Source organism: Streptococcus sp. 4886, from assembly GCF_013276485.1.
Classification (GTDB): Bacteria; Bacillota; Bacilli; order Lactobacillales; family Streptococcaceae; genus Streptococcus.
This window is the reverse complement of record NZ_VMLD01000018.1, coordinates 579-115,921: the sequence shown is the minus strand read 5'-3', so window position 1 is coordinate 115,921 and position 115,343 is coordinate 579. Positions and strand designations below refer to the sequence as shown.

Sequence of the window (115,343 nt, the reverse complement as noted above, 5' to 3'; positions counted from 1 at the left end):
ATAGGACAAGAATGAAGTTACTTGACGGATTAAGAGGGCTTCGATTTCACTCAATTCACTTTCCATGGCAAAGGAGCTAAGGACACTCTCACTCCCCCATGCAATGGCACAAACCAAAGCACAAAGAATCCCAATGTAGAAGGAATTGACCTGTTCAACCTTATAGGTCTGAGCAATAATCCCTCCAATAATCAAGACAATCCCAAACACAGTATTTTTCGAAATCTTGTGCTTCAAAAAGAAGAAAGCCAATAAAACTGAAATCGCAGGGTAAATAGCCGATACTGATGAAGCCAAGGAACTTCCGATATACTTAACCGCATAAAGATTGGCCTGCATACCGATAGGGCCTGCTAGCAAGGCTCCGATGATAACACTAACATTGCGAATATTTAAGAAAATTGAGAGGCGAACTTTCCCTTCTTTCACTAAAAGAAAAGCTAGTAAGATAAAGATGCTCAAAAAATCATGAGCAGCAGCCACTACAAAGGGTGACAAATCTGTAAAAATCGAAAAGATGTAAGCACTAATTGTTAGACCTAAACCCCAGAAAATACCTGAGAGTAGACCAAAAGAAACTCCATTTTTATTTTTCATCTGAACCTCCATAAGAAGCCAAACCTTTAACAGCTCTTTGGTAACGACTCACACCATAGTCACCAAAATCTGCACCTTGCTCTTCCTTATAGACAGTCCATAGACTCCAAATAGTGTCTTGTAAAATTTTATAAATGGCAATCTTTTCACGAGAGACAGGTGTTTGCTCACTCTCATAGTGAGACAAGAAGTCTTCTTCCTCTTGACGAGTAAATTCGGACTCTAAAAAGAGGGCTGCCAAATCCCACATTGGATCATTCATTGATGAATATTCCCAGTCAATCAGATATAGACGTCCTTGAGGTGATTCTATAAAGTTTTCAGGCACCAAATCGATATGACAAGATTTTCTGTCAACACCTAAGTCAGCCAGTCTTTTCTCTAAGGAGAAGACTTCTTCTCGAACAGCTTCATAGTTGGCATAAGGGATTTTCTCTTCAATCAAGGATTCGTATTTTTTGATTTCTTCAAAAGGAGCAAATTCTCCTCTTAATTCCTTGCCAGAAGCATGAATAGTTTGTAATATTGGAGCAATTTTATCAAATTTGGTCTTGATTGTAGTTGAATCAAGCGTAATCGCAGATTCGATATACTCATTTACTTTGATACCAGCTTCAATATCAAAAAGATAATTTTTTACATCTAAGTCTAAATCCTTTAGTAGTTCAAGATTGTACTTTTCATCTTGACGATTGATAAGCTTTTCTGTCCCTTTACCAAAGAATTTAACAATGTATTGCTTATTTGTTGTTTTGACCAAATAGTTTTGATTGGTCATTCCCCCCAGTTGTTCAACACTGAGGACTTCCTCTTCTTGACTAAGTAAGGAAGAAATTTTCTCTTTAATGATTTTCTCCACAATTAACCTCCAGCACTTATACTTCCCACTTAAACACGGTTTTAAAGGCTGTGTTTAAATCGGTCGCAAAGACACGGTGAATATCTTTAATTTCTCTTACAGGTTCTTCTAGATAAAGGATATTTTTAAGACGATTGGCAAATTTCTTGACTTCCATCATTTGGATGGCATTTTCAAAATCAATGCGACCAGAACGAGAGGAACCAACCAAGAGCAAGCCTTTTTCTAAGGCATCGCGAGTATTGAGATTGACTTTATATTCGCTAACTCCCATCATGAGAATCGTTCCCTGAGGACGAATGTAGCGAATCAGGTCATTTATAGCCGGTCCAGTACCATCACCACCACAACACTCAAAAGCATGGTCAAAGGCCAAATCTTCAGGAATATTATCAGTAATATAGCATTCTTTGGCAAAAGAGAAAAGTTCCAATTTTTCCCAATGACGACCAATAACCACAATCTCTGCTTCTGGCAAAGTATAATTGATAATATTGGCAACCACAAATGCTAGACTTCCATCTCCGATAACGGCGATTCGGTCCCGCTTGCTATGAGCAAGGGTCAATAAGCGATTCATGGCATGCATGCCAACACTGACAAACTCTGTAATGGCTGCAACCGTATCTTCAATAGCATCATAAGCCACCACACGATCTTTAGGAAGAGAAACAAACTCTCTCATAAAGCCATCAAATCCACTAGACAAGAAATGAGTCCCTGTCATGTAGTTCTCATAGAATTCTTCATCACTCTGCATAGGAGGATGATTGGGAATCATGACAACTTTTTGCCCAACCTCGTAGGTTCCTGTCGGGTCAGAAATAACGGTTCCACATGACTCGTGAATCATTGCCATTGGAAGTTTTTTATTCAAAATCTTTGGATCACGTTTTCCTTGGTAGTAACGCTGATCCGCATGACAGACCGCCATATAATTAGGGCGGATGAGGATATGATTCTCTTGGTCAATAGCCTCTTCCTGATATTTGACATTGATAAACTTAGGCTTAGTTAGTTGATAAATTTGATTAATCATTTTACTAGTCTTTCTCAATCATACTTTTTGCAATCTTCAAATCTGTTACGGTTGTAATCTTCAGATTTGAGTATTCACCCTTGGCCAAGGCTACATCTTTTCCTTTAATGACAAAGATTTTACATGCATCTGTCAAGATTTCTTTCTCTTCAGCAGAAAGAGAGCCATAAAGGTCCATGAAGTCCTTGCAACGGAATGTTTGAGGTGTTTGTCCTTGATAAAGGTGAGCACGATTTGGAATATCTGTAATGAATTGACCATTGGTACTTTCAACGATAGTATCAACCGCTTCTACCACTGTGTCCACTGCGTCATGATTGTGGGCAAGTTGGATATTGTCCTGAATCATGCGAAGCGTAATGAATGGACGAACAGAATCGTGGGTAACAACGATGTCCTCTGGAGTAAGCGGACGATAAGCATCGATAGCTTCAATGATTTTTTCAATACTTGTATTGCGGTCAGCACCACCCTTTGTAATGATGATACGTTCCTTATGAAGAGGCAGATATTTATCTACAAGATCTTCTGCATGAGAAACCCAGTCTCCATGAACCCCAACCACAATTTTTTCAATACTTGGTTCCAAGACAAATTTTTCAATTGTATGAATCAAAATAGGTCGATCACCTAGCTCTAAAAATTGTTTTGGCAAGTTACTGATTCCCATGCGTGTGCCAGTTCCACCAGCAAGAATTCCTGCATAAATCATCTATTTTCTCCTTTGTCTTACTAAAAAAACTTATTCTCTCTATTATACCACAATCTAGTTCTATCATAAAAGAAATACCGGCCCTCCCGTTCTAGAATAGAAGGATTAAGGAGTTCTATTATTCAAAGAAACTAGTCCACTTCTAGTAATGACTTGGAATTCTGTAGTCATTACCAATAAATGGCTGTGAAATTTTAGAGTTCTTCAGAATAATATACTTTCCTTAAAGAAAACTTAAAATTAAGATTTGAAACTTCAAAGTGATTACTTGACTTATACTCAATGAAAATCAAAAAGCAAACTAGGAAGCTAGCCGTAAGCTGTACTTGAGTACGGTAAGGCGACGCTGACGTGGTTTGAAGAGATTTTCGAAGAGTATTACTGCCCTTCATTTCTTATTAGCTGACTTTATGATATAATGAAAAACGAGGTAAATTGAATGAAAAGTATAAAATTAAATGCTCTATCTTACATGGGAATTCGTGTCTTAAATATTATTTTTCCCATCCTAACTGGAACCTATGTCGCGCGTGTCTTGGACCGAACTGGCTATGGTTACTTCAACTCTGTCGACACTATTTTGTCATTTTTCTTGCCCTTTGCGACTTATGGGGTCTATAACTACGGTTTACGGGCCATCAGTAATGTCAAGGATAACAAAAAAGATCTGAATAGAACCTTCTCCAGTCTTTTTTATTTGTGCATTGCTTGTACGATTTTGACTACCGCTGTCTATATCCTTGCCTATCCTCTCTTCTTTACAGATAATCCAATCGTCAAAAAAGTCTACCTTGTTATGGGGATTCAACTCATTGCCCAGATTTTTTCAATCGAGTGGGTCAATGAAGCTCTGGAAAATTACAGTTTTCTCTTTTACAAGACTGCCTTCATCCGTATCCTGATGCTGGTCTCTATTTTCCTGTTTGTCAAGAATGAACACGATATTGTTGTCTATACACTTGTGATGAGTTTATCGACACTAATTAACTACCTGATTAGTTATTTTTGGATCAAAAGAGAGATCAAACTTGTTAAAATCCACATAAGTGATTTTAAACCGCTCTTTCTCCCTCTAACAGCCATGTTGGTCTTTGCTAATGCCAATATGCTCTTCACTTTTTTAGATCGTCTCTTCCTCGTTAAAACAGGGATTGATGTTAACGTTAGTTACTACACCATAGCTCAACGAATTGTGACCGTTATTGCTGGTGTTGTAACAGGAGCTATCGGAGTGAGTGTGCCTCGTCTCAGTTACTATCTGGGGAAAGGAGACAAAGAAGCCTATGTTTCTCTGGTTAATAGAGGTAGTCGAATCTTTAACTTCTTTATCATTCCACTCAGTTTCGGACTCATGGTTTTAGGACCAAATGCTATCCTACTTTACGGTAGTGAAAAATATATCGGAGGTGGTATCTTAACCTCTCTCTTCGCTTTTCGGACGATTATCCTGGCACTAGATACCATTCTTGGTTCCCAAATTCTCTTTACAAATGGCTATGAAAAACGTATCACAGTTTACACAGTCTTTGCTGGGCTACTCAATTTGGGCTTAAATAGTCTCCTCTTTTTCAACCATATCGTGGCTCCTGAATACTACTTACTGACAACTATGCTATCAGAGGCCTCTCTACTTGTTTTCTATATCATTTTCATCCATAGAAAACAACTTATTCACTTAGGACATATCTTTAGCTATACTGTTCGATACTCGCTCTTTTCACTTTCCTTTGTAGGAATTTATTTCCTGATTAATTTATTGTATCCTGTGGATATGGTCATTAATTTACCATTTTTGATGAATACTGGTTTGATTGTCTTGCTATCAGCTATCTCTTATATTGGTCTACTTGTCTTCACCAAAGATAGCATTTTTTATGAATTTTTAAACCATGTCCTAGCCTTAAAAAATAAATTCAAAAAATCTTAGGAGTTTAGAATGAAACAACTAACCATTGAAGATGCCAAACAGATTGAATTAGAAATTTTGGAGTATATTGATACTCTCTGTAAAAAGCACAATATCAACTATATTATTAACTACGGCACTCTGATTGGGGCGGTTCGACATCAAGGCTTTATCCCTTGGGACGACGATATTGATTTGTCCATGCCTCGAGAAGACTACCAACGATTTATTAACATCTTTCAAAAGGAAAAAAGCAAATATAAGCTCCTTTCCTTAGAAACTGATAAGAACTACTTTAACAACTTTATCAAAATAACCGACAGTACAACTAAAATTATTGATACTCGAAATACAAAAACCTATGAGTCTGGTGTTTTTATCGATATTTTCCCTATGGATCGCTTTGATGATCCTAAGGTCATTGATACTTGTTATAAACTGGAAAGCTTCAAACTTCTGTCTTTCAGTAAACATAAAAATATTGTCTATAAGGATAGCCTTTTAAAAGATTGGATACGAACAGCCTTCTGGTTACTCCTTCGACCTGTTTCTCCTCGTTATTTCGCACATAAAATCGAGAAAGAAATTCAAAAATATAGTCGTGAGAATGGTCAGTATATGGCCTTTATCCCTTCTAAATTTAAGGAAAAAGAAGTATTTCCAAGTGGTACCTTTGATAAAACAATTGATTTACCCTTTGAAAATTTAAGCCTTCCAGCACCTGAAAAATTTGATACTATTTTGACGCAATTTTATGGAGATTATATGACCCTACCACCAGAAGAAAAACGCTTCTACAGTCATGAATTTCACGCTTACAAATTGGAGGATTAGGATGCAGTATTTAGAAAAAGAAGAAATTAAAGATATTCAACTAGCCCTGCTAGACTATATTGATGAGACTTGTAAGAAACATGATATTCCTTATTTTCTAAGTTACGGAACCATGCTTGGAGCTATCCGCCACAAAGGTATGATTCCTTGGGATGATGATATTGATATTTCTCTCTATCGTGAAGATTATGAGCGCTTATTGAAGATTATTGAGGAAGAAGACCACCCTCGCTACAAGGTTCTTTCCTACGATACATCTTCTTGGTACTTCCATAATTTCGCATCGATTTTGGACACTTCTACTGTTATCGAAGACCATGTTAAGTACAAGCGTCATGACACCAGTCTCTTTATCGATGTCTTCCCAATTGATCGATTTACAGACTTGAGCATTGTCGATAAGAGTTATAAGTATGTAGCCCTTCGTCAACTAGCCTATATCAAAAAATCACGCGCAGTTCACGGTGATAGCAAATTAAAAGATTTTCTAAGATTATGTAGCTGGTACGCCCTCCGATTGGTCAATCCTCGCTACTTTTACAAGAAAATTGATCAGCTAGTCAAAAATGCTTCAACCAGCACTCCTCAATATGAAGGAGGAATTGGGATTGGTAAGGAAGGTATGAAAGAAGTCTTCCCAGTTGATACCTTTAAAGAACTCATCTTAACTGAGTTTGAAGACCGTATGTTGCCCGTCCCTAAAAAATATGATCAATTTTTAACCCAGATGTATGGGGATTATATGACACCACCATCAAAAGAAATGCAAGAGTGGTATAGCCACAGTATTAAAGCTTATCGCAAAAGCTGATTAAGCAGTAGTTTACAAGAAAAAATATAACAAAAAAGAGAAGATCGTTACACCTTCTCTTTTTTCTATTTAAATTGCTTCTGTGACAAAACTACGGCTTTCAAGTACCTTAAGCATAGCATTAGCTGTATCTAGGGCTGTAAAGAGTGGCACACCGTGTTCAATGGCTGAACGGCGGATTTGCTCACCATCTTCGTCAGCAGTTCGTTTGGTTCCTACTGTGTTAATGATAGCCTGGATTCTTCCTTTGCGAACAAAGCTTGGAATATCCTGATCATCATCACCAATCTTTCCAACAGGCTGAGCATGTAATCCATGACTGGCAAAGAAGGCTGCTGTCCCTTCTGTCGCGAGGATTCCATAGCCAATATTTTGGAAACGACGAGCCAAGTTCAAGGCTTCTTCTTTGGCATCATCAGCGATGGTAAATACAACGTTACCAAAAGTTGGCAAGTGGAGGTAAGAAGCTTCAAAGACTTTATAGAGAGCTTTTTCCAAAGTCGTATCAGAACCCATAACTTCCCCTGTTGACTTCATTTCAGGACCAAGTAAGCTGTCTACCTTAGCTAGTTTGGTAAAGGAGAAGACAGGTGCCTTGATATGAACGCGAGTGCTTTCAGGGTAAAGTCCATCTTGGTAGCCAAGTTCTGATAAACTTTGACCAAGAATGAGCTTAGTCGCTACTTGAGCCATAGGAATATTGGTCACCTTAGAAAGGAATGGAACGGTACGGCTGGCACGTGGATTGACCTCAATAACATAGACTTTTTCATCCTTGATGACAAACTGGATGTTCATCATTCCAAGGCAGTTAAGACCGATTGCTAGGCGTTTAGTATAGTCTGCGATTGTTTCTTGCACCTTTTGCGACAAGGTTTGTGGTGGGTAAACGGCCATTGAGTCACCTGAGTGGACACCGGCACGTTCGATATGCTCCATGATACCAGGAATAAGGACATTTTCTCCGTCTGAAATGGCATCAACTTCACACTCTTGTCCAACGATATAAGAGTCTACAAGGACTGGATGGTCAGGACTAGCCTTAACCGCTGTACGCATGTAAGAACGAAGGTCTTCTTCGTTTTCAACGATTTCCATAGCACGACCACCCAAGACATAAGATGGGCGAACGAGGACTGGGAAACCAATCTTGCGAGCTGCAAGTACTGCTTCTTCTTCATTGGTAGCCGTTTGTCCTGGTGGCTGTGGAATATCCAAATCTTTAAGAGCTTGCTCGAAGAGGTCACGGTCTTCGGCGCGGTCTAGGTCAGCAACTTGCGTTCCCAAAATAGTCACACCTGCTTTTGCCAATGGCTCCGCAAGGTTGATAGCTGTTTGACCACCGAACTGAACGATAACTCCCTTTGGTTGCTCCAAGTCGATGACATTCATAACATCTTCGAATGTCAATGGCTCAAAGTAAAGCTTGTCTGATACAGAGAAGTCTGTAGAAACGGTCTCTGGGTTTGAGTTCATGATGATGGCTTCATAGCCAGCCGCCTGGATAGCCTTAACAGAGTGAACGGTTGCGTAGTCAAACTCAACCCCTTGCCCGATACGGATTGGACCAGAACCTAGGACAAGTACAGATTCTTTATCAGACTTGATAGACTCGTTTTCCCAACCATAGGTTGAATAGAAATATGGTGTTTCAGAGTCAAATTCTGCCGCACAAGTATCTACCATCTTGTAGACTGGGACAATCTTGTTTTCCAAGCGAAGCTGGCGAACTTGGTCTGCAGTCGTTTCCCAAAGTTCAGCAATCTTACGGTCTGAGAAGCCATTGAGTTTGGCTGTTTTCAAAACTTCCAGATCTTGTGGATGGGCACCTAATTCTTGCTCAATTTCAAAGATATGCAAGAGTTTATCCAGATAGAAGATATCAATCTTAGTTAATTCAGCAATTTCTTCTGGTGTGTAGCCACGACGAATGGCTTCTGATACATAGAAGAGACGATCATCTTGGGCTTTGACTACTTTTTCAATCAAGGCATCATCAGAAACTGATGCAAGTTCAGGCATTTCATTGTGATGCACCCCAATTTCAAGGGAACGACAAGCTTTAAGGAGAGATTCTTCAATGTTACGACCGATTGCCATGACTTCTCCAGTGGCCTTCATCTGAGTACCAAGACGGCGCTCACCCTTTTCAAACTTGTCAAATGGGAAACGTGGAATCTTGGCAACAACGTAGTCAAGGGCTGGCTCAAACATGGCATAGGTTGAACCTGTAACTGGGTTGATCACCTCATCCAAGGTCAAACCTACTGCAATCTTAGCAGCTAACTTAGCAATCGGGTAACCTGTCGCCTTAGAAGCAAGGGCTGACGAACGCGATACACGAGGATTTACTTCAATAACATAATACTTAAAGCTGTGGGGATCCAGGGCCAGCTGAACGTTACATCCACCTTCAATCTTGAGGGCACGAATGATGCTCAAACTCGCGTCACGTAGCATTTGGTTTTCATAATCTGACATGGTTTGGGCAGGGGCAAATACAATGGAATCCCCTGTGTGAATCCCAACTGGATCAAAGTTTTCCATGTTACAAACAACTAAAGCATTGTCAGCTGAGTCACGCATGACTTCGTATTCGATTTCCTTAAAGCCAGCAATCGAACGCTCAATCAAACATTGGGTAACAGGTGACAATTTCAAACCATTTTCAGCGATTTCACGCAATTCTTCCTCGTTGGCACACATACCACCACCAGTACCACCAAGAGTAAAGGCTGGACGGACGATGACTGGGTAGCCAATTGTTGCTGCAAAGGCAACTGCTTCGTCTACTGTGTTGACAATTTCAGATTCTGGAATTGGTTGGTTCAATTCTTCCATCAATTGTTTAAAGAGATCGCGGTCCTCTGCTTGGTCAATAGCAGACAATTTAGTACCCAGAAGTTCCACTCCTAGCTCATCTAAAATACCATTCTTAGACAACTCCATGGCCATATTAAGACCTGTCTGACCACCGAGTGTTGGGAGCAAGGCATCTGGACGCTCCTTACGAAGAATACGAGTCACAAACTCAAGTGTAATCGGTTCGATATAGACCTTGTCCGCAATCTCCTTGTCCGTCATGATAGTTGCAGGGTTTGAATTAACCAAAACAACCTCATAACCTTCCTCTTTCAAAGACAAGCAAGCCTGTGTCCCAGCGTAGTCAAACTCAGCAGCCTGACCAATAATAATCGGACCAGAACCAATCACCATAATTTTTTGAATATCAGTACGTTTAGGCATAGTTTATGATACAAAGCCCGTAAAGAACACAGTGAAAATAGGAAACTCGGTGCAGACGCCTTCAGCGTCAAGACGATGTTTATCTTTTTCACACGGTTCTTAGGGCGTGTTCACTTCCGCGAACAATGTATCTTCTCCTTTCTATTCGTCGCCTCTCAGGGCGACATTAAATAAGATACAAAGGACGAATAGAAAGCGATTGAATTTTAGGAAACCCAGGAAGGATTGACAATCCAAGTTGGTTTCTCTAAATTCCGAGCTTTCCGTCCGTGTTCAGTTACATAAATTCTCCGACGAGCTTTTACTCGTTCTTAGTTTGATTGTTTAAAAGCTTCCATCATCTCGATAAACTCGTCAAATAGGTAGCTTGCGTCGTGTGGACCAGGGGCTGCATCTGGGTGGTATTGAACAGAGAAAGCAGGTTGGTATCTGTGACGCACACCTTCAACTGACTTATCATTGATTTCTTCGTGGGTGATAATCAAATGCTCTGGCAAATCCTCACGGCTAACTGCATAACCATGGTTTTGACTTGTAAAATCCACACGTCCTGTAGCAATTTCACGTACCGCATGGTTGAATCCACGGTGTCCAAATTTCATCTTATAGGTCTTAGCACCATTTGCCATTGCAAAGAGTTGATGCCCCATACAAATACCAAAGATTGGAATTTTTCCTTGCACACCGCGAATCATATCGAGTGCCTGTGGAACATCTTCTGGGTTACCTGGACCATTTGACAACATAACTCCGTCAGGATTGAGATGGAGAATTTCTTCAGCCGTTGTCGAATAAGGAACAACGGTCACATTACAGTTGCGTTTAGAAAGTTCACGTAGGATTGAGTGCTTGAGACCAAAGTCCACTAACACCACGCTCAAACCAACTCCTGGAGCTGGATAGGAAGTTTTAGTAGAAACCTGCTTGATATTATCTGTCGGCAAGACTGTCGCTTGGAGCTGGTCCGTCACATGGTCCATGCTGTCCCCAACATGGGTCAAGGTTGCACGCATAGTACCATGCTTACGGATAATCTTGGTAAGGGCACGCGTATCAATTCCTGAAATACCTGGAATTTTCTTGGCTTTCAAAAATTCATCCAAGGTCATTTGGTTGCGCCAATTACTTGCTCTACGTGCTTCTTCAAAAACAACGACTCCCTTACAAGTTGGAATAATGGATTCGTAATCATCACGGTTGATTCCATAATTTCCTACCAAAGGATAAGTAAAGGTCAAGATTTGTCCATTATAAGACTGGTCTGTAATGGATTCTTGGTAGCCGGTCATCCCTGTATTAAAGACGATTTCGCCTGTAACATCAATATCTGCTCCGAAGGCCTTGCCTTCAAAAACTGTGCCATCTTCTAATACTAGAAGTCTTTTTATCATATTTTCACCTCTCGTGGACGCTCACTGGCGTCTTTTAACGTCTTGTGTTTTAGTTGGCGTTCCTACTCGCCAGTACGGATTCTAAGATTGCCATTCGAACAAAGACACCATTGGTCATTTGTTGGACAATCCGTGATTTTGGTGCTTCAACCAAGTGATCTGCGATTTCCACATCGCGATTGACTGGAGCTGGATGCATAAGGATTGCTGTTTCTTTCAAACGGTCATAACGTTCTTGAGTCAAGCCATGTTGGGCATGGTAATCTTCTTTTGAAAAGACAGCTCCACTATCATGACGTTCATGTTGCACACGGAGAAACATCATGACATCCACCTGATCAATGATTTCATCAATGGTTACAAACTGTCCATAGTCTGCAAACTCTTGACTTCTCCATTCCTCAGGTCCAGCAAAATAAAGTTCTGCACCTAAGCGTTTCAAAATCTGCATATTAGATTTGGCAACGCGTGAGTGGTCCAAGTCACCTGCAATCGCAACCTTGAGACCCTCAAAATGACCAAATTCCTCATAAATAGTCATCAAATCCAGCAAGCTTTGGCTAGGATGTTGTCCCGAACCGTCTCCACCATTGATAATGGAAGTCGTAATCGTTGGACTTGCAATTAACTCTCTGTAGTAGTCAACCTCAGGGTGACGAATCACACAGACATCCACTCCTAAAGCAGACAGAGTCAAAATAGTATCATAAAGTGTCTCACCCTTATTGACTGAACTAGTTTTCACATCAAAGTCAAGTCGTTCCAGCCCCAGTTTAATCTCTGCCACTTCAAAGGACTTATGCGTCCGTGTAGAATCCTCAAAGAAAAGATTGGAAACAATCGGGTGGTTTTCATAGGGAAGCTGAGCTCCGTTTTTAAACTCAATTCCTCGCTTGATCAATTTCATCACTTGATCGACAGTGAGGTCTTCCATGGACACCACATGGTTCAATGCTTGTTGATTTTCTGACATGGCTACTCCTTTAGCTTTCTAAGCTTCTTCAGTAATCAGAACTCTGTCTTGGCCATCAAGTTCTGCCATCTCCACGATGATTTCTTCAGAACGACTGGTTGGGATATTTTTTCCAACGTAATCTGGACGGATTGGCAATTCTCTATGCCCACGATCGACGAGAACTGCTAAACTCACGCGCGCAGGACGACCATGACCTACAATATTATCAATAGCAGCACGGATGGTACGGCCTGTATAAAGCACATCGTCCACCAAGATAACTTCACGGTCTGTCACATCAACAGAAACCAAAGAAGTATCTTCTCCACTTTTAACATCATCACGGAAGGGTTTAGTATCCAATACCACAACAGGAACTGAAAGATTTTCTAGTTGCTCCAAACGTTCTTGGATTCGGTGGGCGATAAAGACACCACGAGTTTTAATACCAGCCAAGACGATTTTATTCAAATCTTTGTTGCGTTCGATAATCTCATATGTAATACGCGTAATCGCTCGTTTGACGGTCAATTCGTCTACAACTTCTTTTGTCTTCATGACAAACCTCCAAAAAGAAAAGTCTCCTTAAACAAGGAGACTTGAAATGTATAGCTAAGCAAGCCCAACTGCTAACAGTATAGACTCCACCCTTCTACTTTATCGCGCTCCTTGCCTGCCTCACGGGACAGGTTTAAAGGAATATTTAGTTATCAAATACTATAGCACAAAGCATGCTTAAAATCAAGCAAAAACTTTTGAAACCCCATCTTATAAATTGCTAAAATCATATAATTGTGGGTACTGGTCACACTCTGGATTTTTAGGATGACAAATGGCTCTTCCAAAATAAATCATGGCCTGATGAGCAGCTAACCACTGCTCCGGTGGCAAGATATCCATGACCCGCTTTTCCACCTCAAGAGGTGTCGCTGATTTTTTGACGATATCGTGGTGCTTACAAATACGCTCCACATGAGTATCCACTGCAAAAGCTGGAATCCCAAATCCTACACTCATGACAACATTGGCTGTTTTGCGACCAACTCCTGCCAAACTCTCCAATTCCTCACGTGTTTGAGGAACTTGACCATCAAAATCGTCTAGTAACTGTTGGGCACATTTTTTAAGGAATTTAGCCTTATTCCGATACAATCCCAAGCGAGAAATGTGTGAAGCAATCTCACTCTCAGTCGCCACAGACATGGCTTGTGGCGTTGGAAAGGCAGCAAAGAGACCCGGTGTGGCCTTATTTACCGCTGCATCCGTTGTCTGAGCTGACAACATGACCGCAACCAAGAGTTCAAAATGATTGGTAAAATCAAGACTAGGCTTGGCATCTGGAAACAGAGCAATGATTTCTTCTAGCACCTTTCGTGCTCGTTTTTTTGACAAGACCATTATTCGTCTCCATCAAATAGTCCTTGTAAGCCAGCAAAAGGACTGTTTTCTTCTTTCTTAACTGCTTGTTGAGCTTGGTATTCTTCCTCAGTCATGATTTGCCAGTCATTTCCTGACACAAATCCTTGACCAGCTTCTTCTTCAGCCGTCAAGACCTTGATAGGAATGTTCAGCAGGATATTGTCTGACACGCTCTCAGCAAGATCAAGTTCTCCATTTTCGATAGGCAATACCAAGTCATCATCTAGAACTTCTTGATCTAGCTGGTTGGTTGCGCCTTCCATGAAAACTTCCGTTACTGGATAAGATTCAACTAACTCAACTGGCTCCATACTGCGACTTGAAGCAAGAACAATGGTATAAGATAGTTGATAATCTAAGAAATACATACGGTCTTCGTACTGTACTTTCCCAACAGCAAGGATATCTTTTACATCTAAAATTTCTTGATTACGTGCACGCAGGTCTGCGGCTAAGTCTAATGTTTGTTCAAAATGCAAGCCTTCAGACTGCTTGCGAATCTCTTGAATATTTAATTTCATACTTCCTCCATAAAGATTTACTCTCTTGATTATACCATGAAAAGGCTACAAATCAGCCCACCAAACTTTGTAATTAACATTCGATTTTTTAATATATTTATCACTATATTTTTTGGTCCTATACTATAGGCAAGAATACATGATAGCAAGGAGGATGCCCACATGAAAGACAAAGAACTCATTACTAATGCAACCCAACTCCTATCCGAGTTAAATAAAAGTTTCCAAAGCTGCAAACAGGGTAGGGCAGATGATATTCGACTACAAGAGCTACTAAACATTACTCTGCAAGAGCTCAAAAAAGCGGAAAAGTTAAACAACAGTATCTTAATCGACCTTGAGAAATTTTACCAACGCACCAGTCTTCTGATAGGCCTCAGTAGCCTAAAACTGAACGACCAAGCACGCATTGCTTGGCGAAACTACGACAAGTTCCATTACGAGCATGTCAAACACCTACTAACTCTCTATGGACCTGTTTTCGTATTTTAGAGCATAGAATTTCCAGTTTTCTATTGACAAAATTTCCTTAAAGGTATAGGATAAAGGTACTAATACTCGGAGGTAATGGAGACATGAACAACTAAGTCTATCAAATAAAGAAACTTTATTTAGTAGATCTTGTTTTTGTCTCTTTTTGTGTGCTCTTTTATGCTCTTTTTCTGGCATTTTAATAGAGTTTTTTTGACAGTGACTTTGGGCTCTACTAGGTAAAGTAGAGCTTTTTGTTATGCACTATAGACATTATAGAAAGGGCAATCATATGATAAAAATCAATCATCTGACCATCACACAAAACAAAGATTTACGAGACCTTGTCTCTGATCTAACCATGACCATCCAAGACGGGGAAAAGGTTGCTATTATTGGCGAAGAAGGAAATGGTAAATCAACCTTGCTTAAAACTTTAATGAGAGAAACTTTACCTGATTTCACTATCAGGGGAGACATCCAGTCTGACTATCAGTCACTGGCCTATATTCCTCAAAAACTTCCCGAGGAGCTGAAAAAGAAAACTTTACACGACTACTTCTTTTTAGATACTATTGATTTAGATTACAGTGTCCTCTATCGTTTAGCTGAGGAATTGCATTTTGATAGTGATCGCTTCGCAAACGACCAAGAGATTGGCAGTCTATCAGGGGGCGAAGCTTTGAAAATTCAGCTCATCCACGAGTTAGCAAAACCCTTTGAAATTCTATTTTTAGATGAACCTTCAAATGACCTAGACCTTGAGACGGTTGATTGGCTAAAAGGTCAGATTCAAAAGACCAGGCAAACTGTTATTTTCATCTCCCATGATGAAGACTTTCTTTCTGAAACGGCAGATACTATTGTCCACTTGCGACTAGTCAAGCACCGAAAAGAAGCTAAAACTCTAGTAGAGCATTTAGACTATGAGAGCTATAGTGAACAGAGACAGGCTAATTTTGTCAGACAAAGTCAGCAAGCTGCTAACGACCAAAGAGCCTACGATAAAACCATGGAAAAACATCGGCGAGTCAAGCAAAATGTAGAAACTGCCCTTCGAGCTACCAAAGACAGTACTGCCGGTCGCTTATTAGCTAAAAAGATGAAAAATGTTCTCTCTCAAGAAAAACGTATTGAAAAGGCAGCTCAGTCCATGACCCAAAAACCACTTGAAGAGGAAGAAATCAGACTTTTCTTCTCAGATATACAGCCATTACCGGTTTCTAAAGTCTTAATCCAACTGGAAAAAGAAAATTTGTACATTGACGACCGAGTTTTGGCTCAAGAACTACAATTAACTGTCCGTGGTCAAGAAAAAATTGGTATCATCGGCCCAAATGGTATTGGAAAATCAACTCTGTTAGTCAAATTACAACAACTTCTGAATGATAAAAGAGAGATTTCGCTTGGTTATATGCCACAAGATTACCACAAAAAACTGCAATTGGATTTATCACCAATAGCCTACCTCAGCAAAACTGGTGAAAAAGAGGAACTGCAGAAAATCCAATCTCACCTAGCCAGTCTCAATTTCAGTTATCCAGAAATGCAGCATCAAATTCGCTCCTTATCTGGCGGGCAACAGGGCAAACTCCTGCTTTTGGATTTAGTGCTGCGCAAACCAAACTTTCTCCTGCTGGATGAACCCACACGAAACTTTTCTCCCACTTCTCAACCCCAGATCAGAAAACTCTTTGCCACCTATCCAGGCGGTATCATCACTGTTTCGCATGACCGTCGTTTCTTAAAAGAGGTCTGTTCGACTATCTATCGCTTGACAGAACACGGTTTGGAGGTAGTTAATTTAGACGATTTATAAATTTGCAACATAGTAAAAATCCAGAGATGACCTCTGGATTCTTTTTACATATGTTTTAAACGTTCAATCCGTTCTGAAATAGGTGGGTGGGTGTAAAAGAGTTTTTGGAACCCTCCCCCTTTCTTGGGATCATTGATATAAAGTGCACTGCTGGCATCATCTATAGGACGACTCATTGGTTTACTATTATCCAACTTACGTAGAGCATTAATCATCCCTTGAGGATTGCGGGTCAACTCGACACTGGAAGCATCAGCTAGGAATTCCCTCTGACGAGAAATAGCTAGTTGCACCAAGGTTGCAGCGAGAGGTGCCAGCACAATAGCTAGTAGGGAAACCACTAGCATAATGATTTCAAGACCATTTCCATCTCTATCATCGTCACTTCGTCTGCGACCTGCGCCACCCCACCACATCATACGACCTGCCATACTAGAAAGCATGGTGATAGCACTAGCAAGGGCAACAGCAATAGTCGAAATGCGGATATCGTAATTACGAATATGACTGACTTCATGTCCCATAACAGCTTCTAGTTCTTCACGATTCATGATAGCTAGGAGACCTGACGTCGCAGCAACCGCCGCATTTTGAGGGTTAGAACCTGTCGCAAAAGCATTTAAGGCTGGATCATCAATGATGAAAACACGAGGCATAGGAATCTGAGCCACCATAGCCATATCTTCCACTACATGGTAGAGGTCTGGTGCCATTTGCTCATCAACCTCACGCGCTCCATTCATGGACATGACAATCTCTGTCGATTGAAAAATCATGGACAAGGCATAGATAAAGCCGATAATCAGTGCGATAACCAAACCACCAAGCCCAGACCGCATAAAGAGATAACCAACCGCATAGCCAACCAGAGCTAAGAGTAGGAAAAATACCAGCAACAAAATCCACGTTTTTCGTTTATTGCTTGCAATTTGATCAAACAACATCTTAGTCACCTAAACCGCTAAAATCAACTTTAGGAACTGCCTTTTCCTCTTCTGGTGTTTGAAGGAAATCTGCTGCTTTAAATCCAAACATTCCAGCGATAATATTGCTTGGGAAAGTTTCTAATTTTACATTGTAGTTGCTAACAACACTGTTGTAGAGTTGACGAGAGTAAGAAATTTTATTTTCTGTGTTTGTCAACTCCTCTTGCAATTTAACAAAGTTGGCACTAGCTTTCAAATCTGGATAGCTTTCTGCAACTGCGAAGATACCTGAAACCTGACGAGTGAGTGCATCACTAGCTTTCATAGCTTCTGCTGGTGAAGTCGCTGCTGCCACTTGGTTACGTAGTTCTGCCACCTTTTCAAGGGTAGAACCTTCATACTTAGCATAACCTTTTACAGTCTCAATCAAGTTTGGCAAGAGATCATTTCGACGTTTCAACTGAACATCAATCTGGCTCCAAGCCTCCTTGGTTTGCATACGATTTTTAACCAAACCGTTATAGCTAACAATCACAAAAATAACAATAAGAGCGATAACTCCAAGAATAATCCAAGTCATTATATAAGTCCTTTCTACTTTTAGATTAGTACCAGTATATCAAATTTTTAATGATTGTGGTAAAATAAGATGATACTAAAGAAGGAAATAACTATGAAACCAGAAACATTTTACAACTTGCTTTCCGAGCAAAATATTCCACTTTCGGACCAGCAAAAAGAACAATTTGAACGTTATTTTGAACTCTTGGTCGAGTGGAATGAAAAGATTAATTTAACAGCTATTACGGACAAGGATGAAGTTTATCTCAAACATTTTTACGATTCGATTGCACCCATCCTTCAAGGCTTGATTTCAAATGAAAATATCAAACTTCTTGATATTGGAGCTGGGGCAGGATTTCCTAGTCTGCCGATGAAAATTCTCTATCCTCAGCTAGATGTGACCATCATTGATTCACTCAATAAGCGCATCAACTTCCTGCAACTTTTGGCCCAAGAACTGGATTTGGACGATGTTCATTTCTACCATGGACGTGCAGAAGATTTTGCCCAAGACAAAAACTTCCGTGCTCAATATGATTATGTAACAGCTCGTGCGGTTGCCCGTATGCAGGTCTTGTCTGAATTGACTATTCCTTACCTTAAAGTTGGCGGAAAACTATTGGCACTCAAGGCCAGCAATGCGCCTGAGGAGTTGTTAGAAGCTAAGAATGCCCTCAACCTCCTCTTCAGTAAAGTCGAAGATAATCTCAGCTATGCTCTACCTAATGGAGATCCGCGCTACATCACAGTGGTGGAAAAGAAAAAAGAAACGCCAAATAAATATCCAAGAAAGGCTGGCATGCCCAACAAACGCCCGCTTTAAATTTTTAAGTAAAAAAATATTTACAAAGTCAGCCTCGCTCTTTTATTTTTAGGCTCGGGAAAAAATGATTTACAAAATCATTTTTTTCTGCTATACTATCCTAAGCAAAGGTTTTTAATGTCATCCCGTGAGGTGACGAAGACGCAGAAATACTTGAAACTCTTTAAAGTCTAGATTTTAGAGAAGTCTTACTCTGAGGGCCTATTGCTGTAAAATAATGGGCTCTTTTTTGATGCCCAAAAGTGAGGTTTATATGAAACAAGAATCAACTGTTGATTTGTTACTAGACGTTGACCAACGTCCTTCGGCTGGAAAAGGAATTCTCCTTAGCTTCCAACACGTTTTCGCCATGTTTGGTGCGACCATCTTGGTACCCTTAATTTTGGGAATGCCGGTATCTGTTGCCCTTTTTGCTTCAGGTGTTGGAACACTCATCTACATGATTGCCACTGGATTTAAAGTTCCAGTTTATCTAGGTTCTTCATTTGCCTTTATCACAGCTATGTCACTGGCTATGAAAGAAATGGGTGGTGATGTATCTGCTGCTCAAACAGGGGTTATCTTGACTGGTTTGGTCTATGTCCTTGTTGCTACCAGCATCCGATTTGTAGGAACAAAATGGATTGATAAACTCTTACCACCAATCATTATCGGTCCTATGATCATCGTTATCGGTCTTGGACTTGCAGGTTCAGCTGTTACCAATGCAGGTCTTGTAGCAGACGGAAATTGGAAAAATGCTCTGGTAGCCGTTGTTACGTTCTTGATTGCTGCCTTTATCAATACAAAAGGAAAAGGCTTCCTACGAATCATTCCATTCCTCTTTGCCATTATCGGTGGTTACCTCTTCGCACTAACCCTTGGCTTGGTTGATTTTACACCAGTTCTTAAAGCTAACTGGTTCGAGATTCCTGGTTTCTACTTGCCATTTAGCACAGGTGGTGCCTTTAAAGAATACAATCTTTACTTTGGTCCAGAAACCATCGCCATCTTGCCAATCGCTATCGTAACAATTTCTGAACATATCGGAGACCATACTGTTTTGGGTCAAATCTGTGGCCGTCAATTCTTGAAAGAACCAGGTCTTCACCGTACTCTTCTTGGTGACGGTATCGCAACTTCAGTTTCTGCCTTCCTTGGTGGACCAGCCAATACAACTTACGGAGAAAATACAGGGGTTATCGGTATGACTCGTATCGCTTCTGTCTCAGTTATCCGTAACGCTGCCTTCATCGCGATTGCCCTTAGCTTCCTTGGTAAATTCACTGCCTTGATTTCAACCATTCCAAATGCTGTACTTGGTGGTATGTCAATCCTTCTCTACGGAGTTATCGCAAGTAATGGTTTGAAAGTCTTGATCAAAGAACGTGTTGACTTCGCTCAAATGCGTAACCTAATCATCGCAAGTGCTATGTTGGTACTTGGACTTGGAGGAGCTATCCTTAAACTTGGTCCAGTCACCCTTTCAGGTACTGCCCTATCAGCCATGACAGGAATCATCTTGAACTTAATCTTGCCATACGAAAATAAAGACTAAGAATCTAAACACCAAATCCGCTCAGACAACTGAGTGGATTTTTTCGTACACTATAATACAAATATCTGTAAATTGTTAAAATCAAAAAACGTATAATATCAGGTATTCTAAAAACTTGATACTATACGTTTTATCATAGAAATTTTTACTTCATTTTCTCATCAAATGAGATTTGCATCAATCCCTTGTCTTACTTACGTTTCTTCTTTGCTTTTTTCATTTTATTCGCCATGCGTTTCATGGACTGTTTCATGGCAAATTCACCGATTTTACCTTTGAGTCCGCCACCAAACATCTGGCTCATATCTGGCATTCCTGCTCCTCCGAGAGCTGACAAGTCAGGCAGACCACCTTGTCTCATCATTCCTTCAAGGGCAGACATATCCATTCCTCCCATATTTGGCATATTTTTAGGAAGGTTGTTTGGATTGATCCCCATTTGCTTCATCATTTTGTTCATATCCCCAGACATAACTCCTTGCATGAGTTGTTTAGCCTGGTTAAAGTCTTTGATGAATTTATTAACTTCGACAAATGTATTCCCAGAACCTGCGGCAATACGACGACGACGGCTTGGATTTAACAAATCTGGATTTTCACGTTCTTCAGGCGTCATTGAAGACACAATGGCACGTTTGCGCGCAATCTGACGCTCATCCACCTTCATGTTTTGAAGGGCTGGATTGTTAGCCATACCTGGAATCATCTTGAGCAAGTCTTCCATTGGCCCCATGTTTTGCACCTGATCCAACTGATCAATGAAATCATTGAAATCAAAGGTGTTTTCACGCATCTTCTCAGCCATTTCAAGGGCTTTTTGCTCATCGTATTCCTGAGAAGCTTTCTCAATCAAAGTGAGCATATCCCCCATACCAAGGATACGGCTAGACATGCGATCTGGGTGGAAGGTTTCAATGTCCGTAATCTTTTCACCAGTACCAGTGAACTTGATTGGTTTTCCAGTAATGTGACGAACAGATAGAGCAGCACCACCACGAGTGTCCCCATCAATCTTGGTAAGGATAACCCCAGTCACTTCCAACTGAGCATTAAACTCACGCGCAACATTAGCCGCTTCCTGACCAATCATGGCATCAACGACAAGGAGAATTTCATTTGGTTGAGCCAGTGCTTTTACGTCACGAAGCTCATTCATCAATAGCTCATCAATCTGCAAACGACCTGCCGTATCAATCAAGACATAGTCGTTATGATTGGCTTGGGATTGTTCCAAACCTTGACGAACAATCTCAACAGCTGGTACTTCTGTTCCAAGTGCGAAGACAGGCACATCAATCTGTTGCCCCAAGGTCTTAAGCTGGTCAATGGCTGCTGGACGATAGATATCCGCCGCAATCATCAAAGGACGAGCATTTTCTTCTTTCTTGAGTTTGTTGGCCAATTTACCAGCAAAGGTTGTTTTACCAGCCCCCTGCAAACCGACCATCATGATGATTGTAGGAATCTTAGGTGACTTGATAATTTCTGCCGTATCAGAACCCAAAACAGCCGTCAGTTCCTCATCAACGATTTTAATAATTTGTTGCGCAGGATTAAGGGTATCAATGACCTCATGCCCGACTGCACGCTCACGAACTTTCTTGATAAAGTCCTTTACAACAGGCAAGGCAACGTCGGCCTCAAGCAAGGCCAAGCGAATTTCTTTGGTTGCCTCTTGGACATCAGATTCAGAGATTTTTCCTTTTTTACGTAGATTTTTAAAGACGTTCTGCAAACGTTCTGTTAAACTTTCAAATGCCATTTTTCTTCCTCTTATTCTCTATTATCAATGCTTGTTAAAATTTCTATCTGCTCCTGCAGAAAGTCATCCTTGGGATAGCGCTCTAAAATCTGGTCAAAAATCTGACTTCGGACAATGTAGTCCGAGTACATGTGCAATTTCATCTCATAATCTTCCAGAATTTTTTCTGTCCGCTTGATATTATCATAGACAGCCTGACGACTAACACCAAATTCCTCGGCAATCTCAGCAAGGCTGTAATCATCAGCGTAGTAGAGCTCGATATAATTCATTTGCTTGTCTGTCAAAAGCGCTGCATAAAATTCAAAGAGCGCATTCATACGATTGGTTTTTTCAATTTCCATAACTTTTATTATACCAAAAATTAGCCTAATCTACCACATTAGGAAGCCAATCCGAGAAGATAGCCAGGTAAATTTGAAAAAGACATAAGCCTAGCCCCAAGTAATTTCCAATTGATAGCTGGCAAAGGGATGTCCCTCTTGATTTTGTAGTTGATAATCTAGTTCAATCTTTTGCCCATCAACTTCATAGCGACTGGTTTGGATAACAAATTCCTGCATGCCCATTGGTGTAGGAATGTAGGCTAAACTATCGCTATTTTTTAGAAAGCGCATAATGGTCTTGGGATTTGAAAAACGGCTCATCACCAGTTCTTGACCATGGAATTTAATCACTACTTTTTCCTTTTCCTCATTATAGAAAAGCAGGTAGCTATAATCTCCCTTTTCATGCACTTCAACATCATAAAGCTGGTCAATCACTTCCAACTGTTCATCAAACTGAATCCTATTTCGCATCCGAATCTTCACATCAAGTCCTCTTTCTTGTCTCTTGTCCTACTATTTTACCAAAAAGAGCAGGATTTTGCTATAATGGTCATATGAACGAAAAAGTATTCCGTGACCCAGTTCACAACTACATCCATGTCAACAATCAAATCATCTATGACTTGATTAATACAAAAGAATTTCAGCGTTTGCGTCGTATCAAACAACTGGGAACTTCCAGTTATACCTTCCACGGTGGAGAACATAGTCGCTTCTCTCACTGTCTAGGAGTCTATGAAATTGCACGACGTATCACGGAGATTTTTGAAGAAAAATATCCTGAAGAATGGAATCCTGCCGAGTCTCTCTTGACCATGACCGCTGCTCTCCTACATGACCTTGGACATGGTGCCTACTCCCATACTTTTGAACATCTCTTTGATACAGATCATGAGGCCATTACTCAGGAAATCATCCAAAGTCCTGAAACGGAGATTCATCAAGTCCTGCTACAAGTGGCGCCAGATTTTCCAGAAAAGGTAGCCAGTGTCATAGACCATACCTATCCTAACAAGCAGGTCGTGCAACTCATTTCTAGTCAGATTGATGCGGACCGCATGGACTATCTCTTGCGCGACTCCTATTTTACAGGAGCATCCTATGGGGAATTTGACCTGACTCGCATCCTCCGAGTCATTCGTCCTGTCGAAAATGGTATCGCCTTTCAGCGCAATGGCATGCACGCTATCGAAGACTACGTCCTCAGTCGCTACCAGATGTATATGCAGGTTTATTTTCACCCAGCAACACGCGCCATGGAGGTCCTCCTTCAAAACCTTCTCAAACGGGCTAAGGAACTTTATCCAGAAGATAAGGACTTCTTTGCACGAACTTCCCCACATCTCCTGCCTTTCTTTGAAAAAAATGTGACCTTGTCTGATTATCTGGCTCTGGATGATGGTGTGATGAATACCTACTTCCAGCTCTGGATGACCAGTCCTGACAAGATACTCGCAGACCTGTCGCAACGCTTTGTCAACCGCAAGGTCTTTAAATCCATTACCTTTTCACAAGAAGATCAAGACCAACTCGCTAGCATGAGAAAATTGGTTGAGGACATCGGCTTTGACCCCGACTACTACACTGCCATTCATAAGAACTTTGACCTCCCTTATGATATCTATCGTCCCGAATCTGAAAATCCACGGACACAGATTGAGATTTTACAAAAAAATGGAGAACTAGCCGAACTCTCTAGCCTGTCTCCTATCGTCCAATCCCTTGCTGGCAGTCGACACGGAGATAATCGTTTCTATTTTCCAAAGGAAATGTTGGACCAAAACAGTATCTTCGCAAGTATCACCCAGCAATTTTTACACTTGATTGAGAACGATCATTTTACTCCAAATAAAAACTAGAAGAGGAAATTTATGAGTATTAAACTAATTGCCGTTGATATCGACGGAACCCTAGTCAACAGCCAAAAGGAGATCACTCCTGAAGTCTTTTCTGCCATTCAAGATGCCAAAGAAGCAGGTGTCAAAGTCGTCATTGCAACTGGCCGCCCTATCGCAGGTGTTGCCAAACTTCTGGACGACTTGCAGTTGAGAGACGAGGGTGACTATGTGGTGACCTTCAATGGTGCCCTTGTCCAAGAAACTGCTACAGGACATGAGATTATCAGCGAATCCTTGACCTATGAGGATTATCTAGATATGGAATTCCTCAGTCGTAAGCTCGGTGTCCATATGCATGCTATTACCAAGGACGGTATCTATACTGCCAATCGCAATATCGGAAAATACACAGTTCACGAATCAACCCTCGTCAGCATGCCCATTTTCTACCGTACACCTGAAGAAATGGCCGATAAAGAAATCGTCAAGTGTATGTTCATCGATGAACCAGAAATACTCGATACTGCTATTGAAAAAATCCCAGCAGAATTTTACGAACGCTACTCCATCAACAAATCCGCTCCTTTCTACCTCGAGCTCCTTAAAAAGAATGTGGACAAAGGTTCAGCCATCACCCACCTAGCTGAAAAACTCGGATTGACCAAAGATGAAACCATGGCGATCGGCGACGAAGAAAATGACCGTGCCATGCTGGAAGTCGTTGGCAACCCCGTTGTCATGGAAAATGGAAATCCAGAAATCAAAAAAATCGCCAAATACATCACCAAAACAAATGATGAATCCGGCGTTGCCCATGCCATCCGGACATGGGTACTGTAAAAGTATCATTTTTCAATAAGAATTGATTAGCAATAAAATCCAATGAATTTTTTTAGCAAACTATTTAATTTAAAACAAAATAATCATAATAGAGACACAAATTCTGATTGTAACAATTTTTACCTAAACAAATTAGAGTGCGGCCTTACTCCTGGACAACTCATACTCATAGATTGGACTCAAAAAACAGGGAGAAATTATAATTTCCCAAGATATTTTAAATACTCTCTTCAAATTGACCCTGAATCTACACACAATCAATTATACAAATTAGGATACTTCACTAAAAATAAGACTTTATCATATCTTAAAGTAGTAGAATTAAAAACTATATTATCTAAACATAATTTACCTACTTCTGGAAAAAAAGCAGAATTAATTACAAGAATAATTAATAATATCAACGTTGACAAATTAGATATTCCGTTCGAATTTAAACTAACAAAAGAAGCACAAAATCTTATTATCGAACATAGTGACTATATCAAAGCATACTATGATAAAGACATAACTATGGAAGATTATTGTAAAGAAAAAAATAATATCTCTTTTAAAGCAACTTTTGGTGATATAAAATGGAGTCTTTTAAATAAACAAGCTCATAGGAATACTGTATCAGGAGATTTTGGATGTTTATCTAACACACGAAAGGCTCAAGGAAGACATTTGGAACAAGAAGGTAATATTAAACATTATTTAATATATTACATAGAATCTTTGATAATTACTAGTTCAGGATTAGAAAACAATTTTTCAGCCACTGATTATCCAGTATATTATCCCGATTCGATACCTGACTACTCACTAAAACATATTCAAACATTAATGGAATCATTATCTGATGACGATTACGATTTTGCTTTTGATGAAGCATTATTTCGCTTCTCAATTTTGAATGCAAATCATTTTTTATCTAAAGAAGATATTGACTATTTAAGAGTTAATTTACCTTGTTCTACTGCTGAAGAAATAAACAATTACTTAAAGAAATATGAATGTTATAGTCCTTTAAATAATTTAGAACTTGACGATTTTGAATAAATTGATTATACAAACATTTATATACTCGATATAGTCTCAATTTTATCTGATGATTGCCCAAATTTTTCAATAATAAAACGCATAATATTATGGAGATAATGAACTGCACCCCAAAAGTTAGACAGAAAAAATCTAACTTTTGGGGGTCAGTACATAAATCCCCTATATTATGCGTTCTTTTAATATCAAAGACTTTTTGACAAACTTCTTTGATATCTAATTACATGCCCCCTGCAGGAATCGAACCTGCAACTACTCCTTAGGAGGGAGTTGTTATATCCATTGAACTAAGGGGGCTAGATAAAAACTCTGCTGAAAAAGCAGAGTTTTTTAGTCGAATTAACGACGGATTTCTTTGATACGAGCTGCTTTACCTTGAAGAGCACGCAAGTAGTACAATTTCGCACGACGTACTTTACCGTAACGAACAACTTCGATTTTTTCAACACGTGGAGTGTGGATTGGGAAGATACGCTCAACACCTACACCGTTAGAGATTTTACGAACTGTGTAGTTTTCTGAGATTCCAGCACCTTTACGTGCGATAACAACACCTTCAAAAATCTGGATACGTTCACGGTTACCTTCGACAACTTTCGCGTGTACACGAACAGTGTCACCAGGACGGAATGATGGGATATCTGTACGAAGTTGACCTTCAGTCAAGCTTTGGATTAATGGATTCATTTTATTCTCCTATCTTTGTCAATCTTGAGGAATCTTCCTCAGCGGATAAACTGTATTTTTGTGCGTCCATTACACACAAGATACAGTTTACCAAATTTCCACAAAAAAGTAAAGAAATTTATAGCAGAATTCCTAAAAAAATCGCAACTAAACCACCTATGTAGGTTAAGGCTAGGTAGCTATAAAATACCTTCTTATCACTTAACAGTCTTTGGAGTTCGTCATTCAAGGTAGAGAAAGTCGTTAAACCGCCACAAAATCCTGTTGCTAGAATAGCATAGACTTCCTTAGACTCTACATGATTATAGAATAATCCAATCAAAAAACAACCTAAAAGATTGGCTATGAGAGTTCCGAGGGGCAATTTAGATGCTTGATTATAGCGGGAAAAGAAATAACGTACGAGCGCTCCTAAGCCACAAGCAATTGCAAGATAGACGATTACCATTTCTTCCTCCCTAGAAAATAAGCCAAGAGTAGACCTCCACCAATACTCAAAAGCAAATACATAACTAAACTAAGATAACGCCCTGTATCAAGCAGTTTCACAGCATCAAGCATGAGACTGGAAAAAGTTGTCAGCCCCCCACAAAAACCTGTCCCCAGAGCTAAAATAACGCCTTTACTGGTTCCCTTATAGACCAAATAACCCTTGACAAGATAAACCAAGCAGAAAATGCCCAGATAGTTGACAAAGAGAGTGCCCCAAGGAAAGTCTGGACTGGCTGGTAACCAAGTGGAAACTAGGTAGCGGACAAGTCCACCCAACATAGCAGCTAGAAAAATCCCTAGCGGATAAAATTGTTCTTTTTTCATTTGATGTTTTGATCCTGATAATCACGCGAACGTTTGAGTATGTCCGAAAAAGTCGCGACAATAGTCTCCTGATAGCGCTTGTCCTCTACACGACTTCTAACCTTTTCAAAAATAACTTCTTCTCTCTTAGTATCTAAAATCGGTTTACCTGAAGCTTTCTTATAGGCAACTACCCCCTCAACCAAATGCATTCGTTCTTCTAAGAGCTTGACGATTTGGTCGTCGATTTGATCAATTTCTTGACGAATAATATCTAAATCCATACAGTCTCCTCCTTTATTTGAATTATTGTATCAAAAAGCAACCAAATAGGCTAGTAAAATCCCAACTAACGATAAGAAAAATGCACTGATTGATTACATCAGCGCACTCTTATGCTTATCCTACTTTAGCAGCCAATTCTTCTGCGAATTGTTCCAAGCGTTCAATGTCTTCTTCCTCAGCAGAGAGATCAACTTTGACACACTCTGAACCTTTTTCTGCTCCTGTCGCTACAAAAACACGGTCAAAGTCATCAACAGCCTTACAGAATTCATCGTAGAAGGTATCTCCTGAGCCGACCACTCCGTAGATTTTACCATTCAAGTTGAGATCTGCTAGGTCTTCGTAGAAGTCCATCATCTCATCTGGCAATTCTCCATCACCGTAAGTATAGGTCGCAACGATAGCGATGTCTGCTTCCAAGAAGTCTGAAGCGTCAACAGTTGTACATTCATCAACATCGACATCCAAGCCCAAGTCACGTAATTTGTCTGCTACAATATCTGCAATTTCTTCGGTATTACCGGTCATACTGGCAAATACAATTTTTGCTAATGCCATATCGTCCTCCTCAATTTATCTTTCTCCATTATATCACATCTTTTTCATTTTAAAAATAAAAATTCTTGTGCTACAATGAAATGAGAAAGAATTGAGGTTATTTATGGAAATTTGCCATCAAATTTTAGAAAAAATTAAAGAATACGACACGATTATCATTCACCGTCATATGAAACCAGACCCTGATGCCTTGGGAAGTCAGGTGGGATTGAAAACTCTTCTCAAACATCATTTCCCAGAAAAAACCATCAAAGCCGTTGGTTTTGATGAACCAACTCTTACTTGGATGGCTGAAATGGATCTTGTTGAAGATAGTGCCTACCAGGGAGCACTTGTCATCATCTGTGATACAGCTAATACTGCTCGTATAGATGATAAGCGCTATAGTCAAGGTGATTTTCTCATTAAGATTGACCACCATCCAAATGATGATGTATATGGTGACCTATCTTGGGTGGATACTAGTTCAAGTAGCGCTAGTGAGATGATTACCCTATTTGCCCAAACAACCCAACTGGCCTTGTCAGATCGCTCTGCTGAGTTGCTCTTTGCAGGAATTATCGGTGATACAGGTCGCTTCCTTTATCCTTCTACGACTGCACGGACTCTTCACCTTGCTGCTTATTTGAGAGAACATAACTTTGACTTTGCAACTCTCACTCGCAAAATGGACACTATGAGTTACAAAATTGCTAAACTTCAAGGCTACATCTACGACCATCTGGAAGTGGATGAAAATGGTGCAGCGCGCGTTATCCTGAGTCAGGAAATCTTAAAACGATTCAATGTCACCGATGCTGAAACTGCAGCTGTTGTCGGTGCACCTGGACGTATTGATAGTGTGAGTCTCTGGGGAATTTTTGTAGAGCAGGCTGATGGCCACTACCGCGTTCGCTTACGCAGTAAAATTCATCCTATCAATGAAATTGCCAAAGAACATGATGGAGGAGGCCACCCTCTAGCAAGCGGTGCTAATTCCTATAGTCTAGAGGAAAACGAAATCATCTACCAAAAGTTAAAAAACTTGCTTAAAAACTGATAAAATACTTGCCAAACTTTTCAGAATCTGATAGACTAGTATGGTAACAATCTATGGCTCGCAAAGAGACCATGGCAGAAAGGAACTATTGCAAAATGAAAAAAGATATCCATCCAGAATATCGCCCAGTTGTCTTCATGGACACAACTACTGGTTACCAATTCCTTAGCGGTTCAACAAAACGCTCTAACGAAACAGTTGAGTTCGAAGGCGAAACTTACCCATTGATCCGTGTGGAAATTTCATCAGACTCACACCCATTCTACACTGGACGTCAAAAGTTCACTCAAGCAGATGGACGCGTGGATCGTTTCAACAAAAAATACGGTCTCAAATAATGATAGAAAGACAGCTTCGGCTGTTCTTTTTTATTTCTTGAAATCAACTGCTGTTTTCATGTTCCAAACTAAAAAACTTTGCACTCTCGGTAGTTTCTAGAGTACAAAGTTTTCTCTTGCCTAAAAAATATAAAAGATATATACTAGCTATATATAGTATAGATTGGAGATATACCATGACGACATCACTTACTAAACAGTACAATTTTAAAATCAATGAGTCATCAATGGAACAAGCTAGAGCTATCATCAAGGAAAAAGGAATGACTATGACGGATGCTATTAGTCTTTTTATCGAGCAGATTGTTCTCGAACAAGATTTGCCAATAAAAACTGCAGAAGATTTACACCGTGAACGATTGATTCAGGAGCTACAAGCCCAATCTGAACGCGCCTTAAGAGAATATGAATCCGGACAAGGAACTCCCCTAGATGACATGAGGCTACGATATGATTTATAAAGTGATTCTATCTACTGAAGTGAGTCAGGCAATTGACAGTATCCATAACTACATCAGCACTGTTCTTTTATCACCCCAGTCGGCTAAGAATACTGTAGCCAAAATTTTAGACGGCTTAAAAAGTTTAGAAACTTTTCCTGAAGCTGGCTTTGATGCAGATGAAAAAATAGGACTAAAAATCAACAGTAAGTACCCTACGCGAGGAAAAATTATCGGTCAGTATATCTTGCTTTACTTTATCGACCAAACTCAAAGAACTTGTTTTTCTTTCCCACTTATTCCACACAAAGAGCGACTACGTCACTTTGCTACAAAAATGCAATAAAAAAAGCTCAACTGATTGAGACAACTTTCATTATTTTATAAGCTCTGAAACCTTAATTTTTGGTACCTTTTTGGTACCGTCTTGGTTTAACAATACGGTATATATATAATATTTTACAGCTATATCCCCTTTAGAAACGTTGATTTAATAAGGATTTAAACACTATAGAGTATATCTTTGTAAAATACGGTCTCAAATAATGATAAAAAGAACAGTTTCGGCTGTTCTTTTTTCTTTCTTGAAATCAACTGCTGTTTTCATGTTCCAAACTCAAAAAAACTTTGCACTCTCGATAGCCACACAATGGTTTCTAGAGAACAAAGTTTTTTTATTAGAGCAGATTTACTCTTTCTTATCTTGATTTTCAGTTCCTTTAGTTGTATTGTCTTCCCAAAGGATACGCTCGATACGGTGGAAACCAGACCATCCTTCTTCAGTCTTGTTTTCGTCCATGTAGTCTGCCAAACGGAAGTCAATCTTGACATCTGACTCACCAAAACTTTCAGCAATCGGTTCTGAACGCTCATAAGACATACGAATCAGTGGATAAACCTTTTTGGCTTCTTCTAACTTACCTTCTTTCAACAGTTTGACAAAGCCTTCCGTATCTGTCAAGAGTTTATCGATTTGCTCTTGCACAAAAGTCTTATAGTCAGCAGTGGCCTTATCAAGCATTTTCTGCTTGTCTTCAGACAAGGCTGTCACCTTAGATGAATCATTTGTCTCGGTTGATTTTTCAAACCTAACAGCACAAGCTGTCAATAGCAAGACTGAAGATAAAAGGACAAAACCTAGTTTTTTCATTGTATACTCCTATCGGTTCAGGAAACCTGAATTAATTTTACCTTTCATTATACCATGTTTTCACTCATTTTTCAATAAATTTTCAGACAATTTAATGTTATGAATAGCATTACAAATGTAAAAAACTAAGCCTAGGACAATCTCCAAAGCTTAGTTTGATCTAGTTTCTTAATTTCCAGCGTAATATTTTTGAATTCCTTTAATAATACCTTCAACCAACTTATCTTGGTATTGTTCACTACGGATTCGTTGGTTTTCTTCTGGATTATCCATATAACCCAACTCTAATAACACAGCAGGTTTCGCAGTCTCACGAAGAACAGCGAAGGTGGCTTGCAAAAGCCCAGCATCTCTAGCTCCTGTCTCGGTCAAGAGAGATGAATGAAGATCAGCTGCCAAACGATTACTTTCACTTATACGGTCTGGATTATTATGCCAGTACTGGTTAATCTTGCTCGGGTAACCTGCATCTTCCTTATAAGAATAAGTCTGTATTCCCAGATTCAGTGTTGTGTCATTCCCAGTAGCATTAAAATGAATACTAATAAAGAAGTCTGCATTCGTCTTATTTACCATACGAGAACGCTCTGTCACAAAGTCAACATCCACATCACTATCACGAGATGTTAGAACTGTATAGCCCAATTCTTCTAAACGTTTCCGTAATTTACGAGAGACCTGTAGATTCAAATCTTTTTCAGCTATTCCATAATAGTAAGCGCCCGAATCACGTCCACCATGCCCTGGATCTAGGAAGATAGTTTTACTATAGCGCCCCTTTTCAAATCCTTTTGGAAGTTCTTGCACCCATTTACCATTATCTTTGAAAAAATGACTACTTCCATCAATAGTATAAGTTCCAGTGACATAAACGCCATCTTCTTTAAGATAATACCAAGCTTTATAATCTTGATCATAAAGCCACTCTTTGTGAGCCATGTAGCCACCAGATTTTAGATAGTAAGAGCCAACCCATTGCTGCTCAGCATAATGCCCACCTGACTTGAGATAAAACCAGCTAGAATAGTTGGGATCGTACACCCATTCTTTATCTGCCATAGCCCCACTGGATTTCAGGTAATAGTTTCCCTTCCAAGTATTAGCCATCATGGCACCATTTTGATCAAATGCATACCATTTACCATTGATTTGACTCCATTGGTTAGACAGATATTTTCCTGAGCCATTGGCGTAGTACCACTTGTTAGCCATCTGATACCAGCTATTTTCAAGTAAGTAACCATCCTTATCAAATAGGTAGCCCTCATAAAGAGTATCTGTAAATTTGACACCTGTTTGACTATAATAAGTCCACTTCCCGTCTTCTTTTACCCAACCAGTTTGTAGCTTAGACTCAGTAGGAAGAGTTGGCTTTGTCTCCTGCTTACTCGAACTAGGAGTCGTTGGCTGATTTTCTGTAGCTACTTGAAAAGGACTTGCAGAGCTAGTAGTTGAACCACCGATAGAGTTATTCGTAGGATGACTAGCATCATTAGCTAAAACTGTTTGGCTAGTGAATCCAAGAAGAGCCAGAGCAAGAATCGTAAATTTCTTATATGATTTCATTTATTTAACCTTTCTAGGGGAATGGAATCCCTGTATTATTGAGTTATTTTACTTCCTTGATGAAAGAAGAGTTGTTCTACATCCTCTAAACTATAATTTATATGATATTATGGAGTGTTTAGCTTATTTAAAGATGTGAAACCTAAAAAGTATGGCTAAGTTGGAACCTTAAAAATTCAATTTCTGAACACCTAATCTCGCTTCAGATAGTTATCGAACAAGTCGAGTAGATTCATTAAAATCATCTATTTATATTATACACCAAATTTAAGAAAAATTTTTGCAAACATCTAAATTTAAAATAAATCTAGTCCCTAGCTATACCGAATTTTAGTTTACTCTGCCCAGTAGAGATGTTATAATAAAAATAGGAGGACACAAAATGAACAATAAAACTAAAAAGTTCACACTTGCTACAGTTTTAGTACTTTCCTTGTTAGGAGCTGGAACTCTTACATCACAATCAGTAGCTGCTAATGATAGGCTGGTTTCCACTCAAGCAATCAATGGTCAATCCTACAATATCTTAAACTCTGAGGTCACTAGTGCTTCTTCTGGTACTACTCTAGTTGGGATTGAAGGGACTTTCTTAACGCCAGATAAACAAGCTATCTTAGACCGTATCAATGCCATTCGAAAAGAGGCGGCAGATGAAGGTCTAGTTACTAGCTATGTTCCCATCAAATGGTCAACTGCACTAGAAAAAACTGCCTTCGTTCGTGCAGCAGAAGCTTCGATCACCATTGATCACACACGCTTGTCTAGTAAGGATATTTGGAGCGCTTGGCCTACAGGAAATTTCTCCCTTTCAGAAAATTTGGCTTGGAACTACAATGGATTTATGAAGGCCATCCAGCAATGGTATGATGAAAAAGCCGATTATGTTAAATCTCGTAGTGGTGTCAGTGTTACAGGTCAAACTGGACACTATAAATCCTTAATTGATCCAAAACTGACCTATATGGGGCTTGCAGCCTTTGAAAACCCTGCCACTCAAAATGGATGGATTACTGTTGCACAAAGTCTCGGAACAGCATCTGGTGGCTCTGAAGAATTAGCTGGTGGTTATGGAAAGGCCATTCAATATACAGAAGCAAATGCTTCTCAGATTCAAACATTTGCGACTAAGGCAAATCTTTTTGACAAAGACTTAAAGGCTATCGGAACTCATAAAACCAAAAATGAAAATACAAATTCAAGTCAGAAACTAGACGATGAGACCAATGACCCTGCCGAATTTCTTAATCGACTAAGAAGTTGGTTCAATCATTCCCAATACTTCGGAAGTTGGATTCAATCAAACGGACGTTGGTGGTTTAAACACAATGACGGCTCATACACGAGTAATGGATGGGAAAAAATAAATAGAACTTGGTATCGCTTTGACAACTCTGGCTGGATGCAAACTGGCTGGGTAAAAGACGGTAGCTGGTACTATCTCGACGGTTCAGGCGCTATGAAGACTGGTTGGCTCAAAGATAATGGTAGCTGGTACTACCTTCAAGATTCAGGGGCTATGAAAACAGGCTGGATGAAGGTATCTGGTAAATGGTACTATGCCTATAGTTCTGGAGCCCTAGCAATCAATACGACTACACCTGACGACTACCGTGTCAATGACAATGGTGAGTGGGTAGGATAATTTAACTACAACAAAAAGGCTCTATACTATCTCACAGTGAGTAATCTTCACTTTCAGATAGTATAGAGATTTTTATTTACCTAGTATAGCTCTTATCTTAGGCGTTTATAACAAACTGAAACAAGAACAATACAAAAGAGCCTCGTAAAAGGTCTTGCAACTTGGTAATACCTTTTTGATATGAGTCCATATTTTCTCAATAGGATTGTACTCAGGTGAGTAGGGAGTAAGAGGTAAAAGTTTATGCCCAAACTCTTCACACAAGAGTTCTATCCTAGCTATTCTATTGGAATCTTGCATTATCCATAATAATAACCGATGGTGTGGTTAATGTTGGTAAGAGAAACTTCTGAAACCATGCTTCAAAAAAGTCGCTCGTCATCGTCTCTTCGTAAGTCATTGGAGCGATTAACTCACCATTTGTTAGCCCTGCAACCAAAGAAATCCTCTGATATCTTCTTCCAGATACTTTACCTCTTATTATCTGACCTTTTAATGAGCGACCATACTCTCGATAAAAATAAGTATCGAATCCTGTTTTATCAATATAAACAGGTACTAGATGCTTTAAACTATTAAAATTCTTAAGAAATAAAGCTACTTTTTCTGGGTCTTGTTCATAGATAGTATAGTACTTTATGGTTACCGAACAAGTCTAATGAAAAAATTCTGATGATAGTTCTAAATCTCAATAACCGCTTGGGTTCCATGATCCAACTCCAGCAAGACATCTATACTTGTATAGAAAATCCTGCCCTGAATAAGGAGATGTAAATATTTCTTTCCTCCAAAATGGTCATAGTTTTGCTGGCAAATCTAACATATCATGGATAAATTAACAAGTGATTTCTGAATTGCTAAACATTTTCTTTTCTTATAGCATATTTTCAGATTTTCTCTTTGAGAAAGATATTTACAAGAAAAAGGTTCGTTTTTTGTCTATTTTCAAAAAGTCTTAAAACTAAATTGAAAGAATTTTTAGAAAATTTTTGTTTTTCTCTTTACAGTTTAAAAAAATTCTGCTATAATAGCTCATGTAATAAAATATGACAACAAAAGGAGAACGATATGACATCTGCTAAAGAATATATCCAAAGCGTGTTTGAAACTGTAAAAGCTCGTAATGGGCACGAGGCTGAATTCCTCCAAGCTGTTGAAGAATTTTTCAACACTTTGGAACCTGTATTTGAAAAACACCCTGAGTATATCGAAGAAAATATCTTGGCACGTATTACTGAGCCTGAGCGCGTAATTTCTTTCCGTGTTCCTTGGGTTGACCGTGATGGAAAAATTCAAGTAAACCGTGGTTACCGTGTTCAATTCAACTCAGCTGTTGGACCATACAAAGGAGGACTTCGTTTCCACCCAACTGTAAACCAAGGGATTTTGAAATTCCTCGGATTTGAACAAATCTTCAAAAACGTCTTGACTGGACTTCCAATCGGTGGAGGTAAAGGTGGATCAGACTTCGATCCTAAAGGTAAAACAGATGCTGAAGTGATGCGCTTCTGCCAAAGCTTCATGACTGAGTTGCAAAAACACATCGGACCATCACTTGACGTACCTGCTGGTGATATCGGCGTAGGTGGACGTGAAATTGGTTACCTTTATGGTCAATACAAGCGTCTTAACCAATTTGATGCTGGTGTCTTGACTGGTAAGCCTCTTGAATTTGGTGGTAGCTTGATTCGTCCAGAAGCAACTGGTTACGGTTTGGTTTACTATACTGAAGAAATGCTGAAAGCTAACGGTAATAGCTTTGCTGGTAAGAAAGTGGTTATTTCAGGTTCTGGGAACGTTGCTCAATACGCTCTTCAAAAAGCGACTGAACTTGGCGCTACTGTCATCTCTGTATCTGACTCAAACGGTTATGTCATCGATGAAAATGGTATCGACTTCGATCTTTTGGTTGATGTTAAAGAGAAACGTCGTGCTCGTTTGACTGAGTATGCAGCTGAGAAAGCAACTGCAACATATCACGAAGGTTCTGTATGGACTTACGCTGGAAACTATGATATTGCGCTTCCATGTGCTACTCAAAACGAAATCAACGGTGAAGCAGCTAAACGTTTGGTTGCTCAAGGCGTTATCTGTGTATCTGAAGGTGCCAACATGCCGAGCGACCTTGATGCCATCAAAATCTACAAAGAAAATGGTATCTTCTACGGACCTGCCAAAGCTGCCAACGCTGGTGGTGTAGCCGTTTCAGCCCTTGAAATGAGCCAAAACAGTCTTCGCCTCTCATGGACTCGTGAGGAAGTTGATGGACGTCTCAAAGACATCATGACAAACATCTTCAACACAGCTAAAACAACTTCAGAAACATATGGTCTTGATAAAGACTATCTTGCAGGAGCAAACATTGCTGCATTTGAAAATGTAGCAAACGCTATGATTGCCCAAGGTATTGTTTAAGATTCATTTGCTTAATCCTCAATCGCTTCGATTGGGGATTTTTATCTTGAGTTAAACGGTTGGGAAATTCTAATTTAATTAAATTAAATGAAATAAAAACCGAACAAATTGATTGCGGAATTCAAACCAATTTCTAACAATGTTTTATAAAACTCAGTGGACTATTCTAAATTCAATCTATTTTATACTTTTCGAAAATCTCTTCAAACCACGTCAGCGTCGCCTTACCGTATGTATATGATACTGACTTCGTCAGCTCTATCTGCAACCTCAAAACAGTGTTTTGAGCTGACTTCGTCAGTTCTATCTGCAACCTCAAAACAGTGTTTTGAGCAGCCTGCGGCTAGTTTCCTAGTTTGCTCTTTGATTTTCATTGAGTATTACTTACTCGCCAACTTCTTAAACAAAAAGAAAAACCACTACTCCTAAGAATAGCGATTTAATCATGTTTTTAAGCTACTAATGTAGTCGCTCTATTATTTAAGAGTAACTGAAGCTCCAGCTTCTTCCAATTTAGCTTTGATTTCTTCAGCTTCTGCAGTTGCAACGCCTTCTTTAACAAGTGCTGGTGCACCGTCAACAAGTTCTTTAGCTTCTTTAAGACCAAGACCTGTGATTTCACGTACAACTTTGATAACGCCAACTTTTTTGTCGCCTGCAGATGTCAATTCAACGTCGAATGAATCTTTAGCAGCACCAGCGTCAGCAGCACCAGCTGCAGCAACAGCTACAGGAGCAGCTGCAGTTACACCAAATTCTTCTTCGATAGCTTTTACAAGGTCGTTCAATTCAAGGATTGAAGCTTCTTTAATTTCAGCAATAATGTTTTCAATGTTCAATGCCATTGTTATTTCCTCCAAATATGTTTTAAATTTATAATAGATTTTCGTAGCTAGGCTACGCTACGTAGCTTAAGATTAAGCTGCGTCTTCTTTGCTTTCTGCAACCGCTTTGACTGCAAGAGCAACGTTGCGCACTGGCGCTTGAAGTACAGAAAGGAGCATAGAAAGAAGTCCTTCGCGGTTTGGAAGAGTTGCAAGTGCAAGAATCTCTTCTTTAGATGCGACAGCGCCTTCGATTGCACCACCTTTGATTTCAAGTGCTTCAGCGTTTTTAGAAAAGTCGTTCAAGATTTTCGCTGGTGCAATAACATCTTCGTTAGAAAATGCTACTGCAGATGGTCCAACGAATACTGATGCAAGATCTTCAAGACCAGCTTTTTCAGCTGCACGATGCAAGATTGAGTTTTTAATGACTTTATACTCAACTTCGCTTCCACGAAGCTCACGACGAAGAACTGTATCTTGCTCAACTGTCAAACCACGAGCGTCTACAACGACGATAGATGCAGCAGCTTTCATTTTTTCAGCTACTACGTCAACTAGTTCCGCTTTTTTAGCAATAATTGCTTCACTCATTAGTGTGTTCACCTCCGTAATTATTTTGCTTGGGGAATTTTTCCAAAAGAAAAACGCGCCCAAACCTAGACACGAAAGTACAATACGCTTCTTTTTACATGATACGTTTTGTCCTCGGTAGGATATTTATGAGTCGAGCTCCCCTACTGTCTTAGGCAGTTTTTTCAAACCGTATATAAGTATAGCATAGTCAAAAAAAGAATGCAAGATTTTTACAAACTTTTTTTAAAATTTTTCGTGATTTTTCTTCTAAAGTTCTACTGTCAGAACTTGACCTTGCTTAACAACCTGTTCTCCAGCAATATAGACATCATCAACATCACTGGATTTGACAGCATAAACTAGGTGAGAGAGCATATTTTCTTGAGGTTGGAGATGGATTTTGCCTTGTGGTTGAATAACGAGAAAATCTGCCTGCTTGCCGACTTCTAGACTTCCTATCTGATTTTCCATTCCTAGAACCTTAGCCCCTTCGATTGTCAGTGCCTTGAGAGCTGTTTCGATAGGAAATTGGCTGGCATCTCCACTTTTCATCTTCTGAAGAAGGGCTGCAGTCCGTCCCTCCTCAAACATATCAAGATTGTTATTGGAAGCGACCGAGTCAGTCGCAATTCCGACTGCTACTCCTGCTTTTTGGAGCTGGATAATTGGAGCAATTCCTGATGCCAGTTTGAGATTACTGATAGGATTGTGAGCAATAGCCACTTGAGAAGTTGCCAAGCGTTCAATTTCTCGCTCGTTTAATTCGACCCCATGAGCAAAGACAGACGGATGATCTAAGTAACCCAGTTCTTCTAGAAAGGCGAGGGGGCGTTTGCCGTATCGTTTCAGGATAATGCCTGATTCTTCCTTGGTCTCCGCCACATGGATATGGATTGGAATAGCAAGCTCTTTTGCCATTTCCAAACTCGCTTCCAGCAAGTCTCTACTGCAGCTATAGGGAGAATGAGGTGCTACCATAACCTTGAAATTTGGATTTTTATATTTTAAGATTTCGTCTATGATGGATCGAGTTCTGCTTATAGTCTCAGCAGTTGTTTCTGTCTCTGAAGAAAAAAGAGTCGGAGAAAAATAACAACGCATCTTGGAATCTTTCACTGCCTGATAAATCTGCTCAATATTCACACCATTGGGATTATACATATCATTAAAGGTTGTTGTTCCTGACTGGAGCATCTCTGTCAGAGCTTCTTTGACCGCCTTAGTAGTCATGTCGGGAGTAAACTCAGCTTCTGCTGGCCAGATATAGTCATTGAGCCATTCATGGAGATTGCTATCATCCCGAATTCCTCTCAAACCTGTCATAGCAGAATGGGTGTGGCAATTGACCAACCCAGGCATAATCCAAGCTCCCTGATAGTCTATAATCTGCTCAGCTTGCTCTAAAAACGCTGGCTTATCTTGACCGACATAGACGATTTGAGAATCCTTGACTGCTAAGATTCCATCAAGATAAACATGGAAATCTTGATCACAAGTCACGATATTTACATTCTGAAAGACTTTCATTATAGGCTCCTTTTCTAAAAGACAAGTTATACTCTCTTCAAACTACTTCAGATTCACTTTGCCGTAGGTGTGGTTACTGACTTCGTCAGTTCTATCTGCAACCTCAAAACAGTGTTTTGAGCTGACTTCGTCAGTCTTATCTACAACCTTAAAGCAGTGCTTTTAGTAACCTGCGGCTAGCTTCCTAGTTTGCTCTTTGATTTTCATTAAGTATTACAGTGAACAATTTTTCTAGCTATTGTAACAAAAAAGTCACCCGAAGGCAACTTTTTTCGTCCATAAACTTTCAAAAGAGAATGGCTTATTCAGAGCTAAAAGCTGCTGCTTGCTGCATTTGGTAATACTTACCCTTTCTAGCCATGAGATCCTGATGATTGCCATGCTCCACGATGTCGCCATCTACCAAGACAAGAATCAAATCCGCATCCTGAATGGTTGACAAACGGTGGGCGATGATAAAGCTTGTGCGCCCCTTCATGAGTTTTGCAAAGGCATCCTGTACTAGCACTTCTGTCCGTGTATCGATGGAGGAAGTTGCCTCGTCTAAGATAAGAATCTTTGGAATAGCCAAAAAGACTCGCGCTATAGTCAAGAGCTGGGTCTGACCGACAGAGAGAGATTCTCCTGCATTTTCTAACTTGGTATCGTATCCCTGTGGCAACTGTTGGATGAAAAAATCTGCATTGGCTGCTTTGGCAGCAGCAATCACCTGCTCCCGACTGGCTTCAGGATTTCCAAAAGCAATATTGTCATGAATGGTTCCTTGCTTGAGCCAGGTTTCTTGGAGCACCATGCCAAACTGCTGTCTCAATGATACTAGGGTATAATCATAAATGGATTGCCCATCCAGCAAGATATCTCCTGAGTTAATAGGATAGAAACGCATAAGAAGATTGATAAGGGTTGATTTTCCTGCACCTGTCGGACCAACGATGGCTACCTTGCTACCAGCTGGAATATCAATAGATAAATCCTTAATCAAAATCTTTTCAGGATGGTAACCAAAAGAGACATGTTTAAAGGAAATAGCTCCCTTAACTTGGTCACTGGTCAAGACTTCCTTGCCTGTTTCAGCAACCTCAGGACTTTCTAAGACAGCATAGACGCGCTCTGCGCAAGCCAGAGCACTTTGCAACTCAGCTAGCACTGAAGAAATATCGTTAAAGGGCTTGGTATACTGTTGGACATAGTTCAAAAAAGTCACTAAACGCCCAATGGTCAAGGTTGACCCCATCATGATACGATAAGCTCCTACTCCAGCTAGAATCGCATAAATGAGCGCATTGACAAAGCGAGTCGAAGGATTGACCGTTGAAGAATAAAAGATGGCCGACTGCGAATAGCCTGCGTAGTTGTCATTAGCCTCACACAGTCTTTTGATAAACTCTACCTGAGCATTAAAAGATTGAATAATAGTCTGCTGGCTAAGCGATTCTTCAATCAACTGAGTCTGAATTCCCCTTGTCTCTGTTTGCTTCTGGAAGAGATGATAGGAGCGTTTGGCAATAAAGCGTGAAACCACCATGGAAAGTGGCGTCAACAGCAAGACTAAGAGAGTCATGAGGAGGTGAATTTGCAGCATGGCTAGAATGCTAACCAAAATCATCAAGACACCAATGAAAAATTGGTTAAAAATCATGGTCAAGCCAGCTGCTAACTGTTCGATGTCCGTGGTTACCCGACTGACCATCTCTCCACTTCCTTGCCGCTCCACAAAAGCAATCGGTAAACGATGGAGCTTATAGATGATTCGCTCTCGCAAGTCTCTGGTATAAGAGAAGATTAGGCGATTATAAAGAAGAGGATTGGCCCATTGTACCAGAGTATTTCCTATAACTACCAAGATCATCTGGAGAAAAATCTGCCAAAAAACTGGTGAAGAACCAGCCACTAGGACTTGGTCGATGACCTGCCCAATCAAGATAGGTAGGTAGATTGATAAGCCAACCTGGGTAATAGTTCCTAGAAAGGCTAGGAAAAGGAGGAAGGGATTGCTTGCTAAATCTTTTGCCAAGCGTGTGAGCGTCTGGTTTGCAGTTTGTCGTCTCATGCTAGTCCTCCTTTCCATGTTGGGATGCATTGATTTCGCGATAAACTTGACTAGATTTCATCAAGTCCTCGTGCTTGCCGATAGCTAGGAGCTCTCCTTTTTCTAAGAGGAGAATCTGGTCAGCCATCTGTAAAGTCGAGGTTCGTTGAGAGATCAAGATTAAGCTCGTATTTAGCAAATTTTCTCGGATAGCTTTCAAGAGCTTAGACTCGGTAATGGTGTCGAGGGCCGAGGTCGCATCATCTAGGATGAGAAATGGAGCTTGGCGCAAGACTGCGCGAGCAATAGACAGCCTTTGTTTTTGTCCACCTGAGAAATTTCGACCTCCTGCCTCAACAGTGGCATCCAAGAGCCCTTCCTTTTCACTAACAAAATCCTTAGCTTGCGCAATCTCCAAGGCCTGCCAGAGTTCCTGGTCAGATACTTCTTGATGTAAACCTAGAGTCAAGTTAGAACGAATGGTTCCCTTAAAGAGTTCGACTTTTTGGGGCACATAGGCAATCCAAGACCGCCACTGCTCCAAATTAAGAGGACTACGTCCATTTCGATAAAGGTCTATACTCCCCTTGTCTGCTGGATAAAGTCCAAGTAAGACTTGCACCAAGCTTGATTTACCAGAACCAGTTCCTCCGATGATACCAAGGATTTGCCCTTGCTTCATATTAAAGGAAATGTCTCTCAGAGAAGGCTGGGCCGCATCAGGATAGGTAAAGGTCAGTTCTTGAACTTGTAAAACCTGATCACTGCTAGCTTGCTTTTGTTCTAATTCTGAATGAATATCTTCTGGAGCCTCAGCAAAAACTTCCTCGATTCGCTTAGCTGAGATGTAGGACTGGTTGAGGGAATTGATCAGCATGGCTAGCTTGACCAATTCCACCAAAATCTGTAAGAGGTAATTGATAAGAGCAATGAGAGCACCTTGACTGAGCACTCCTCCTTGAATTGAAATATAGCCTTGCCAGATAATAACGAGAAGAGTTCCATTGACAATCAGATAGGTCAGAGGTGTTAATAAACTAGACCAGAAACCTGTCTTTTCTTGTAATCTAGCATAAACTTGGTTAAGGGTTTGAAAAATCTGTAACTCTCGTTTTTCTTGACCAAAAGCACGAATAACCCGCATCCCTTGCAATTGCTGGCGCGTTTCCTGAACCAGTTGGTCCGTTTTCTTTCTGAGACTACTGTAGAGAGGATTGACCAATCGAGATAACCCTACAATGACAATGGTCAAAATGGCAACCATGACTAAGAACCAGAAAGTCAACTCAGCTGAGATTCGATAAGCCATAAAAATGGCACCAAAAACGATAATGGGCGCTCGCAAAAAGAGACGCAGGAATTGATTGATACCAGTCTGAATCTGGTAGGTATCCGAAGTCAAGCGAGTGACCAAACTAGAAGTTGTCAGACGGTCTCTGCTGTCCTTGGACAAGGAAAGAATATGACGATAAAGATCGTTTGTCAATTCCTTAGCAAAGCCTACTGCTGCCTTTGCTGAGTAAAATTGAGCTATCAAGGCCACTAAAACGCCAATTACTGCAAAGATAAGGAGCAGGCCAATCTGCATCCAGAGATGACCTTGATCTCCCTGAGGTAAAGATTGGTCAACAATCCCAGCAATCACCATGGGAACCAAGAGCTCAAAAACAGCTTCTAACAGCTTGAACAAGGGGGCTAAAATTGATTCCTTGATGTAGGGTTTGAAGTAAGATAATAGGTGTTTCATAAATCCCTTCTATTCATATTCTAGAAATGAAGAAAGTGGGAAGCCCCACTCTCTGTTTTATTTGTTTAAGTAAGGCAATAGATAGCCATATCCTGCTTTTTCCATCTCATCCTTGGCCACAAAGCGTAAAGAAGCAGAATTGATACAGTAACGGAGGCCGCCTAACTCCCGCGGTCCATCTGTGAAAACATGACCCAAGTGAGCGCTGCCTGAACGAGAACGAACTTCAATTCGCTCCATTCCATGGCTCAGATCCTTGTAATAATGAATCAACTCTTTGGAAATCGGACGGCTAAAACTTGGCCAACCACAACCTGAAGCAAACTTATCCTTGGCAAAAAAGAGTGGCTCACCCGTCGTAATATCTACATAAATCCCCTCTTCAAAGGTTTGGTCATAGGCATTGGTAAATGGAGCCTCTGTAGCAGCTTCTTGTGTGACACGATAAGACTCTTCAGATAGACTGGCCTTTAACACTTCTTGGCTAGGCTTTTCATAGTTTGCTGCATCAATCAATGGCTTATCAGCATCGGTCACATCGATATGACAGTAACCTGAAGGATTCTTCCTGAGATAATCTTGGTGGTAGTCTTCAGCCAGAATGTAGTGGCGTAATTGCTCCACTTCTACTGCAATCTTTCGATCCAGCATGCGTTCCTGCTCCTGTACCACTGTGTAGATAGCTGGCAAATCTGCTTCATCCTGATAATAAATCCCAGTTCGATATTGGCGACCACGGTCATTCCCTTGTTGATTGATAGATAGAGGATCGATAACTCGGAAATAATAAAGTAAAATCTCTCTGAGTGACACTTCCTTCTCATCGTAAATCACTTGGACCGTTTCTGCATGGTCTGTTTCCTTGATCAACTGGTAATTGGTCGTTTCGACTTGACCATTAGCGTAGCCAACACTGGTTTCTAGCACTCCAGAAATGCGTGAAAAATATTCCTCTAGGCCCCAAAAACAACCACCTGCTAGATAAATTTCTGCCATCTTTATTTCTCCTTTATCACGTTTTTAACTAATACTCTTCGAAAATCTCTTCAAACCACGTCAGCTCACATCTGCAACCTCAAAACAGTATTTTGAGCTAACTTCGTCAGTTCTATCCACAACCTCAAAACAGTGTCTTGAGCTGACTTCTTCAGTTCTATCCACAACCTCAAAACACTGTTTTGAGCAGCCTGCGGCTAGCTTCCTAGTTTGCTCTTTGATTTTCATTGAGTATAAACTTCTTTTCACAAAAAGGATATGAAACCCTCTGGTCAAGAGTTTCCCCATCCTATCTTCTATTCTTTATTTTGCTTCTACACGGACACCTTGGGTATCAACTCTCAAGTCATGCAGTTTTCCTTTGAAAGGTTGCTTTTCCAATTCTGCCTTAATCCTTGGCATCTTGTCATGAGAAGCCAGAACCATAACTGTCGGCCCAGCACCAGAAAGGTAGGTTGCATAGGCCCCATTTTCTTTGGTCACTTGCTTAATCATCGCAAATTCTCTTACCAAGTCCTGACGATAGCGCTCATGGAAGAGGTCTCCCTCGATTGCTTGCCCAGCGGTCACCATGTCTCCTGCCAACAAGGCAGCAACCGCTACATTGGCGATAGAACTTGCAGCAACAGCTTCCTTATAAGACAATTTTTTAGGCAAGACACTACGGCTGTCGCGAGTACGTAATTCATAGTTTGGAATGTAAGCTAGAAAATCACACTCTGGAAAGTCTGCTACGATAGCAGAGACTTGCCCTTCAACAGAACTTGCAATAACGAGATTACCATAAATGGCTGGAGCCACATTATCAGGGTGTCCTTCAATCTTGGTCGCTAACTGCAATTTTTCATGATCAGACAAGTCGAGTTTCCCCAATTGGTTGGCTAGTTCAATCCCAGCCACAATAACTGAGCTGGAAGAACCCAAACCACGCGCCAAGGGAACATCACTGGTCATTTTCAAGCGTCTAGGTGGTAAATCTGGCACAATTTGCAAAGCAATTTTGAGCAAGAGATTACGCTCGTCATGTGGAATCCATTTGCCAATCTGGTGTTCAATCAGCCACTCATCTCGTTCTTCACAGACCTCAATTTGAAGATACTTGGTTACAGCTACACCGACCGAGTCAAATCCTGGCCCGATATTGGCACTGGTTGCAGGTACAATAATCTTCATTTTATTCTCCTAGCACCTTGAAGGTATTCAAGAGGTCGAATTCTGAAACCTTCTTCAATTCAGCTGAGACATTTTCAAGCTGGGCTTTATTAATCTTGTGTGTAATGATGACAACACGCGCCTTGTCACCATCTTTTCCATCTTGGAGGATTTGCTTGAAGGAAATATCTTGAGCGTTGAAGATTTCAGCCAATTTCAAGACCTGACCTTTTGAGTCTGGAGCCAAGATTGAGAAGTAGTAGTTTGCCTTAACATCCTCAGGATTTGCCAAGACCAAGTCACGGCTGTATTCGTTGAAATCTTTGCCAATGGTACCGTCATTTAAGCGACGAACGATACGGACAATATCCGCCACAACACTTGTTGCAGTTGGTTTTTGACCAGCACCTGGTCCGTAGTACATAGACTCACCAATACCGATAGATTCTACAAAGACAGCATTCATTACTCCATTCACACTGGCAAGTGGATGCGCTTTAGGTAGGAAGGTTGGAGTTACTTCTGCAGCAATACCTGAAGGAGTTTCCTCGATAGAACCAACCAATTTCACTACATAACCAAGGTCTTGGGCTACAGCTACATCTTCTGGTGTGATGTTACGAATTCCCTTGTGAGCCACATCGTCAAAGGCAACCTTCATGCCAAAGGCAAATTGGCTCAAAATCACCATCTTGTAGGCTGCATCAATCCCATCTACGTCATTTGTAGGGTCACTTTCTGCAAATCCAAGTCTTTGTGCTTCTGCAAGAGCATCGTCGTAAGACCATCCTTCTTCCACCATCTTGGTCATCATAAAGTTAGAAGTTCCGTTGACTACTCCAAGCACGCGCGTGATTTTATCAGAAGCCAAGGAATTTGCCAAGGTACGAAGAATTGGAATACCACCAGCTACTGCTGCTTCGTAGTAAAGTGCTACATTATGCTCTTTAGCGATTTCTAACAATTCTGCACCATGGACAGCCAAAAGGTCCTTGTTAGCAGTAACAACATGCTTTCCAGCTTCCAAGGCACGAGTGATAAAGGTTTTAGCAGGTTCGATACGCCCCATCAATTCTACTACGATAGTAATATCTTGGTCTGATAAAATATCATCCACATTGGTTACAAAGTTAAAGTCATTCCCTGCTGCAAGCAAGCGATTCTTTTCATCTTCATCCTTGACCAATACCTTAGCAACTTCGATCTCTGAATGTGCTAATTGATTGATTTTTTCTCCATTTTCCTTTAGGAGGAAAGGCACACCACTTGCAACGGTACCAAATCCTAGTAAAGCAATTTTAACTGTCATGTTTGTCTCCTCGAAATTTTCTAATATAGCCATTATAACAGAATTTTGTGAAAATTCCTATTATAGTAAATCACTATTTCAGTATAAAAAGAAAAAACGAATCCCATGATTCGTCTTTCTTGATAGATGAAAATTGATTTTAAAAATTATGAACCAATCTTTTGCAAATTAAGCACTGCATCGTGATTCATCAAGACTTGACCATACTCTTGTAAGACTGAGCGACTGATGTCACTATCGTCTGCAAACTCGCGCATACGAGCCAACAGCCAAGCTGGATATGGACTTGGATGATTTTCAATATCCACTAAAATGGTCAAATAATAGCGCTCATTCATCTTGTAGAGTTCAGAAGTTTCCATCTCAAAAGTCACTGTCTTGGCAAAAGCCACCAAGTCAGCTAATTTTGCAAAAGAAAGGATGTAGTAGATGTAAGGCTCTTTCTTACTTTCAACTTCTTGTTCAGCCTGTTCCTGCTCTTCTTCCTTGGCTTCGACTTGCTCAAGAGATTGAATCGCTTCGATATCATCCTTAGTTTTATCCGCGATGCTTTTTTCCAAGGTTTTGATAAATTCATCTGGCGACATTTGGGCTAATTCTTCCATATCTGGTAAATCCGATAAGTCTTCAAAATCTAGATTTTGATCAATCTTTGATTTGGTTACAAAGACATCGACCTTATCAGGTTTTGGAGTCACACGGAAACTCAACATGCCTGTATCCAGAAAGCTATCAGGCATCTCTAACTCATCCAAGATAGCATAAAAGAACTCTTCTGTTTTTTCTTGAGGAACGAGAAAGTCAGCAATCTCCATGCCACGATCCATCAAATCCTCTAAAGACATCGTGATTTTCAAAGTTGTATCACTAATTTGTTTCATTTTCATTGCTAGTAACCTCATACTTTCAGTTCTATCTATTATACTAGATTTTTACGATTTTATCAAAAGAAGGCTTCTCTGTCGGGATAGATTTTCCATAGGATAACTTCTGTAGAAGGCTCTAATACTCTTCGAAAATCAAATTAAAACCACGTCAGCTTTATCTACAACCTCAAAGCGGTGCTTTGAGCAACCTACGACTAGCTTCCTAGTTTGCTTTTTGATTTTCATTGAGTATAAAAGAAAATTTCTGCAGACAAATAGAAAAAGCCTTCAAAATCGGCTCTTAGCCAACTTTGAAGACATGATACATCAGAATACTTATAATTTAAAGGTTGCTACACCGAGGATAGAACGATTTAAGTTTCGAAGAATTTGAAGACTTTGCTCAAATTTCTTATAACGAGTTACTCCGTATTCTTCAACAAGAAGGACTGTATCTCTTTCTAAAAGCGATGGCACATCTTGTAAATCGACAAAATGCATTCCTTTTAAAGCCTCTTGACTCTGTTTCAATTTATCTAGGATAGCTTTATTTGAGCTAACGATGGTCAATTCCTGTCCAGCATTTTTGTATGACAAGACATCTGCTAGGTTAGCAATTGTTGTAATCTCTGTTACAAAATCAATTTGATACTGAGAAAAATCACCTGCTCTATTGATTGTTGGGTTAAAGAGATAAACCAATACATTTCCCATCACAACCAAAATCACACAGACTACTCCAATAACAGCTAAACGGAGAATCAGATTTTTCACATTTAATCCAAGCGCTGTCTCACCATTTGCATTCAATTCTTTAGAGTTGATGGTTTCCAATTTTTCAATTTTTACATTTGCAAAAGTGTGTTTAAATTTCTCAATCAATCCATCAATTTTTCGCTCCAACAAGTCATTAGTATCTTTACTTGGTGTCAAAATTTTCACACCAACCCCTGCATCGTCAATCATATAGTAGACAGTCAGTTTTTTCCACCAATAATCATTCGTAGAATTTTTCAAGGTTGTTTCTGTCGTATCTAATTCACTGGCAATTTTTTTCAACTCACTGGGCTCTACATCATTGAAAAGATAAGCTCCATTCAAATTACCATCAATCAATTTCCCATAAAAATCACTATAACCACCAATTTGATGATTCAAAATCGTTTTAGCTGAATCTTCTGGAGGAGTGATTTTATAGCTAAGATAAGTTGAATAACTTGTTGTGTCTTTGACAGTGTTTTTATTCCTAACTGCTTTAATTGTAAATGGTACAGCAATGAGAGCAAATAAAGCGATAAGAGCTAAAATATTTGCTTTTCGTTTTTTGTAAAGATTTGCAAATAAATCAGCTACTGAATAATGTTCAAACATGATTTTTTTCTCCTTTGTTTAGTAGATACTGGTTTTCTTTTGTAAGCATTTTTGCTACAAATATAATCACAAGAACAATTCCCCAGAATTGCATTGTAAATAGATTGAAGAAACTTTCTGAAAAGCTACTTCTTGGCATAAAGAATAGATTATTCAAGATGAGTAGGGACAAAGCAAATAGGATTGTTCTTGAACGATAGGCTACTTGCAGCATGGCTATGAATAGCATACCGAGCAAGAGACTAAGTAGAAAGACTCCTATCATACCATAGTCGGTATACAACTCCATAATATAGCTACTTCCGATACCATGTCCTTTTAAATATTCCTTGTTCAAAACAAGATAGGACAAATTGTGGGCATAACTATTACTATCAATAGCTAGCTCCACACTATTGGTTGTATGTTCAAAGGCTTTTCCTCCGAAAATGGCCCCCAAACTTCCCCTTGCAAAATAATCAAGGACAGGACCAAAAGTAAAATTACGGAAATCTCTGTAAGGTAGGCTACTGTTAAATAGAAAACCTCGAGCCAGAACTCCAAAACTAGTCCCTTGTTTATAGATAAAGTCAAGCAGGATATCCCAGAAACCTGTATGGGAAACTTGAACATTATCCCGTACATAATTGAGCACTCCCATCGCTAACATGAGAATAGGAGAACCTACAAAAATCGCTAACTTTTCTTTAAACCCAATCCATTTTCCCTTTTCTGTTTGCTCCCGCATAAAGTAATAAACAAAAGCAAATAGAATACTTAAAATAAAGGGATTTCGTGTCCCGATTGCCAAATGAATGATATTAGCTGCAATAAAGGAGACAAGCACTGCTGTTGCCTGCAATTTCTTTGGCTTGGTTGCCAGATACATACACATTGCATAGACTGTAAAGGTAGACAAAATGTAGGTAAAATAAGGCAGTTTACTTTCAAAATTTGCATAGTAGGCATAGTAGGAAGTCTGCAAGCGATACAGGAGTCGTTCAAATAACCGAATGAAATAGAAAGGATAGGTTAGAAGAAAAACTCCTAGCGATACAAAGCGCAACCGCTTGATATAGACCTCTTTTAGAGAATTTCCTATCTTGGGTACTTTTATTTTCTTCCTAGCTATAAAATAACGAGCCAGGACGCCTCCTGTTGTCAAGCCCAGAATCGAAACCATGACGACTATAAAGGCAAAACGATAGGCTATTGGATGATAGGTATCTAAAGCACCATCCCTAAAATAATCAATGGTCGGTCTTGATACTAGAAAGATAAAAATAGTTAAAAAGAAAATAAAATGGATTAAGTAATACTTGATATCATTCCAACAAGCAATTAAGCTACTAACCAGTAAGAACAATAAAGTAGAAAGCAAGCTAACATTGTTATTATTAAACAGATACACAATTCCACTTACTAGCGTCAAGGCATAGCTGACTATGGTCAAACTAAATAATAATCGTTTTCCATCAATCACTTGTTCACCCCCGTTCTAATGTAATTTTTTAGATTTTTCAATATTTTTCAGTAATAAGAATCGGTATAAGGAAATATTTATGAATAGGGCTAAAGCACTAATTCTTCTCCCCTTACGGAAAATTGAATTCCTAGAAATATCAAAGGCACTGCCTTTTAAAAAACGATGAATCTGGGAATAGGCTTCAAACTGTTTATACTGATCATCTAGCAACATCTTATCCAGAATAAAGAAGTGGGCATAGGCCAATCTGAAAAAAGCGACCTCTTTCAAGTCAGGATAGTTTTTCACAACTTCATTATAAAACTTTTGGTAGATATCAATATAGGCTAAATCCTTCTCTGCATAGGGTTTGGTTGTAATACTATCCCCTCTATGGAAATAGTAATAATAGGGTTTAGTATTAACCACATACTTCTTGGCCAACTTGATTAAATCAAAATGGTAATAGGCATCTTCGTAAATCAATCCCTTTGGAAAGGATAGGGCAGTTGCAATCTGTCTCTTGATTAGCTTATTGCAAATAGTCCCAGGTATTTTTTCACCTATGAGGTATTCCCTCAGAAATGTTTGGGAATCACAGACAAAATAGTCATCCTGATTGGCTGACTGTGGGCTTTCATCATTAGCATAGACATTCATGACACCACAGCTCGAAACATCGGCATCTTCTTGCATTATTTGCTCATATAAGCTCTGAATCATTTCTGGATGGATATAATCATCTGAATCAATAAAAATCAGATAATCCCCATGAGCCTGCTTCATTCCATCATTTCGTGCTTGTGACAATCCTTCATTCTTTTTATGAAGCACTGACACCCTATCATCTTGTTCAGCGATTGAATCACACAAGCGACCACTTTCATCTGTTGCACCATCATCAACAAGAATGATTTCCAGATTTTGATAGGTCTGCTTCTGAATGGAAGCTATCGATTTTTCTAGGTACTGCGCCACATTATAGACTGGCACAATGACACTAATTAATGCAGTTTCCATGCTACTCCTCTAATAGTTTTTCTACTTGTTCGATTTGTTTGGCAATTGTAAATTGTTGAATGAATTGACTAGCCTCATCGACATCAAAGTTTGAGGCAGAAGTCATATAGTTCGTAATTGCCTGAGCTGCCTCTTGATTGCTCTCAATGATTTGTCCAAATCTTCCTTCTTGGGATAGTTCCTCAGCACCTCCAACATCCGTAGAGACAAAAGGGATTCCAAGGCTCAAGGCCTCCACATACACCCCAGGAAAACCTTCTTGTTTAGACATAGACAAGAGGATCTTCATCTGAGACAAATACTGGTATGGATTTTTTTGATAACCAAGGAAATGCACATAGTCTTCAAGCTCATACTCTTTAACTCGTTTTTTCAGTTCCTCTTCCATATCACCAGCCCCGATAAAATAGAGATGATAGTTTTTCCCCTCTTGGTGCAATAACCGTATCACTTCCACCACACGGTCAGAACCCTTATTTTCCTCAATCCGTCCGATGGTACAGATACTTTGAGGAGCAATCTCGATATCGATCTTCTCTTGAGATTTTTCTAAAATAGTCTTAAAATCATATCCATTGTAGACTGTCTGTAATTTAGAAGCATAATCTGGATAGACTTCCTTGATAGAATTGCTGGTCTTTTTTGAAATTCCTACAATGGTATTCGCAGCATCCAACTGGCGTCTATGTGATTCTCTTTTGGAGCTATCCTTAAGAAATTCTTCGATACTTCCATGAATCCAAGAGATTTTCTTGACTTCTTTTCTTTTAGAGAACAACAGTGGTGGATTCATAATGGTAAAGGAAACTTCAACATCATAATCATCTTCTACAAGCAAACGACGAGTCAGTCTTGGAAAATAAATTCTCATTCTCCACAAAAAAGCTCGTAACCATCTAGCTTGGCGATAATCTTGAAGAGATTTTAAAATGCCTACATGCTTGGGAACAGATTCGTATCCCTTGTCAAAGTGCTCCATTTCAAGAATATCAATATCATACTTTTCTGGATCCAGATTTGAAACAATGGTAGACAGAATCTTTTCTGCACCGCCTCCGAGAGAAAAAGACCACATAAAAAATAAGATTTTTTTCTTAGCCACCATATTCTCCCTTGTATTCTGTATAAGACTTATCCATATCAGCGATGACAGCATCATGATGCGGCATCTGCTTGTCTGCTGGCGGAGGCGTCATATAATCCCCAAAAGCAGTGCTGAGATAGGCATCATAGCCGATTGGAATAGGCATCTCTGTTCCTCCAAATGGCAAGAAAAGATTGTCTTCAAAAGATGCGATTGGGTACTTGTTTCTCATATAGCCAGGACCTGAGCATAATTCTGTAACGCCATCACTCTCAGACAAATCATACTTGGTCATTTCTTTCTCAGCTTTTTTCCAAATGCGATAACGGAGAGATTTTGGAGTCACACCCAGTAAAATACGGCTTCCCCATTTCATAAGTGTACCATGCTTTTCTGGGACAGTTTGCGCACAAAAAAGAGAATAAATCAAGGCCCAGCGAACCTGTTTCTTCCGCTCAGCTGGATTTTTCGGATAATAATCCAAAGGCAAAACGTCCAAGGCCAAACCATGTGGCAATTCTAAATCCTGCTGATAAGGCTTGATACAGGTGGTTTCCTTGTCACGAATGGTAATAAAAAGATTGCGGTCAACAAAATCCTTGTGACTCTTTGACAAGAAATAACGTTCATCTGCATAACGAGGCCATAATTCTGCTAATTTCTCATAATCTTTACGAGGCATAAAAAAGTCTAGGTCGTCATCCCAAGGAATGAAACCCTTGTTTCGAAGGGCACCAATAGCACCCCCTCCACAGAGATAACAAAGTAAATCATGCTCCTTGCAAAAGGCCACAAAGTATTCAGCCATCTCCAGACTACGAGCCTGAATTGCTTTTAAATCAGTCATATTATTCATTATTCTTTCTATCGTATCGTTTCATTATACCACAAATAGGGGGTGAAAATCTATTGCAGACTGTAAAAAATCAAAGCCTGATTGCTATCCAAATAGCTATCAAACTTTGATTTTCATTGAGTATTATCTTATCTCAAGCCCATCTGAGCTAATTTATTCTGATACTTGTTTTGATCGACCAGCAAGCCTAAGCCTCCATAAACATCGTAGGCATCTACCCAGTCACCCAGTTCTGGAATCGTCAATTTTTCAATACCATTTTTTGCTCCATCCAAAACAGATAAACCGTTTGTTAGGAGGAAAGTATAGGGTGCATTGGTTGAGGTCATAGCAAAAACCTTTCCAAGAGCTTCAGAACCAGTGAAAAGTTTAGTAGGATCTTTAATTTGCTCTAAAATTGCTGTTAAAACTTGCTGCTGTCTTTTTGTACGGCCGTAATCCGCCTCATCATCATCACGAAAGCGTGCATAATTGAGCAGGGTCGAGCCGTTCATCTGCTGTTTTCCGACTTTGATGGTTTGGGTTGGAGACTCAGTCTCAGTAGCGTGTAAATCATCTCCGACTGTAGCTTCTGTTAGTGGACGCCCATTTAATGTTGAAAATTGGGCATCAATTGTCACCCCATCAGGGAAAAGGGTGTCAATCGCTGTGGCAAAGGCCTGAAAATCGACCAAGGCATAGTACTTAATGTCCAAGTCAAAATTATCTTTCAAGACTTGACGAACCATTTCTGCCCCTTTTTGTCCTTCTTGTTCCCCTAGTTCATAGGCTACGTTTAACTTGTTATCCGTCTGTTTTCTACCGTTAATGACTTGGCTGTAACCGTCTATATAAACCAAATTGTCACGCATGAAACTGACTAGCTTAATTTTCTTATCTGAACCTCCGACATTTAATACCATAATAGAATCAGTCCGCGTCTCAGCACTATTTTGGCCGATTCGACCATCCGTCCCCATAATCAAAATATTAACACCATCTCTGGTATCTTGACCATTAAAGACTTGAACCTGTGCTGCCTTGGCATCAGCAGTTTTCTTTGCACTAGCATCTTGGTAACCACGTAAAAACATGAATACCATGGCCAAAGCCACACAGACCAAAAGTGAAAAAATCACCATAAAAATGCGTTTAAGACGGAGCTTCCGTCTTTTCTTTTTGGGAGGAGCAGAGAGTGCTTGTGATTTGTATTGTGAGCGACTCCGGTTCGCATAGCTTGGTAAGTCAACCTGCTCTTCTCTTTCTTGTTCCAAGCTGGAACTACTATTTACCCTAGCAATAGTTAGCTTTTCTTGCAAATAGGCAAACTCATTTTTTTCTCTCTCATTGAGATAGTGAATATTTTTTAGCAAATAATCATAACGTAATTTTTCATGATGACTGAGAGGATTTTCTTTACTCATCTTCTCTCCTTTCCATGGTCTGATATTGGATAAATAGGATAGGCACCCAGAACTTTATACTGGATTCCGATGGCTTCTAGTTCTTTTTGGGCAAAGTGAACCAAGTCCTTATCAGTATAGTCCACATCGATAATGAAAAAGTATTCGCCTAGCGCTGTCTTGAGTGGACGACTTTCAATTTTTGTCAGGTCAATTCCTCGCCAAGCAAAGGTCGAAAGAGCCTTGTAGAGTGCACCTGGAAGGTTGTCAGGTAAGGTCAGGGCCAAACTCATTTTCTCAGTTTGTGCTTGCAAGGGAATACTAGGCTTTTCAGCTCCCAGAACCCAGAAGCGTGTGAAATTGGCTTCCATTTCCTGAATATCCTCGGCAATCAGTTCTAAGCCATATTCTTCAGCAGAACTTCTAGGTGCAATTGCTGCAAAGGGCTGATCTGGATGTTCGGAAATAAAGCGGGCCGCATAAGCTGTACTAGCAGTCACCTCTATTTGAGCCTCTGGATACTGTTCATCGATGAATTTCTTTCCTTGAGCCAAGGCCTGTGGATGTGAAAAAATCTTTTCAATCTTAGTATGGCCTGGAACCACCATCAACTGCTGATGAATAGGCTGAACGATTTCTGCAACTGCTTGAATGCGAGCCTGATGAAAAAGGTAGTCCAAGGTTTCATGAACACTACCCTCAATAGAATTTTCAACTGGCACCACAGAATAGTCCACTAATCCTTGCTCATAAGCCTTGATGACATCTGTAATATTGGCAAAGGCCTGCAATTCCTCATGAGGAAAAGCTGTCTGCACAACGTGGTGTGAAAATGATCCCTTGGGACCTAGATAAGCAATTTTCATCTCAGTTCCTCTATAATTTCCTCTGGGCTTAACTTGGTCACATCCAAAACCCGACTAGCCACTTCCTCATACCAAGCCTGTCTTTCTTGGAAAATTGTTGCTAGTTCTTCCTTACTATTATTTAGAAAAAGCGGGCGCTGATTGTCCTTATCAGCTGCGATACGATGGTAGAGGGTTTCAAAATCGGCTTTCAGGTAGATGTTATCTGTATTAGTCTTGAGTAAGTCACGATTTCGCTGAGAAATAACCACTCCCCCACCAGTTGACACAACTTGATCTGTTTGTAGTAACTCAGCTAGAACTTCTGATTCTATCCGACGAAAGGCTGATTCTCCCTTTTCAGCAAAAAAATTCGCAATGGACATACCTAGGCGCTTCTCAATCAGGGCATCCATATCAAGGTAATTAGGATCCAAGCCTCTTGCAATAGTCGATTTGCCAGCCCCCATAAATCCTAGTAATACCTTAGCCATGAATCAAGCTCTCCAAATCATCAAAGAAGCTAGGATAACTGGTATTGATGGCTTCTGCACGGTCAAGCTCCACCTCTCCATCTGCAACCAAAAGGGCTGCAATGGCTGTCATCATTCCGATACGATGGTCTCCAAACGTATTGACTCTAGCACCGTGAAGGGCTGATTTTCCTTTGATAATCATTCCATCTGCTGTAGGAGTAATATCTGCTCCCATGCTATTTAAGGCGTCTGCCACAACCTGAATGCGGTCTGTTTCCTTGACCTTGAGCTCCTCAGCATCCTTGATAACTGTAACACCTTGGGCTTGGGTCGCAAGTAGGGAAATAATAGGCAATTCATCAATCAAACGTGGAATCAAAGCGCCACCAATCTCTGTTCCTTTTAAATCAGAAGACTCAACAGTCAAAGTAGCAGATTTAGCGACTGGATTGATTTCAGTTATTTCCAATTTTCCACCCATGGCGCGAATGACATCAATAATACCGGTGCGCGTTTCGTTGATCCCCACATTCTGCAGCACTAGACGAGAGTTTGGAACAATCAAACCTGCGACCAACCAAAAGGCTGCACTGGAAATATCTCCTGGAACAACCACCTTTTGTCCTGTCAATTTTTGTGGCCCTTGGACTGTGATTTTCTTGCCGTCCACACTTAAATGACCACCAAATTGTTGCAACATATCTTCAGTATGATTACGGGTGCATTCTTTTTCGATAATAACTGACTCCCCCTTAGCTTGTAAAGCTGCAAACATCAAGGCTGACTTAACTTGGGCAGAGGCAATTGGCAACTCATACTGAATAGGTCTTAGGTTTTTCGTCCCTTTTAAGTGAAGGGGAGGCAGGTCTCGCTCAGCTTGCCCAGAAATGTTAACACCCATTTTTTTCAGTGGAATCGTCACACGGTCCATAGGACGTTTGGATAGACTGTCGTCTCCGAACATTTCTACTTCAAAGTCTGCACAAGCAAGAACACCTGAAATCAGACGAATCGAGGTTCCAGAATTTCCCATATCAAGAGCATTTTGCGGAGCTTTTAGGCCGTCCATACCGACACCTTGAATGGTAATAACCCCATCTTTATCCTCAATATCAACACCAAGGTCACGAAAAACCTGCACGGTCGAAAGAACGTCTTCACCTCGCAGAATATCATAAACCTTGGTCTCACCCTCAGCCAAACTTCCAAAGATAATGGAACGGTGGCTGATAGACTTATCACCTGGAACGCGGATACTGCCATGTAAGTGGCGAATGTTTGTTTTTAGTTTCATACTGGACCTCATACTTGCAATACTTTTACTTATTTTATCATAAAAAGTCAGAAATTCCTTAAAAATTCCTGACTTTATGATAGTTATTTTCTTATTTTAGCAATTCTGAAACTGGTTCAAAAACAATTTTTTCAATGTCAGAAAGGTAAATTGCCAATTGTTGTTGCTTAGTAAAGAATTCTGACAAGAGGCTATTTCCTTGAATCTGTTTACCAAAGCCTTCCATTTTCGCTTGGAAGGATGCATCTGGCATTTGACCTGTCTGCGCTAATCTTTGAATTTCCTCTTGGAAAGCAACATATTCTGTAAAGATTTTGCTTGCCTCAGCATCTGCTGAAATCGCATCTTTAGCCGCTTTGACAGCCTTGTATTCTGGTAATTCGCGTAGGCCGCGACTGAGTTCGTTTGCACTATCGTAAATATTTGACATGATGTTCTCCTTATTCATTTCTTTTAAAATTACTAGTCACTCTGTGGTCTTTATTATTGTGCAATCACTTTTATATGACCTCTTGAATGTCCATTCCTTAATTCCTTATCTGGTATATACTCGATCTTCAAAGTTCCTAAATTAGAACCTGTTTTTATTTCATTTGACATAAGATTATCAAAATAGTTCTCTATCTCATCATCAGATAAGGATGATTCAATCGATTTAACAATATCATGAAATACTTCTTTCATTCCTGCAACACCAGATTCACTATTTTCATTTGTCTGATTTATTGTTACGTTGATTTTAGCAGTATCATTTGCATGTAAAAGTTCCAAGTAGTATCCGTAGCTTGATGCGAAATATTTTATTTTTATATTTCCTTTTTTGATATTTTCCAATGGGCTATTAGAATTTTGATTATAGCTATTGATAAACTCATTAATAATTCTATCGTCTACATACTTTGAATTGGTTTTCTCTTAACTTATTTCCTTGTTGGATGGTTCATTTTTTGTCTCAACACTAGCTTCTGAAGTAGTTTTCACATCTTTTTTAACAGCGTAAGCTCTAAGTAAGATAAAAGAAATAAAGATAATACCAAATATGAATCTAGGCTCTATTTTAGGCATATTTTTCTCCTTATTTGACAACGACTGTGTAGTCGGTATTTTCTGTTATTAGATGCTCAGCTCTTTCCAAGTCTTGAGCATTTTTAAATGAAATTTGTAGAATCCCGTGAATATCCTCACGGTTTTCCTCGTTGATATGAATATTGACCAAGGAAGTTCCACGTAGTAGTTCCAAAATCCTCAAGATGACATCTTCTTCATCGGGAACGTCGACATAGAGGTCGTAAGAACTATCCACACCACCACGCTTATGAATTTCCATGGCCTGACGTTGCTCACGCGCTTGGTTGAAAAAGTTCCAGATTTGGTTTTCATCACCCTTACTGATAGCTTGTCCAATCTCGTCCAAACGCTCCTTGAAATCCCCAATTCTATCTAAAATTGTTTCACGATTGGACAAGAGAATGGAGGTCCACATACCTGGCTCGCTTTCCGCAATTCGGGTCATATCTCGAAAACCACCGGCAGCAAAACGCCTTGCCATCTCATGTTCTTGAGCATAGACCACGGTCTGTTCCATGAGACTAGAAGCCAGAATATGAGGAAAATGGCTAATCTGAGAAGTGACTCGATCGTGCTCCTTGGCATCAATCTCGATAAAACGAGCATGAAGACCTGAAAGTAAGTCCTTCATTTCCTCAAGTGTGTCAGGACTTGTCAGCCTCGAAGGTGTAAAGATATAATAGGCATTTTCAAAAAGATTGACATCCGCAGAAGCAGCCCCTGTCTTGTGACTACCAGCCATGGGATGGGCCCCGACAAAGCGAACAGGCTTACCAGCTAAATAGTTCTCCGCCGCATCTACAATGGCTGACTTGGTCGAACCAGCATCTGAGATAATCACGCCTTCTTTTAAGTCCAAGTTGGCCAACTCCTTAATGAAAGCAATGGTTTGCTTGATTGGCAAGCTGAGAATGATGATATCTGCCAAAGGAGCAAAACTAGCAAAATCATCCGTTGCACGGTCAATCATGCCTTCTTTCAAGGCAATATCTCTCGAAGCTTGACTGCGATTATAACCTAAAATTTCATAATCTGGATGATCGCGTTTGATACCAAGGGCCATCGAGGCACCAATCAATCCAAGGCCCGCGATATAGACTGTTTTTGCCATAGAAACTCCTTAATAGTTCTTTGTATAGTCTCGGTGCTTGACCACTGCTTCTTTTAATTCCTCTAGATTGTCTGATGAGAATTTTTCGAGGATTTCTTGTGCTAAAACCGTTGCCACAACAGCTTCCATAACTACACCTGCTGCTGGAAGAGCAGTCGGGTCACTTCTCTCAACGGTTGCCTTGTAAGGTTCGTGGGTTTCGATATCCACACTCATAAGTGGTTTGTAGAGAGTAGGAATGGGCTTCATAACTCCACGAACAACAATCGGTTGCCCATTGGTCATACCACCTTCAAAGCCACCTAAATTATTGGTGCGACGGGTATAGCCGTCTTCTTTAGACCAGAGAATTTCATCCATGACTTGGCTGCCTTTACGGTAACCAGCTTCAAAGCCAAGACCAAATTCTACTCCTTTAAAGGCATTGATAGAGACAACTGCCTGGGCCAATCGCGCATCCAATTTTCTGTCCCATTGGACATAGGAACCAAGACCAACTGGAACACCTCCAACGACTGTCTCCACAACCCCACCGATGGTATCACCGTCACGTTTGATTTGGTCAATATAATCCTTGATTTCCTGTTCTCTTTCTTGGTTGACAATAGAAGCTTCAGACTGGGCAGCTCTTTCCTTAATCTCAGCCACTGTCAGATTCTCAGGAACATCGATTTCCTTGCCACCAAAGACTACGACATGGTTGGCAATCTCCATATCCAGCTCAGCCAAGAGGCGTTTGGCTACTGCCCCAACTGCCACCCGCATGGTAGTTTCACGAGCTGATGAACGCTCCAAGGAATTTCGCAAATCATCAAAACGGTACTTGATACCCCCAACCAAGTCGGCATGACCTGGACGTGGATGAGTGATTTTTCGTTTGCTTTTAAGACGGTCTTCAATGTCCTCCGCAGACATGATGTCCAGCCATTTCTGGTGGTCCTTATTGATGACATCCATAGTAATAGGCGCCCCTGTCGTCTTCCCGTGGCGAACGCCCGAAGTAAAGATAACTTGGTCGCTCTCAATCTTCATACGACCACCGCGGCCGTAGCCACCCTGACGACGTTTAAGGTCTCCATTAATATCCTCAGCTGTCAAAGGTAGTCCAGCTGGAATTCCTTCAATGATAGCTGTCAGACGGGGACCGTGTGATTCTCCTGCAGTTAAATATCTCATACACTCTCCTTATTTTACCAAGTAGTCTTTCATCTCTTCCAGAGAAACTGGGTGAATGATCGCTGAACCAAGCTCTGGCACCAAGACCAATTTCAAGGTGTTGCCACGCGCCTTCTTATCATGAGTTAAAGCCTGATAAAGCTTGTCAACATCCCAGCTCTTATAGTCAACAGGCAAGCCAAATTTCTGACACATTTCTGTGATGGACTGGGTAATACCAGCTGGCATAAGGCCTTTTTCCTCAGCCACCTTGGAAATCTGAACCATACCCATAGCCACAGCCTCTCCATGCATGACTTTACCATAACCGGCAGTCGCTTCAATGGCATGGCCAATAGTATGGCCAAAATTGAGGTAAAGGCGGACACCATTGTCCAACTCATCCTCAACTACCATCTTGCGCTTAACCTGACAAGAATGTTCAATCAAAGTCTCTGCATGTTCCAGAATGCCCTCTACAGAACCATCTAGCTCCGTCAAAATTTTCCACAGTTCTGGATCCTCAATCAAGCCATACTTGATAACTTCACCCATCCCTTCAATCAACTCTCTCTTTCCAAGCGTTTCAAGAACAAGTGGATCAATCAGAACCCCATCTGGTTGGGCAAAGGTACCCACCATATTCTTAGCAAATGGAGTGTTAACGCCTGTCTTTCCACCGATAGACGAATCCACCTGGGCAGTTAAACTGGTCGGAATCTGAACAAAGTGAATACCCCGCATATAGGTAGAGGCTACAAAACCAGCCAGGTCACCAACAACACCGCCACCAAGAGCCACGATTCCATCGCTACGAGTCAGTCCTTGCTTGACTAAAAATTCATAGACTTTCTGAACAGTGATTAAATTCTTTCTTTCTTCCCCTTCTAAAAAGTCAAAAACTGCTACCTGAAAACCAGCATCTTCTAGGCTGAGCTTGACCTTCTCTGCATAAAGAGAAGCTACATGGTTATCTGTCACAATGACTATCTTTTGTGGTTGCCAGAGTTCTCGCAACCATTGACCAGCCTGAGCCAGACAACCTTTTTCAATCTGAATATCATAAGGATGATGAGGAATATCAATTCTGATTTTCATAGGAGAATCTCCCTTTCTTTATTGGTATTTTTCTGTTAAGGACTGCCAAATCTCTTCTGTCGGCATTTCCTTGCCTGTCCACAGTTGAAAAGCTTCTGCAGCTTGATAGAGCAACATCCCCAGACCATTGACGGCTGAATTACCCTGACTTCTGGCCCATTTTAAAAATGGCGTTTCAAAGGGTTGGTAAATAATATCTGCCACCAAGATAGTTTCTGGCAAATTGATGCTTTCAGGAACTGGGGATGATTGACCATCCATGCCCACACTGGTGGCATTAACCAGTAGATCCGACTCAGCAATCCTTTCCTGCAAGACAGAAACATCTTCTAAAGCATACAAGTCCACCTTAAAGCCTGTCTGCTCCTGTAACTTGTCTAGGTAAGGTCTTGTTTTTTCCATAGAAACTGAACGAACAAAGACCGAAATCTGACTGACGCCGTCCAAAATAGCTTGTGCCAAAATGGACTTGGCCGCACCACCTGCACCCAGCAGGGTCATCTTCTTACCTGTAATTGTAAAAGAAGGCAAGCTCTTAAAAAATCCCTTGCCATCTGTATTATATCCAATTAAATTGCCATTCTCATTGACGACCGTATTAACCGCACCGATCAAGCGCGCTTCGTCACTCAGCTCATCCAAATAAGGAATCACCTGCTCCTTATAGGGCATGGACAGGTTGATACCAAACATCTGGTAGCGACGAATATTGGCCACTGTTTCTGCCAAGTCACTCGCTTCAATCTCCCAAGCCACATAAGCACCATTGGTAGCTGTCGCCTCAAAGGCGTTGTTGTGAATAAAGGGAGAAATAGAGTGCTTAATAGGATTGGCAACAACTGCAGCTAAACGTGTATAGCCATCAAGCTTCATTCAAAATCTCCCTGATTTTTTTCATGTTAGCTAGGGAAATCTGACCAGGGGCACTGGCTTCATCCAGACTGGCAAAAGACCAACTCGAACCAGTCACACCCGCAGTGATACGAGAAACCTTGCCCACCTTGCCCATAGAAATGGTCACATATTCCTGTTCAGGATTGAGGGTTTTAAAGCCTCGTGTATAGTTCATCAAGTCTAATACATCCTGCTCCGTGTGAGCCATCACCGCAACCTTGACAAGTTTTGGATTTAGGCTCGTCAACTCTGACAAGATTTCCATCATATTTTCAGGTGTTTCTTGGAAATTGTGATAACTCAAAATGAGATTTGGAAAGTCCAACATTTCCTCAAAAACATCCTTGTAGCTATAGTACTCAAAATCAATATAGTCTGGTTGATAGAGTTGCGCCACTTCCTTGATTAGATGGATATATTCTTCTGGAGAAAGTTCGATTTCTCCCCCTTCAGAGCGAGTTCGCAGCGTGAAAACCAACTCACGACCTGCGAATTTTTCAAAAATAGCTGGAGCTACCTGCAAAATTGCTTCCTTAGGCAGATAGTCGGCACGCCATTCAATGATGTCGGCATCCAGGTACCTCGTGGCGTCCAGAGCCTGGGCCTCCTCTAAACTTCTTGGCATTACTGAAACGATCAATTTCATTTACTAACCTTCATACTAATCACCTTGAGGTAATTACTACTTTCATCTTTTTTATTATAGGCGAAGTCTGCTGGAAGACCGTATTTATTTAAAATCTGGTAACTTCTTCCTGCAAAGCCTTTATCAATTTGTTCTGTAAATTTCTGGCGGGAAACATTGGCAGCATTAGTACTGGCAATGATAATCCCTTCCGGATTTAAAATCTCAAGACTCTGGGAAATCAACTTGTGATAATCCTTGGCCACAGAGAACGTTTGTTTTTTGTTCCGAGCAAAGCTAGGCGGATCTAGGACAATCACATCGTAGGTCAAGCCTTTTCGCTTGGCATACTTGAAATATTCAAAGACATCCATGACTATAAAACGATGGTTGTCTGTGCTAAGTCCATTTGCCTGAAAATGCGCTTGAGACAATTCTCGTGAACGTTTGGCTAGGTCCACAGAAGTTGTCTGACTTGCTCCTCCCATGGCCGCAGCTACTGAAAAGGCTGCTGTATAAGAAAACATATTGAGCAAGGATTTGCCCATAGCCAAACCGTCAACTAAGCTACCTCGAACTTCATGCTGGTCTAGGAAAATTCCTGTCATCAAGCCATCATTCATAAAGACTTGATACAGGACTCCATTTTCCAGAACAGTGAAAAAGTCAGGTGCTTCTTGACCATAAACATGGGCTGATTCATAGTCCAAACCCTTAAAGCGTATCTTCTCATAGACCCCTAACACCTCAGGAAAAACCTGTCTAAAAGCTTCTGAGATAACCTTGCGAATCTGATAAACATAAGAGTTATACCAAGAAAAGACAGCATAGTCGCCATAAAGGTCCACTGTCAGACCGCCAAAGCCATCTCCCTCTTGGTTGAAGAGACGAAAGGCAGTTGTCAAATCATCTTGATAGTAGGCTTTTCTCTTTTCTTTGGCTTGTCTAAACAGTGTTTCAAAGAAAGCTTGATTGAAGGTCACCTTGTCCTTGCTAACAAACCAGCCCAAGCCCTTGTTTTGCTGCGAAAGGTAGGCAGTTCCAAGAAAGGTTCCTTCCTGACTCTGCACTTCTACTTCCTGATCCTTAAGATTGACATTCTCAAGATCACTGGCTTCTAGTAAAACTAGCCCCTTAGCGAGCTTCTTTTCAACCCTTTTGCTGACTCTTATTCTATTCATAACTACCATTATATCAAACTTTTAGACAATTCTCAAAAAAGAAACTACCCTTGCTTTTTTACTCTTCTTTTAAAAAATGGTATACTAATACTAATAAAAAATTAGGAAGTAAATGTGTGAAAAGCAATTTTAACAAAATCCAAAAAGCCATCGGTACCAGACTGGGTTTTGTCCTAACCCTTTTAATCCTATATTGGCTCAAAACCTTATTAGCCTATGCCGTTGACTTTAATTTAGATATTCAAGTGGGCAAGTTGCAGGGAAATTACCTTGCCTTTATCGCCTTTTTCAATCCCCTTCCTTTGGGGCTCCTCCTGCTAGCTTCAGCCCTCTATGCTCGCTCAACCAAGATCTTTTATGGTCTTAGTATAGCTATTTATAGCCTTTTATTCATTTGGCTCTATTCTAATGTCTTTTACTATCGAGAATTTAGCGACTTTATCACGGCTAATACCATGAAGGTGGTCAGCAAGGTGTCTGTCGGCACTGCAGAACTAGAGTTACTGCGTCCTTGGGATTTCATCTATTTTATGGATTTCCCACTGCTGACTTTCCTTTTCTATAAAAAATTCATCCATTTGGATAGGAGACCTTTCAAATTTCGCTCCAGTATTGCCATCACTGCTCTCTCAGCCCTGCTCTTTTCAGCTAATCTTTTTTTGGCTGAAATCGAGCGTCCCGATCTCCTATCGCGAGGATTTTCGAATTATTATGTTGTCCGCGCCCTTAGTCTACCCGCCTTTTTAGGCTATAGTGCCAACCAATCCTACAGTGCAAACAAGGAACGTGCCAAGGCTTCTGAGACTGACCTTCAACCTATTACAGATTATATTCAAGAGCATTCGGCTAAGCCCAATCCAGACTATTTTGGCTTGGCCAAAGGAAAAAATGTGATTTATCTCCACTTGGAGAGTTTCCAACAGTTCCTGATTGACTATAAACTCAACCTAGATGGAACTGAGCATGAAGTCACTCCCTTCCTAAATTCACTCTACCATTCGCAATCAACCCTAGCCTTTTCGAATATCTTTAACCAAGTCAAGGCTGGTAAAACCTCAGATGCGGAAACCATGCTGGAGACTGGTTTGTTTGGACTTGACCAAGGTTCCTTTATGGTTAACTATGGAGGTACCAATACCCAGCAGGCAGCTCCTTTTATCCTATCAAAAAACGGCTATCAATCGAGTGCCGTCTTTCACGGTAATATCGGGACCTTCTGGAATCGAAATACGACCTACAAACAATGGGGCTACCAATACTTCTTTGATGCTTCCTATTTTACCAAGCAAGACAGTAGCAATTCTTTCCAATATGGTTTAAATGATAAAATCATGATGAAAGATTCTATCCAATATCTGGAGCATTTGCAGCAGCCTTTTTATGCTAAGTATATCACGGTGTCCAATCACTATCCTTATGCTAGCAATCTGACAGGCGATGAGCTTGGTTTCCCACTGGCTAAAACCAAAGATGAAACAATCAACGGCTACTTCCAAACAGCTAACTATCTGGATAGTGCTATCAAGGCCTTCTTTGACTATCTCAAAGAAAGTGGCCTCTATGAAAAATCCATCATCGTCATCTACGGAGACCATTATGGTATTTCCAACTCCCGAAATCCTGAGCTGGCTCCCTTGATTGGCAAGACTTCTGAGAACTGGTCTAATTACGACAATGCCATGTTGCAACGAGTGCCTTTTATGGTGGTCATTCCTGGCTATGAAAAAGGACAAATCATCAATACCTACGGTGGACAAATCGATATCTTACCGACTCTCGAACACCTCCTTGGCATTGAGTCCAGTTCCTTCCTTCAAGTCGGCCAAGACCTCCTATCACCAGACCACCAAGAAATCGTTGCCTTTCGAACTGCCAATTCCTTCGTCACACCAAAATATACCAACTACGACGGACGAACCTACTATACTGAAAGCGGTCTTGAAATCAGCAATCTTGATGAACAAGCTCAGACCGAACTGGAAAGCGTTCGACAGGCAGCCAGTCAACAGCTGAAAATCAGCGACCAGATTCAAACTGGCGATTTGATACGTTTTTACCAAAAAGATCATCTTGGAAAAGTTGATACTGAAAGTATTTCTTACCTCAATTCTTTACCAATTCTTCAAAAGATTGAGCAGGAAAAAGGTAGTCAATCAAACAGTCTCTTTAGCCAACGACAAGGTAAGACCAGTACTGACCTTTTCAAGGCACCAAGTTACCAAGAACTCCATCCCGAGTCGGCCGAAACCGAATCAAAATCACAATAAAAGATGCTCTTCCATCGTGGAGGAGCATTTCTTTTTATAAAATAAAATTCAATGAAAATCAAATAACAAACTAAGAAACTAACCTGTAAGATTGTAGGTAGAGAGGTTGTACCTGCAATATATGTCTGTCAAGTTTAGTGACGAAGATAGTAGAAGAAATATTAGGATATAAATCAGCTTCAGCAGGTATCTGGAAAATTTGATTTTATAGAAAAGCCTTTTGTTACAAACTAAATATACTATCAATAAATAATATTATAGAAGCAACAATAATTAAAATTTCACCTATTTGCATCATTCTATTTCGAACTTTAAATATATGTTCTATCAAAAATACTTGGATCACACACATTATAGGAATGAACGTTTTTGAAATTGAAAAATATCCCAATAAATAAACTATAAACAACAATAATAGAACTAGATTATATTTCTTATTCAAAACATTCCTCCCTATATATTTTTGATTACCAATCTTAATCATTTACAACTACATTCTAACAAACTATAAAAGCGTTTGTCGAATTAAATTTATCAAGATAGTAACCAACTAGCTCATCTTTTTTCTATTTCTGTCAATATGCGTGACAGGTAGTAATGATAGCCAAAAATAGCAAGAGCAAGCAAGACGATAAGAGTTCCTACTCCCAAGCTGATGGCAAGGACAGGGGAGAGAGACCGAACCAAGAATAAGCTCCCTATTACAAGGGCCATTAAGATTGCACTATAAATAAAAATCAAAACAATTGCTACTATACGATTTGAACGGTTCACCAAGTCCGTAATGCTACTCCAATTGGTTGACAGATTTTTCACGTCCTTAAGGTAATGGTGGCAAGAAAGGATGACACTGGCAAGGATCCATGCCACAAGAAGGTAAATCATCGAAAGGATGGGCAAGCCTAGATATAGAGAAAGGCCAAGTAAAGTCAGAACTGGTAAAAAGGACTGGACAGCAAATATAATCCAAAATTTCACTTTCACATAACGAGCAAAGTCAAAGGGTAAACTCTTAAGAAAATCAACATTTTCTCTCTCCAAGGACAAGGCAATTGAATGCAGGCTGGTGATATTGTTATTGACAACTGCTATAAACACTCCTACAAAAAACAAGGGTAACCAGTATGGAGGATGAATGTCTGGAACTATCTGAGAATCTCGGATTTTGGAAATCAGACCGATCATCATGAGATAAGGAAGGAAAGCACTTGTAAAAAGCACTGTAATCACGCCAGTCCCCTGTCCCAAGAGGGTGAGGTGGTAGCGTAAAACCATACGGAAAAATCCCTTTTTAGTAGTTGAAATTCTCTCCTTACTGCGACGTTCTTTCTTGACCTTCTCCTCACTGTTAAGCAGAATCACGTCATAAAAACGAGGAAAAACCTTCTTTTTGCTCAAGTAAAGCAAGAAGAGAGTTAGTCCTATCCAAGCGAGCAGACCCAGGATGGCTTCTGTCGAAAAAGGCTCCACTGCTATTTTGTAAAAGAGATGAATAGGATAAAGGAGAAATGGAATGTCTCTAACTTTGTCAACAATACGTCCAGAAGTCGACTGTAGAAAGAAGACATATATTAAAGGTATGAGAACTCCTATCCCAATCATCACATTCGAAAAAATAGACTGATACTTTCTGAAGACCCTAGTCTGAGCCAAGAAATGTACTGCCACTACCATCACTAAAGTAACAGAGACAAATAATAAGGCCAAGGACAGTAGCATCAAAGGCAAGCCCAGCCAAAGAGAAGGTGCTAGCCTAATATAGAGGACTAGAAAATAAGCTAGGATTGGTACAATTCCAGTTAGAGCTGGCAAGAGAACAGACAGTCCTTTAGCAATTATAATCTCTGATTCTTTAAAGGCATAGGGTCTATACGATACCAAGTCCTTACTCTCATAAAAGACATTGTAAAATGCAGTGAAAGAAGTTGAAAAGGCAAGCACTAGTAAAATAGCAACCATGCTACTAAAAAAACTTGGTATTTCCTCAAAAGGAAAACGAAAGGCTATATTTATAAACATGAAAAGCATCAAGAGACTAGAAAAAATGTAAGAACTTAGGACTCTAGCGGAAACATTTACTTTTTTCTCAGGATTCTTAGCTTGCTTCTTTCGTAGGTTAGCCAGATTAGCTTCTTGAGATGAATAGAGGATATTGATATCAACTAATTTTTTAATGACCTTGAGACGCATCTGAAACCTCCTCTTTTCTACCAGCAAGGCTAAGATAGATACTTTCTAAAGACTGGTTTGGGTGGTCTTTTCTCAAGTCCTCTACGCTACCACAATAAATCAAATGCCCCTTTTTCAAAATGGCAATCCGATCACAGACTTGCTCTGCCACCTCTAGGACATGGGTTGAAAACAAGACTGTCTTGCCTTTTTGCGCATGCTCCTTCATCATTTGCTTCAAATCAAAGGCAGCCTGGGGATCCAAACCTGTCAAGGGTTCGTCCAAGACCCAAATATCGGGATCGGACAAGAGTGCTCCGATGACAAAGACTTTCTGACGCATTCCGTGAGAAAGGGTTTCAATAACCTGATAGCAGTTTTCAGCAAAATCAAAAACGTTCAATAGCCTAGCTAGACTAGCCTCCAAGTCAGAGCTGCTCAAATCATAGGATGAGGCAATCAATTCCCAAAATTCATTGGCCGTTAAGCGTAAAAATAAGTCAGGCGAGTCTGCAACGTAGCCAATCTTTCGTTTAATAGCCAAGCGATTTTCCGATAAATCCTGACCATCTACCAAAATACGACCACTGCTGGGCGAAATGATACTGACTAGGGATTTTATGGTAGTCGATTTTCCAGCACCGTTATGGCCAATCAAGCCCATAATCTCCCCATTTTCAATCTGCAAATTGAGATTGCTCAAAGCCTCTTTATCACCATACAACTTACTAACATTTTGAAATTCAATCATGGGATGACTCCTATCTTTATCTATATTACATACTATTATACTAGCACTTTGATACAAAAAAATCAACACTTTATTTTAAGTAGATACAATAGTTTCCTTCTATTCTTACGCAAACGTTTGCGCCAAGAGATACTTTATGATAGAATAAAGAACAAGATTGACAAGTAAGAGGAAACATCATGCAAAATCAAACACTCATGCAATACTTTGAATGGTATCTGCCCCACGACGGTCAGCACTGGACGCGTCTGGCTGAAGATGCTCCACACCTAGCTAATCTCGGTATCAGCCATGTCTGGATGCCACCAGCTTTCAAGGCTACCAATGAAAAAGATGTAGGCTATGGGGTCTATGACTTATTCGACCTAGGAGAGTTCAACCAAAAAGGGACAGTCCGTACCAAGTATGGTTTCAAAGAAGACTATCTTCAAGCCATTCAAGCCCTAAAAGCACAGGGAATTCAACCTATGGCCGATGTGGTGCTCAATCACAAGGCGGCGGCTGATCACATGGAAGCCTTTCAGGTCATCGAAGTGGATCCTGTAGACCGTACAGTCGAACTTGGAGAACCTTTCACCATCAATGGCTGGACTAGCTTTACCTTCGATGGTCGCCACGATACCTACAATGACTTCCACTGGCACTGGTACCACTTCACAGGTACTGACTATGATGCAAAACGCCGTAAGTCTGGGATTTATCTCATCCAAGGGGACAACAAGGGCTGGGCAAATGAGGAATTGGTCGATAACGAAAATGGTAACTACGACTACCTCATGTATGCCGACCTAGACTTTAAGCATCCTGAAGTTATCAAAAATATCTATGACTGGACTGACTGGTTCATGGAGACGACTGGTATTGCTGGTTTCCGTTTGGATGCCGTTAAGCACATTGACTCTTTCTTCATGAGCAATTTTATCCGCGATATGAAGGAAAAATACGGTGAGGATTTCTATGTTTTTGGTGAATTTTGGAATCCAGACAAGGAAGCCAATCTGGACTATCTTGAAAAAACGGAAGAACGCTTTGACCTTGTCGATGTTCGTCTCCACCAGAATCTCTTTGATGCTAGCCGAGCAGGTTCCAACTATGACCTTCGTGGTATTTTCACAGATAGCCTGGTTGAACTCAAGCCTGACAAGGCTGTGACTTTTGTCGACAACCACGATACACAACGAGGTCAGGCTCTTGAGTCTACCGTTGAAGAATGGTTTAAACCAGCAGCCTATGCCCTCATTCTGTTACGCCAAAATGGCCTTCCATGTGTCTTTTACGGAGACTACTATGGGATTTCAGGACAATATGCTCAACAAGATTTCAAAGAGGTCCTTGACCGCCTCCTAGCCATCCGAAAAGATTTGGCCTATGGAGAACAAAATGACTACTTTGATGATCCTAACTGTATCGGTTGGGTACGTTCAGGTGCTGAACATCAATCCCCAATCGCAGTCCTTATCTCAAATGACCAAGAAAACAGCAAATCAATGTTTGTCGGCCAAGAATGGGCTAACCAAACTTTCATAGATTTACTTGGAAACCACCAAGATCAAGTTACAATCGATGAGGAAGGTTATGGACAATTCCCAGTCTCAGCTAGATCCGTAAGTGTCTGGGCAGCCAATACAATCTAATAACTCATAATAATCCAGCCAGGTCCAATCGGATTTGGCTTTTTTGTATTCACAAAAAGACCTACCCAAATGGATAGATCTTTAAACAACCTATATTTTTGTTAAAAATTATATCACTAATTGACACGTTCTGTTCTCAAACATTATAATTTTCATCTAAATCTATAAAATTTTATCTGATTTTGTTCTATTACATTTCCAGCATAATGTTTGTAAATTACTTTCCGTAGACATTCCACCCTTTGAAACTGGAATAATATGATCCACTTCTAGCAATAATAAATCTTGTTGAGCAGTAGATGCTCCGCAATATTGGCAAGTATAACAGTCCCTTTCTTTGACATACTCACGTAATTTTTTAGTCATTAATGCACGTTGAGCTTTAGCACTTTTCTTATACTTAACTTGCTCATCCATATAAGTAATTAATAATTCAATTATTTCCTCATTTAGTGTAATTGAAGTAACTTGACTAGAATTACCACCTGCACTAACATATTGAAAAGTATAGGTAGGAAAATTAAAATTAATTTGGGGAACTTCAATGTTGGTATAATATAAAAATTCTTCTTTATAATACTTTAAAATAAACTGTGGAGGATTTAAACTATTTAAAATTCTTGCTAATCTATTATCAAGATTCTCTTTAGCATTAAGAAATCGTGATACTTGTTCACCAATTTCTTGAATACGCTGTAGATTTTCTTCGTTAGGCTTAAAATCAAAATACTTACATAAATACTTAAAAGGTTCTAACTCTGCATTTCTCACAACTTGTAGTGAAGCATTATAAATATATTTAGATTGATAATCAATAACGTTCCTATCACGTTGAATATTATACAAACTTGTATTTTGTCCTTTAGCTACATGAGCATACTTATATTTATCAAAACTTGTAGATTGTAAGCTTACCTCATCAAACTTCTCAACATATTTAGCTATTTCATTATATTCTGTAACAAAAGAATCGATTTGTATTTTATTCCGAATAAATTCATCACTTAAAAAGTAATGTTTTTTCATATTATAACGAACAAGCCTATAAATTAAATAAATCCAACCAATCCAAGGAATAAAGAACGCAACAATAAACTTGAGAATTTCATTATTTTTTCTTTTGAATTTATTTAATTTAATTTTATTTCGCTCTTCTTCTATTACACTTATTGGTATTTCAATCGATGAGGTCGATGAGTATATTTCATCTATCGGTTTATTTATTGTATCTCTGTTACTATTAACAGCTATAGCTTTTTTACTATCTTTAATATACAACCAATAGAAAAGGAAAGTAAATACGGAACTAAAAATAATTTGAGATATAAATTGTTGGAAGCCTAGTTGGTCAATAATTTTTTTGGAATCAAATATAAATCCAATTGTTCCCATACCAAAAAATATACTTAAAGCAACATAAATTTTTCTTTTCATAAGAATACTCTCTTAACAATATCTTTTCAACTCTTAATTTTTAAAATTATCAAAGAATTAATAATCGAGTTTACAATTTACCTGCTACTGCATCCAACAATTCTTGGATTTTAGCTTGGTTGCTTCCTCCTGCCATGGCCATGTCTGGTTTACCACCACCACGTCCATCGACGATTGGTGCTAATTCTTTGACAAGGTTTCCTGCATGAAGGTCTTTTGTCTTGCTTGCTACAAGGACATTGACTTTGTCACCGATAGCAGCAACTAGGACAAGAAGATCAGAGTAGTCTTTTTGTTTCCAGTTATCCGCAAAAGTACGAAGGGCACCAGCATCAGATACAGACACTTGGCTAGCAATGTAACGGTGACCGTTGACTTCCTTAACATCCTTGAAGATGTCGCCTGCAGCTGCAGCTGCGGCTTTTTCTTTCAACTCAGCATTTTCTTTTTGCAATTGACGAAGTTGTTCTTGAAGTCCTTCTACCTTGTGAGGTACTTCTTTAAGTTGAGGTGCTTTCAAGGTTGCTGCGACAGCTTTAAGAGCGTCTTCTTGTTCACGGTAGGCTTCAAAGGCTTCCTTACCAGTCACTGCCAAGATACGGCGAGTTCCTGATCCAATCCCTTCTTCTTTGACAATCTTGAAGAGGCCAATTTCAGAAGTGTTGCCAACGTGGGTACCACCACAAAGCTCGATAGAGTAGTCACCGATAGTAACAACACGAACTTCCTTGCCGTATTTCTCACCAAAGAGAGCCATAGCTCCCATTTCTTTGGCAGTGTCAATATCCGTTTCAACTGTCTTCACTTCAAGAGCTTCCCAGATCTTCTCGTTGACTTGCTGTTCAATGGCACGCAATTCTTCAGCAGTCACCGCTTGGAAGTGGGTAAAGTCAAAGCGAAGGAATTCAACTTCGTTAAGAGATCCTGCTTGTGTCGCGTGGCTTCCAAGGATGTTGTGAAGGGCAGCGTGAAGCAAGTGAGTCGCAGTGTGGTTTTTCATAACACGGTGACGACGATTGGTATCGATTGCCAAGGTATATTCTTGGTTTAAGGCAAGCGGTGCAAGGACTTCAACAGTGTGAAGAGCTTGTCCGTTTGGTGCTTTTTGAACATTGGTCACAGTACCCACGACCTTACCTGACGCATCCAAGATTTGTCCGTGGTCAGCGACCTGTCCACCCATTTCAGCATAGAATGGCGTTTCCGCAAAGATAAGTGAGGCAGTTCCTTCTGATACAGCTTCTACTTCTGCATTGTCAGCCACGATAGCCACCAATTTAGAAGACAATTGGCTAGCATTGTAGTTGAAGACACTTTCTACAGTGATGTTTTGAAGGGTTTCATTTTGCATCCCCATTGAGCCACCCTTAACAGCTGACGCACGCGCACGTTCTTGCTGTTCTTTCATGGCTGCTTCAAATCCTTCACGGTCTACAGTCATACCAGCTTCTTCAGCGATTTCTTCAGTCAATTCAACTGGGAATCCATAAGTGTCGTAGAGTTTGAATACATCTGAACCAGCAATGACAGATTGACCTTTTTCTTTCAAGTCTGCTACGATGCCTTGAGCAAAGTGTTGACCTGAGTGAAGAGTACGCGCAAATGACTCTTCCTCGCTCTTAACGATTTTTTCGATAAAGTCACGTTTTTCAAGCACTTCTGGATAGTAGCTTTCCATGATTTTTCCAACGGTTGGAACGAGTTTGTAAAGGAAAGGCTCGTTGATTCCCAATTTTTGACCATGCATCGAAGCACGACGGAGAAGACGACGAAGGACATAACCACGACCTTCATTTCCTGGAAGGGCACCATCACCGATGGCAAATGAAAGTGAACGGATGTGGTCAGCGATGACCTTAAAGCTCATGTTGTCGCCATCTTGGTCATAGACCTTACCAGACAATTTCTCCACTTCACGAATGATCGGCATGAAGAGGTCCGTTTCAAAGTTGGTCTTAGCCCCTTGGATAACGGCCACCAAACGCTCCAAACCAGCGCCCGTATCAATGTTCTTGTGTGGCAATTCCTTGTACTCGCTACGAGGAACAGCAGGGTCTGCGTTAAATTGTGACAAAACGATGTTCCAGATTTCGATATAGCGGTCGTTTTCAATATCTTCTGCAAGCAGGCGAATACCGATATTTTCTGGGTCAAAAGCTTCTCCACGGTCAAAGAAGATTTCTGTATCTGGTCCAGAAGGTCCTGCACCGATTTCCCAGAAGTTGTCCTCGATCGGAATCAAGTGACTTGGATCCACTCCCACTTCAATCCAGCGGTTGTAAGAATCTTTATCATCCGGATAGTAGGTCATGTAAAGTTTTTCAGCTGGGAAGTCAAACCACTCAGGGCTTGTCAAAAGCTCATAAGCCCAAGTGATCGCTTCGTCACGGAAGTAATCTCCGATAGAGAAGTTCCCCAACATTTCAAACATGGTATGGTGACGTGCAGTCTTCCCTACGTTTTCGATGTCGTTGGTACGGATAGCCTTTTGGGCATTGGTAATACGTGGATTTTCAGGGATAATAGTCCCATCAAAGTATTTCTTAAGCGTTGCTACTCCAGAGTTGATCCACAAAAGCGTTGGGTCATTTACAGGAACCAAGCTCACTGATGGTTCTACTGAGTGACCTTTGGTCGCCCAGAAATCAAGCCACATTTGGCGTACTTGTGCACTAGATAGTTGTTTCATATTGTCTCCTTATTTGCTTGTTTAATGTGATTGGCTTTCCAGCATTTCCACATAGTCAATCGCGACACAGAGGGAAATGACTAGGTCTGCATAAGCATCCTCAAGAACCGTTACGGTATAGGTAGAGGTCAGATGGAAGAGTTCCTTCTTAATTTCCGCAATCAGCTGATCGCGATCATCCAGCAATTTGAAATTCAAATCCCAGATATTGCCCTCGATACGAAGACCTAGATTATCAAACTCATACTTATCTCGCCAGAAGGTCAACTTCTTGCGAATGACAAAACTCGAGCCATCCCGAAGCTGAATCTCAAAACGAGGAAGCAAGGTCAAGATTTCTTTACTAATCTGACTGACCTGTTCACCAGCCGCATCATAGATGGTAAAAGTTTTGGGAATCTTAAAAAATGATCCCTCCACCTGATAGGCGATTTCTCCCCTGTCATCCTTGATAGCGAAGCGTTCGCCTCCAAGACGAAACTTTTGTTTGACAAGAAATGTTTTCATCAACACCTCCAAAAATCAAAAGACAAGCTCATATCACGAAGGGCGAAAAACCGCGGTACCACCTTCATTCAATGAACTTGTCATTCTCTTGTTCTTATGCAATTGTTAAATTGAGTAGCATGACTTTCTAGCTTAGATGGCTCGCAGCACCGCCATTTCTCTGGACTAAGACAAGAGAAAATCAATTCTCAACTTTCTTATTATAACGTTTTTTTAAGTTTGCGTCAACTGGAAATGATTCCTATTTAAATAACCCATTCCCTACATCTCAGATTACTTTTTCAGAATATACTTTTTCTTACTGCCATTTTTCTTTTTATCCCAACTTTTATCCCAAGTTTTTGAATATTTCATAATAAAAGACACCAAATTATTTAATTTTGGTGTCTTTATCTGCTCTCTAAATATTTTAAATTGTTTATTTCTTAAGATTTTTTACTATTAAAAAAATGATGATTAGAAAGAGAGTTATAGTAAGAGCGACTGTCATCAAACCAAACATTCCCATTTTACTTCACCAGTGTAACTAGATAGTCTGCGTCGAGCTCTGCTCGAAGAGCTCCGTCCCAACTTGGGCCGTTAATCCAAGGAACACTGAGTTGAAATGTGAAATATGCTGTTGCTCTCCTATTACTTTCATGCACTAAATTTGCGGAGTTTGTGCCTACTAGATGGAAATACCATAAATCATATGCGCTGGTAATGTTACGAGTATCTATTGTGATATAGAAGCCACAGTTAAATATCCCGCGTCTGTAACTTATATGATAAGTTCCGTTACTAGCTTTTTCACTACCAACTTGTGCCCATCTAAAACTGGTTCTAGGTCTGTCAGCAACCTTTGTAACGGTAATTACATTTTCTTCCCCAGAATTATCTGTAAATACTTGTGTAGCAGAATCCCCGACTTTCATTACTAAAGATGTTCTTGTTTCATAACTACCGTTATTGTCAATATTTTCATCTGCCTTTGTAGTTGAAAATGTTGTTAAAAACAATAAACTAGCAACTGCTGTTAAGAAAATCATAAACTTCTTTTTCATGATTTATTCCTCCTATCTTTTTTAAAAGCATAGAATATTTAGAGAGTTTCTTGTGTTTGTGTTTACGCTTACATTATACCATAAAATATTGTTATTGCAAAGAAAAAGAGTTAAAAAAACGAACCAGCTCTAACTGATTCGTTTCGTGACTGCTAACTCCTACTTCCGATACATTTTAAACTGCAGGAAGAGGTCGCTATATTTTCCTGTCCATTTATGGTCAAATTTCTCATAAACTTCTAGGTGTTTCATAGTTTCAGCGTCTGGATAGAAGGCTTTGTCTTCTTTTTTCTCCTCTGGTAGCAGTTCCTTGGCTGGTAGGTTTGGAGTTGAATAGCCGACATACTCCGCATTTTGGAGAGCATTTTCAGGTTTCAACATAAAGTTGATAAAGGCATAGGCTGCATCTTGGTTTTTGACTGTTTTGGGAATGACCATATTGTCAAACCAAAGGTTGCTGGCTTCTGTCGGTACCACATAGCGTAGATTTTCATTTTTTTCTAGCATTTGGCTGGCTTCACCAGAGAAGGTCACGCCGATAGCAGCGTTATTCTGAATCATGTATCCCTTCATCTCGTCCGCCACAATAGCCTTGATATTTGGAGTGAGCTTGTAAAGCTTGTCCACTGTCTCTTCCAACTGCTGGGTATCCTTGGAGTTGAGGCTGTAGCCTAGCGAATTGAGTCCTAGTCCCAGCACCTCACGCGCCCCATCAAAGAGCATGATAGAGTTCTTATACTCTGGCTTCCAGAGGTCATCCCAATGCTCAGGCACTTCATCGACCATAGTTTCATTGTAGACAATTCCCAGTGTTCCCCAGAAGTAAGGAATAGAGAATTTATTACCTGGATCAAAGGATTGGTTGAGAAACTCTGGTCCGATATTTTCGATTCCTTCAAGTTTTGAATAATCAAGTGGCACCAAAAGGTCTTCGTCCTTCATCTTGTTAATCATGTACTCACTTGGGATGGCAATATCATAAGTCGTTCCACCCTGCTTAATCTTGGTATACATGGCTTCGTTGGAATCAAAGGTCTCATACTGGACTTGGATTCCTGTTTCTTCTGTGAATTGCTCCAAGAGTTCTGGATCGATATAGTCTCCCCAGTTGTAGATAACCAGTTTTTGACTATCTCGGCTATTGATTTTACTATCGAGATGAGTCGCAATTCCCCACAAGACAAGGATAATGGCTACAATTCCTGCTAAAAATGAATAGAGTTTTTTCATGCTTGCTCCTCCTTCTCACGTGAGATAAAGTAATATCCAACAACTAGGATAATACTAAAGAGAAAGACAAGGGCAGACAGGGCATTGATTTCTAGCGAAATCCCCTTGCGAGCTCGAGAGTAAATCTCGACTGAGAGGGTTGAAAAGCCATTTCCCGTTACAAAGAAGGTCACGGCAAAGTCATCTAGCGAATAGGTGAAGGCCATGAAATAACCTGCAATGATAGACGGTGTCAGGTAAGGAAGCATGATTTCCTTGAACATCTGAAATTGACTGGCTCCCAAGTCGTAAGCCGCATGAATCATGTCGCCATTCATTTCCTTGAGTCGAGGCAAGACCATCAAGACCACGATAGGAATGGAGAAGGCCACGTGACTGGAAAGAACTGTCAAGAATCCAAGTGAAAACTTGAGTTGGGTAAAGAGAATCAAGAAGCTAGCACCAATCATAACATCAGGAGCAACCATGAGGATATTATTGAGGGAAAGAAAGGCTTCTTGGTATTTCTTACGAGACTGATAAATGTAAATAGCACCGAAAGTCCCGATAATGGTCGCTATCAAGGCTGACAGAAAGGCCAAGAAAAAGGTCTGAGTCACAATCAACATGAGACGACCATCGCCAAACATGGTTTTAAAATGGCTCAAACTAAAGCCTGTAAAGCTGTTCATGTCGTTGCCTGCATTAAAGGCGTAGCCAATCAAGTAAAAGATTGGCAGGTAGAGGACAAGAAAGACCAGTCCCAGATATAGATTGGCAAATTTTTTCATCGTTCTCTCCTTTCCTTGGTCACCCACATGGTGATGAACATGGTCAGAATGAGAATCACACCGATGGTTGAACCCATACCGTAGTTGTCATTGGTCAGGAAGTTCTGCTCAATGGCTGTCCCCAAGGTGATAACGCGGTTCCCACCAATCAAACGGGTCAGCATGAAGAGACTCAAGCTTGGAATAAAGACCGACTGAACTCCACTTCGCACGCCGTTCATCGATAAAGGGAAGATGACATGACGGAAGGTCTCCCACTTGGTCGCACCGAGGTCATAGCTGGCATTGATGAGATTGTTATCCATATCGTCCAAGACATTGAAAATCGGCAAAATCATAAAGGGAAGCTCGATGTAGCTTGCGACAAAGATGAAGGAGAAATCGGTAAAGAGCAATTGCTGTGAACCGATTCCGATAAATTCCAAGAATTGGTTAATAGAGCCATTCTGACCAAAAATCCCGATAAAAGCATAGGCTTTAAGGAGCAAATTGATCCAAGTAGGCAGGATAATCAGCATAAGCCAGAGTTGACGGTGCTTGAGACGGGTCAAAAAGAGGGCTGTTGGATAGCTGATAAGCAAGGTCACAAAGGTCACAATTCCTGCATAGAGTACAGAGTTGAAACTCATTTTTAGGTAGGTCAAGTTTTGTGACGCAAAATAGGACTTATAATTTTCTAAACTGAATTGTCCTTCAATGTTGAAAAAGGATTGGCCGAAAATCAATACCAAGGGTGCCAGGACAAAGAGTGCAATCCAAAGCATGTAGGGCACTACAAAGAGTTTAGAGCTTGTTTTCTTCATCTCTTTCCTCCTCGATTGCATTGATCAAACCTGCTTCTTGCTCTTCGATTTCCACGTATTCTTCGATACGGGCATCGAACTCTTCTTCGGTTTCATTGAGACGCATGATGTGGATGTCTTCTGGTTCAAAGTCCAGACCGATTTCCTCACCCACAATGGCCTTGCGAGTCGAGTGGATCATCCATTCATTTCCAAGTTCGTCATAGGCAATAATCTCATAGTGAACCCCACGGAAGAGCTGGGTATCGACCTTAACTTGGAGCTTGCCTTCTTCAGGAAGGGTAATCCGCAAATCCTCTGGACGAATAACAACCTCAACAGGTTCATTTGGCTTCATCCCACCATCAACCGCTTCGAAGCGTTTGCCGTTGAACTCAACCAAGTAGTCCTCAATCATGATTCCTGGCAAGATATTTGACTCACCGATAAAGGTGGCAACAAAGTGATTGATCGGCTCATCGTAGATATCCACAGGTGTTCCAGACTGGACAATCTCGCCATCATTCATAACGAAAATCCAGTCACTCATAGCCAAGGCTTCTTCCTGATCGTGAGTGACAAAGACAAAGGTAATGCCCAATCGTTGTTGCAGTTCACGCAGTTCGTACTGCATATCTGTTCTTAATTTCAAGTCCAGCGCTGACAGAGGCTCGTCCAGCAAAACCACACGGGGTTGGTTGATGATGGCACGGGCAATAGCCACACGCTGACGTTGTCCTCCAGAGAGTTTACGGATGGAACGTTTTTCGTAACCTTCCAACTGAACCATCTTGAGAACTTCCGCTACGCGTTTCTCGATTTCTTTCTTGTCAATTTTACGCAAGCGGAGCGGAAAGGCAACATTTTCAAACACATTCATATGTGGAAACAAGGCATAGGATTGGAAGACTGTATGGACGTCTCGCTTGTTGGTTGGAATGTCATTGATACGGACACCATCCAGCAAAATATCTCCTGTCGTCGCATCCAGTAAACCTGCAATGATGTTAAGGATAGTTGATTTCCCTGAACCAGATGCGCCTAGAAGGGTGTAGAATTTCCCTTCTTCCAACTCAAAGTTGATGTCTTTGAGAACCTTAGTGTTGCTGTCTTCAAAAACTTTTGAGACGTTTTTGAATTCAATAATTGGTTTTTTCAATTGTCATTTATTCCTTCTTTTTCATAGATTAACAGATCAGGGCTCTGTCAGGCCGCTACTACCTCGTGTAGGAGATTGAACTGCCTACATTCTTCTGCACTAACGATAGGCTTTCACCCCCTTTCCATGACATAGCAGCAGCTTTTCAACTACAGCTTCCTACTTGCTTTCACCTAGAATACGGACTTCTCTCTCAAGAGTAACGCCAGAGTGTTCCTTGACTTTTTCGATAACAGACTCAATCAAGTCTTCGTAGTCTTTGGCCGTTCCGTCAGCAACATTGATCATAAATCCCGCGTGCTTTTCAGACACTTCTACGCCACCGATACGATAGCCTTTCAAGCCAGCTTCTGAAATTAATTGACCTGCAAAATGACCTACTGGACGCTTAAAGACCGAACCACAAGATGGATATTCTAAAGGTTGCTTGAGTTCGCGTAGGTGCGTCAAACGGTCCATTTCCTGCTTGATAACCTGATGGGTTCCTGGAGCAAGGGCAAATTTAGCTGACAAGACAACTGCACCAGACTCTTGAATGGCTGAGTGGCGGTAACCAAAAGCCAAGTCCTTGGCAGACAGGGTTTCGATTTCTCCATCCTTGGTCAAGACCTTACAAGACTGCAAGATGTGGGCAATCTCGCCACCATAGGCACCGGCATTCATAAAGACAGCACCACCAACGCTTCCAGGAATGCCACAAGCAAACTCAAAGCCAGTCAAACTATGACGAAGGGCAATGCGAGTTGTCTCAATCAAGTTGGCTCCTGTTTCTGCTTCGATGGTATATCCATCAACTGAAACGTTATTGAGCTTGTCACACAAGATGACAAATCCACGAATCCCACCATCACGAACGATAATGTTGCTGGCATTTCCAAGAACCATCCAAGGAATATTTTCTTGATTGGCAAATTTGACAAGGCGAGCCAACTCAAAACGATTTCGTGGAAAGACCAGATAATCAGCCTCTCCACCTACTTTTGTATAACTATAACTATGCAAGGGTTCCTTAAAACGGATATCAATTCCTTCTAAGATTTCAAGCATTTTTTCTCTTACAGACATGTCACTCTTCCTTTTACAAAATTCATTCCATTATACCATTTTTAAGACCATTTGACGACCCTAAAAAAATCTTGGGCTTATTTTAAACAAAAAAGAGGTTTCCCCTCTTTTTATGATTTTTTACAAAAGATTGCCTTGGTTCCATAGGCAACCAGAACGAGCTCCAGTGCTAGGACCACTTCAACCAAGACTGGATTTGTCAGCCAGCCAACTTGGACTAGAGATGGTGCCAGATCAAAGAAGGCATGTAGGCCATAGGCTGCTAGGAGATAAATCCATTTCTTCTGGCGAATAGCTTGGTAAACCCAAACTGTCAAAAGTAATTGGAAACCTAGCGCCAAGATTCGCTCAAAACCAAGCAAATAAATCTGCCAGATTGATAGCGACTGGATGGTTTTCAACATATTTTCAGACAGTAATTGCATAATCTGTGGATTTTGCGTTTGAACTGCCGAAAGAACGATGTAGAGATTGATCAAACTAGTAAGGCCTAGGAAAATCAACTCCAAGCCACCATGCCCCAAGCCATAGGCCAAGGCATCTGCCTTTTCCAAACTTCTCTTTTTCTCCAACCATTTGAAAAAAATAAGGCGAGCTGTTTCCTCAAAAAATGCTGCCATGGCTAGACCATAAATGATATAGACAAGCGGATGATCCTGCAAGAGGGCAATACTACCGTCTTTTTGAGGATGCAAAACCAAGATATGCACCAGTTTTTCCAAAATCTGTGAAGAGACAAAGAAGGCAACAGCCCCCAAGCCCAAGACAGCTAAATTGATCTGGTATTTCTTTTTGGCATACCAAATGCTCCCAAACAGAAAAGCTAGCAACAGCACCATGGTAATGATAATATGAATGGTCATTTTCTTCTCCTATTCTGCCTTTTCAATATCTTTTTTCATCTCGTCAACATTGAACTTAGCAAACAAGTATTGACGGTCTTGGACTGGGAAACGTTGGTCCAACTGGTCAACTGCTCCCACCTCGATAATGCCTTCCTTGATGACAAAGTCCATGACATGCCCACCGAAGGTCAAATCATCTGAGATGAAGTGGAGATGATAGCCTGCCACACTGACTCCATGGAAAATCTCTGGCGTCCAGAAACCAACGATGGTTCCCGCCACATTGTCACGACTATATTCAGGTTGATGGGTTGCTACCTCAGCAAACTTGGTATCTGGTGTTGACTTGGGAATCATACGCACATGCATATGCGAAAATTCCCCACGAATCTTGATCGATCGGAAAAGATTTTCCCCATCATAATAAGACTCGATTCGCTCTTCCAATTCCTTGTCCGTCATCTCAAAGCGCTGGCGGAAAATGACCTCTGCCTGATGTGGTACTACTGCTGCATAAGGAATAAGGGCATCTGGTGATACTTCTACAATTTCTGGTTGTTCTCCTGAGCCTTTGGCCTGATAGGCCTTGCCATCCAAGACAATCAATTCTCCATCAATAGAATCCAAGGTTCCCAAACCAAGGTCACCATGTTCTAGCAATTCTCCTACTGTCATAGTACCACCATAAAGGCCAGCCATCAAGGCTCCAAGGGTATTGTATTGAAATAATTTCACTGGTTCCTGCACGTTCTTATCCATTCACTTTCTTGTCTGTTATTCTATAAATCTTACTCCTAAGTATACCACATTTGCTCCTAGATGTGAACGAGAGAAACACTCTAGACATTGCCAAGAAGGAAAAAAAAGGGTACAATGTAACAAAATCAAGGGAGGTCTGGAATGAAGAAACAAAGCAAGTACCAAGAGGTTGTTTCCTATCTGAAAAATAGTATCGAGTCTGGACGATTTCCGACGGGAAGCCGCCTGCCTTCTATTCGTCAACTGAGCCTTGACTTTCACTGCAGCAAGGACACCATTCAACGAGCCCTGCTGGAATTACGGCACGAACAATACCTCTATGCCAAGCCCCAGAGTGGTTACTATGTCCTAGAACAAGGGCAACACCAGGACCTAGAAATTGAGGTTACGGACGAACACGCCAGCGCCTATGACGATTTCCGACTCTGTGTCAATGAAACCTTAATTGGCCGGGAAAACTACCTCTTCAACTACTATGACAACCAAGAAGGATTAGAAGACTTAAGACAATCCATTCACCAACTCCTCTTTGACCAAGCCCTCTACTGCAAGGCTGACCAACTGGTACTGACCTCTGGAACCCAACAAGCCCTTTTTATCCTTTCTCAAATTTCCTTTCCTAGCCAAGCCAAGGAAATCTTGGTGGAACAACCGACCTACCATCGAATGAATCGCCTCTTGATTGCTCAAGGTCTGGACCATCAAACGATTGAACGAGGCATTGATGGGATTGACTTGAAGGAGCTGGAGCGACACTTCAAGACAGGAAAAATTAAGTTTTTCTATACCATTCCTCGATTTCACTATCCTCTAGGCCATTCCTATTCAGAGCAGGACAAACGGGCTATTCTTGACTTAGCTGCCAAGTATAGTGTCTATATCGTAGAGGACGATTATCTGGGTGATTTGGACTCCAAGAAGGGCCAAACCTTCCACTATCTGGATACAGAAGAGCGCGTCATTTATATCAAGTCCTTCTCAACCAGCCTCTTTCCAGCCTTGCGGATAACAGCACTCATCCTTCCAAATGCTATCAAGGAAGCCTTTGTGGCCTACAAAAATATCCTAGACTACGATAGCAACCTCATCATGCAAAAGGCCTTATCACTCTATATCGACAGTCAATTATTTGAGAAAAATCGTCTGGTTCGCTTGTCCAATCAGGAAGCTCACCAGAAGCAAATCGAGGAAAGACTAGCTAACACTCCTTGTCCCCTTCCTCATTATCCCCTTCACGATGGTTTATTACTAGACCTGAGACAATATCCTAAAATTGCTAGTCTCAAACACAGCCAACTGGGCTTGGATTTCTTTGAAGAGGCCTATTTAAGCACCTGTCCTTATCAATTTGCCAAGGTGTCCTTAGACAATCTGGAAAATGTTTTAGACTATTTAAAAGCAGAATTGGACTGACTTCCAACTCTGCTTTTTCTTATACTCTTCGAAAATCTCTTCAAACCACGTCAGCGTCGCCTTACCGTAGATATATGTAACTGACTTCGTCAGTCTTATCTACAACCTCAAAGCAGTGCTTTGAGCAACCTGCGGCTAGCTTCCTAGTTTGCTCTTTGATTTTCATTGAGTATTATTCTTCAATTTCTGTTAGGCTTGCTGCCTTTTCAAGATATTTTTGGTAGGTACCGTCATCCTTGAGTTTTTGGATGACCTTGTCCACCACTTCTTTCAAATCAGCACTATTTTTTCTAAGGGCAACTGCATTGGCTTCGCCGTCCTTCATCTTCAAGCTAACAGTTGCGACAGCTAGGTCTGTATTTTTAGCAGCATAGCTAAGAGCAACAGGCTCATCCATATGAACGGCATCTACTTTTCCAGCCTGTAACTCATTGACAGCTTCACCCATATTAGTTAGGGAAGTCAATTGAGCTTTTGGCAATTGTTCCTTGACCATAGCTTCTGGAACAGTCCCTTTTTGGGCTGCAATATTAGCACTTTCAAGGCTAGTTAAATCCTTGTATTTTTCTACATCAGCCTTACGAACCAAGAAACTAATCTTGTTTTCATAGTAAGGGATTGAAAAATCAAAGACTTCTTTTCTCTCGTCAGTAGCGCTAATTCCCGCAACCGCTAGATCAGCCTTACCTGTTTGAAGACTAGTCAAGACATTGTCAAAACTCATGCTTGAGATTTCCAACTTAACCCCAAGTTCATCAGCGATAGCTTGGGCCATATCAATGTCCGCACCGACTACCTGGTTTTTTCCGTCAACCAATGATTGGAACTCAAAAGGTGCATAGTCAGGACTAGTCGCCACAACTAATTTCCCCTTTTGCTTAATGGCCTCAACAGCTGACTGAGAACCATTAGAACCCGACTGGCAAGCTACTAAGAAGAAACTTGCAAGAAAACTACATAAAACAAATATCCATTTTTTTGATTTCATAAATAAACAACCTCTCTGTTAATTTTGTATAATTATAACGCTATCCAAGTTACTTGTCAAGTGTTTTTTGAATTTTTATCTTAAAAATATTTTTTTCATTCAAGAAAAGGAGCTATCAGTTGATTTCAAGCTCCTTTTTATACAGAATGAATCTGTTTTATAGTTCGACAATCTTGCCTGTTTCAAAGTAAACAACCCATTCACAGATATTCTTGGCATAGTCTCCAATACGTTCCAAGAAGGCAATCACTTGGAAGTAATCACGACCTGTAACAATGGCATCAGGATTTTTCTTGATTTCTTCTGTAGCCAAGTCACGAATGCTATCAAAGTAATGGTTGATTTTTTCATCCATGGCTGCTACTTCATAGGCCTGGTCTACTGAACCATTGAGATAGAGTTCAAGGGCTGCTTCAACGAAGTTCTTGACATCGCGACCCATTCTCTTGATTTCTTCTTCAACAGCTGGGATGCGTTGCTCCCCCTTCATACGAATTGCCGCCTTGGCAATGGAAACGGCATGGTCCCCCATACGTTCCAAGTCAGATACAGCCTTCAAGACTGTCAAAACAGTACGCAAATCTTGAGAAACGGGTTGTTGAAGGGCAATCATTTCAAATGATTTCTTCTCCAACTTCACTTCGTATTCGTTTACTTCTGCATCGTCTTCGATGACTTCCTTGGCCAAATCACGGTCGTGCGTAACAAAGGCACGCACTGTACGATTGATTTGGGATAGCACTTCTTGTCCCATAGCGTAGAACTGGTTGTGCAATTTCTCTAAATCTTCTTCAAATTGAGAACGTAACATCATTTATCTCCTTATCCAAATTTTCCTGAAATATAATCTTCTGTTTCCTTGTGTTGTGGGTTTAGGAACATCTTCTTGGTATCGTTAAACTCAATCAAATCTCCATCAAGGAAAAATCCTATCTTGTCAGAGATACGAGAGGCTTGTTGCATGGAACGCGTAACCAAGAGCATGGTGTATTTATCTTTTAGACCATACAAGGTTTCCTCAATCTTACCAGCCGAGATAGGGTCCAAGGCTGAAGTCGGTTCATCCAAGAGAATGATTTTAGGACTGGTTGCCAAGACACGGGCAACACAGACACGTTGCTGTTGTCCACCTGAAAGACCGATAGCTGAATCATGCAGGCGATCCTTGACCTCATCCCAGATAGAAGCTCGTTGTAGGGCTTTTTCTACCGCTTCATCCAGAACCTGCTTATCCTTAACTCCATTGATACGAAGCCCGTAAACAACATTTTCGTAGATAGACATAGGGAAAGGGTTCGGTTGTTGAAAGACCATACCGATTTCCTTACGCAATTCAACCGTATCGGTACGTGGACTGTAAATGTTGTGGCCGTTGTAAACCACCGAACCAGTTGTAGTCACCTCTGGATTGAGATCCCCCATGCGGTTGATAGCCTTGAGGAGGGTTGATTTCCCTGATCCAGATGGACCAATCAAGGCTGTAATCTCCTTGGGTTGGAAAGAGAGGGAAACACTATTCAAGGCCTTCTTTTGATTGTAGTAAACGGACAGGTCTGACACCTGTAAAATCGCTTCTGTCATACTGTTTCCTTTCTATCCAAAGTGTCCTGTTACGTAGTCATTGGTTGACTGTAGTTTGGCATTTTGGAAAATATTAGACGTCTTATCATACTCAATCAAGTCACCCAAGTAGAAAAATCCTGTGTAATCACTAGCACGCGCAGCCTGTTGCATACTGTGGGTCACGATAATGATGGTAAAGTCCTTCTTTAATTCCAACATGGTTTCTTCCAGCTGGGCTGTCGCAATCGGATCCAAGGCAGACGCTGGCTCATCCATCAAGAGAATATCTGGTTTAACAGAAATAGCACGAGCGATACAAAGACGTTGCTGCTGACCACCTGATAAGGTCAAGGCTGACTTGTGCAAATCGTCTTTGACCTGATCCCAAAGGGCAGCTTGACGGAGAGAAGTTTCCACAATTTCATCCAAGACTTGCTTGTCCTTAACCCCTGCACGTTCATGAGCAAAAGTGATATTGCGGTAGATAGACTTGGCAAAGGGATTTGGGCGTTGGAAGACCATTCCAATGTGCTTGCGCATCTCATAAACGTTGATTTCTGGGCGGTTGACATCAATCCCTTGATAGAGGATTTGACCTGTGACCTTGGCAATATCAATGGTATCATTCATACGGTTGAGACTGCGGAGGTAGGTTGATTTCCCTGAACCAGAAGGGCCAATTAAGGCCGTGATTTTATTTTTTTCAAATTGCATATCGATGCCCTTAATAGATTCATTTTTACCGTAGTAAACATGTAAATCCTTAGTAGAGAGGGCCACTTTCTCTTCAGGAAAGGTGATGATATGCTTTTCATCCCAATTATATTTTGACATGGCTTCTCCTTTAGGCAGCGGTTAATTTCTTGTGTAAGTAGCTTCCGAGTTTACGGGCTCCAAAGTTAAAAATGAGGATAAAGATGAGGAGCACGGCCGCAGAACCTGCTGATACGATAGTTCCATCTGGAATGGTTCCTTCACTATTGACCTTCCAGATGTGGACAGCCAAGGTTTCTGCTTGACGGAAGATAGAGATTGGGCTAGTCACACTGAGAATATTCCAGTTAGACCAGTCAAGGGCTGGAGCGGATTGTCCTGCTGTATAGATAAGAGCCGCAGCCTCACCAAATATACGACCAGAGGCCAAGACGACTCCAGTCACAATACCTGGTAGGGCTTCTGGAATGACCACATGGACCACAGTCTCCCAACGAGAAATCCCAAGGGCCAGACCAGCTTCACGCTGCGTATGGTGAACGTGTTTCAAACTGTCCTCAACATTACGCGTCATCTGAGGCAGGTTAAAGACCGTCAAGGCCAAGGCACCTGAGATTATTGAAAATCCATACTCAAACTGAACTACAAAGATCAAATAACCAAAGAGACCCACAACCACTGATGGCAGTGAAGATAAGATTTCAATACAGGTTCTGACAAAATTGGTCACAGGACCTTTCTTGGCATATTCAGCTAGGAAAATCCCAGCTCCCATAGACAAAGGCACAGAGATAATCAAGGTAATGACCAAAAGGAAGAAGGAATTATAAAGCTGAATTCCAATCCCTCCACCTGCTTGGTAAGAAGATGATTTGCCAGTCAAGAAAGACCAAGAGATGTGAGGCAAACCACGAACCAAGATATAGAGAATCAAGGATGCCAAGATGGCAACGATAATCCCTGCAATCGAGTAGAGGACAGCTGTTGCAATTTTATCTAATTTCTTAGCGTGCATAGTTTTTCTTTCCTCTTTCTTTCGTAATCAATTTAATCACACTGTTGAAGGCCAAACTCATCAAGAGTAAGACTAAGGCCAGTGACCAGAGAACGTTATTGTCAACTGTTCCCATAACGGTATTTCCGATACCCATGGTCAACACAGAGGTCAAGGTCGCAGCAGGTGTTGTCAATGAAGTTGGGACAACTGCTGAGTTTCCGACTACCATCTGAATGGCCAAGGCCTCACCAAAGGCACGCGCCATCCCAAAGACCACTGCTGTGAAAATCCCTGAACGCGCTGCCTTCAAGGTCACGCGCCAGATGGTTTGCCAACGAGTGGCCCCCATAGCCAAACTAGCTTCACGGTAGTGACGAGGCACCGCACGCAAACTATCCGTTGTCATAAAGGTTACCGTCGGTAAAATCATGACAAAGAGAACGAAAATCCCTGACAAAATCCCAAAACCAGTTCCACCAAAGACACTGCGAACAAAAGGAACTACGACCTGCAAACCGATAAATCCATACACAACGGAAGGGATACCGACCAGCAATTCAATGGCTGGTTGCAAGATTCTAGCACCTTTTGGTGAGACTTCGGTCATAAAGACAGCTGCTCCAATGGCAAAAGGAGTTGCGATAAGTGCTGACAGGATTGTGACAATAAAGGAACCCAAAATCATAGGAAGGGCACCAAATTGTTTACCTGAAGGATTCCAAGTTTGACCAAATAGGAAATCAAAGATATTAACTCCATTGACAAAGAAGGTCGACAAGCCTTTTTGGGCTACGAAAATCAAAATCATTGCCACAATGATGACAATCAAAGACAGACAGGCAAAGGTCAAACCTTTTCCTAGTTTCTCTAAACGAGAGTTCTTTGAGGGAGAAAGTAATTTTTTAGCTAATTCTTCTTGATTCATTATTGACTCCCTTCTAGCGCTGTCACCGTTCCGACAGCATCTTTTTCAACCTTCATTTCCTTAACAGAAATGTAACCCATCCCCTTAACGATTCCACTTTGCGCTTCATCTGAGAGGACAAAGTTGAGAAATTCTGCCACCAATTCATTTGGTTGACCTAGGGTATACATGTGTTCGTAAGACCACAAAGGCCAGTTATTGCTTGTAACATTTTCTGCAATTGGCTCATAGCCATTCAACTTCATGCGTTTCACCGAGTCATCCACATAGGCAAAGGCTAGGTAAGAAATGGCTCCTGGTGTCTGGGAAACAATGTTTTTGACCATCCCATTTGAATCCTGTTCTTGACTCTGCATGGCAGATTGGCCATCCATGACAACACTATCAAAGGTTGCACGCGAACCAGAACTTGCTGCACGGTTGATAATAGAAATGGCTAGATCTTTTCCACCGACCTCTTTCCAGTTGGTCACTTGGCCTGTGAAGATACTACGGAGTTGTTCAGTTGTCAGATTTTCAACGTCAACTTCTTTGTTTACAATCACTGCCAAGCCCGCTACAGCAACCTTGTGGTCTACTAGAGCGGATGCGTTTATACCGTCTTTTTCCTCGGCAAATACGTCTGAATTTCCTACATCAACGGCTCCAGACTGAACCTGAGACAGACCTGTACCAGATCCTCCACCTTGGACGTTGACTGTTTTTCCAATGTGCATAGAGCCAAATTCATCTGCTGCTGCTTCGACCAAGGGCTGAAGAGCCGTTGAACCAACAGCTGTCATGGATTCTCCACGATCAATCCAGCTAGCACATCCCGCCAAAGAACCTGCCAGCAAAAGAGCCGCAAGGGATAGAGCGAGTTTTTTCCTTTTTTTCACTGTTTTTCTCCTTGAAAATAATGGTGAATGCTGTGAATTTTTTCAACTATTTATTTATGTTTTTCTTTTGATAATTGGGAGCCAACTAAAGTTCTTATACTCAATGAAAATCAAAGAGCAAACTAGGAAACTAGCCGCAGGCTGTACTTGAGTACGGCAAGGCGACGTTGACGCGGTTTGAATTTGATTTTCGAAGAGTATTAGCTTGGTTTAACTAGAAATTTGCTTAGTTACCTTCCCACCAATTTTGACTTAAAATGAAAGACAATTTGAAAAAAATCCATACTTCCACTATAACATAGACAAGCTACTTTGACTAGCATTTTCACTTGAATCTGAGACCTTTAGGAAAATAATTTTTCAAAACATTTCCAGTCACCTTAGCAAAGCCCAAACCATTGCCTTGAACCAAAACTTGGTACCAACCATTTGGCAGACTTTCTGCCAGCTGAACAGTTTCTCCAGCCACATACTTTACAAACTCTTCTTGGTCAATTTCAACCGACTGCTTGACCTGACTCGGTTTCAAGGCTAGACCAAGAGCAAAACTAGGCTCAAAGCGTTTCTTCTTAAAGGTCCCTAGATGCAGTCCATTGCGAGCAATCTTGAGTTTCCCTAAATCTGGCAAAAGTTCTGGCAAGAGATAAAGCTGATCTCCAAACGTCTGCAAGATACCTGATAGATTGATTTTTAGGTGTTTTTGGGCAAATTCCTGCCACAAGACAACTTGTTCTCGGCTGAGATTGCTCTTACTTGCCTTAAATTTAGGAGCTGGATTATCACCCTTAAACTGTAGATGAGCTACAAACTGACCCTCTCCCTTAAAATGATGAGGGTACATCCGAGCCGTTTCTGGCAGGTCAATACCAGCTACCATTCCATTGATATGCTCTACTGGCAACAAGTCAAAATCATACTCCTCCAGTAGCCAATTGACAATCTCTTCGTTTTCCTCAGGTGCCCAGGTACAGGTTGAATAAACCAGACGGCCACCTTCTGCAAGCATGGTTACTGCATCTTCCAGAATTTCTCTTTGCAAGCTAGCACATTGGCTCGGATAATCAAGGCTCCAATAGTCCATAGCATCTGGTTGCTTACGGAACATCCCTTCCCCTGAGCAAGGGGCATCTAGGACAATGAGGTCAAAATAGCCTTTAAAGACCTTGGACAAACGGTCAGCAGATTCATTGGTCACCACGACATTTGTCGCTCCAAAGCGCTCCATGTTTTCTACTAAAATCTTAGCCCGTTTGCTTGAAATTTCATTGGAAACAAGAAGCCCTTCCCCTGCTAGATAGGCTGCTAATTGAGTTGATTTACCACCCGGTGCAGCGGCCAAATCCAAAACCTTCATTCCAGGACTAGGCTGGGCTACCTGAGCCACCATTTGAGCAGCGGGTTCTTGCGAATATACTAAACCTGTAGCATGCTCAGGCGATTTACCTGAAACCTTCCCATAGTGTCCCCAAGGGGTTTGAGGAATGGCATCAGAAAAGGAAAGTTGCTCTTCTTTTAAGGGATTGACCCGAAAGGCCGAAACCGCTTCCTCCTCAAAAGAGGCAAGAAAATCTCTTGCCTCATCTCCTAGTATCTCTTCATATTTTTCAACAAATCCTTCTGGAAATTGCATTTAAGTTCTTTTCCTTTCGTAAATATAGGACTGAATTTCCTCCTGCATCTCAAGAGGTAGCATCATGACCGGTTGTCTGGTTTGAAAATCAGGAGCTTCACCAGAAAGAGTCACAACCTCATAGCCCAGACTTTCCCCTAAAATACTAGCCGCAGCATAATCCCATGGTTGCAGATAGGTGACATAGGTCAACAAACGCCCTGACAAAATCTTGGCAAAACTAATGGCCGCACTACCATAGACACGTACACCTAGTACGGCTCGACTCAAATCAGCCAGTCCCCATTCATTGGTTTCCAGCATGCCACTATTCCCTGCAATAAGAAAATCTCCAAGTGGTTTAGTTTTAAAAGGAGCTAGGGGCTGATCGTTTCGGCAAACCGGAAATTCCCCACCACCGTGATAACAATCCCCTTTGACCACATCATAAATCAGCCCAAACTGCCCCTGACCATTTTCAAAATAAGCCATCATGACAGCAAAATCTTCCTGCTGGGCCACAAAATTATTGGTCCCATCAATGGGATCAATGACCCAAACCTTGCCCTCTTGAACTGAAGCTCGCAGACAACCTTCTTCAGCACAAATCTTATCCTCAGGATAACGGGACAAAATCTCACCAACCAATAGCTCCTGAACTTCCTTGTCCAGTCTGGTCACCAAATCTGTTGGAGAGGACTTAGTCGTAACCTGCAAATCTTCCTGCATATGGTCAAGTATGTACTGGCCCGCTTTCTTAATTAGCTCTTTAGCAAATTCAAATTTACTTTCCAAGAGAAATCTTTCCTTCCCCTTTTTCCTTGGCAGCCTGAACTGCTCGGTAAAGCGAATAGCCACTAACTGTTTCAAATTCTCGTCCCAAACGTTTCTCCTCACTCTTGCTTGGCACGACCGCCTTGAATCCCTTATAGGAGTCCAGTAACTTTTTAGCCTCTACCTTGCCCTCATAGGCAGCTTCAACATCATTAAAAAAAGAAAGCACTGAAGCAAGTTCTTCAGTGCTCCACGACAAATCTAGTGGGTAACTATACTGTTTGTTCATTAACTAATACCAGCTCTCATTCTTGCTTCTTTTAGTTCTTGCTTACGGTAACTACGAGGAAGAAAAGCACGAATCTCATCTTCATTAAAACCGATCTGCATGCGCTTGGCATCGATAATAATGGGACGACGCAAAAGACTAGGGTACTGCTCAATCAAATGAAGCAATTCCGATACCGAAATACTCTCTACATCAATATTCAATTTTTGAAAAATTTTTGAACGAGTTGAAATGATGTCATCAGTACCATTTTCGGTCAAGGAAAGGATGTGTTGCAATTCTTTTCTTGTTAAAGGACTGGTCATAATATTGTGTTCCACAAAGGGAACCTTATGTTTTTCTAACCAGGCCTTAGCCTTACGACATGATGTACAGCTCGGTGATAGAAATAGTGTAATCATGCTTTTCTCTTCTTATCTATACTTTGCTAATTCTATTATACAAAAAAATAAAGCGCTTGACTAGAGATTTTTAGAAAAAAAGCCTATTTTTTCAAGAAAAATAGACTGTTTGCGAACGATTGACACAATTGGATTTGCTTAATTCACTCTTAAGGATAGCTTTAAATCATATGCATTTTTATATATACAAATTAAAAACAGCTTTCAATTCACTTCTTACGACTTTTCAGATAAAGATAGCCAAAGAAGCTTTCATAGAGGGCAAAAAAGAGGAGGAAAGCATGAAGGAAGAAAGTCTCTGGTAAAATCAGAATAACTGGATCCTTGGATGGGTCAAAAAGCCAGGTATCATCTCCCACAAAGAGAATTTGATGGAAAAGAGTAAAGAATTGGTCAAAACCAATCAAAACTCCCCCAAGTCCAATCAGCAAAGGAAAAACCACTAGGGTCAGGAGCCCTTTACTAAATAAAGATAAAAAGCCCTTTTTTACAATCTTATTGACAAAGAAATAGAAACTTGGAAGTGTCACTAGAGCTACTAGCTGAACCAAGTGAAAGAGGTTCTTGGCCACCTCAAAGTGGTGCAGACCAGCTGCTGACGAACGAAAATCTGGCATCTCTAGGACCTGACTAAAAGGATTGGTCAGGTAATTCATCAAGATATGAAAGTTGTACTGAATGGTTTCTGGTTTTAGATAAACTCGATTCGTTAAGTTCAACCACTTGATTTCCAGCGGATAAAAAATCCAAGCCAGATAAATGGTCAGAAGGATAAAAAGAGAGAGGAGAAAGAGCATAGAGCTCCAAAAGGTTAATTTAGTTTTCATCAAAGTTCCACTCCGCAAGGCTAGAAACCACATGAGTCGGTGCGATTGGCAGGTCTGCTACTTCTTCTGCCTTGGTAAAACCTGTCGTCACCAAGAGCGTTGGAATGCCATTGTCAATCCCAGCCCGAATATCAGTCAGATAATTGTCCCCAACCATGATCAACTCTTCACGTTCCAAACCTAGGTGCTCAACCGCCTTGTCCATAATGATAGCATTTGGTTTTCCGATATAAACAGGCTTCACTCGTGTTGCTACTTCAAGTAGGGTAATCAGTGAACCAGCCCCTGGCAAAAGACCGCGTTCTGTAGGGATGTTGAGATCAGGATTGGTTCCGATAAAGTGAGCACCCTTTTGGATAGCTAGAGTTGCTGTCGCAAATTTTTCATAGTCAACTTGCCAGTCCAGACCTACTACCACATAGGCAGGATTTTTCTTGTCTTCCACATAACCAGCCGCCTTGATGGCTTCCTTGAGACCTGCTTCTCCGATGACATAGACAGTCTTTTCCAGTCCCAAGTCGTTCATATAGTCGATAGTTGCCAAAGTCGCTGTGTAGACAGTCGATAGAGGAGTATCGATATTAAAATTCTGAGCCAGCATCTCCTGAACACTCTCAGGAGTGCGGGTTGTATTGTTAGTCACAAAGAGATAGGAGATGTCCCGCTTTTGCAATTCATGAACAAAAGCCTCTCCTGCTGGAATTCTATCTTTCCCCTTATAAATGGTTCCGTCTAAATCAATTAAATAGCCTTTATATTTCATCTATTTCTCCCTAAGCCTTTTCTATTTCTTGCCAAGTAATAATAGCCTGTGCATTGGTAACACCGTCGCTTGTAATCTCATGCTTGCTTTCCAGTTCAGTCCGTTCAACAGCCGATGTAATCACCCCACCTGGTCGAACTTCCTTGACATACTTGAGGTTGATTTTCTTGGGAATATATTGGGTCAAAAAGTCCGCTCCCATGACCTCAAAAATCCAGTCCAAGTATTTACTGTTATTGACATGACCATTCATATCCAAATCGTAAAAACGGACATGGTAATCCTTGCTGATTGGCTCTTCCAAAGTCTCATACTTTGGTCCGCGGATAAGTTTTTTATCAAAATCAGACTGATACGGAGCCACAATCTCAGGTTCAACAGCATGGACTTTTCGACTGTCTCGATCCATGAGAACAAAGGTCGCCATCATGTGGATAAGGTCCTGTCCCGCTTCATCATAAATGGTAAAGCGACGGTAGCAAAAGAGTCGATTATAGCTCAGGGCTTCCGTCTCGATAGTGATTTCTTCCGCAAAACGAGGCAAACGAACCACCTCAATATCATAATCTGTGATAATCCAGACCAGATTATAGTTTTCCAAAATGGCCTTATCACTAACTCCCAGTTCAATCGACTGCATCCCTGAAACTTGCAGGGACAGCAAAATCACATCTGGAAGCTTGATATGACCGTTCATATCAGCCATATCAAAAGGAATTTTCATTTTCATTTGATAAGTTAAGCCCATCATCCTACTCCAAAATAAATCGTTCTGCTACGATGTCTCCTAAAAAGAGACCTCTTTTTGTCATGCGCACGCGATCACCGTCTATTTGCATGAGACCTTGTTGCACCAAGTCTCTGACAATTTCTCCATAAAGTCCATCGAAAGACCGTCCAAATTTTTCTTCAAATCGCGCCATAGAGACCCCTGATTTCTTGCGGAGCCCCAAGAACATTTCTTCTTCCATTTGCTCTTTTTGACTCAGGTGCTCTTCTGTGATGCGAGCATTACCTTCCTCAACTGCACTGAGATAATGACGAATGGGACCATGATTTTTATAGCGCACTCCATTGACATAACCAGATGCTCCAGCACCGATGCCATAGTATTCAGCATTGTCCCAGTACATGAGATTGTGACGACTTTCAAAACCGGGTTTGGAGAAATTGGAAATCTCATAATGCTCAAAACCAGCTCGCTCCAGCTCTGCGATGATGTACTCAAACATCTCCGCTTCCAGTTCCTCCTTAGGCAGAGGCAATTTCCCTCGTCGCATACGGTTCATAAAGACCGTATGATTTTCTAAAATCAAGCTATACAAACTCATATGGGGAATATCAAGTCCAATGGCCTTAGCCACATTTTCCTTGACCTGCTCCATGGTCTGACCAGGCAGTGCATAAATCAAATCGATGGAGATATTGTCAAAACCAGCCAGTTTCAGGCGATCGATATTTTCATAAATATCTTTCTCCAAATGACTGCGCCCAATTTTTTTCAGCATCTTGTCGTCAAAGGTCTGCACACCTAGCGACACACGATTGACAGCCGAGTTCTTCAAAACAGCTATCTTATCTGCATCCAAGTCGCCTGGATTGGCTTCAATGGTCAACTCCTCCAAGACAGACAAGTCCAAGTTTTTAGTCAAGCCCTTCAATAACACCTCCAGTTGCGGAGCTGACAAGGCTGTTGGTGTCCCACCACCAATGTAGAGGGTCCGCAACTTTTGAATATCATAATAACGAAACTCTTCTAACAGATGCTCTAAATAGCTGTCGACTGGCTGATTCTTGATAAAAACTTTTGAAAAATCACAATAATAACAAATCTGGGTACAAAACGGGATGTGCACATAGGCTGACGTTGGTTTTTTCTGCATAATAATTATTATACCACAAAAGCGAACAATACTTAGAATTCCCTTTAACAAAATCCTAGCATTGTTCGCTTTCTTTCTCTAAACATTCTTTGTACTTTATGGATAAAACAACTATCAGAATCAATCTAGTTCGTTGTTAAAACACAAAAGAATGAATGTTCATTTGACTAAATTTTTATTTTAGTCTTCTTTTTTCTTTCTAAGAGCAAGTCCGAGACCGCCTAGCATACCAAGAAGTCCTAGAGATGCAAGAGTCGCATTTGATTCTGTTCCTGTATTTGGCAATACATTTTGAGAATCATTTGACTTAGCTCCTTTATCAACAGTAGTCTTAGTATCTACCTGATCTGCATTTGGAGTAACTGCATTTGGAGTTGGACTAGTTGGTGTAGGTGTATCTTGACCAGAATCTCCATCAGTAGAAGGTTTGACTGGCGTATCAGGTGTCACTGGTGCAACTGGATTTGTATCTGTTGGTGTTGCTGGTGTTACCTTAGCTGGAGTTTCTACTGGAACTTCTACAGCTGGTTGACCTGGTTCAGTAATCTTACCTGTACCTGGAACTTTACCGTCTGGTAATTCACTGTTTGGTATTGTAGCTTTTCCGTCTTGTCCAATTATTACGACAATTGGTGTGCCATTCTTACCTGGAATTTCTACCTTCGTTCCTGGTGGATATGTTGAACCATCTGGTTTCTTAGGCGTTACTGTAACGTCACCTGTATTTGGATCTTGATAAACATCTAGTGTTGGTATCTTACGGGCTGGGGTTGTTACAATTACTTCTACAGGATCTTTTCCTGGTTCAGTAATCGTTCCTTTTCCTGGTTCTATTCCATCTGGTAAATCTTTATTAGGTATAGTTCCTTTTCCGTCTTTTCCAATTATTACGACGATAGGTTTACCATTCTTACCTGGTATTTCTACCTTAGTATTTTCTGGATATAGTGTTCCATCTGGTTTCTTAGGTGTTACCGTCACATCCCCTGTATTTGGATCTTGATTCAACTCTACTGTTGGTGTCTTACGAGCTGGGGTTGTTACATCCACCGGATTAGATGGTTTCTTACCTGGTTCTGTTACGGTTCCTTTTCCTGGTTTAGCTTCTTTTGGAAGTTGGTCATTTGGAACTGTTCCTGAGCCATCTTTTCCAATTGTCACTACTATAGATGTTCCATTTTCTCCTGGAATTTTCACCCTACTACCTTCCGGATACGTTGTTTTATCTGTTTTCTTCTTCGGTGTGACGACTGCATCTCCATTTGGTTTTATTGTGATTTCAATTGTACCTAATTCTGCCGTTTCTGGCGCAGTAGGATCAATTTTTTTCGGTGTTTCTACCTTAACTTCAACTGTTGTCTTACCTGGTTCCTTAATCCTACCTGTTCCTGGAGTATCTTCATCAGGTAAATCATTATTTGGAACTGTTCCTGTTCCATCATTTCCGATTGGTACAACGATTGGCTTGCCATCTTTCCCTGGAATTTCTACCGTAGTTCCTGGTGGATATGTTGTTCCATCTGGTTTTTTCGGTGTGACGGTGACATTTCCTGTAGCTGGATCTTGTGTCAGCTCTACTGTTGGAGTCTTACGAGCAGGTGTCGTTACAGCTACTGGTTGTGACGGTTTCTTATTCGGCTCTGTTACAATTCCTTTTCCTGTGACAGCTTCTTTTGGAAGTTTATCATTTGGAACTGTTCCTGAGCCGTTATCTCCAATCGTTACAATAATAGATGTTCCATTTTCTCCTGGAATCACAACCTTAGTTCCTGATGGATATGTTGAGCCATCTGGTTTCTTAGGTGTAACTACTGCATCTCCATTTGGATTTCTTGTAATTTCAATCTTACCTGATTGGTCTGTTTGAGGAGCGATTGGATTGATTTTACCTGGCGTTAGCACCTGAGCTTCCGTAGTTGGTTTTCCTGGTTCTGTAATCTTACCTGTTCCAGGTACATTTCCATCTGGTAAGTCGTTATTTGGAACTGTTCCTGTTCCACCTTGTCCGATTTCTACTACAATTGGATTACCATTTTTACCTGGTATTTCGACCTTAGTTCCTGGTGGATATGTTCCTCCACCTGGCTTCATAGGAATCACTGTTACATCTCCAGTTTTTGGATCTTGATCCAAACGTATAGTTGACGGCTTACGAGCAGGCGTTATCACATCCACTGGTTGTGACGGTCTAGCTCCTGGCTCTGTTACTATTCCTTTTCCTGGCACTTCATCTTTTGGAAGTTTGTCATTCGGAACTAATCCAAAACCATCTTTTCCGATTGTCACAACAATAGGTGTTCCATTTTCTCCTGGAATTTTCACAGTCGTTCCTGCTTGATATGGTGTTCCATCTGGTTTCTTAGGTGTAACAATCGCATCTCCATTTGGTTTTCTTGTGATGTCAATTTCAGTTGGTTGTTCTGTAGCTGGATGATTTGGATTGATTTTTTTCGGTGTTTCTACCTTAACATCTATCTCAGGTTTACCATCTTCTTTAATCTTACCTATTCCTGGAGTATCCTCATCAGGTAAATCATTATTAGGAACTGTACCTTTGCCATCTTTGTCAAGTGTTACTTCAATAGTTTTTCCATCTTTTCCTGGAATTTCTACCTTAGTATTTTCTGGATATAGTGTTCCATCTGGTTTCTTAGGCGTTACTGTGACATCTCCAGTATTTGGATTTTGTCCCATTTCCACTGTTGGTTTCTTACGAGCTGGTGTTGTTACAGCAACTGGCTGTGATGGTTTTTTATTCGGTTCTGTTACTGTTCCTTTTCCTGGTACTTCATATTTTGGAAGTTGGTCATTCGGTACTTCTCCTGAACCATTTTCTCCTATTGTTACTACGATGCTTGTTCCATTTTCTCCTGGAATTTTCACTTTAGTATCTTTAGGATAATTTTTTCCATCTGTGGTCTTAGGTGTAACTACAGCATCTCCATTTGGTTTTCTTGTGATTTCAATTGTACCTAATTCTGCCGTTTCTGGCGCAGTAGGGTCAATTTTTTTCGGTGTTTCTACCTTAATTTCTACCTCTGCTTTGCCATCTTCTTTAATCTTACCTGTTCCTGGAGTATCTGTTTCTGGTAAATCATTATTAGGAACTTTTCCTGTACCATCTTTTCCAATTGTTACAGTGATTGGATTTCCGTTTTTCCCTGGAATTTCTACCTTAGTTCCTGATGGATATGTTGTTCCATCTGGTTTTTTCGGTGTTACTGTTACATCTCCAGTTTTTGGATCTTGATCTAATTGTAATGTTGGTACCTTTTTAGCTGGTGTTGTAATATCCACTGGTTCTGATGGTTTTTGATTTGGTTCTGTAATGATAGCTGTTCCTGGTACATCTCTTTCTGGTAAATCACCATTTGCAACTGTACCTGAACCATTTTCACCGATTACTACATCAATCGTTTTTCCATCTTTGCCTGGGATTGTTACAGTAGTTCCTGTAGGATAGTTTGAGCCATCTATTTTCTTCGGTGTTACTGTAACATCTCCTGTGCTTGGGTTTTGAGTTAACTCTACCGTTGGTGTCTTACGCGCTGGTGTTGTTACATCTACTGGTTTTGATGGTTCTTTATTTGGTTCTGTTACGACACCTTGTCCTGGTACTTCTGTTTTTGGAAGTTGATCATTTGGCACTGTTCCAAAACCTTCTTCTCCTATCGTTACTACTATTGTTGTTCCATTTTCACCTGGAATTTCTACCTTCGTATCTTTAGGGTACGGTTTTCCGTCTGGTTTTTTCGGTGTAACAATTGCGTCTCCATTTTTCTCACGTGTAATAGTTATTTCCACAGGAGTTTGTGTTGTAGCAACTTTTGGATCTGTTCCGTTTTTCTTTTCTTCTTCATCTGAAATTCCATCATTATCATCATCTTTATCTGTCACATCTGGATCTCCATCTCCATCTGTATCACGTTGAATAATAACTGGAACTTCTACTCGAATTTCCTCATCACCATTCTTAACTTTAACTGGAATGTTGATTTTACGTTCTTCATCACTACCCCAATTAGTTACGCTCGGTGTTCCTGTTAATTTACCATCTTTATCAACACTTAATCCATTTACTGGGTTTTCTGTTGTAATTGTTGAACCGTCTTTATTCGGTGTGACAACTTTCGCTAATGTTGAAGGAACTGGTTTCTTCTCTGTAACTTTAGTTGGATCTGAAACTTTTGCAGTTAGGTTGTTTGCATTTTTCGGATCTGTTCCATTTGCTTTTTCAACTTCATCTGGAATTCCATCGTTATCATCATCTGTATCTGTAACATCTGGATCTCCGTCTCCATCTGTGTCACGTTGGATTGTTACTCGAACTGTTACGTCTTTTTCTTCCGTTACTTCTTCTTTACCATTTTCTGTGAATTTTTCTACAACTTTAGTAACTTTAACCGGAATGTCGATAGGGCGTTCTTCTTCCTCTTTATCCCAATCATTTACTGTTGGGATTCCTTCCAGTTCGCCTTTATCATTGACTTTTAGTCCGTTCACTGTTCCATTTGGGGCGTTTGTTACAATCGTTGAACCTTCTTTATTTGGAGTTACAACTTTTATTGGAGTAACTGGTTGTTTCTCCTTCACTTTGTCTGGATTTGTAACTGCTACTTCTAAATCATTTGCAGCTTTTGGATCTGTTCCGTTTGTATCCTCTACAGTGTCTGGGATTCCATCGTTATCATCATCTGTGTCTTCTGAATCTGGGATTCCATCATTATCTGTATCACGTTGGATTGTGACTGGAACTTTTACTATGATTTCTTTATCACCATTTTTTACTTTAACCGGAATTAAGATATGACGTTCTTCTTCGTCTTTTTTCCAATTATCTACTGACGGTGTTCCTTCTAAGTTACCTTCATTATTGACTTTCAAGCCATTCATTGGATTTTCTGTCGTAATTGCTGAATTTGGCATATTCGGTGTGACAACTTTTGTTGGAGTTACTGGTTTTTTCTCTTTAACTTTAGTTGGTGAAGCAACTATTGCTGTTAGATTATCAGGAACTTTTGGATTTGTTCCATTACTTTTCTCTACTTCATCTGGAATTCCATCATTATCATCATCTGTATCTAAAACGTCTGGTGTTCCATCTCCATCTGTATCACGTTGGATTGTTACTGGAACTTTAACGGCAACAGTTTCTATAACATTTTCTTTACCATCTTTCTTTCTCGTTACTGTAACCGGAATGTTGATAGTTTTTTCTTCATCATCGCCCCAATTGTCCACTGTTGGAGTTCCTGTTAATTTACCTTCTCCATTAACTGTCAGACCGTTCACTTCTGGCGTAGTTGTAGTAATTGTTGCATCTTTTTTATTTGGAGTGACAACTTCTTTTGGAGTAACTTCTTTTTTCTCCAGCACTACATTCGGTTTTGTAACTTTCACACTTAGTCCGTCTGCAGTTTTTGAATCTGTTCCATTATTCTTTTCATCTTCATCTGAAATTCCATCGTTATCATCATCTAAATCGTCAACGTCCGGAGTTCCATCGTTATCTGTATCACGTTGGATTGTCACTGGAACATGTACCGTAACTTCCTCTTTTGGAGTTCCTTCTTTTTCTCTCGTAATTTTAACAGGAATTGTGATATTACGTTCTTCTTCTCCGCCAACCCAATCATTTACGGTTGGTGTTCCTTCTAATTTACCTTCTCCATTCACTTTCAATTCATTTACTGGATTTTCTGTTGTAATTGTTGAACCTTCTTTATTTGGCGTTACAACTTTTGGTAAAGTCGTCGGTACTGGAGTTTTTTCTTTCACTTTAGCTGGAGCTGTAACGATTCCTGTCAGACCATTTGCTACTTTTGGATCTGTTCCATTTCTCTTTTCATCGTCATCTGAAATTCCATCGTTATCATCATCTGTATCTGTCACATCTGGATTGCCATCTCCGTCTGTATCGCGTTGGATTTTAACCGGTACACTTACATTAGCTTCTTCCGAATCCTTCTTAACTTTTACTGGGATAGTAATATCACGTTCTTCTTCACCTTCACCCCAAGAGTCTACTTTTGGAGTTCCTGTTAAACTTCCATTATTATCAACGGTTAATCCATTTACAGAAGCTGGTGTTTCAATCGTTGATCCTGTCTTATTTGGTGTAACAACTCCTGGTTCAGTCACTTGTTTATTCTCAGTAACAGTAGATGGTTTTACTGCTCCTGTTAGACCATATGAGGTTGGCTTGTCTGGTTTATCAAAAATCTTTGGATCTGTTCCCTTTGCCTTTTCTTCCTCATCCGTAATTTTGTCACCGTCATCATCTGGATCTGTAGTGTCTGGTTCTCCATCTCCATCCGTATCACGTAAAATTGTAACTGGTACGCTTACTGTGATTTCTTCGTTTCCATTCGTAACTTTAACTGGAATTGTGATAGCACGTTTTTCTTCGTCTTTGCCCCAATTTTCTACTTTTGGCGTTCCTGTTAATTTACCTTCTCCATTAACTGTTAATCCATTCACTTCATCTGGCGTTGCAATCGTTGAACCCTCTTTATTTGGTGTGACAACTTTTTTAGAGTCAACTGCACGTTTCTCCAAAACTTCATTTGGTTTCGTAACTTCTGCTGTCAAATTCGTAGGTACACTAATATTTACACTAACGTTATCTGTTGTTTTATCTGGATACTCTACCACAACAACTGCCGAGACAGTTTGTCCACCTTGGCTCGTATCTGGTGGCGTTAACCAATGATATTTTGTTCCTTGTGGCAAATCTTGTTTGTTTCCAATACTATCTTCTGCGTTAGGTGTTGAGTTTTTAGGAACTGTTCGATTGATTCCTACTGGGTTATACTTGTCATTTTGTCCTTTAACTACAATTTCAATTGTTTTTTCAGCCTTATTATCATTCTTATCATAAGCTGTAATCGTTACTTTTGTTACTCCTGAGGCTCCAGTTGGAGTTCCTACGATTTGATTATTTTCAAATTTCAATCCATCTGGTAAGTCTTTTACTTCGATTGGAGTATCTTCACGCATTCCAACTCCACCATCGTTATCTTTAGCTGTTACTGGAATTGGTATAATTTCCTCACGATTTGTAACTGTAGCTCCATTAGCTGAAATCGTTGGTGCTGTTCTATCACGTGGTGTTACATCAAATGAGAAAATCACTGGTGTAGCTTTATTTCCTGCATCATCTGTTGCGTTAAATATAATTGTATTTTGTTTACCAACATCTTCAGCTATAGTATTAATTGTAATCTCTATTTCTTTTTCTTTTTCTGTATTTTTCACATATCTAGACGACACTACTCCTGTTGTTCCAACATTGTACCTCTTAAAATATTTAGCTAAAAATTCAGTCGCTTCAAAAGTAACATTTTTATCATCTTTTGCTTTTACTCTAAATGTTATAGTTTCGCCTTCTACTACTTTTAGGTTGTTAGCAGATAGTGTTAAAATAGGTGGTTCATTATCCGGTTTTATTGCAGTTGCTTTTGCTGGTTCTGAATCATCACTCGTTCCATTTTTGGTGATAGCTGTTACAACTGTTTCATTTTTTACTTTTTCAGCAGGGATTGTAATTTCACCTGTGTCTTCATTGATGTTGATTTCTGGATCATCTGAAATCCATTGATTAAATGGATTTTTTGTTCCTACTACTGTTTTTGGTGAATCATCTTCTCCTGTGTAAGTAACCGTAATTTTATCTGCTTTGGTTGGATCTTGTGGTTTTGCTGTTACAGACCCATCCTCATTTGCCGTTACTGTTGGTTTTTCTGGTTTTGGTGCTCTTGCTGTTTCTGTTGCTGGGTCTGAGTCAACACTATTTCCATTTTTTGTGATAGCTGTTACTACGGTATTATCTCTTACCTTATCAGCTGGAATTGTAATTTCACCTGTATTAGAATCAATAGTTACACCTGGATTGTTCACAACAGTCCATGTACCATCATTTCCTTTATTACCTACTACCGTTACATTTGTTCCATCTTCGTCTTTATAAGTAACCGTAATTTTATCTGCTTTGGCTGGATCTTGTGGTTTTGCTGTTACATTACCGTTATTTGGTGCAGTTAAGATTGGTTTTTCTGGTTTTGGTGCTTTTGCAGTTGCTTTGGCTGGAGCTGATTCATCACTGTTTCCATTTGTTGTAACTGCTGTTACTTCTGTATTATCTTTGACTTTATCAGCTGGAATTGTGATTGCACCAGTACTTGCATCGATTTGAACGTCTGGATTACCCGTAACAGTCCACGTTCCATTTCCACCTTTATTTCCTTCAGCCGTCTTATTAGAACCATCTTCTCCTGTGTAGCTAACTTTAATTTTATCTACTTTCGTTGAATCTTGCGGTTTAGCTGTTACAGATCCATCTTCTTTTGCTGTTGCTGATGGAGCTTCTGGTGTTTTTGCCTTATCCTCTGTAACATGAATAGGTGCATCTACAATAAATGTTCCACGTTCTGGAATAATGACTTCCACTTTACCATACACAGGTGCATTTGGTGCTGTAGCTTTTGATACATCTGGATCTTTAAACCAACGGTATGTTGTACCAGCAGGTAACTCTTTTGTATTAGCAATACTATTAATTGCATCTGGAACGACACCTTTATTAGTTGTTTGCTCTTTAGATACTGGTTTAAGATTATATTTAGCTGCTTCGTCTGGTTTCAACGGTAATACACCGATAATTGCATTTTCACCAGTTCTATAGCGTCTATATCCACCCTCTGTATATCCTCCATAAGCAAGGAATGGGTCATTGGCTAGACGTTTTTTTATTTCGTCAAGCATAGGGTTATTAGTGTTTTTATCTCCCCAATCCGACATAATACTATCATTTAGCTCTTTTCCTTCAAGAATTTTCGTCTTGAAAGTAATAATTGAACGTTGCCCTGCAACTACGTTCATTCTGTCTTCTATAACACCTCGAACAAGATTGTATTCAAGACCATCTTTACGAATCCCCAATATATCACTAACACGAGAAAAGGCATCGTTGTTAGGTTCTGTACCATCTCCGCTATTTTTACGATAAATATTAAACCTCCAATTATTCAGTCTAGTACCAGCCTCTGGGTTTATATATTTAAGCCATCCGTCTACATTTTCAGTATAAGCCGCCCCTGAACGTCGGACGCCATCTTTTACATAAGCACGAAAAGCAGAGTGTTCATACTCCCATGCTGATGCACTAACATAATCCTTATGGAAGGTCTGTTTTCCATCTTGGTATTTTGTATACGTAAATTCATAAGGATCTCCAACCGTACGTGGAATCGCAAGTGAAATTTTTTTAGAAACACCAGCCAATCCATTTGGTCTTGGCCCTGAATCTAATATCCAGTAATAATATTTATCCCCATTATTTTCAATACGCATTTCACGGTAAACACGAATATTGTCATAGGCTTGATCAGCAGTTCCCTTACTTACGAAGGCATATTGTTTTGTATCTGGAGAGAACACGTCACGATGTGAATAGTTAATCATAGGGTTTTTAATCCAACCAACCCCGAAGTCTGTTACTTTCGTGTTACGTACTGTACTTGTTCCACGACCAACTTCTTGACCATTCTTTTTGATAACAGTTGTAACAACCGCATCGTTTACCATTAAGTTCGTATCAACATTGACTGTGAAGTATCCATTTGATTGTGATCTAGTTGTGTATTTTCTTCCGCCGATTGATACTTCTACATCAGCTTCTGCCGCTGTATATCCATCAACTTGTGCAATTCCTGCTAAACTATCATTAAAAGCTACTGTATCTGTTTGTTTTACTGTAGTAGTAGTAACAGTCTGTCCATTAACCACTAATTCAACAACATCTCCAACTTCAATACCTGGGGCATTTAATTTAAAAGCTCCAGTATCGTCTAGTGTAGAAGTCAATACAGTTGTGCCATTTCTTTTAATCTCAATTGTTGAAGATGGCGTTGCATATCCTGTAATAAATCCAGAGTTGGCTACAACGATTCCTAACTCACCACGTTTGGTATTTTTATCAATAGGTGCTGAGCGAAGATCAGATCCTTCTTCCATGGTTTCGCCATTACGTGAATCACGAGACCCAGTATTGGCAATCGTATTTTCACCTTCTTTTAAAACCTTCTTAGGCGCATTTATCTTAGGCATCGAAGATAAGACAAAAATCTTCTCATTAAGTTTTTTAGCGATTGCATCAATTTCAGCTTGTGTCAATTCAAGACTATTGTTATTAAGCACACTATTAGCTGCTTCTAAATCTGCCTGGATTGCGGCAAGGGTCGAAGCTGGAGCTTTTTCCTTGTTGACCTTATCCAAGAGTTCTTGAACTTTTGTAATATTAGCTTGTAATTTAGTCTTATCTAATGTTTGTTTTTCAACTACCTCTTTATCAAGGGCAGTAGTCTCGTTTTCAGATGCATTCTCAGTTGAAGTTTCAGGTAGTTTCTCAGATAAAGTCTCAGCCGGATTCTCAGCAGTGGTTAGTGATTTTTCTTCTTTACCTGTAGTTAGAGAATCTTCTGTTTTAGGCAAATCTACTATTGTAGCAGTATGAGCCTCTTCTTTATCTGGGATAACCGGTGCTTCAGTAGTATCTGAAACTTGAGCAGCCTCAACTCGAACAGCCTGATGCCCAGACAAAAACATCAATGCCGCAACAGCTACTGAAGCTGCACCAAAGCTATATTTACGAATCGAAAAGCGCAGTACCTTTTCACCTTGCTGTCGATTTACTTTATATGAATTCGATTTGTGTTCCATTTCTCCTCCTAAGGAAAATATAATAAAAAAGCAATCTTTATAACTTCAACTCCTTAAAAAGAGTTAAGCTACAAAAATCACTATGATGATTGCTATAGGCAAATAACATCACAGCTATCACAGCTATCACAGCTATCACAGCTATCACAGCTATCACAGCTATCACAGCTATCACAGCTATCACAGCTCAATTATACTATTTTCTACATACTTAATCAAATATTTGGCCTTATATTCTTTAACATTCGAAAATATTGTATATTTAAGTATAACATTGTGAATATATTGATATTTTTTTAAAAACAACTCTGTTCACAAAAAAGTAGATTATACTTATCTATTTTCAAAAATCATTAAATTTCTTTTTATTTAAGGTTTTATCCACATAAAAAAACCTATAAGCTCTATAGAGGTATAATCCACTAGAGAGTTTATAGGACCTAGAATAGTTACTATTTCTTTTATTCTTCTGTTATGTCAATCACAATCTCTTCTGATTCATCAAGAGTTTCGGCCTTTTCTTGCCATTGCTCTTTGAGATTATTGAATCGATCTTTTGATGCTTCTGTCGCTTGGCGAGCACATGATTTGGCTTGAGCAAGGATGCTGTCCACAGTGATTTCACCTGACTCAACCTGTTCTTTGGTTTTCAGAACAAAATCTGTAGCTTGCTCCTTAACTTCTGTCAGTTTTTCACAGACCTGCTCCTTGGCATACTCTGGATCTTCTCTCAAATCATCCAGAAAATCTTGAGCCTGACTGCAAACTTGTTTGCCCTTGTCACTTGTTAAAAACAAGGCAAGAGCTGCACCTGAAACGGTTCCTAAAAGGATTGAGGATAGTTTACCCATAAGGATTCTCCTTTTTATTTTTTGAAAAATTTACTTGCAAGACGAAGAGCTGACAAACTTGCCCCAGTCTTGAGTGTTTTTGAACCAGCTGATGAAGCTTTCTTGCTCAAGACACGCGCATGGTCATTGAGGTCTGAAACAGATAGAGACAAATCTGCAACAGCACTAAAGAGTGGATCAATCGTTGCCATCTTGACATTGATATCATCTGCCAAGACATTGACCTTAGCCAGCAACTCATTGGTATAATGCAAGGTCACATCTACATCTGAAGTTAATGTTTTAATCGTCTTTTCTGTTTCATCGATAACACGTCCAAGCTTTTGCACAGTAATGATTAGATACACTAAAAATACAATCAAAGCAAGGGCTACAAGAATATATGCAACTTCTAACATTTAGTTTTCCTCCTCTGAAATATAGTAAGGGGCCTTCTTTCGATTTTGATATAGAATGATAAAAATACCCAGTCCGATAAGGACAACTGATAGCCATTGCGATACCCGAAGGCCAAAGAACATGAGACTATCTGTCCGCATGCCTTCGATGACCATACGACCGAAACCATACCAAATCAAGTAGAAAGCAGTGATATGACCTCGTCTGAGGCTCTTCCATTTTCGTCTCAATATCAGAATCAAGGCAAAGCCAAGCAGATTCCATAGAGACTCATAAAGGAAAGTCGGTTGACGGTAGCTCCCCTCAATATACATCTGGTCACGGATAAAGCCAGGTAGATAATCCAAATTATCTACTGCTACACCATAGGCTTCTTGGTTAAAGAAATTACCCCAGCGACCCAAACTTTGGGCAATCATGACGCTAGGCGCCGCGATATCTAGGAAATCCCAAGTGTTAATGAGTTTACGATCAGCAAAGATATAGAGGACAAGAGCCCCTGTAATCAAACCGCCATAAATGGCCAAACCACCATTCCAAATGGCAAAAATCTCTCCGACATTCTGACTATAATAATCAAAACGGAAAATGACATAGTAGAGACGAGCTCCTAAAATAGCCAAAGGAAAGGCTATCAAGATAAAATCTAAAATATCGTCTGGTATAATCTTCTTTCTAGGCGCTTCTTTCATGGTCAAATAAACCGCAAGAATCAAGCCTGTCACAATACACAAGGCATACCAACGAATGGCTAGGGGTCCTAGTTGAATAGCAATTGGATCAAGCATTTTGCACCTCATTTCGAGCGATGAGATTTGTCAAGCGTTCTTCGAACAAACGAGTCGTATCAAAGCCCATTTCCTTTGCACGATAATTCATGGCAGCAGCCTCAATCACGACAGAAATATTACGACCTGTTTTAACTGGAATACGGATACGAGGAATGGCTACGCCAGAAATTTCGAGTTCCTCTGGATTATTGCCAAGACGATCAAAAGTTTTATGCGTATCGTAATTTTCCAAATAGACAGCAAGCTGAACCTGTGAAGAATCCTTGACAGCACTGGCACCGTAGAGACTCATAACATCGATAATCCCAACCCCACGAATTTCAATCAGGTGTCTCAAGATTTCAGCCGGTTCACCCCAAAGAGTAATCTCATCCTTGGCAAAGATATCGACCCGGTCATCAGCTACCAAGCGGTGACCACGTTTGACAAGCTCTAAACCTGTCTCACTCTTACCGATTCCACTATCTCCCTGAATCAAGACACCCATCCCATAGATATCCATCAAGACTCCATGCACACTGGTCCGTTCTGCCAAACGAGAATCCAGATAGCTAGATAACTCTCCAGACAAACGACTAGTAGCCGTACGGCTGGTTAAAATGGCAATCTTACATTCTCTGGCTGCCTTTAACATCTCCTCTGGAACCACCAAACCACGGGCAACAATGACCGCAGGTGTCTCAGGTAGAAACATTTTTTTCAAAACTTCATAACGGCTGTTGGAAGGCATGCTAATCAGATAAGACCACTCCTTCATCCCCAAGAGCTGAATCCGCTCTGGCGTGTAGTAGTCAAAGTAGCCTGTCATTTCAAGACCAGGTCGCGTAATATCCGCTGTATTGATTTCCTTTTCAAGCAATTCTGGTTCGCCATAGACAATGTCTAGTCTAAGCTTTTCAATCACTTCTTTTACTAAAACCGACATCATTTCCTCCTTCAATCGAGTTCTTTTTACTATTATATCAAATTGTAAGAGGATATTTGAGATTTTTGCAGGATTTGGAGTATTTATTTATACTCAATGAAAATCAAAGAGCAAACTAGGAAACTAGCCGTAGGCTGCTCAAAACACTGTTTTGAGGTTGTAGATAAGACTGACGAAGTCAGCTCAAAGCACTGCTTTGAGGTTGTGGATAGAACTGACGAAGTCAGTCACATACATACGGCAAGGCGACGTTGACGTGGTTTGAAGAGATTTTCGAAGAGTATTAAAAGAAAAAGGACTAGATTTCTCTAGCCTTTCATTTCAATTAGAATTTTTTACGTTTACGAGCTGCTTCTGATTTACGTTTACGTTTTACAGAAGGTTTTTCATAGAATTCACGTTTGCGTGTTTCTTGAAGAGTACCAGCTTTAGTAACCGCACGTTTGAAACGACGAAGTGCGTCGTCAAGAGATTCATTCTTACGTACTACTGTTTTAGACATTTTTTTCACTCCCTTCAAGTTCAATATCTATTTTATTCTACACGTAAAAGGAATAATTGTCAAGCAAAAATGCGGTTTAATTTTGATTTTTTCTTACATTTATACAAGAGTTGAAAGCGTTCAATAGAACATTGCTTTTTATTTTTCAAGTAAGCTGAGCGCTTCAGCATCCGCAATAATGGTCACATCAGGGTGATTTTGGAGGCTACTTGCTGGTAGATTCTCAGTCACCGGTCCTGATACTGTTCCAGCGATGGCTTCTGCTTTTGACTCACCGTAAGCAAAGAGAAGGATAGACTTGGCATCCAAGATATTCTTAATCCCCATTGAAATGGCTTGGGTTGGGACGTCTTCAATCTTGTCAAAGAAACGTGCGTTTGCTTCGATAGTAGACTGGTCCAGTTCGACTAGATGCGTTTGACTGTCAAATGGAGTACCAGGTTCATTAAATCCGATATGTCCATTGCGACCGATTCCCAAGATTTGGAGGTCAACTGGATGGTCAGCCAAAATTTGGTTGTAGCGTTCAACTTCAGCTTCAGCATGATCCTTAACACCACGAGGCAAGAAACTTTCTTTAAATGGTTTTTGGTTGAACAAGTTTTCTTGCATGAAGTGACGGTAAGACTGAGGATTGTCGCCATCAAGACCTACATACTCATCAAGGTTGACACTGGTTAGATTTGAAAAATCAAGGTCACTTTCAACAATTTCCTTGTAAAATTCAAGTGGGCTACTTCCTGTCGCAAGTCCTAGAGTTTGAGCGCCATTTGCCAACTTTTCTTTCAAAATCTCAAAAGCAACTTTTCCACCTTCGATTTGGTTTTCAACTTTAATAACTTTCATCTTTTCATCCTCCATTTCTATCTATATTTATTATATGGTATAGACCAATTTTTGTCAAGTGAAAACGGTTTAATTTCTAAAAAAAGAGCGTCCAAACTTGAAACATGTTATAATGGATAAGATTAGAACTTAGAAAGAATGAACAGATATATGAATACAGCTGATTTTGATTTCCACTTACCCGAGGAATTGATTGCCCAAACACCCCTTGAAAAACGGGATGCTTCTAAACTTCTCATCGTCAACCGTGAGACAGGAGAAATGCAGGATAAACACTTCCACTCTATTATTGATATGCTGGAACCTGGTGATGCCCTTGTCATGAACGACACCCGAGTTCTCCCCGCTCGCCTCTATGGTCAAAAAGAGGAGACAGGAGGTCATGTGGAACTTCTCCTACTCAAAAATACTACTGGAGATGAGTGGGAGGTTCTGGCTAAACCTGCCAAGCGCCTCAAGGTTGGCACTCGCGTCAGCTTTGGTGATGGTCGCCTCAGCGCTGTCGTTACAGAAGAATTGACCCATGGGGGCCGTATTGTCCGCTTCGAATACCAAGGAATTTTCCTAGAAGTTTTGGAAAGTCTGGGAGAAATGCCTCTGCCACCTTATATCCACGAAAAACTGGATGACCGCGAACGCTATCAAACTGTTTACGCCAAGGAAAGTGGCTCTGCTGCAGCACCAACTGCTGGTCTTCACTTCACCAAAGAGCTGCTGGCAGAAATCCAAGCTAAGGGTGTTCATCTAGTCTATCTGACTCTTCATGTCGGACTCGGAACCTTTAGACCCGTTTCAGTTGACAATCTGGACGAACACGAAATGCACTCAGAATTTTACCAACTTTCTGAGGAAGCAGCTGCAACCCTTCGCTCTGTTAAGGAAAATGGTGGTCGCGTCATCGCTGTCGGAACCACTTCTATCCGCACCTTGGAGACTATTGGTTCCAAGTTTGATTGGCAAATCCAAGCAGATTCTGGCTGGACCAATATCTTTATCAAACCTGGCTACGAATGGAAGGTTGTAGATGCCTTTTCAACCAATTTCCACCTGCCAAAATCAACTCTGGTCATGTTAGTTTCTGCCTTTGCAGGCCGTGAATTAGTCTTAGATGCTTACCATCATGCCATCCAAGAACACTACCGCTTCTTTAGTTTTGGCGATGCCATGTTTATTTATTGAGCAAGAATTTCTCTAAATCTTCTAATACCAATAAATCGCTAAGACATTATTTCAAAGAACATCTACAATTGAAACTCTAGCTAGCTGTAGAGGACGCCTAGTACATTGAAATTAAAATGCTTCCCCCTAGCTTCGAAAATATTGCCATATATTACATTGACTCTCCAAATTGTTTCATCTATATTTTATTTCAGCTTCCTATATTTTCTTCGCTGTTTGTAAATCAAAAAGCAAGACACATGAGTAGCACCATATTTGTTACTCTTATCTGTCCTCTCAAGAGACTATTATGAGTTGTTTCAGAATCATTCACTACTTTGACCCTGACTCTCCTTAGTCTCAAAATCAAAGACTTATACTCTTCGAAAATCTCTTCAAACCGCGTCAGCTTCATCCACAACCTCAAAACAGTGTTTTGAGCTGACTTCGTCAGTTCTATCTACAACCTCAAAGCAGTGCGTTGAGCAACCTGCGGCTAGTTTCCTAGTTTGCTCTTTGATTTTCATTGAGTATTAAACAAAAAGTGAACAAACCTGAATTCTAATGTACAGAAGACTAGGCTTGTTCACTTTTTTATAGTCGCTATAAGATGAGCTTATCTATAGCTTTTTATACATAATTATATATTCAGACATACTATTATCAATTTTGTCGCAGGGAGGAATCTATTAACGCACCCATTCACCATTATCATTGACTCTATAGCCATCTATACTTGTATTGACCGCTAGCTCACCCGATGCATTTACATAATACCATTTACCACCAACTTGGAACCATTGATTGGCTTTCATAGAACCGTTGCTGTTGAGGTAGTACCATGAACCATTATTTTGTAGCCAACCTGTCTCCATGGAACCATTATCGTTTAGATAGTACCATGAACCATCAACTTGCTCCCAACCTGTTGCCATGGAA

Annotated in this window: 107 protein-coding genes, 1 tRNA gene, 5 pseudogenes and 1 other annotated feature (1 of these 114 only partly in view); of the genes and pseudogenes, 21 read left to right on the top strand and 92 right to left on the bottom strand. The window is 40.4% G+C overall.

The window, feature by feature from the left end; translation table 11 throughout:
- The 4 genes in view from HT679_RS08875 to HT679_RS08860 are tightly spaced (at most 16 nt apart) and all read right to left on the bottom strand, a layout consistent with a single transcriptional unit that may run on beyond the window.
- Nucleotides 1-597: the 5' portion of a DMT family transporter gene (locus HT679_RS08875; protein WP_057487565.1), read on the bottom strand. Its footprint begins 282 nt before the window's first position; only the first 597 of its 879 coding nucleotides appear in the window; it begins with the start codon at nt 595-597; its stop codon lies beyond the left edge, outside the window.
- Nucleotides 587-1,456 carry a choline kinase LicA gene (licA, locus tag HT679_RS08870; protein WP_173214173.1) on the bottom strand — a complete coding sequence of 290 codons (870 nt, stop codon included), beginning with the start codon at nt 1,454-1,456 and terminating at the stop codon, nt 587-589. Before licA ends, HT679_RS08875 begins: the two co-directional genes overlap by 11 nt.
- Nucleotides 1,457-1,472: 16 nt before the next feature.
- Nucleotides 1,473-2,495, bottom strand: coding sequence for a ribitol-5-phosphate dehydrogenase (locus HT679_RS08865; protein ID WP_140209064.1), 1,023 nt, complete (start codon nt 2,493-2,495; stop codon nt 1,473-1,475).
- A gap of 4 nt (nt 2,496-2,499) precedes the next feature.
- Nucleotides 2,500-3,207 (bottom strand): 2-C-methyl-D-erythritol 4-phosphate cytidylyltransferase, encoded by a 708-nt coding sequence (locus HT679_RS08860; RefSeq protein ID WP_050243224.1) that lies wholly within the window; start codon nt 3,205-3,207, stop codon nt 2,500-2,502.
- A gap of 439 nt (nt 3,208-3,646) precedes the next feature.
- Here HT679_RS08860 and tacF point away from each other — a divergent pair, with 439 nt between their 5' ends.
- The 3 genes from tacF to HT679_RS08845 are packed head-to-tail and all read left to right on the top strand — an operon-like array spanning nt 3,647 to nt 6,758.
- Nucleotides 3,647-5,134 carry a type IV teichoic acid flippase TacF gene (gene tacF / locus HT679_RS08855; RefSeq protein ID WP_173214171.1) on the top strand — a complete coding sequence of 496 codons (1,488 nt, stop codon included), beginning with the start codon at nt 3,647-3,649 and terminating at the stop codon, nt 5,132-5,134.
- 9 nt (nt 5,135-5,143) lie between these two features.
- Nucleotides 5,144-5,947, top strand: a complete 804-nt coding sequence (locus HT679_RS08850; RefSeq protein ID WP_173214169.1) for a phosphorylcholine transferase LicD — start codon at nt 5,144-5,146, stop codon at nt 5,945-5,947.
- Nucleotide 5,948: 1 nt separating this feature from the next.
- Nucleotides 5,949-6,758, top strand: coding sequence for a phosphorylcholine transferase LicD (locus HT679_RS08845; protein ID WP_173214167.1), 810 nt, complete (start codon nt 5,949-5,951; stop codon nt 6,756-6,758).
- A 69-nt stretch (nt 6,759-6,827) separates the two neighbouring features.
- Here the strand turns inward: HT679_RS08845 and carB are convergent, their stop codons facing one another.
- The 6 genes from carB to HT679_RS08815 form a co-directional block, all read right to left on the bottom strand.
- On the bottom strand, nt 6,828-10,004 hold the full coding sequence (gene carB / locus HT679_RS08840) for a carbamoyl-phosphate synthase large subunit (protein ID WP_001126428.1): 3,177 nt from the start codon (nt 10,002-10,004) through the stop codon (nt 6,828-6,830).
- A 311-nt stretch (nt 10,005-10,315) separates the two neighbouring features.
- The gene (locus HT679_RS08835) at nt 10,316-11,395 is read right to left on the bottom strand and encodes a carbamoyl phosphate synthase small subunit (protein ID WP_000595946.1); all 1,080 of its coding nucleotides are present in this window, start codon (nt 11,393-11,395) and stop codon (nt 10,316-10,318) included.
- 49 nt (nt 11,396-11,444) lie between these two features.
- A complete protein-coding gene (locus tag HT679_RS08830; RefSeq protein ID WP_023936533.1) occupies nt 11,445-12,368 on the bottom strand; it encodes an aspartate carbamoyltransferase catalytic subunit in 924 nt (307 codons plus the stop codon).
- 18 nt (nt 12,369-12,386) lie between these two features.
- Nucleotides 12,387-12,908, bottom strand: a complete 522-nt coding sequence (pyrR, locus tag HT679_RS08825; protein WP_138701911.1) for a bifunctional pyr operon transcriptional regulator/uracil phosphoribosyltransferase PyrR — start codon at nt 12,906-12,908, stop codon at nt 12,387-12,389.
- Nucleotides 12,909-13,118: 210 nt separating this feature from the next.
- Nucleotides 13,119-13,748 (bottom strand): endonuclease III, encoded by a 630-nt coding sequence (gene nth, locus HT679_RS08820; protein ID WP_000244443.1) that lies wholly within the window; start codon nt 13,746-13,748, stop codon nt 13,119-13,121.
- Nucleotides 13,748-14,290: a DUF177 domain-containing protein gene (locus tag HT679_RS08815; RefSeq protein ID WP_000773212.1), complete on the bottom strand. Its 543-nt coding sequence runs from the start codon at nt 14,288-14,290 to the stop codon at nt 13,748-13,750. The genes nth and HT679_RS08815 overlap by 1 nt, the downstream gene beginning before the upstream one ends.
- A 162-nt stretch (nt 14,291-14,452) precedes the next feature.
- Between HT679_RS08815 and HT679_RS08810 the strand changes: the two genes are divergently transcribed.
- The gene (locus tag HT679_RS08810; protein WP_173214165.1) at nt 14,453-14,782 is read left to right on the top strand and encodes a helicase BlpT; all 330 of its coding nucleotides are present in this window, start codon (nt 14,453-14,455) and stop codon (nt 14,780-14,782) included.
- A gap of 238 nt (nt 14,783-15,020) precedes the next feature.
- Entirely contained in the window at nt 15,021-16,580 is a 1,560-nt protein-coding gene (locus HT679_RS08805) for an ATP-binding cassette domain-containing protein (RefSeq protein WP_173214163.1), read from the top strand.
- 44 nt (nt 16,581-16,624) lie between these two features.
- Here HT679_RS08805 and htpX read toward each other — a convergent pair whose 3' ends face one another.
- Both htpX and HT679_RS08795 read right to left on the bottom strand, forming a co-directional pair.
- Nucleotides 16,625-17,524, bottom strand: a complete 900-nt coding sequence (gene htpX / locus HT679_RS08800) for a zinc metalloprotease HtpX (RefSeq protein WP_173214160.1) — start codon at nt 17,522-17,524, stop codon at nt 16,625-16,627.
- A gap of 1 nt (nt 17,525) precedes the next feature.
- The gene (locus tag HT679_RS08795) at nt 17,526-18,086 is read right to left on the bottom strand and encodes a LemA family protein (protein ID WP_000219822.1); all 561 of its coding nucleotides are present in this window, start codon (nt 18,084-18,086) and stop codon (nt 17,526-17,528) included.
- Nucleotides 18,087-18,179: 93 nt separating this feature from the next.
- Between HT679_RS08795 and rsmG the strand changes: the two genes are divergently transcribed.
- Nucleotides 18,180-18,893, top strand: a complete 714-nt coding sequence (gene rsmG, locus HT679_RS08790; protein ID WP_173214158.1) for a 16S rRNA (guanine(527)-N(7))-methyltransferase RsmG — start codon at nt 18,180-18,182, stop codon at nt 18,891-18,893.
- 253 nt (nt 18,894-19,146) lie between these two features.
- Nucleotides 19,147-20,430 carry a solute carrier family 23 protein gene (locus HT679_RS08785; RefSeq protein ID WP_173214156.1) on the top strand — a complete coding sequence of 428 codons (1,284 nt, stop codon included), beginning with the start codon at nt 19,147-19,149 and terminating at the stop codon, nt 20,428-20,430.
- Between the two features lie 190 nt (nt 20,431-20,620).
- On the opposite strand, the gene ffh is transcribed toward HT679_RS08785, so the two are convergent.
- The 3 genes from ffh to HT679_RS08770 form a co-directional block, all read right to left on the bottom strand.
- Entirely contained in the window at nt 20,621-22,192 is a 1,572-nt protein-coding gene (ffh, locus tag HT679_RS08780) for a signal recognition particle protein (RefSeq protein WP_173214154.1), read from the bottom strand.
- 11 nt (nt 22,193-22,203) lie between these two features.
- A complete protein-coding gene (locus HT679_RS08775; protein WP_000402066.1) occupies nt 22,204-22,536 on the bottom strand; it encodes a putative DNA-binding protein in 333 nt (110 codons plus the stop codon).
- Between the two features lie 90 nt (nt 22,537-22,626).
- Complete coding sequence (locus HT679_RS08770) at nt 22,627-23,004, bottom strand: DUF1934 family protein (protein WP_173214152.1); 378 nt, start codon at nt 23,002-23,004, stop codon at nt 22,627-22,629.
- 71 nt (nt 23,005-23,075) lie between these two features.
- On the opposite strand from HT679_RS08770, the gene HT679_RS08765 reads away from it, so the two are divergent.
- From HT679_RS08765 to HT679_RS08755, 3 genes are read left to right on the top strand one after another with little or no spacing between them, the layout of a single operon-like run.
- Nucleotides 23,076-24,380: an HD domain-containing protein gene (locus HT679_RS08765; RefSeq protein WP_045607053.1), complete on the top strand. Its 1,305-nt coding sequence runs from the start codon at nt 23,076-23,078 to the stop codon at nt 24,378-24,380.
- Between the two features lie 12 nt (nt 24,381-24,392).
- Entirely contained in the window at nt 24,393-25,199 is an 807-nt protein-coding gene (yidA, locus tag HT679_RS08760; protein ID WP_000023504.1) for a sugar-phosphatase, read from the top strand.
- A 42-nt stretch (nt 25,200-25,241) separates the two neighbouring features.
- Nucleotides 25,242-26,240, top strand: coding sequence for an SAP domain-containing protein (locus tag HT679_RS08755; RefSeq protein ID WP_173214150.1), 999 nt, complete (start codon nt 25,242-25,244; stop codon nt 26,238-26,240).
- A gap of 225 nt (nt 26,241-26,465) precedes the next feature.
- Here the strand turns inward: HT679_RS08755 and HT679_RS08750 are convergent.
- The 6 genes from HT679_RS08750 to HT679_RS08725 form a co-directional block, all read right to left on the bottom strand.
- Nucleotides 26,466-26,537: transfer RNA gene (locus HT679_RS08750), tRNA-Arg, on the bottom strand.
- A 42-nt stretch (nt 26,538-26,579) separates the two neighbouring features.
- Nucleotides 26,580-26,927, bottom strand: coding sequence for a 50S ribosomal protein L19 (rplS, locus tag HT679_RS08745; RefSeq protein ID WP_001068669.1), 348 nt, complete (start codon nt 26,925-26,927; stop codon nt 26,580-26,582).
- A 118-nt stretch (nt 26,928-27,045) separates the two neighbouring features.
- On the bottom strand, nt 27,046-27,375 hold the full coding sequence (gene crcB / locus HT679_RS08740) for a fluoride efflux transporter CrcB (RefSeq protein ID WP_173214148.1): 330 nt from the start codon (nt 27,373-27,375) through the stop codon (nt 27,046-27,048).
- The gene (gene crcB / locus HT679_RS08735; RefSeq protein WP_173214145.1) at nt 27,369-27,743 is read right to left on the bottom strand and encodes a fluoride efflux transporter CrcB; all 375 of its coding nucleotides are present in this window, start codon (nt 27,741-27,743) and stop codon (nt 27,369-27,371) included. Before crcB (HT679_RS08735) ends, crcB (HT679_RS08740) begins: the two co-directional genes overlap by 7 nt.
- Nucleotides 27,740-28,006, bottom strand: coding sequence for a chorismate mutase (locus tag HT679_RS08730; RefSeq protein ID WP_000362440.1), 267 nt, complete (start codon nt 28,004-28,006; stop codon nt 27,740-27,742). Before HT679_RS08730 ends, crcB (HT679_RS08735) begins: the two co-directional genes overlap by 4 nt.
- A 115-nt stretch (nt 28,007-28,121) precedes the next feature.
- Entirely contained in the window at nt 28,122-28,565 is a 444-nt protein-coding gene (locus tag HT679_RS08725) for a flavodoxin (RefSeq protein WP_001162125.1), read from the bottom strand.
- Nucleotides 28,566-28,668: 103 nt separating this feature from the next.
- On the opposite strand from HT679_RS08725, the gene HT679_RS08720 reads away from it, so the two are divergent.
- The 4 genes and pseudogenes from HT679_RS08720 (at nt 28,669) to HT679_RS08705 (ending at nt 30,747) form a co-directional block, all read left to right on the top strand.
- Entirely contained in the window at nt 28,669-29,604 is a 936-nt protein-coding gene (locus HT679_RS08720; RefSeq protein ID WP_173214143.1) for a bifunctional oligoribonuclease/PAP phosphatase NrnA, read from the top strand.
- A gap of 95 nt (nt 29,605-29,699) precedes the next feature.
- Nucleotides 29,700-29,942 (top strand): type B 50S ribosomal protein L31, encoded by a 243-nt coding sequence (locus HT679_RS08715; protein ID WP_000710764.1) that lies wholly within the window; start codon nt 29,700-29,702, stop codon nt 29,940-29,942.
- 176 nt (nt 29,943-30,118) lie between these two features.
- A complete protein-coding gene (locus tag HT679_RS08710) occupies nt 30,119-30,403 on the top strand; it encodes a type II toxin-antitoxin system RelB/DinJ family antitoxin (RefSeq protein ID WP_173214141.1) in 285 nt (94 codons plus the stop codon).
- Nucleotides 30,393-30,747: pseudogene (locus HT679_RS08705) on the top strand (type II toxin-antitoxin system RelE/ParE family toxin). The gene HT679_RS08710 and the pseudogene HT679_RS08705 overlap by 11 nt, the downstream one beginning before the upstream one ends.
- A gap of 341 nt (nt 30,748-31,088) precedes the next feature.
- Here HT679_RS08705 and HT679_RS08700 read toward each other — a convergent pair.
- Nucleotides 31,089-31,532 (bottom strand): annotated as a pseudogene (locus tag HT679_RS08700) (EfeM/EfeO family lipoprotein); the annotation flags it as partial.
- Nucleotides 31,533-31,700: 168 nt separating this feature from the next.
- Nucleotides 31,701-33,098, bottom strand: a complete 1,398-nt coding sequence (locus tag HT679_RS08695) for an N-acetylmuramoyl-L-alanine amidase (RefSeq protein ID WP_173214139.1) — start codon at nt 33,096-33,098, stop codon at nt 31,701-31,703.
- A gap of 382 nt (nt 33,099-33,480) precedes the next feature.
- On the opposite strand from HT679_RS08695, the gene HT679_RS08690 reads away from it, so the two are divergent.
- Nucleotides 33,481-34,740 carry a CAP domain-containing protein gene (locus HT679_RS08690; RefSeq protein ID WP_173214137.1) on the top strand — a complete coding sequence of 420 codons (1,260 nt, stop codon included), beginning with the start codon at nt 33,481-33,483 and terminating at the stop codon, nt 34,738-34,740.
- Between the two features lie 105 nt (nt 34,741-34,845).
- On the opposite strand, the pseudogene HT679_RS08685 reads toward HT679_RS08690, so the two are convergent.
- Nucleotides 34,846-35,368 (bottom strand): annotated as a pseudogene (locus HT679_RS08685) (transposase); the annotation flags it as partial.
- Nucleotides 35,369-35,424: 56 nt separating this feature from the next.
- Nucleotides 35,425-35,605, bottom strand: a pseudogene (locus HT679_RS11455) (hypothetical protein); the annotation flags it as partial.
- A gap of 203 nt (nt 35,606-35,808) precedes the next feature.
- On the opposite strand from HT679_RS11455, the gene gdhA reads away from it, so the two are divergent.
- On the top strand, nt 35,809-37,155 hold the full coding sequence (gene gdhA / locus HT679_RS08680) for an NADP-specific glutamate dehydrogenase (protein ID WP_000199528.1): 1,347 nt from the start codon (nt 35,809-35,811) through the stop codon (nt 37,153-37,155).
- A 224-nt stretch (nt 37,156-37,379) separates the two neighbouring features.
- On the opposite strand, the gene HT679_RS11450 is transcribed toward gdhA, so the two are convergent.
- The 29 genes from HT679_RS11450 to HT679_RS08535 form a co-directional block, all read right to left on the bottom strand.
- Nucleotides 37,380-37,529, bottom strand: coding sequence for a hypothetical protein (locus HT679_RS11450; protein ID WP_240149592.1), 150 nt, complete (start codon nt 37,527-37,529; stop codon nt 37,380-37,382).
- A gap of 102 nt (nt 37,530-37,631) precedes the next feature.
- Nucleotides 37,632-38,000: a 50S ribosomal protein L7/L12 gene (gene rplL / locus HT679_RS08670; RefSeq protein WP_001196965.1), complete on the bottom strand. Its 369-nt coding sequence runs from the start codon at nt 37,998-38,000 to the stop codon at nt 37,632-37,634.
- 72 nt (nt 38,001-38,072) lie between these two features.
- A complete protein-coding gene (rplJ, locus tag HT679_RS08665) occupies nt 38,073-38,573 on the bottom strand; it encodes a 50S ribosomal protein L10 (RefSeq protein ID WP_138706406.1) in 501 nt (166 codons plus the stop codon).
- 38 nt (nt 38,574-38,611) lie between these two features.
- Nucleotides 38,612-38,747: a sequence feature (ribosomal protein L10 leader region), on the bottom strand.
- A gap of 75 nt (nt 38,748-38,822) precedes the next feature.
- Complete coding sequence (locus tag HT679_RS08660) at nt 38,823-40,082, bottom strand: TRZ/ATZ family protein (protein ID WP_050261725.1); 1,260 nt, start codon at nt 40,080-40,082, stop codon at nt 38,823-38,825.
- A 301-nt stretch (nt 40,083-40,383) separates the two neighbouring features.
- Nucleotides 40,384-42,132, bottom strand: a complete 1,749-nt coding sequence (locus HT679_RS08655; protein WP_001254298.1) for an ABC transporter ATP-binding protein — start codon at nt 42,130-42,132, stop codon at nt 40,384-40,386.
- A 1-nt stretch (nt 42,133) separates the two neighbouring features.
- The gene (locus HT679_RS08650; RefSeq protein ID WP_000681711.1) at nt 42,134-43,858 is read right to left on the bottom strand and encodes an ABC transporter ATP-binding protein; all 1,725 of its coding nucleotides are present in this window, start codon (nt 43,856-43,858) and stop codon (nt 42,134-42,136) included.
- A 57-nt stretch (nt 43,859-43,915) separates the two neighbouring features.
- Nucleotides 43,916-44,854: a peptide-methionine (R)-S-oxide reductase MsrB gene (msrB, locus tag HT679_RS08645; RefSeq protein ID WP_023932754.1), complete on the bottom strand. Its 939-nt coding sequence runs from the start codon at nt 44,852-44,854 to the stop codon at nt 43,916-43,918.
- A 60-nt stretch (nt 44,855-44,914) separates the two neighbouring features.
- Nucleotides 44,915-45,082, bottom strand: a complete 168-nt coding sequence (locus tag HT679_RS11445; RefSeq protein WP_007285050.1) for a hypothetical protein — start codon at nt 45,080-45,082, stop codon at nt 44,915-44,917.
- Nucleotides 45,083-45,157: 75 nt separating this feature from the next.
- A complete protein-coding gene (gene thrB / locus HT679_RS08635; RefSeq protein ID WP_173214135.1) occupies nt 45,158-46,027 on the bottom strand; it encodes a homoserine kinase in 870 nt (289 codons plus the stop codon).
- 1 nt (nt 46,028) lies between these two features.
- Nucleotides 46,029-47,315, bottom strand: coding sequence for a homoserine dehydrogenase (locus HT679_RS08630; protein ID WP_173214133.1), 1,287 nt, complete (start codon nt 47,313-47,315; stop codon nt 46,029-46,031).
- 146 nt (nt 47,316-47,461) lie between these two features.
- Nucleotides 47,462-48,202 carry an adaptor protein MecA gene (mecA, locus tag HT679_RS08625; RefSeq protein WP_173214131.1) on the bottom strand — a complete coding sequence of 247 codons (741 nt, stop codon included), beginning with the start codon at nt 48,200-48,202 and terminating at the stop codon, nt 47,462-47,464.
- A gap of 315 nt (nt 48,203-48,517) precedes the next feature.
- Nucleotides 48,518-49,552 (bottom strand): prephenate dehydratase, encoded by a 1,035-nt coding sequence (locus tag HT679_RS08620; protein WP_173214129.1) that lies wholly within the window; start codon nt 49,550-49,552, stop codon nt 48,518-48,520.
- Entirely contained in the window at nt 49,545-51,014 is a 1,470-nt protein-coding gene (locus HT679_RS08615) for an O-antigen polysaccharide polymerase Wzy family protein (RefSeq protein ID WP_173214126.1), read from the bottom strand. The genes HT679_RS08620 and HT679_RS08615 overlap by 8 nt, the downstream gene beginning before the upstream one ends.
- 15 nt (nt 51,015-51,029) lie before the next feature.
- A complete protein-coding gene (locus HT679_RS08610) occupies nt 51,030-52,016 on the bottom strand; it encodes a glycosyltransferase family 2 protein (RefSeq protein WP_164226464.1) in 987 nt (328 codons plus the stop codon).
- A 1-nt stretch (nt 52,017) separates the two neighbouring features.
- Nucleotides 52,018-53,121 carry a glycosyltransferase gene (locus HT679_RS08605; protein ID WP_173214124.1) on the bottom strand — a complete coding sequence of 368 codons (1,104 nt, stop codon included), beginning with the start codon at nt 53,119-53,121 and terminating at the stop codon, nt 52,018-52,020.
- Nucleotides 53,111-53,956, bottom strand: coding sequence for a phosphorylcholine transferase LicD (locus HT679_RS08600; RefSeq protein ID WP_164226466.1), 846 nt, complete (start codon nt 53,954-53,956; stop codon nt 53,111-53,113). The genes HT679_RS08605 and HT679_RS08600 overlap by 11 nt, the downstream gene beginning before the upstream one ends.
- Before the next feature lie 128 nt (nt 53,957-54,084).
- A complete protein-coding gene (gene psr / locus HT679_RS08595; protein WP_164226467.1) occupies nt 54,085-55,359 on the bottom strand; it encodes a polyisoprenyl-teichoic acid--peptidoglycan teichoic acid transferase Psr in 1,275 nt (424 codons plus the stop codon).
- Complete coding sequence (gene pheA, locus HT679_RS08590; RefSeq protein ID WP_173214122.1) at nt 55,356-56,204, bottom strand: prephenate dehydratase; 849 nt, start codon at nt 56,202-56,204, stop codon at nt 55,356-55,358. The genes psr and pheA overlap by 4 nt, the downstream gene beginning before the upstream one ends.
- Nucleotides 56,201-56,677 carry a shikimate kinase gene (locus HT679_RS08585; protein ID WP_173214120.1) on the bottom strand — a complete coding sequence of 159 codons (477 nt, stop codon included), beginning with the start codon at nt 56,675-56,677 and terminating at the stop codon, nt 56,201-56,203. Before HT679_RS08585 ends, pheA begins: the two co-directional genes overlap by 4 nt.
- Nucleotides 56,670-57,953, bottom strand: coding sequence for a 3-phosphoshikimate 1-carboxyvinyltransferase (gene aroA, locus HT679_RS08580; RefSeq protein WP_173214118.1), 1,284 nt, complete (start codon nt 57,951-57,953; stop codon nt 56,670-56,672). The genes HT679_RS08585 and aroA overlap by 8 nt, the downstream gene beginning before the upstream one ends.
- A 91-nt stretch (nt 57,954-58,044) precedes the next feature.
- On the bottom strand, nt 58,045-58,383 hold the full coding sequence (locus tag HT679_RS08575; protein WP_000065980.1) for a YlbF/YmcA family competence regulator: 339 nt from the start codon (nt 58,381-58,383) through the stop codon (nt 58,045-58,047).
- A 53-nt stretch (nt 58,384-58,436) separates the two neighbouring features.
- Entirely contained in the window at nt 58,437-58,724 is a 288-nt protein-coding gene (locus tag HT679_RS08570; RefSeq protein WP_173214116.1) for a hypothetical protein, read from the bottom strand.
- A gap of 144 nt (nt 58,725-58,868) precedes the next feature.
- Nucleotides 58,869-59,018: a hypothetical protein gene (locus tag HT679_RS08565; protein WP_173214114.1), complete on the bottom strand. Its 150-nt coding sequence runs from the start codon at nt 59,016-59,018 to the stop codon at nt 58,869-58,871.
- Between the two features lie 10 nt (nt 59,019-59,028).
- Nucleotides 59,029-60,132 (bottom strand): prephenate dehydrogenase, encoded by a 1,104-nt coding sequence (locus HT679_RS08560; RefSeq protein ID WP_112444086.1) that lies wholly within the window; start codon nt 60,130-60,132, stop codon nt 59,029-59,031.
- 9 nt (nt 60,133-60,141) lie between these two features.
- Nucleotides 60,142-61,308, bottom strand: a complete 1,167-nt coding sequence (aroC, locus tag HT679_RS08555) for a chorismate synthase (RefSeq protein ID WP_173214112.1) — start codon at nt 61,306-61,308, stop codon at nt 60,142-60,144.
- A gap of 9 nt (nt 61,309-61,317) precedes the next feature.
- A complete protein-coding gene (gene aroB / locus HT679_RS08550; protein WP_173214110.1) occupies nt 61,318-62,385 on the bottom strand; it encodes a 3-dehydroquinate synthase in 1,068 nt (355 codons plus the stop codon).
- An 18-nt stretch (nt 62,386-62,403) separates the two neighbouring features.
- Nucleotides 62,404-63,258, bottom strand: a complete 855-nt coding sequence (locus HT679_RS08545) for a shikimate dehydrogenase (protein ID WP_173214108.1) — start codon at nt 63,256-63,258, stop codon at nt 62,404-62,406.
- Nucleotides 63,248-63,925, bottom strand: a complete 678-nt coding sequence (gene aroD / locus HT679_RS08540; protein ID WP_173214106.1) for a type I 3-dehydroquinate dehydratase — start codon at nt 63,923-63,925, stop codon at nt 63,248-63,250. Before aroD ends, HT679_RS08545 begins: the two co-directional genes overlap by 11 nt.
- Nucleotides 63,922-65,085, bottom strand: a complete 1,164-nt coding sequence (locus tag HT679_RS08535; RefSeq protein ID WP_173214104.1) for a class I SAM-dependent rRNA methyltransferase — start codon at nt 65,083-65,085, stop codon at nt 63,922-63,924. Before HT679_RS08535 ends, aroD begins: the two co-directional genes overlap by 4 nt.
- Before the next feature lie 116 nt (nt 65,086-65,201).
- On the opposite strand from HT679_RS08535, the gene HT679_RS08530 reads away from it, so the two are divergent.
- Entirely contained in the window at nt 65,202-67,352 is a 2,151-nt protein-coding gene (locus tag HT679_RS08530) for a sulfatase-like hydrolase/transferase (RefSeq protein ID WP_173214102.1), read from the top strand.
- A gap of 223 nt (nt 67,353-67,575) precedes the next feature.
- On the opposite strand, the gene HT679_RS11670 is transcribed toward HT679_RS08530, so the two are convergent.
- From HT679_RS11670 to HT679_RS08520, 3 genes are all read right to left on the bottom strand, one after another.
- On the bottom strand, nt 67,576-67,836 hold the full coding sequence (locus HT679_RS11670) for a hypothetical protein (RefSeq protein WP_316043869.1): 261 nt from the start codon (nt 67,834-67,836) through the stop codon (nt 67,576-67,578).
- 71 nt (nt 67,837-67,907) lie between these two features.
- Nucleotides 67,908-69,542 carry a hypothetical protein gene (locus HT679_RS08525; protein ID WP_173214100.1) on the bottom strand — a complete coding sequence of 545 codons (1,635 nt, stop codon included), beginning with the start codon at nt 69,540-69,542 and terminating at the stop codon, nt 67,908-67,910.
- The gene (locus HT679_RS08520) at nt 69,523-70,272 is read right to left on the bottom strand and encodes an ABC transporter ATP-binding protein (protein ID WP_173214098.1); all 750 of its coding nucleotides are present in this window, start codon (nt 70,270-70,272) and stop codon (nt 69,523-69,525) included. The genes HT679_RS08525 and HT679_RS08520 overlap by 20 nt, the downstream gene beginning before the upstream one ends.
- Nucleotides 70,273-70,451: 179 nt before the next feature.
- Between HT679_RS08520 and HT679_RS08515 the strand changes: the two genes are divergently transcribed.
- Nucleotides 70,452-71,906, top strand: coding sequence for an alpha-amylase (locus HT679_RS08515; RefSeq protein ID WP_112444103.1), 1,455 nt, complete (start codon nt 70,452-70,454; stop codon nt 71,904-71,906).
- A gap of 162 nt (nt 71,907-72,068) precedes the next feature.
- On the opposite strand, the gene HT679_RS11440 is transcribed toward HT679_RS08515, so the two are convergent.
- The 11 genes from HT679_RS11440 to budA all read right to left on the bottom strand — a co-directional run bounded on the left by HT679_RS11440 (nt 72,069) and on the right by budA (nt 84,189).
- Nucleotides 72,069-73,340 (bottom strand): HNH endonuclease, encoded by a 1,272-nt coding sequence (locus tag HT679_RS11440; RefSeq protein WP_173214096.1) that lies wholly within the window; start codon nt 73,338-73,340, stop codon nt 72,069-72,071.
- Between the two features lie 70 nt (nt 73,341-73,410).
- Nucleotides 73,411-76,029: an alanine--tRNA ligase gene (gene alaS / locus HT679_RS08505; RefSeq protein ID WP_173214094.1), complete on the bottom strand. Its 2,619-nt coding sequence runs from the start codon at nt 76,027-76,029 to the stop codon at nt 73,411-73,413.
- Between the two features lie 21 nt (nt 76,030-76,050).
- Nucleotides 76,051-76,536, bottom strand: a complete 486-nt coding sequence (locus HT679_RS08500; RefSeq protein ID WP_000847060.1) for an LURP-one-related/scramblase family protein — start codon at nt 76,534-76,536, stop codon at nt 76,051-76,053.
- A gap of 509 nt (nt 76,537-77,045) precedes the next feature.
- On the bottom strand, nt 77,046-77,579 hold the full coding sequence (locus HT679_RS08495) for a DUF5626 family protein (protein ID WP_023939759.1): 534 nt from the start codon (nt 77,577-77,579) through the stop codon (nt 77,046-77,048).
- Nucleotides 77,580-77,738: 159 nt separating this feature from the next.
- Nucleotides 77,739-78,809, bottom strand: coding sequence for an ABC transporter substrate-binding protein (locus HT679_RS08490; RefSeq protein WP_023939757.1), 1,071 nt, complete (start codon nt 78,807-78,809; stop codon nt 77,739-77,741).
- A complete protein-coding gene (locus HT679_RS08485) occupies nt 78,806-79,579 on the bottom strand; it encodes an ABC transporter permease subunit (protein ID WP_000712740.1) in 774 nt (257 codons plus the stop codon). Before HT679_RS08485 ends, HT679_RS08490 begins: the two co-directional genes overlap by 4 nt.
- Nucleotides 79,576-80,382, bottom strand: coding sequence for an ABC transporter permease (locus tag HT679_RS08480; RefSeq protein WP_000753801.1), 807 nt, complete (start codon nt 80,380-80,382; stop codon nt 79,576-79,578). The genes HT679_RS08485 and HT679_RS08480 overlap by 4 nt, the downstream gene beginning before the upstream one ends.
- Nucleotides 80,363-81,520 carry an ABC transporter ATP-binding protein gene (locus tag HT679_RS08475; RefSeq protein ID WP_042750955.1) on the bottom strand — a complete coding sequence of 386 codons (1,158 nt, stop codon included), beginning with the start codon at nt 81,518-81,520 and terminating at the stop codon, nt 80,363-80,365. Before HT679_RS08475 ends, HT679_RS08480 begins: the two co-directional genes overlap by 20 nt.
- Nucleotides 81,521-81,679: 159 nt before the next feature.
- The gene (murB, locus tag HT679_RS08470; protein WP_173214092.1) at nt 81,680-82,585 is read right to left on the bottom strand and encodes a UDP-N-acetylmuramate dehydrogenase; all 906 of its coding nucleotides are present in this window, start codon (nt 82,583-82,585) and stop codon (nt 81,680-81,682) included.
- Between the two features lie 110 nt (nt 82,586-82,695).
- Entirely contained in the window at nt 82,696-83,448 is a 753-nt protein-coding gene (locus tag HT679_RS08465; protein ID WP_173214089.1) for a YhfC family glutamic-type intramembrane protease, read from the bottom strand.
- A 9-nt stretch (nt 83,449-83,457) separates the two neighbouring features.
- A complete protein-coding gene (gene budA / locus HT679_RS08460) occupies nt 83,458-84,189 on the bottom strand; it encodes an acetolactate decarboxylase (protein WP_000360314.1) in 732 nt (243 codons plus the stop codon).
- A 141-nt stretch (nt 84,190-84,330) separates the two neighbouring features.
- On the opposite strand from budA, the gene HT679_RS08455 reads away from it, so the two are divergent.
- Nucleotides 84,331-85,602, top strand: coding sequence for a PLP-dependent aminotransferase family protein (locus HT679_RS08455; RefSeq protein WP_173214087.1), 1,272 nt, complete (start codon nt 84,331-84,333; stop codon nt 85,600-85,602).
- 172 nt (nt 85,603-85,774) lie between these two features.
- Here HT679_RS08455 and HT679_RS08450 read toward each other — a convergent pair whose 3' ends face one another.
- The 20 genes from HT679_RS08450 to hprK all read right to left on the bottom strand — a co-directional run bounded on the left by HT679_RS08450 (nt 85,775) and on the right by hprK (nt 111,898).
- Nucleotides 85,775-86,590, bottom strand: coding sequence for an ABC transporter substrate-binding protein (locus HT679_RS08450; RefSeq protein WP_173214085.1), 816 nt, complete (start codon nt 86,588-86,590; stop codon nt 85,775-85,777).
- A gap of 157 nt (nt 86,591-86,747) precedes the next feature.
- Entirely contained in the window at nt 86,748-87,401 is a 654-nt protein-coding gene (gene phoU, locus HT679_RS08445; RefSeq protein WP_000946458.1) for a phosphate signaling complex protein PhoU, read from the bottom strand.
- An 11-nt stretch (nt 87,402-87,412) separates the two neighbouring features.
- Entirely contained in the window at nt 87,413-88,171 is a 759-nt protein-coding gene (gene pstB, locus HT679_RS08440; RefSeq protein ID WP_173214083.1) for a phosphate ABC transporter ATP-binding protein PstB, read from the bottom strand.
- Between the two features lie 12 nt (nt 88,172-88,183).
- Nucleotides 88,184-88,987 (bottom strand): phosphate ABC transporter ATP-binding protein PstB, encoded by an 804-nt coding sequence (pstB, locus tag HT679_RS08435; protein WP_000049848.1) that lies wholly within the window; start codon nt 88,985-88,987, stop codon nt 88,184-88,186.
- Nucleotides 88,988-88,997: 10 nt separating this feature from the next.
- Entirely contained in the window at nt 88,998-89,882 is an 885-nt protein-coding gene (pstA, locus tag HT679_RS08430) for a phosphate ABC transporter permease PstA (protein WP_000543046.1), read from the bottom strand.
- Nucleotides 89,872-90,789, bottom strand: a complete 918-nt coding sequence (gene pstC, locus HT679_RS08425; RefSeq protein WP_001070903.1) for a phosphate ABC transporter permease subunit PstC — start codon at nt 90,787-90,789, stop codon at nt 89,872-89,874. The genes pstA and pstC overlap by 11 nt, the downstream gene beginning before the upstream one ends.
- Nucleotides 90,789-91,667: a phosphate ABC transporter substrate-binding protein PstS family protein gene (locus tag HT679_RS08420; RefSeq protein WP_173214081.1), complete on the bottom strand. Its 879-nt coding sequence runs from the start codon at nt 91,665-91,667 to the stop codon at nt 90,789-90,791. The genes pstC and HT679_RS08420 overlap by 1 nt, the downstream gene beginning before the upstream one ends.
- 325 nt (nt 91,668-91,992) lie before the next feature.
- Nucleotides 91,993-93,297: an RsmF rRNA methyltransferase first C-terminal domain-containing protein gene (locus HT679_RS08415; protein WP_173214079.1), complete on the bottom strand. Its 1,305-nt coding sequence runs from the start codon at nt 93,295-93,297 to the stop codon at nt 91,993-91,995.
- A complete protein-coding gene (locus HT679_RS08410; protein WP_173214077.1) occupies nt 93,298-94,071 on the bottom strand; it encodes an inositol monophosphatase family protein in 774 nt (257 codons plus the stop codon).
- Nucleotides 94,061-94,339, bottom strand: coding sequence for a UPF0223 family protein (locus HT679_RS08405; RefSeq protein ID WP_001041974.1), 279 nt, complete (start codon nt 94,337-94,339; stop codon nt 94,061-94,063). The genes HT679_RS08410 and HT679_RS08405 overlap by 11 nt, the downstream gene beginning before the upstream one ends.
- Nucleotides 94,339-94,740 carry a Spx/MgsR family RNA polymerase-binding regulatory protein gene (locus tag HT679_RS08400; RefSeq protein WP_000631259.1) on the bottom strand — a complete coding sequence of 134 codons (402 nt, stop codon included), beginning with the start codon at nt 94,738-94,740 and terminating at the stop codon, nt 94,339-94,341. Before HT679_RS08400 ends, HT679_RS08405 begins: the two co-directional genes overlap by 1 nt.
- Nucleotides 94,741-94,949: 209 nt before the next feature.
- Entirely contained in the window at nt 94,950-95,567 is a 618-nt protein-coding gene (locus tag HT679_RS08395; protein WP_173214076.1) for a TIGR01906 family membrane protein, read from the bottom strand.
- The gene (locus HT679_RS08390) at nt 95,557-96,330 is read right to left on the bottom strand and encodes a TIGR01457 family HAD-type hydrolase (RefSeq protein WP_173214074.1); all 774 of its coding nucleotides are present in this window, start codon (nt 96,328-96,330) and stop codon (nt 95,557-95,559) included. Before HT679_RS08390 ends, HT679_RS08395 begins: the two co-directional genes overlap by 11 nt.
- A gap of 10 nt (nt 96,331-96,340) precedes the next feature.
- The gene (locus HT679_RS08385) at nt 96,341-97,078 is read right to left on the bottom strand and encodes an acyl-[acyl-carrier-protein] thioesterase (RefSeq protein ID WP_173214072.1); all 738 of its coding nucleotides are present in this window, start codon (nt 97,076-97,078) and stop codon (nt 96,341-96,343) included.
- Between the two features lie 4 nt (nt 97,079-97,082).
- Nucleotides 97,083-98,213 (bottom strand): radical SAM family heme chaperone HemW, encoded by a 1,131-nt coding sequence (hemW, locus tag HT679_RS08380; RefSeq protein ID WP_173214070.1) that lies wholly within the window; start codon nt 98,211-98,213, stop codon nt 97,083-97,085.
- Nucleotides 98,214-98,393: 180 nt separating this feature from the next.
- Entirely contained in the window at nt 98,394-108,932 is a 10,539-nt protein-coding gene (locus HT679_RS08375; protein ID WP_173214068.1) for a YSIRK-type signal peptide-containing protein, read from the bottom strand.
- Nucleotides 108,933-109,393: 461 nt separating this feature from the next.
- Nucleotides 109,394-109,783: a YtxH domain-containing protein gene (locus HT679_RS08370; RefSeq protein ID WP_173214060.1), complete on the bottom strand. Its 390-nt coding sequence runs from the start codon at nt 109,781-109,783 to the stop codon at nt 109,394-109,396.
- A gap of 14 nt (nt 109,784-109,797) precedes the next feature.
- The gene (locus tag HT679_RS08365) at nt 109,798-110,181 is read right to left on the bottom strand and encodes a DUF948 domain-containing protein (RefSeq protein ID WP_173214058.1); all 384 of its coding nucleotides are present in this window, start codon (nt 110,179-110,181) and stop codon (nt 109,798-109,800) included.
- Complete coding sequence (gene lgt / locus HT679_RS08360) at nt 110,182-110,970, bottom strand: prolipoprotein diacylglyceryl transferase (protein WP_173214056.1); 789 nt, start codon at nt 110,968-110,970, stop codon at nt 110,182-110,184. It abuts the gene before it with no gap.
- Nucleotides 110,963-111,898, bottom strand: a complete 936-nt coding sequence (gene hprK / locus HT679_RS08355; protein ID WP_173214053.1) for an HPr(Ser) kinase/phosphatase — start codon at nt 111,896-111,898, stop codon at nt 110,963-110,965. The genes lgt and hprK overlap by 8 nt, the downstream gene beginning before the upstream one ends.
- Nucleotides 111,899-111,994: 96 nt before the next feature.
- On the opposite strand from hprK, the gene HT679_RS11435 reads away from it, so the two are divergent.
- Nucleotides 111,995-112,153 (top strand): hypothetical protein, encoded by a 159-nt coding sequence (locus HT679_RS11435; RefSeq protein WP_240149591.1) that lies wholly within the window; start codon nt 111,995-111,997, stop codon nt 112,151-112,153.
- Between the two features lie 70 nt (nt 112,154-112,223).
- Here the strand turns inward: HT679_RS11435 and rpsU are convergent, their stop codons facing one another.
- Entirely contained in the window at nt 112,224-112,400 is a 177-nt protein-coding gene (gene rpsU / locus HT679_RS08345; RefSeq protein ID WP_000048054.1) for a 30S ribosomal protein S21, read from the bottom strand.
- A 138-nt stretch (nt 112,401-112,538) separates the two neighbouring features.
- Nucleotides 112,539-113,246, bottom strand: coding sequence for a glucosamine-6-phosphate deaminase (locus tag HT679_RS08340; protein WP_000864588.1), 708 nt, complete (start codon nt 113,244-113,246; stop codon nt 112,539-112,541).
- 150 nt (nt 113,247-113,396) lie between these two features.
- Here HT679_RS08340 and queA point away from each other — a divergent pair, with 150 nt between their 5' ends.
- Nucleotides 113,397-114,425 carry a tRNA preQ1(34) S-adenosylmethionine ribosyltransferase-isomerase QueA gene (queA, locus tag HT679_RS08335; protein WP_173214177.1) on the top strand — a complete coding sequence of 343 codons (1,029 nt, stop codon included), beginning with the start codon at nt 113,397-113,399 and terminating at the stop codon, nt 114,423-114,425.
- Between the two features lie 374 nt (nt 114,426-114,799).
- Here the strand turns inward: queA and HT679_RS11600 are convergent, their stop codons facing one another.
- Nucleotides 114,800-114,931, bottom strand: coding sequence for a hypothetical protein (locus HT679_RS11600; protein ID WP_262080232.1), 132 nt, complete (start codon nt 114,929-114,931; stop codon nt 114,800-114,802).
- 162 nt (nt 114,932-115,093) lie between these two features.
- A pseudogene (locus HT679_RS11430) lies at nt 115,094-115,343 on the bottom strand (N-acetylmuramoyl-L-alanine amidase family protein); the annotation flags it as partial.

Bases quoted from the DNA above. Each gene is read 5' to 3' on its own strand.
- HT679_RS08865 (WP_140209064.1), bottom strand. From the start codon at position 2,495: ATGATTAATCAAATTTATCAACTAACTAAGCCTAAGTTTATCAATGTC.
- HT679_RS08860 (WP_050243224.1), bottom strand. From the start codon at position 3,207: ATGATTTATGCAGGAATTCTTGCTGGTGGAACTGGCACACGCATGGGA.
- tacF (WP_173214171.1), top strand. From the start codon at position 3,647: ATGAAAAGTATAAAATTAAATGCTCTATCTTACATGGGAATTCGTGTC.
- HT679_RS08850 (WP_173214169.1), top strand. From the start codon at position 5,144: ATGAAACAACTAACCATTGAAGATGCCAAACAGATTGAATTAGAAATT.
- HT679_RS08845 (WP_173214167.1), top strand. From the start codon at position 5,949: ATGCAGTATTTAGAAAAAGAAGAAATTAAAGATATTCAACTAGCCCTG.
- carB (WP_001126428.1), bottom strand. From the start codon at position 10,004: ATGCCTAAACGTACTGATATTCAAAAAATTATGGTGATTGGTTCTGGT.
- HT679_RS08835 (WP_000595946.1), bottom strand. From the start codon at position 11,395: ATGATAAAAAGACTTCTAGTATTAGAAGATGGCACAGTTTTTGAAGGC.
- HT679_RS08830 (WP_023936533.1), bottom strand. From the start codon at position 12,368: ATGTCAGAAAATCAACAAGCATTGAACCATGTGGTGTCCATGGAAGAC.
- pyrR (WP_138701911.1), bottom strand. From the start codon at position 12,908: ATGAAGACAAAAGAAGTTGTAGACGAATTGACCGTCAAACGAGCGATT.
- nth (WP_000244443.1), bottom strand. From the start codon at position 13,748: ATGGTCTTGTCAAAAAAACGAGCACGAAAGGTGCTAGAAGAAATCATT.
- HT679_RS08815 (WP_000773212.1), bottom strand. From the start codon at position 14,290: ATGAAATTAAATATTCAAGAGATTCGCAAGCAGTCTGAAGGCTTGCAT.
- HT679_RS08810 (WP_173214165.1), top strand. From the start codon at position 14,453: ATGAAAGACAAAGAACTCATTACTAATGCAACCCAACTCCTATCCGAG.
- HT679_RS08805 (WP_173214163.1), top strand. From the start codon at position 15,021: ATGCACTATAGACATTATAGAAAGGGCAATCATATGATAAAAATCAAT.
- htpX (WP_173214160.1), bottom strand. From the start codon at position 17,524: ATGTTGTTTGATCAAATTGCAAGCAATAAACGAAAAACGTGGATTTTG.
- HT679_RS08795 (WP_000219822.1), bottom strand. From the start codon at position 18,086: ATGACTTGGATTATTCTTGGAGTTATCGCTCTTATTGTTATTTTTGTG.
- rsmG (WP_173214158.1), top strand. From the start codon at position 18,180: ATGAAACCAGAAACATTTTACAACTTGCTTTCCGAGCAAAATATTCCA.
- HT679_RS08785 (WP_173214156.1), top strand. From the start codon at position 19,147: ATGAAACAAGAATCAACTGTTGATTTGTTACTAGACGTTGACCAACGT.
- ffh (WP_173214154.1), bottom strand. From the start codon at position 22,192: ATGGCATTTGAAAGTTTAACAGAACGTTTGCAGAACGTCTTTAAAAAT.
- HT679_RS08775 (WP_000402066.1), bottom strand. From the start codon at position 22,536: ATGGAAATTGAAAAAACCAATCGTATGAATGCGCTCTTTGAATTTTAT.
- HT679_RS08765 (WP_045607053.1), top strand. From the start codon at position 23,076: ATGAACGAAAAAGTATTCCGTGACCCAGTTCACAACTACATCCATGTC.
- yidA (WP_000023504.1), top strand. From the start codon at position 24,393: ATGAGTATTAAACTAATTGCCGTTGATATCGACGGAACCCTAGTCAAC.
- HT679_RS08755 (WP_173214150.1), top strand. From the start codon at position 25,242: ATGAATTTTTTTAGCAAACTATTTAATTTAAAACAAAATAATCATAAT.
- rplS (WP_001068669.1), bottom strand. From the start codon at position 26,927: ATGAATCCATTAATCCAAAGCTTGACTGAAGGTCAACTTCGTACAGAT.
- crcB (WP_173214148.1), bottom strand. From the start codon at position 27,375: ATGGTAATCGTCTATCTTGCAATTGCTTGTGGCTTAGGAGCGCTCGTA.
- crcB (WP_173214145.1), bottom strand. From the start codon at position 27,743: ATGAAAAAAGAACAATTTTATCCGCTAGGGATTTTTCTAGCTGCTATG.
- HT679_RS08730 (WP_000362440.1), bottom strand. From the start codon at position 28,006: ATGGATTTAGATATTATTCGTCAAGAAATTGATCAAATCGACGACCAA.
- HT679_RS08725 (WP_001162125.1), bottom strand. From the start codon at position 28,565: ATGGCATTAGCAAAAATTGTATTTGCCAGTATGACCGGTAATACCGAA.
- HT679_RS08720 (WP_173214143.1), top strand. From the start codon at position 28,669: ATGGAAATTTGCCATCAAATTTTAGAAAAAATTAAAGAATACGACACG.
- HT679_RS08715 (WP_000710764.1), top strand. From the start codon at position 29,700: ATGAAAAAAGATATCCATCCAGAATATCGCCCAGTTGTCTTCATGGAC.
- HT679_RS08710 (WP_173214141.1), top strand. From the start codon at position 30,119: ATGACGACATCACTTACTAAACAGTACAATTTTAAAATCAATGAGTCA.
- HT679_RS08695 (WP_173214139.1), bottom strand. From the start codon at position 33,098: ATGAAATCATATAAGAAATTTACGATTCTTGCTCTGGCTCTTCTTGGA.
- HT679_RS08690 (WP_173214137.1), top strand. From the start codon at position 33,481: ATGAACAATAAAACTAAAAAGTTCACACTTGCTACAGTTTTAGTACTT.
- gdhA (WP_000199528.1), top strand. From the start codon at position 35,809: ATGACATCTGCTAAAGAATATATCCAAAGCGTGTTTGAAACTGTAAAA.
- HT679_RS11450 (WP_240149592.1), bottom strand. From the start codon at position 37,529: ATGAAAATCAAAGAGCAAACTAGGAAACTAGCCGCAGGCTGCTCAAAA.
- rplL (WP_001196965.1), bottom strand. From the start codon at position 38,000: ATGGCATTGAACATTGAAAACATTATTGCTGAAATTAAAGAAGCTTCA.
- rplJ (WP_138706406.1), bottom strand. From the start codon at position 38,573: ATGAGTGAAGCAATTATTGCTAAAAAAGCGGAACTAGTTGACGTAGTA.
- HT679_RS08660 (WP_050261725.1), bottom strand. From the start codon at position 40,082: ATGAAAGTCTTTCAGAATGTAAATATCGTGACTTGTGATCAAGATTTC.
- HT679_RS08655 (WP_001254298.1), bottom strand. From the start codon at position 42,132: ATGAGACGACAAACTGCAAACCAGACGCTCACACGCTTGGCAAAAGAT.
- HT679_RS08650 (WP_000681711.1), bottom strand. From the start codon at position 43,858: ATGAAACACCTATTATCTTACTTCAAACCCTACATCAAGGAATCAATT.
- msrB (WP_023932754.1), bottom strand. From the start codon at position 44,854: ATGGCAGAAATTTATCTAGCAGGTGGTTGTTTTTGGGGCCTAGAGGAA.
- HT679_RS11445 (WP_007285050.1), bottom strand. From the start codon at position 45,082: ATGAAAATCAAAGAGCAAACTAGGAAGCTAGCCGCAGGCTGCTCAAAA.
- thrB (WP_173214135.1), bottom strand. From the start codon at position 46,027: ATGAAGATTATTGTACCTGCAACCAGTGCCAATATCGGGCCAGGATTT.
- HT679_RS08630 (WP_173214133.1), bottom strand. From the start codon at position 47,315: ATGACAGTTAAAATTGCTTTACTAGGATTTGGTACCGTTGCAAGTGGT.
- mecA (WP_173214131.1), bottom strand. From the start codon at position 48,202: ATGAAAATGAAACAAATTAGTGATACAACTTTGAAAATCACGATGTCT.
- HT679_RS08620 (WP_173214129.1), bottom strand. From the start codon at position 49,552: ATGTTTGAACATTATTCAGTAGCTGATTTATTTGCAAATCTTTACAAA.
- HT679_RS08610 (WP_164226464.1), bottom strand. From the start codon at position 52,016: ATGGAAACTGCATTAATTAGTGTCATTGTGCCAGTCTATAATGTGGCG.
- HT679_RS08605 (WP_173214124.1), bottom strand. From the start codon at position 53,121: ATGGTGGCTAAGAAAAAAATCTTATTTTTTATGTGGTCTTTTTCTCTC.
- HT679_RS08600 (WP_164226466.1), bottom strand. From the start codon at position 53,956: ATGAATAATATGACTGATTTAAAAGCAATTCAGGCTCGTAGTCTGGAG.
- psr (WP_164226467.1), bottom strand. From the start codon at position 55,359: ATGAGTAAAGAAAATCCTCTCAGTCATCATGAAAAATTACGTTATGAT.
- pheA (WP_173214122.1), bottom strand. From the start codon at position 56,204: ATGAAAATTGCTTATCTAGGTCCCAAGGGATCATTTTCACACCACGTT.
- HT679_RS08585 (WP_173214120.1), bottom strand. From the start codon at position 56,677: ATGGCTAAGGTATTACTAGGATTTATGGGGGCTGGCAAATCGACTATT.
- aroA (WP_173214118.1), bottom strand. From the start codon at position 57,953: ATGAAACTAAAAACAAACATTCGCCACTTACATGGCAGTATCCGCGTT.
- HT679_RS08575 (WP_000065980.1), bottom strand. From the start codon at position 58,383: ATGTCAAATATTTACGATAGTGCAAACGAACTCAGTCGCGGCCTACGC.
- HT679_RS08565 (WP_173214114.1), bottom strand. From the start codon at position 59,018: ATGCCTAAAATAGAGCCTAGATTCATATTTGGTATTATCTTTATTTCT.
- HT679_RS08560 (WP_112444086.1), bottom strand. From the start codon at position 60,132: ATGGCAAAAACAGTCTATATCGCGGGCCTTGGATTGATTGGTGCCTCG.
- aroC (WP_173214112.1), bottom strand. From the start codon at position 61,308: ATGAGATATTTAACTGCAGGAGAATCACACGGTCCCCGTCTGACAGCT.
- aroB (WP_173214110.1), bottom strand. From the start codon at position 62,385: ATGAAAATCAGAATTGATATTCCTCATCATCCTTATGATATTCAGATT.
- HT679_RS08545 (WP_173214108.1), bottom strand. From the start codon at position 63,258: ATGAAGCTTGATGGCTATACACGTTTAGCTGCAGTTGTTGCCAATCCT.
- aroD (WP_173214106.1), bottom strand. From the start codon at position 63,925: ATGAAATTGATCGTTTCAGTAATGCCAAGAAGTTTAGAGGAGGCCCAG.
- HT679_RS08535 (WP_173214104.1), bottom strand. From the start codon at position 65,085: ATGAATAGAATAAGAGTCAGCAAAAGGGTTGAAAAGAAGCTCGCTAAG.
- HT679_RS11670 (WP_316043869.1), bottom strand. From the start codon at position 67,836: ATGATTAAGATTGGTAATCAAAAATATATAGGGAGGAATGTTTTGAAT.
- HT679_RS08525 (WP_173214100.1), bottom strand. From the start codon at position 69,542: ATGCGTCTCAAGGTCATTAAAAAATTAGTTGATATCAATATCCTCTAT.
- HT679_RS08520 (WP_173214098.1), bottom strand. From the start codon at position 70,272: ATGATTGAATTTCAAAATGTTAGTAAGTTGTATGGTGATAAAGAGGCT.
- HT679_RS08515 (WP_112444103.1), top strand. From the start codon at position 70,452: ATGCAAAATCAAACACTCATGCAATACTTTGAATGGTATCTGCCCCAC.
- HT679_RS11440 (WP_173214096.1), bottom strand. From the start codon at position 73,340: ATGAAAAGAAAAATTTATGTTGCTTTAAGTATATTTTTTGGTATGGGA.
- alaS (WP_173214094.1), bottom strand. From the start codon at position 76,029: ATGAAACAACTATCTAGTGCACAAGTACGCCAAATGTGGCTTGATTTC.
- HT679_RS08500 (WP_000847060.1), bottom strand. From the start codon at position 76,536: ATGAAAACATTTCTTGTCAAACAAAAGTTTCGTCTTGGAGGCGAACGC.
- HT679_RS08495 (WP_023939759.1), bottom strand. From the start codon at position 77,579: ATGAAAAAGAAGTTTATGATTTTCTTAACAGCAGTTGCTAGTTTATTG.
- HT679_RS08490 (WP_023939757.1), bottom strand. From the start codon at position 78,809: ATGAAAAAACTCTATTCATTTTTAGCAGGAATTGTAGCCATTATCCTT.
- HT679_RS08485 (WP_000712740.1), bottom strand. From the start codon at position 79,579: ATGAAAAAATTTGCCAATCTATATCTGGGACTGGTCTTTCTTGTCCTC.
- HT679_RS08480 (WP_000753801.1), bottom strand. From the start codon at position 80,382: ATGAAGAAAACAAGCTCTAAACTCTTTGTAGTGCCCTACATGCTTTGG.
- murB (WP_173214092.1), bottom strand. From the start codon at position 82,585: ATGTCTGTAAGAGAAAAAATGCTTGAAATCTTAGAAGGAATTGATATC.
- HT679_RS08465 (WP_173214089.1), bottom strand. From the start codon at position 83,448: ATGACCATTCATATTATCATTACCATGGTGCTGTTGCTAGCTTTTCTG.
- budA (WP_000360314.1), bottom strand. From the start codon at position 84,189: ATGGATAAGAACGTGCAGGAACCAGTGAAATTATTTCAATACAATACC.
- HT679_RS08455 (WP_173214087.1), top strand. From the start codon at position 84,331: ATGAAGAAACAAAGCAAGTACCAAGAGGTTGTTTCCTATCTGAAAAAT.
- HT679_RS08450 (WP_173214085.1), bottom strand. From the start codon at position 86,590: ATGAAATCAAAAAAATGGATATTTGTTTTATGTAGTTTTCTTGCAAGT.
- phoU (WP_000946458.1), bottom strand. From the start codon at position 87,401: ATGTTACGTTCTCAATTTGAAGAAGATTTAGAGAAATTGCACAACCAG.
- pstB (WP_173214083.1), bottom strand. From the start codon at position 88,171: ATGACAGAAGCGATTTTACAGGTGTCAGACCTGTCCGTTTACTACAAT.
- pstB (WP_000049848.1), bottom strand. From the start codon at position 88,987: ATGTCAAAATATAATTGGGATGAAAAGCATATCATCACCTTTCCTGAA.
- pstA (WP_000543046.1), bottom strand. From the start codon at position 89,882: ATGCACGCTAAGAAATTAGATAAAATTGCAACAGCTGTCCTCTACTCG.
- pstC (WP_001070903.1), bottom strand. From the start codon at position 90,789: ATGAATCAAGAAGAATTAGCTAAAAAATTACTTTCTCCCTCAAAGAAC.
- HT679_RS08415 (WP_173214079.1), bottom strand. From the start codon at position 93,297: ATGCAATTTCCAGAAGGATTTGTTGAAAAATATGAAGAGATACTAGGA.
- HT679_RS08405 (WP_001041974.1), bottom strand. From the start codon at position 94,339: ATGAACAAACAGTATAGTTACCCACTAGATTTGTCGTGGAGCACTGAA.
- HT679_RS08400 (WP_000631259.1), bottom strand. From the start codon at position 94,740: ATGATTACACTATTTCTATCACCGAGCTGTACATCATGTCGTAAGGCT.
- HT679_RS08395 (WP_173214076.1), bottom strand. From the start codon at position 95,567: ATGAAAACTAAATTAACCTTTTGGAGCTCTATGCTCTTTCTCCTCTCT.
- HT679_RS08390 (WP_173214074.1), bottom strand. From the start codon at position 96,330: ATGAAATATAAAGGCTATTTAATTGATTTAGACGGAACCATTTATAAG.
- HT679_RS08385 (WP_173214072.1), bottom strand. From the start codon at position 97,078: ATGGGCTTAACTTATCAAATGAAAATGAAAATTCCTTTTGATATGGCT.
- hemW (WP_173214070.1), bottom strand. From the start codon at position 98,213: ATGCAGAAAAAACCAACGTCAGCCTATGTGCACATCCCGTTTTGTACC.
- HT679_RS08375 (WP_173214068.1), bottom strand. From the start codon at position 108,932: ATGGAACACAAATCGAATTCATATAAAGTAAATCGACAGCAAGGTGAA.
- HT679_RS08370 (WP_173214060.1), bottom strand. From the start codon at position 109,783: ATGGGTAAACTATCCTCAATCCTTTTAGGAACCGTTTCAGGTGCAGCT.
- HT679_RS08365 (WP_173214058.1), bottom strand. From the start codon at position 110,181: ATGTTAGAAGTTGCATATATTCTTGTAGCCCTTGCTTTGATTGTATTT.
- lgt (WP_173214056.1), bottom strand. From the start codon at position 110,970: ATGCTTGATCCAATTGCTATTCAACTAGGACCCCTAGCCATTCGTTGG.
- hprK (WP_173214053.1), bottom strand. From the start codon at position 111,898: ATGTCGGTTTTAGTAAAAGAAGTGATTGAAAAGCTTAGACTAGACATT.
- HT679_RS11435 (WP_240149591.1), top strand. From the start codon at position 111,995: ATGAAAATCAAAGAGCAAACTAGGAAACTAGCCGTAGGCTGCTCAAAA.
- rpsU (WP_000048054.1), bottom strand. From the start codon at position 112,400: ATGTCTAAAACAGTAGTACGTAAGAATGAATCTCTTGACGACGCACTT.
- HT679_RS08340 (WP_000864588.1), bottom strand. From the start codon at position 113,246: ATGAAAGTTATTAAAGTTGAAAACCAAATCGAAGGTGGAAAAGTTGCT.
- queA (WP_173214177.1), top strand. From the start codon at position 113,397: ATGAATACAGCTGATTTTGATTTCCACTTACCCGAGGAATTGATTGCC.
- HT679_RS11600 (WP_262080232.1), bottom strand. From the start codon at position 114,931: ATGAAAATCAAAGAGCAAACTAGGAAACTAGCCGCAGGTTGCTCAACG.